Genomic DNA, 110,186 nt, shown 5'->3' on the forward strand with positions numbered 1-110,186 from the left:
TTCGGCAAGATCCTGCTCATCACCGGCAATGCGGAGTTCCTCGCCGAGCGCACCCGCACGCGAGCCGTCGCCGCGATCGCCGCCGAGGACATCGAGTGCGACGTCGCCACCGCCACCGCCGGCGGCCTGGGCGCCGGTGAGCTCGCCGGGCTCACCAGCCCGTCGCTGTTCAGCACCTCCAGTGCCGTCGTCCTCACCGAGCTGCAGGACCTCCCGGACGCCGCGCAGGACGAGCTGCTCGCCTACGCCCGCGACCCCTCCCCGGACACCGCGCTCATCCTGGTCCACGCCGGCGGCCAGAAGGGCAAGCGGCTCCTGGACGCCCTGCGAGCGCTGCCCTCGGTGCACGAGGTCAAGCACGAGGCGCCCAAGTACGAACGCGACTTCGCCCGCTGGGTCGCCACCGAGCTGCGCGACCACGGTGCGCGCATCGACGAGCAGGCGGCCACGCTCCTGGTCGCGGCGGTGGGTCAGGACCTGCGGGCCCTCGCCGGCGCCTCCAGCCAGCTGGTCGCCAGCGTCGAGGAGGGTGAGACCATCACCGTGGAGGTGGTGCGCCGCTACTTCGGGGGCCGAGCCGACGTGCGCGGCTACGAGATCGCCGACGCCGCGATCGACGGCCGCCTCGCGCTCGCGCTGGAGCAGACCCGTTGGGCCGAGACCGCCAAGGTCGCTCCGGTCCTGGTCACCAGCGCGGTCGCCAGCGGCCTGCGCTCGCTCGCGCGCCTGGCCGACGCGCCACCCGGCCTCGCCCAGGGAGACCTCGCGCGCCACGTCGGCGTGCCGCCCTTCAAGCTGTCGGTCATGCGGCGTCAGCTGAACGCCTGGACCCCGCAGAACCTCGCTCGCGCGCTGGACGCGGTCGCCCGCGCCGACCTCGACGTCAAGGGCGGTGCCTCCGACCCCGCCTTCGCGGTCGAGCGCATGGTGCTGCAGGTCGCTGCCGCACGGGGTCACTGACCGCCACTCAGCCGGGAACGACGAACGCCCCCCGCACCAGCGGGAGGCGTTCGAGAGGTCGTGCAGCGGCGTCAGGCCACGATCAGAGGGCAGCGGCCTTCTTGGCGATCGAGGACTTGCGGTTGGCCGCCTGGTTCTTGTGGATGACGCCCTTGGAGGCAGCCTTGTCCAGACGCTTGGTGGCCTCGCCAGCCAGCTCCTTGGCGCGATCGGTCTCGCCGGCGTCGACGGCCTCGTTGAAGCGACGCACCGAGGTGCGCAGGGCCGAACGGACCGACTTGTTGCGCTCGCGGGCGGCCTCGTTCTGACGGTTGCGCTTGATCTGCGACTTGATGTTCGCCACGGGAATCCTGTTTCTCTGATCTGTGCTGCTGGATGGTCCCGACCGGAGCCGGTAGGAGAGTGTGGGCATGCGTGAGCACGCGACCGCCAACGATAGCAGCGCCGTGCCGGTGGTCCCAAATCGCCGCCCGCTCTCCGACCCCGTCCGCGACCTACGACGAGTCGTCGTAGACTCCGCGTCATGGAGACGCTCTACGAGATCCTGACGTGGTTGCACATCGCCGCCTGGGTGGTCGTCCTGCTCGGTTACCTCAAGGACGTTCGCGGACCCGCCATCAACCTGTGGATGGCACACGGCCTCACGGTGGCGTTCGTGCTCGGGATCGCCCTCGTGGGCATCGCGTCGGCCAGCGACGCGGTGAACGACCCGAACAACGCCCGCGCCGGCGTCAAGCTCGTCGTCACCCTCGTCGCGCTCGGGCTGGCGCACAGCACGCGCAAGCGAGGCGCGCCGAACCCGCTCGCCCACGTGGTGGCGGCACTCGTCGTCGTGAACGTCGTGCTCGCCTACACCTGGACCTGATCGGTCCGCCACCGGATGGGAGGATGGGGTCACCATGACCTCTGCTCCCCAGCCCGGCTCGACCCCCCCGCAGGTCTTGCGGAACTTCTGCATCATCGCCCACATCGACCACGGCAAGTCGACGCTGGCCGACCGCATGCTGCAGATCACCGGCGTCGTCGACGAACGTGCCGCGCGGGCGCAGTACCTCGACCGGATGGACATCGAGCGCGAGCGTGGCATCACGATCAAGAGCCAGGCCGTGCGCATGCCGTACACGAAGGCCACCGGCGACGACGCCGGGACGCACTACGTCCTCAACATGATCGACACCCCGGGGCACGTCGACTTCACCTACGAGGTGAGTCGTTCGCTCGAGGCGTGCGAGGGCGCGATCCTGCTCGTCGACGCCGCGCAGGGCATCGAGGCCCAGACGCTGGCCAACCTGTACCTCGCGTTGGAGGCCGACCTCCACATCATCCCGGTGCTGAACAAGATCGACCTGCCCGGAGCGCAGCCGGAGAAGTACGCCGAGGAGCTCGCCGGGATCCTCGGCGGTGACCCGGACGACGTCCTGCGGGTCTCGGCCAAGACCGGCGAGGGCGTCGACGCCCTGCTGGACCTCATCGTCGACGAGGTGCCCCCGCCGACCGGTGACGCCGACGGGCCTCCTCGCGCGCTGATCTTCGACTCCGTCTACGACACCTACCGCGGCGTCGTCACCTACGTGCGCGTGGTCGACGGCAAGCTGAGCCACCGCGACAAGATCAAGATGATGTCCACCAACGCCCAGCACGAGATGCTCGAGGTCGGGATCATCAGTCCCGAGCCGGTCAAGGCCGACCACCTCGGCGTCGGCGAGGTCGGCTACCTCATCACCGGCGTGAAGGAGGTGCGGCAGAGCCGCGTCGGCGACACCGTCACGTCCTTCCAGAAGCCGGCGCCCGAGCCGCTCGGCGGCTACCGCCACCCCAACCCGATGGTGTTCTCCGGCCTGTACCCGATCGACGGCGACGACTTCTCGACCCTGCGTGACGCCCTGGAGAAGCTGCAGCTCAACGACGCCGCCCTGGTCTACGAGCCGGAGTCCTCCGGGGCGCTCGGCTTCGGGTTCCGCATCGGCTTCCTCGGCCTGCTGCACCTGGAGATCGTGCGCGAGCGGCTCGAGCGCGAGTTCAACCTCGACCTCATCAGCACGGCTCCCAACGTCGTGTACCGCGTCGAGATGGAGGACGGCAGCGAGCACGTCGTCACCAACCCGAGCGAGTACCCGACGTCGGGCAAGATCGCGAAGGTCTTCGAGCCGGTCGTCTCGGCCACGGTGCTGGCACCGTCGGACTACATCGGCACGATCATGGAGCTGTGCCAGGCGCGCCGCGGCCAGCTCGGCGGCATGGACTACCTCTCCGAGGACCGCGTCGAGATCCGCTACACCCTGCCCATGGGCGAGATCATGTTCGACTTCTTCGACGCCCTGAAGAGCCGCACGAAGGGGTACGCGTCACTGAACTACGAGCTGTCCGGCGAGCAGAGCGCCGACCTGGTCAAGGTCGACATCATGCTGCAGGGCGAGGTGGTCGACGCCTTCAGCGCGATCGTCCACCGCGACTCCGCCTACTCCTACGGCGTCGCCCTGGCCGGCAAGCTCAAGGAGCTCATCCCGCGCCAGCAGTTCGAGGTGCCCATCCAGGCCGCCATCGGTGCGCGCATCATCGCCCGCGAGAACATCCGCGCGATCCGCAAGGACGTCCTCGCCAAGTGCTACGGCGGCGACATCAGCCGCAAGCGCAAACTGCTGGAGAAGCAGAAGGAGGGCAAGAAGCGGATGAAGATGGTCGGCCGCGTCGAGGTGCCCCAGGAGGCGTTCATCGCGGCCCTGTCCACCGGGGAGTCCTCGGCGAAGTCCTGACGCCGTCGGGCATCAGCCGCGTCGACCGGTCCCGGCCGGCGTGGTCGGTGCCGGTGCTCATCGTTCGCCGAGATCCAGCGTGATGCCGGACGCGACGACGTCGATCACCCCGGCCTCGGACTCGAGGTGGAAGTGGTCCCCGTCGAAGGACAGCTGGTCGAGGTTCCCGTAGTCGGTGGAGCCGTCGGCGTCCTGGTTCGGCGAGACCGGCTGACCTGTCCACCGGAGCTCCGTGACTCCGTCGAACTGCAGGACTCCCGGCAGCCAGAAGTGCTGCTCGCCCGGTCGCGGCTGCTCCAGACGGGGGCTGTCCTTCGCGATCACGGCCTCCAGCATCACCAGCAATCGACCCGGCGAGGCGATCACGGATCGGATCCAGCTCGCCTCCAGCACGACGTCCCGCAGCGGTTCGAGCTCGGTGTACGGCTTCATCGCTCGCTCATCTTGGGTCGGTGGTGGTCGGGGTCGCCCTCGTCACGAGCCGCTCGCTTCGGGTTCGAACTCGATCGCGACGTCCTCGACGGTGAGGTGGATCTCGCCGGCGTCCGAGTCGAGGTGGTATCGATTTCCGTCGAACTCCACGACATGGAAGGTGTTGTAGGTGAGGGATCCGTCGTTCTCCGCCTGGGGCGTCCCTGGATCAATCCATCGCAGCTCCTCGACCTGCAGGAACCGAAGGACCGCCTTGCGCCACGACCCGACCTCGCCGGGCAGCGGCTCGCGCCACAAAGGACTGTTCTCCGGGAGAGCGGCGTCGATCATGACCGTCAAGGACCCGGGGGTCGCGATCACCGTCGCGATCCAGCTCTCGTCGAGGACGGCCTGACGGAGGACGGGGTGCTCCCAGTAGGGCTTCATCAGTCGAGGTCCCATTCGATCGGTGTGTGGTAGGCCCGCGGGGCGGCCCGGGCGTCCTGGACGTTGTCGACCCGTCTCGACCCCGACGCACCGTCGGCTGCGGCGTCGATCAGCTTGCCACCCTTGAGGATCTTGCCCACCGGGATGATCCCGGCGATCTCGATCGCGCCGCCCCAGAAGCTCCCGCCCTCGCCGAACTGGTCCCAGTCGAAGACCAGCGTCTTGAAGGCCGTCTCGTACCAGGCGTCCTCGTCGGGCATCTGTGGCCGTGGCCCGTGGCCCGGGGTCTGGGAGGTGGTCGCGGAACGCGTGCGGCAGGACTCCCAGCTGCTCGAAGGCGACCCAGTCCTCGTCCTGCGGACCTCGCTCCAGCCGCCCGGCGAGGTCGTCGCCCGTCTCCCGCAGCTCCTCCAGCAGCTCCGTGCGACGTCGCCGGAGCTCGGCGAGCTTCGCGCCGTCCGCGTCTCGGACGAGGTCGTCGTGGCGCTCGATCGCGCTGTCGCGCTCCTGCGACGTCATGCCGACGCGCAGATCGGGGCCGGCGACACCGAAGCCGGTGGCCCTGGCCTGCCGATACTCCTCGTTGAGGGCGTCGACCTCGGCGTTGAAGACCGTGATCGCGACCGCCCAGGTCCTGACGATGCCGCCGGCGAAGGCCGAGGCGGTCCGCAGGCTCGATCCCTTGAGGAGCAAGCAGGTCGCGATGCATCGGCATGAACAGCGCGAGCAGGTCGCCGTCGACGTGCTCGCGTGCCCGACTCGTGCCGGTGGCCGCCGTACGCGACGTCGAAGAGCGGGTTGGCCGCGGCATTGAGCTCCTGCCCCGCCTCGTCGACATTCTCGGGGTCTACCGGGTAATGCTCGAGCGGTCCTGCCATGTCGTCCTCCCCGGAGCTCCTGGCGGGAATCTACCGATGTGGGACCGCGGACCGCTAGGTTCGGGCCGTGGCTCACGTGGCATCGGTGAACGTCGGCCCCACGCGCGACGTCCCGTGGGGGACGTTGAAGCGCTCGGCCATCGACAAGCGTCCCGTCGACGGGTCCGTCGCGATCGGACCCCTCGGCCTGGAGGGCGACGACATCGCCGACACCGTGCACCACGGCGGCGTCGACCAGGCCGTGTACGTCTACGCCGCGGAGGACCTGCAGGCGTGGGCCGAGGAGCTGGGGCGCGAGCTGGTCCCCGGACAGTTCGGCGAGAACCTCACCACGACTGGGCTCGACGTCCAGGACAGCCGGCTGGGGGAGCGGTGGCGGGTCGGGACCGCGGTGCTGGAGGTGTGCGACGTCCGCATCCCGTGCTCGGTCTTCCAGGGCTTCCTCGACGAGCCACAGTGGGTGCGACGCTTCGTGGCGCGCGGGGTGCCCGGGGCCTACCTCCGCGTCGTCGAGCCGGGAACCGTCGCGGCGGGGGACCGGGTCGAGGTCCTCGAGCGCCGACCGCACGACCTGACCGTCGCCGTGGCGTTCCGAGCGCAGACGATGGAGCGCCACCTGCTCCCTGACCTGCTTGCGGAGCCTCGGATCTCCACCAAGATCCGCCGGAGGGCCCAGAGCCGTCAGCGTGCTTGATTGCAGGGCACAACCGTCCGCGAGACGAGGTCCCACAGCCCTCCCGAGGTGACCGGTGAGTAGGTTAAGGTGAGGCGCACCACACCCCCCTCAGCGCCCGACATGTGAAGGAAGTCATGCCGACCACCGCCACCCCCGAGCAGCTCCAGTTCGTCGAGAACCGTGCCAAGAACGTCGCGCAGATGTTCTTCGACCGTGTCGCCGAGTCGCCGAACCGCGAGGCCTACCGCTTCCCCGACGAGAACGACACGTGGCACTCGCTGACCTGGTCCGAGACCGGCGACGAGGTCACCACGCTGGCTGCCGGACTGCTCGCCCTCGGGCTGCAGTCCGAGGAGCGCGTCGCGATCGTCTCCAACACCCGGTACGAGTGGATCTTCGCCGACCTCGCGATCAACGCCGCCGGCGGCGCGACGACGACGGTCTACCCGACCACGACCGTCGACGACGAGGCGTACATCCTGTCGGACTCCTCGAGCCGCGTCGTCTTCGCCGAGGACGACGAGCAGGTCAAGAAGCTGCTCGAGAAGCGCTCGGAGCTGCCCGACGTCATCAAGGTCGTGACCTTCGAGAGCACCCTCAACGACGGTGACTGGATCATCTCGCTGTCGGACTTCGAAGCGCTCGGCAAGGAGCACCTCGCCGCCAACCCGACGGCGGTGCAGGACCGCGTCGCCACGATCGAGCCCGGCCACCTCGCCACGCTCATCTACACCTCCGGCACCACCGGTCGCCCCAAGGGCGTCCGCCTGAGCCACGACGGGTGGACCTACGAGGGCGCCGCGATCGCCGCCGGCGGCTTCCTCAGCATCGACGACCTCGAGTTCCGCTGGCTGCCGATGGCCCACTCGTTCGGCAAGGTGCTGCTCACCACCCAGCTCCAGGTCGGCTTCCCCGCCGCCATCGACGGCCGGGTGCCGAAGATCGTGGAGAACCTCGCCATCGTCAAGCCCACCTTCATGGGTGCCGCACCGCGCATCTTCGAGAAGGCCTACGGCCGCATCGTCGGCATGGTCGAGGAGGAGGGCGGCGCCAAGCTCAAGATCTTCAAGTGGGCCGAGGGTGTCGGTCGCGAGTACTCCCGCGCGCAGCGCGAGGGTCGTCCGATCGGCACGGGCCTGAAGATCAAGCACGGCCTGGCCGACAAGCTGGTCTTCTCCAAGGTCCGAGACCGCTTCGGCGGTCGTGTGCGCTTCTTCATCTCCGGCGCGGCGGCCCTGTCCTCCGACATCGCCGAGTGGTTCCACGGCGCCGGCGTCCTGATCCTCGAGGGCTACGGTCTGACCGAGACCTCCGCGGGCTCCTTCGTCAACCACCCGGACAACTTCAAGATCGGTTCGGTCGGCATGCCGATGCCGGGCACCGAGGGCCGGATCGCCGAGGACGGCGAGATCCTCATCAAGGGCCCGGGCGTCATGGGCGGGTACCACAACCTCGAGGCCGAGAGCGCCACCACGGTCTCCGACGACGGCTGGCTGCACACCGGCGACGAGGGCCGCTTCGACGACGACGGCTTCCTCTACATCACCGGTCGCAAGAAGGAGCTGTTCAAGACCTCCGGCGGCAAGTACGTCGCGCCGCCGCACATCGAGGGCATCTTCAAGGGCCTGAGCCCGCTGACGAGCCAGATCCTGGTGCACGGCGCCGAGCGGAACTTCTGCTCCGCGCTGATCACCCTCGATCCCGACGCCGTCGCCGAGTGGGCCGAGAACAACGGCATGAGCGGCAAGTCCTACTCCGAGGTCGTGAAGTCCGACAAGATCCAGGAGATCATCGGCGGTCAGATCGAGGAGCTCAACTCCCGCCTCAACCGCTGGGAGACGATCAAGAAGTGGGCGGTCCTCGACCACGACCTGTCGATCGAGTCCGGTGAGATCACGCCGAGCATGAAGGTCAAGCGCAACGTCGTGGAGGCCAACAACAAGGAGCTGCTGGACTCCTTCTACGCTGGCTGAGTGAGCAACGACGAGGGGCCGGACGCATCGAGCGTCCGGCCCCTCGTCGTGCCCGCGGCGGACGGCCGCATCGACGGCACAGCGGCGGACGGCCGCATCGACGGCACAGCGGCGGACGGCCGCATCGACGGCACAGCGGCGGACGGCCGCATCGACGGCACAGCGGCGGACGGCCGCATCGACGGCTCTGCGGCGGACGACCCGTTCGGTGTCTACGTCCACGTCCCGTTCTGCTCGGTGCGCTGCGGCTACTGCGACTTCAACACCTACACCGCGGACGAGCTCGGCGAGGGCGCCACCCGAGCCAGCTTCGCCGACACGGCGATCGCCGAGGTGCACCGGATGGCCGAGGCCGTCGGTCCACGTCCGGTGGAGACGGTGTTCTTCGGTGGCGGCACCCCCACCCAGCTGCCGGCAGAGGACCTGGTGCGCATCCTGGGTGCCGTCGACGACACCCTCGGCCTCGCGCCGGGTGCAGAGGTCACGACCGAGGCGAACCCCGACAGCGTGGATGCCACCGGGCTGCGGATCCTGCGGGAGGGCGGCTTCACGCGGATCTCCTTCGGTGTCCAGTCGGCGGTCCGGCACGTCCTCGCCACCCTCGAGCGCACCCACGATCCCGAGCGCGTGCCGCAGGCGGTCCGCTGGGCGCGGGAGGCCGGGTTCGACCAGCTCAGCATCGACCTCATCTACGGCACGCCCGGGGAGTCGCTGCAGGACTGGGAGCACACCCTCGACCAGGCCGTCGCCCTCGAGCCCGACCACGTCAGCGCCTACGCGCTGATCGTGGAGGACGGCACCGCGTTCGCCCGGAAGGTCCGCCGCGGCGAGGTGACCATGCCCGACGACGACGAGACGGCCGAGAAGTACCTGCTGGCCGACGAGCGGCTCGGTGCCGCAGGGCTCGGGTGGTACGAGCTCTCCAACTGGGCACGGGACGAGTCGGCGCACTGCCGGCACAACCTCCTGTACTGGCGCAGCGACGACTGGTGGGGCATCGGGCCGGGGGCCCACTCCCACGTCGCCGGCCGGCGGTGGTGGAACGTCAAGCATCCTGCGGCGTACGCCGGGCGTCTCGCCGCCGGACGCTCGCCGGAGCTCGACGCCGAGGTGGTCGACGACGCCACGCAGCGGATGGAGCAGGTGATGCTGCGGTCGCGGCTTCGGGAGGGAGTGCCGACCTCCCTCGTCGCGTCGCGCGGCTCGGCGCTCGCCGACCTCGAGCGCCGTGGTCTCGTCGACGTCGACCTCGACCGGGTGGTCCTGACGCTCGAGGGACGACTCCTGGCGGACGCCGTCGTCCGCGACCTGACGTGACACCGGCTCCGCCCCCAGGGTGAGGAGGCGGACCTGGTTCGGATGGACCATGTCAGCGGGGTCTTCTTCCCGTGATTCACCTCACACAGGTCCTGAGCTCGCAGTACGCTTCCCGCGGGAGAACAATTCAACAGCTCGAGGGAGTTGGCGAGGGAGCGATGCGCTACGCGCATTGGCCGACTGTGATCGTCATGATCATCGGAACGGCCGTCTTCGGGCTGCCGGCCTCGGCGGAGGCCGCCAGCACGTCGTTGTGCAAGGGATTCAGCCAGTGCGAGAAGCGCGGCTACGGACACGCGGGGTACCGCGTCCGCCAGAAGGTCTCGCACTGGAACATGTCGCCGGGCACGAACTGCACGAACTATGCCGCCTACCGGTTGACGGCCAAGCGTCTGACGGCACGGCCGCCGGGAACCGGGTCCGCCATCACCTGGGCTGCGGCGGCGAGACGGACCGGGGTGCCGGTGGTCAGGACGCCGCGCCGCGGTGACATCGCGTGGTGGGGTGCCCACCGAGGCGCCTCGGGCAAGCTTGGGCATGTCGCCTACGTCGAGAAGGTGCTGCGCAACGGCACCGTCGTCGTCTCCGAGGACAACATGGACCGGACGTTCGCGTGGCGCAGGATCCCGAAGGGCGCGCACTATCCGCAGGTCTTCATCCGGTACCCGCGCTCGGACGGGTCCGTCTCGGGCCGCCTGGACGCCGCCTCGGCACGGGACGGCGTCGTGACGATCGAGGGCTCGGCGAGCGAGCCGGACCGCCCCGGCCGGCCCGTCCGCTACCTCGTCACGATCGGGGCTCCCCGTGAGTCCGAGCCGATGGAGCAGTTCGAGTTCAGCACCGCGTACTTCGTGTTCCGATGGTGGCGCCCGAGCGAGGTGACCGGCCAGCACCGCGTGTACCTCTACGGGCTCAACACCGCCGGGACCGCTGGTGCCGACGCCCTGCTCGGCAGCACGGTCGTGACCTTCTGAGTCGGCCGGGCCTCGCGGTGCTCAGGGACTGGTCACGAAGTCGATGAGCTCCTCGACCCGGCCGAGGAAGGCCGGCTCGAGGTCGGTCCAGGAATTCACCCTCGACAGGATGTGCTGCCAGGCGCGGGCGACGTCGGCCTGGCTCTCGTGTGGCCACCCGAACGCGGCGCAGACACCGCGCTTCCACTCGACGGCGCGTGGCACGCTCGGCCACGTCTGCGCGCCGAGACGGGCGGGCTTGACCGCCTGCCAGACGTCGACGTAGGGATGGCCGACGACCAGGACGTGGTCCCGATCGTCGAGGCGCTCGGCGATGCGTGACTCCTTCGAGCCCGGCACCAGGTGGTCCACGAGGATGCCCAGGCGACGCCCGGCGGACGGAGCGAAGTCGTCGACGACGGCGACGAGGTCGTCGACTCCGTGCAACATCTCGACGGCGACGCCCTCCACCCGGAGGTCGTGGCCCCAGACCTTCTCGACGAGCTCGGCGTCGTGCTTGCCCTCGACGAGGATCCGGCTCGGCAGGGCCACCCTGGCCCGGTGGTCGCGGACGAGGCGGGAGCCGGAGGCTGAGCGCGTCGGCGCGGCCGGTGCAGCAGGCGTGGGGGCGACCAGCGAGACGGGCGCACCGTCGAGCAGGAAGCCAGGACCGAGCGGGAACGTGCGTCGCTTCAGGTGGCGGTCCTCCAGCACGACGGTGCCGAGGTCGCGCTCGACGGCCACGACCTCCCCGCAGAAGCCACTGGTCGCGTCCTCGAGCACGAGCCCGAGGTCAGCGGTCTGCTCGGTGGTCCGGCCACGCGGTGGGCGACGCCAGTCGGTGCCGAGCACGTCGGACCCGTAGCGGTCAGCCATGCAGCACCCCGAGCAGGCGCTGGTGCAGAGCCTCGACGTCGGCGCGGGTGACCTCCCCGGAGGGGGTGAGCACGCGGGTGTCGTCGGTGAGCAGCCCGAGGGCCAGGTCGATCGCCACGGGCCAGGTGGCAGGGACCGCAGCCGGGACGTCGTGGACGTAGAGGTCGCCGAGCGAGACGACGTCGTGCTCGGTCACCACGAGCACGAGCTCTGCGCCGCGCGGCCCGTCGCCGAGGTGGACCACCTCGACGAAGAGGTCGCCGAGGTCGGTGGCCCACGCCGAGCTCAGGGTGCCGCCGACGGACTCGTGCGCGACCACGGTGCCGTCGTCCAGACGGACCTCCCGGGGGCGGTGGGTGAGCGTGCGCTCGCGTCCGACGACGGTCACGACGTCGTCGACGAGGGAGATCTCGGGCACCTCGCTAGACTGGCACTTGGTGCAGGGGAGTGCCAGACGACGCGCGGAGAGGAGAGCGATGAGCGCCGAGGAACGACGCCTCGACGTCCTTCGAGCCATCGTCGAGGACTACGTGGCGACGCAGGAGCCGGTCGGTTCACGAGCGCTCGTCGAGCGGCACCAGCTGGGCGTCTCGTCCGCCACGATCCGCAACGACATGGCCGCACTGGAGGACGACGGTCTCATCGCCCAGCCCCACACCAGTGCCGGCCGGGTCCCGACGGACAAGGGCTACCGCCTCTTCGTCGACCGGCTCTCCTCCGTCAAGGCGCTCTCCGGCCCCGAGCGCCGCGCCATCGAGACCTTCCTCACCGGAGCGGTGGACGTCGACGACGTCGTGCAGCGCAGCGTCAAGGTGCTGGCCCAGCTGACCAACCAGGTCGCGATCGTGCAGTACCCCTCCCTCACCCGGTCCACGGTCCGCCACGTCGAGGTGGTGGCACTGGAGAACGCCCGCGTGCTGCTGGTCGTCATCACCTCCAGCGGCCGGGTCGAGCAGCGCATCGTCGAGATCGAGCGCACCCTCGGCGACGACCTGCTCTCGGACCTGCGTGGACGCCTCGTCGGCGCCACCGTCGGTCGGCGGATCCCGGAGGCCTCGCTGCGCCTCGCCGAGGTCATCGACACCTTCGCGCCCGCGGACCGACCCATCGTCACCTCGGTCGTCACCACCCTCACCCACGTCTTCTCCAACGAGCGCTCCGACGAGCGCGTGGCCGTCGGGGGGACGGCCAACCTCGCCCGCTTCGGCGGCGACTTCGACGGCGCCATCCGACCCGTGCTCGAGGCGCTGGAGGAGCACGTCGTGCTGCTGAAGCTGCTCGGTGAGGCCACCATCGACCCCACTGTCCGCATCGGCACCGAGACGGGCAACGACAGCCTCACTGGTGCCGCCGTCGTCTCCTCGGCGTACGGTTCACAGGACCAGGTGCTCGCCACCCTCGGCACCCTCGGCCCCACGCGGATGGACTACCCCGCGACGATGGCGGCCGTCGGTGCCGTCGCCCGCTACGTCGGCCGCATCCTGGCCGACGGCTGAGAGGAACCCACGACCCATGGCACAGGACTACTACGCCCTGCTCGGTGTCGGCCGCGACGCGAGCAACGACGAGCTGAAGAAGGCGTACCGCAAGCTCGCCCGCCAGCTGCACCCCGACGTCAACGACGCCCCCGACGCCGCCGACCGCTTCAAGGAGGTCACGAGCGCGTACGAGGTGCTCTCGGACCCGCAGAAGCGCTCGGTCTACGACCGCGGCGGCGACCCCATGGCCGCCGGCGGAGCGGGCGGCGGGTTCGGCCAGGGCTTCAGCTTCGACGACATCATGGATGCGTTCTTCGGCCAGGGCGGCGGGAGCCGTGGTGGGCCACGCTCGCGCGTCCAGCGCGGGCAGGACGCGCTCCTGCGGCTCTCCGTCGACCTCGCCGAGGCGGCCTTCGGCGTCACGCGCGAGATCAAGGTCGACACCGCGGTGCGCTGCGAGACGTGCCAGGGCAGCGGCGGGGCCGAGGGCAGCGAGCCGGTCACGTGCTCCACGTGCCACGGCCACGGCGACGTGCAGCACGTCCAGCGCACCCCGCTCGGTCAGGTCCGCACGTCGCGTCCGTGCCCCACGTGCCACGGCTTCGGCACCGTCATCCCGGACCCCTGCGACGAGTGCAACGGCGACGGCCGCGTCCGCTCGCGCCGCACCGTCAGCGTCTCCGTCCCCGCCGGCGTCGACCAAGGCACCCGCATCCAGATGGCCGGCGAGGGTGAGGTCGGCCCCGGTGGTGGCCCCCCGGGCGACCTCTACCTGGAGATCAACGTCGCGCGGCACCCGGTCTTCGTCCGCAAGGGCGACCAGCTGCGCTGCCAGGTCACCGTCCCGATGACGGCCGCCGCGCTCGGGGTCCACGTCGAGCTGCCCACGCTGGAGGCCGACGTCACCGACGACCCCGCCGCCGCAGTCTTCGGGCTCGACATCTCCGCCGGGACGCAGTCCGGTGAGCTGCTCACGGTCAAGGGCCAGGGCGTCCCGCGACTGCGCGGCGTGGGACGCGGCGACCTCGTCGTCGAGGTCGTCGTCGAGACGCCCACGCACCTCGACGACGAGCAGCGCGAGCTCCTCGCGCGCCTGGCGGAGCTGCGCGACGAGCAGAAGCCGCTCGCCGAGGTGAGCGAGAGCCACCGCAACGGCGTGTTCGACCGGATCAGGGGCGCGTTCCGCTGACGGCCGGGCCGGGACGTCGCGTCACGGTCGACGTCCCGGGGGCTCGTCGCCGCTCGCCCTCACCGCCGACACGCGGTAGGAAGGGACCATGAGCGACTGCCTCTTCTGCAAGATCCTGGACGGTGAGGTGCCCTCCGACGAGGTCGCGTCGAACGACCACGCGTACGCCTTCCGTGACGTCTCGCCCCAGGCGCCGACGCACGTGCTGGTGATCCCGCGCCGGCACGAGCCGGACGTCGGGAGCCTCGTCGAGGCCGATCCCGACGCAGCCGTCGCCGTGCTGGGCCTGGCCAAGCAGGTCGCCGACGAGGTCGGAGGGTCGTACCGCCTCGTCTTCAACACCGGTGCGGACGCCCACCAGAGCGTCTTCCACTGCCACGCCCACGTCCTCGCGGGCCGCTCCCTCGGCTGGCCGCCCGGGTGAGCGGGCTCCTCGCCTTCGACACCTGTCGGGTCCCGGGCGTAAACTGCGAGTACCCATGACAGAAGACCCCACCACAGAGGGCTCCGTGCCCCACACCTTCACGGTGCCCACCAGCATCGACGCCGTCGCACTCTTCGGACCCGGGGACGAGTTCCTCCGTCTCGTCGAGGAGTCCTTCGAGGCCGACATCCACGCCCGCGGCAACGTCGTGACGGTCACCGGACCTCCGGCCGAGGCGGCGATCGTCGAGCGACTCCTCGACGAGCTCGTCGCCATCGTGCGCACCGGGCAGAGCCTGACCCGCGAGACGGTCGAGCGGTCGCTGCAGATCCTGCGCACCGAGACGCAGGAACGTCCGGCGGACGTGCTCAGCCTCAACATCTTGTCCAACCGTGGTCGCACCATCCGGCCGAAGACGTTGAACCAGAAGAAGTACGTCGACGCCATCGACAAGCACACGATCGTCTTCGGGATCGGGCCGGCGGGCACCGGCAAGACGTACCTGGCGATGGCCAAGGCGGTGCAGGCCCTCCAGGCCAAGGAGATCAATCGGATCATCCTCACCCGTCCCGCGGTCGAGGCGGGCGAGCGCCTCGGCTACCTCCCCGGCACGCTGAGCGAGAAGATCGATCCCTACCTCCGCCCGCTCTACGACGCGCTGCACGACATGCTCGACCCCGAGACGATCCCGAAGCTGCTGACGTCGGGCGTCATCGAGATCGCCCCCTTGGCCTACATGCGTGGTCGCACGCTCCAGGACGCCTTCATCATCCTCGACGAGGCGCAGAACACCACGCCCGAGCAGATGAAGATGTTCCTCACCCGCCTCGGCTTCGGCTCGCGGATCGTCGTGACCGGCGACGTCAGCCAGGTCGACCTGCCCTCGGGCCAGAAGAGCGGACTGCGCGTCGTGCGCGACATCCTGTCCGAGGTCAAGGACATCCACTTCGCGACGCTCACCTCCAACGACGTCGTCCGGCACAAGCTCGTCGGTCGCATCGTCGCCGCCTACGACGCCTTCGAGAACGGGCCCGGATCGGCCGCGCGGCAGGGGGAGCATGAACGTCGACGTCCTCGATGAGTCGGGCACCGGCGTCGACGTCGTCACGCTGACCCGGCTGTGCCGCTTCGTCATGCGACGCATGCGGCTGCACCCGGGCACGGAGATGACGCTCCGTCTGGTCGACCCGGCCACCATCGCCGTGCTGAACGAGCAGTGGATGGGCAAGAAGGGCCCGACCGACGTCCTGTCCTTCCCCATGGACGAGCTCTCCCCGGGCCGCGTCGAGCCCGGCCAGGAGGGTTCCGCCGCCGGCTCCTGGGACGACCAGGACGAGGGCTACCTCGGCGACATCGCCCTGTGCCCCCAGGTGGCGGCGCAGCAGGCGCCCGCCGCCGGTCACGGCACCGAGGACGAGATCGCGCTGCTGACCACGCACGGCATCTTGCACCTGCTGGGCTACGACCACGCCACGGCCACCGAGCACGCCGAGATGTTCGGCCTCCAGGGTCGGCTCCTGCTCGAGTGGCACCAGGTCGAGAGCGGCGTCGACGTCGAGTCCGAGGGAACGCTGCAGTGACCGAGGCGATCGTCGCTTCGGTGGTCCTCGCCGTCCTCGCCGGACTCCTCGCGAGCATCGAGGCGGCGCTGACCTCGTTCTCCAGGGCGCGGGCCGAGGAGCTCGTGCGCGACGGTCGCGGGGGAGCGCTGCGCCTCGTGACGGTGCTCGACGACCCCGCCCCGGTCGTCAACTCCGTGCTCCTGCTGCGCGTGCTGTGCGAGACCGCCAGCATCGTGCTCGTCGCGATCGTCGTCGCCGACCGGATCGACGGTGTCCTCGCGCAGCTGGCCGTCGTCGGGGGCACCATGACCGTCGTCTCCTACGTGCTGATCGGCGTCGGCCCCCGCACCCTGGGACGGCAACGGGCCGAGGCCATCGCGCTCGCCTCGGCCGGACCGGTCGTGCTGCTGACGACCCTGCTCGGACCCTTGCCCAAGCTGCTCATCGTCCTGGGCAACGCGCTCACACCGGGTCGCGGCTTCGCCGAGGGACCGTTCGCCTCGGAGGTCGAGGTGCGCGAGCTCGTCGACATCGCGGCGGCCTCCAGCGTCATCGAGTCCGACGAGTCCAAGATGATCCAGTCCGTCTTCGACCTCGGCGACACCCTCGTGCGCGAGGTGATGGTGCCCCGGCCCGACCTCGTCTACATCGAGGCCGGAAAGACGCTGCGCCAGGCCATGTCGCTGTGCCTGCGCTCGGGGTACTCGCGCGTGCCCGTGGTCGGTGAGAACCTGGACGACGTCGTCGGCATGGCCTACCTCAAGGACCTCACCCGTCGGGTCTTCGACAACCACCAGGCTGAGACGACCGAGCGGGTCGAGTCGATCATGCGGACCGCGTACTTCGTGCCGGACACCAAGTTCGCCGCGGCGCTGCTCAAGGAGATGCAGGCTCAACGGACGCACGTCGCGGTCGTCGTCGACGAGTTCGGCGGCGTGGCCGGCATGGTCACGATCGAGGACATCCTCGAGGAGATCGTCGGGGAGATCACCGACGAGTACGACTCCGAGCCGGACGGCCTCGAGCACCTGTCGGGCGGCGCCGTCCGGGTGAGCGCCCGCTTCGACATCGACGACCTCGCCGAGCTGTTCGACGTCGAGCTCGAGGAGGACGACGTCGAGTCCGTCGGCGGCCTGCTCGCCAAGCACCTGGGCAAGGTCCCGATCCCCGGCAGCGAGGTCGAGGTCGAGGGTCTCGTCCTGCGCGCCGAGGCGCCGTCGGGCCGCCGCAACCGCATCGGTCGCGTCCGCGTGTGGCGCGCCGAGCCCACCCTCGCCATCGGTGCCGACGAGAGCGTCGGAGAAGGAGCCTGACATGCAGCTGACCCCCGAGGACGCCAAGCTCGTGACGCTCGCGCGCGCCTCCCGGGCCCGCACCGGTGCCGCCGAGGGGGCGGCCGTGCGCGACCGGGACGGGCGCACCTACGCGGCCGCGACCGTGGCGTTGCCGTCCCTCGAGATGACAGCGCTCGATCTCGCCGTGGCCATGGCGGTCTCCTCCGGGGCCACGGGTCTGGAGGCGGGCGCGGTCGTCGGGGAGGCAGCGGACCCCTCCGTGGGCGCGGTGCGTGACGTCGCCGGGCCGGGCGTGGACGTCGTCGTCGCCGACGCCGCCGGAACCCCCCAGCGGACGGTCACCACGTGAGCGGCTTCCGGTCAGGCTTCGCGTGCTTCGTCGGGCGACCGAACGCCGGCAAGTCCACCCTCACGAACGCGCTCGTCGGGGAGAAGGTCGCCATCACCTCCTCCAAGCCGCAGACCACGCGGCACGCGATCCGTGGTCTCGTGCACCGCGACGACGCCCAGCTGATCGTCGTGGACACGCCGGGGCTGCACCGCCCCCGCACCACTCTCGGCGAGCGCCTCAACGACCTCGTGCGCACCACCTGGGCCGAGGTCGACACCGTCATGATGTGCTTCCCGGCGGACCAGCGGATCGGGCCGGGCGACCGCCACCTCATCGGCGAGGTCGCGGCACTGCGCCGCAAGCCCGTCATCGCGGTCGCCACCAAGACCGACCTCGTGAGCCCCGAACGCGTCGGCGAGCACCTCATGGCCATCGACGCCGCCGGCCGGGAGGCCGGGTTGCCCTGGCGCGAGATCGTGCCCGTCTCGGCCGTCGCCGGCGACCAGGTGGCCCTGCTGACCGACCTCGTCGTGGAGACCCTCCCCGAGGGGCCGCCGCTGTACCCGGAGGGCCAGCTCACGGACGAACCCACCGAGACCCTCGTGGCCGAGGTGATCCGCGAGGCGGCGCTCGAAGGGGTGCGCGACGAGCTTCCCCACTCCCTCGCGGTGGTGGTCGACGAGATCGTCCCGCGCGAGGACCGTCCGGAGGACCGTCCCCTCCTCGACGTCCGGGCGCACGTGTTCGTGGAGCGCGACAGCCAGAAGGGCATCATCATCGGCCGCAAGGGCGCGCGTCTCAAGGAGATCGGCACCACGTCGCGCGGTCAGATCCAACGCATCCTCGGCACCCCGGTCCACCTCGACCTGCACGTCAAGGTCGCCAAGGACTGGCAGCGCGATCCCAAGCAGCTGCGCCGGCTCGGCTTCTGACACCTCGCCGGTGTGCGTCAGCGCTGCTCGAAGCCGCTGAGCCCCTCGGCTGGCTCCTCGGCGACGTCGACCTGGCTCACCCGCGCTCTCGTCGGCCCCTCCTGGCACCACGCGAGCATGTGCTCGACCGTCGCCTCGTCACCCTCGACGACCGCCTCGACCGTCCCGTCCGGGCGGTTCGCGACCCACCCGGCGGCACCGACGCGTCGGGCCTCCTGCACGCAGGAGGCCCGGAAGAAGACACCCTGCACCTGTCCGTGGACGACGACGCGGCGGCGAATCATGCGGTCCACGGTAGCGACGGGCTCAGGGCCCAGGGCTCAGGACTCGAGGTACGGGCGACGGGGAATGCGGGCACGATGGATGCATGGACCCTGTCGAGGCGCTGGAGGAGATCGCGTTCTGGCTCGAGCGCGAACGCGCGTCGACCTATCGGGTGGAGGCGTTCCGCCGTGCGGCGGCGGCACTCGCCGCCCACGGTGAGGTCGAGGCACTGGTCGAGACCCGGCGACTCCGCTCCGTCGAGGGAGTCGGTCCGCGCACGGCCGAGGTCGTCGAGCAGGCCGTCGCGGGCGAGGTGCCTGGCTACCTCGCCGAGCTCCGCTCGCGGGGAGAGGGTCCGCTGGTCCCCGGTGGGGAGGCGGTGCGTGCCGCCCTGCGCGGCGACCTCCACACCCACACCGACGCCTCGGACGGAGGTTCCCCGCTCGCGACGATGGCCCACACGGCGGCACGGCTCGGCCACGAGTACCTCGCCGTCACGGACCACTCTCCCCGCCTGCGGGTCGCCAACGGGCTGAGTGCCGAACGCCTCGTGCGCCAGGTCGAGGAGGTGGGCCGGCTGGAGGAGGAGCTCGGCGGCCTCCGGCTGCTCACCGGCATCGAGGTCGACATCCTCGCCGAAGGCTCGCTGGACCAGCAGGACTGGCTGCTTCGCGAGCTCGACGTCGTCGTCGCTAGCGTCCACTCCGACCTGCGCGCGGACGCTGCGACGATGACGCGGCGCATGCTCGCCGCCGTCGAGCACCCCGCGACCGACGTGCTCGGCCACTGCACCGGTCGGCTCGTGGAGGGACGGCGTGGCACCCGTCCGCCGAGCCGCTTCGACGCCGAGCGCGTGTTCGCCGCCTGTGCCGAGCGCGCCGTGGCCGTCGAGGTCAACGCCCGACCCGAGCGTCAGGACCCGCCCGAGGAGCTCGTGGCCGTGGCCCTGGCGGCCGGCTGCCTGTTCAGCATCGACTCCGACGCCCACGCCCCCGGACAGCTCGCCTTCCTGGACCACGGGTGCGCCCGGGCGGCGGCCCTGGGCATCCCGATCGATCGGATCGTCAACACCTGGCCGGTCGACGAGCTGCTCGCGTGGACGAGGGACGACGCCACGACCTGAGGGCGGCCGGAGATCTCAGAGCGCGGCGGCGAGCCGTCGCGCGGCACCGTCGGTGACGGGCGTGGTCTCGCGACCGGTGACCGCGTCGTAGGTGTCGAGCAGCTCGCCGAGGTCGCGGACCATCCGCAGCGCACGAGAGCGTTCGGACCCGCAGTCCGCGCGGCACTCGCCTGCGGCGAGACGGTGCGCTGCGACGAGCGCCGCGAGCGACCAGGCCTCGGCCGCACCCATCTCAGGGTTCAGCGCGAAGGCCATGACACGGGACGCGGCGACGTGGTGCTGGGCGTGCACGAGGTCGAGGTCGCCGGTCCGCACCGGCAGCGCATGGGCGAGGGCCACGGCCTCGGACACGTCGGCGCTCTCGTCGAGCGCGGCCGGACGTCGCAGCGCGTCCTCGGCACGCTCGGCCACCGTCAGGGCGGGTGCGCGGTCCCCGACGGCGATCAGACGCAACACCTGGTGCACCTGCGTCAGCCGGAGGCGGGACCGCAGCTCGGCCGAGTCGTCGGCCGTGCCGAAGAGGCGACCGACCAGCGGGACCAGTCGCGGACGGTCGGCGTCGTCGAGCATGTCGTTGGCGGTGCGCGCCTCGTGCGCGAGGATGGGGTGGGTGCACTCGGGCCGGTCGCTCCACGGCTCGCCGGCGAGCACCGAGACGTACTCCATGACGCAGGCCTCGCCGCTGTCGGCGTCGTGGGCGCCGGCGGTCAGGCTGGGCAGGCTGTGGCGCAGGTCCATGTCCCCCATCGTCCCTCGGGGACGGCCGCAGTGCCACCCTGCACCAGCAGGGCGAGCGCACGTCAGCTGCTGATGACGGCTGCCACGGTCGCGCCGAGCTCGTAGGCGGCCTCACGGTCGGCCTCCGTGACGTCACCGAGCACCTCCAGCGGCTCGGCGACGCGACGCCACGGCAGCGCCTGGACGATCGACTCCACCGACCGGACGGCGCCCTCGGTGTCGTAGCGGCCGTGCACGACGAGCGCCCACGGCGTGCGGCCGCTCGCCCCCGCCGCGTCGGAGCCCGACCCGTCATCAGCCAACGCGCCCCCGATGTCGAGGAAGGTGCGGTCGAAGAGGTCCTTCACCAGGCCCGCCATGTAGCCGAAGTTCGCCGGCGTCAGCACGATGACGCCGTCGGCGGCGTTCACGGCCGCCGCGTCGACGCCGTCGGGTGACGACGACTGCACGTCCACACCGTCGATGGCGTCGTCGCGGGCCCCCGCCTCGACCGCCTCGGCCAGCGCTCGGGTGTTCTCGGTCGGGCTGTGTCGGACGAGGAGCAGACGGGCCATGCCTCGACGCTAGCGCGCGGTTCGTCTGCGCCGTCGGGGCCCGCCCGTCATGATGGGGGTCATTCGGCCGCGGCGGAGGGAGTCCGATGAGCACGGCGAGACGGGTCCTGGAGAACGTCGAGTCCGTCGTCGACGGCAAGTCCGAGGCGGTCGAGACCGCGTTCGTGGTGCTGCTGGCGGAGGGCCACCTGCTGATCGAGGACGTGCCGGGCGTGGGCAAGACGATGCTCGCCCGTGCGCTGGCACGATCGGTGGACTGCACGGTGCGACGCATCCAGTTCACGCCGGACCTGCTGCCGTCGGACGTCACCGGCGTCTCGGTCTACCACCAGGCGTCCGGCTCGTTCGACTTCAAGCCCGGCGCCGTCTTCGCCAACATCGTCATCGGTGACGAGATCAACCGTGCGTCGCCGAAGACCCAGTCGGCGCTGCTCGAGGCGATGGAGGAGCGTCAGGTGACCGTGGACGGCGTCACCCGTCCGCTGGAGCGGCCGTTCACCGTCATCGCGACGCAGAACCCCTACGAGATGGAGGGGACGTACGCGCTGCCCGAGGCCCAGCGCGACCGCTTCACCGCCCGCATCTCGATGGGGTACCCCGACGTCGATGCCGAGCTGGAGATGGTGCGCGACCGCGACGCCTCCAACCCGCTCGACCGGCTGCGGCCCGTCCTCGGCATCGACGACCTCCGCGCGATGATCGCCGCGTGCCGCGCCGTCCACGTGTCGGCCGCCGTCGAGCGGTACTGCGTCGACCTCGCCCGCGCCACCCGCGTCGACACCGACGTGCGACTCGGCGCCAGCCCGCGGGCCACCCTGCAGCTCGTGCGCGCCGCGAAGGCGCGAGCCCACGTCTACGGACGCGACTACGTCCTGCCCGACGACGTCGCGGCCCTCGTCCCTGCGGTCTTCGCCCACCGCCTCGTCCCCATGCGGGGCTCGGCGGGCGTCGAGGACACCGTCCGACGGATCGTGGCCTCGACCCCCGTCCCCGCGGGAGCGTCCGGGTCGCGGTGAGGTCGCTGCGACTGACCCGACGAGGAACCGGCTTCCTGGTGGTGGCCGGGGTCGCCTTCGTCGCCGCGCCGGCGGCGTCGCTCCCCGTGCTCCAGCGGGTCACCGGCCTGATGACCGGGCTGCTCGTGCTCGCCGTCGCCTTCGTGCTCGCGACCCAGCCCCGCACGCACGTGCGTCGCGTCGTCAGCCCGCCGTCGCTGCGGCCCGGGACTCCCTCGCGCGTCACGGTGGTGCTGCGCAACCTCGGCCGCCTCCCCTCGGCGTCGGCCCGGTGGCGCGACGCGCTGCCGTCCGCCGTCGTGGGCGACGCCGAGGGGAGGCTGCCGGGCATCGGTGGGGGAGACGAGGTGGAGGTCGAGCACGTCGTGCACGGGGTCCGTCGCGGCCGCCACGCCATCGGCCCGCTCCTCCTGGAGGTCGAGGACCCGTTCGGCCTGGTGGTCCGGCGGCGCACCGTCGGTGAGCCGAGCGAGGTGACGGTGCTGCCGCGCGTGGTCGACCTGCACGACGGAGGGCCCCCGGTCCCCGAGCGCGAGGGTGCCGTCCGACCGGACCCTCGACCGGCCGGCGTGGGACCCGACGACGTCGTCGCCCGCACCTACCAACCGGGTGACGCCCTCAAGCGGGTGCACTGGAAGGCCACCGCGCACCGAGGTGAGCTGATGGTCCGCCAGGAGGAGCAGGAGAGTGACAGCCACGTCACCGTCGTGCTCGACACCGACGCCTTCTCGCTCGGCACGGCGCGCGACGGCCACGGTCGGTGGGAGGTCTCGACGGACCTCGAGTGGCTCGTGTGTGCCGCGGCGTCGCTGACGAACCACCTCGCGCACCGCGGGCACGACCTCACCGTGACGGCGCTCGACGGCTTCGAGCGCCGTCTCGGCGAGCAGGGGGACCAGGTCGAGGACGTGCTCGTCGACCTGGCCGTCCTCGAGCCTCAGGTGGCGCCGGAGCTCGTCGACCCCACGCGGGGAGGGGTCGGTCCCGGGACGTCGGTCGTCCTCCTGCTGGGCAGTATCGAGCCCGACCGGGCCCGTGACTGGGTGGGCTCGCTGGAGGACGCGGACGTCGTCGTGCTGGCCGCCCGCAGCAGCCGGCCGGAGGCTCTGACCGTCCTCGACGCGGCAGGGTGGTCGGTACGGACCTACGGATCCGGTGACGGCGTGGCCGACGTGTGGGGCGGACTGCCGTCCGGAGGTCGTCGTGCTGCGACCTGACCCGCGGGCCCGCCCCGTGCGCCGACGGCACGAACCGTCGAGCCTGTGGCTGGGCCACGCTGCCGTCCTCGTGGCGCTCGTCGCGTCGCTGCGCGGCTACGCGACGGTGGTCCAGGCGGGGTCGTGGCAGCTGACGGTCGCGCTCGTGATCGGCCTGACGGTGCTCGCGAGCCTGGTGCTCCGTTCCCTGCGGGTGCCGGCGGGCGAGGCCGTCGGAGCCGTGGTGGGTGCGACCGCGGTCCTCGTCGTCTTCGTCCCTCAGACCCTCGTGGCCGGCCTGGTCCCCACGGCGGGCTCCCTGGAGGCGCTGCGCGAGCTGCTCGCCCGTGCCCGCGTGCTCATCATGGAGGAAGCCGCTCCCGCCCCGGCGGCCGGACCGGTCGTGCTCGTGCTGACCCTGGCCTTCCTGGCGCTGACGGTCGCGGGCCTCGCCCTCCTGCGGCTGCGCCGGGGGGTGTGGTTCCTGGGTGTGCTCCTGCTGGCGGTGCTCGTGGTCCCGTCGATGATCTCCGGACGTCCCCCGGCTGCGAGCGCCTTCCTGGTGCCGGCCGCAGCGTGGCTCGTCGTGCTGTGGGCCCGCTCGGAGCCGCTGCGGGCCCCGATGGTGCCGGCGGCCGTCGCGGCGGCGACGGGACTGCTCGCCGCCGTCGTGGTGCCACCGGCCCTGCCCGACGTCACCGCGGTCGCGCGTGACTGGGGGGCGCCACCCCCCACGGTGTTCGGCGACGGCATCAACCCGATGCTGCAGCTGGGACAGAACCTGCGGCGCGGCGAGACCAGCGTGGCGGCGACGTACACGACCACGCTGGAGGAGACCCCCTACCTGCGCGTCGCGACGCTGCGCGACTTCAACGGACGCACGTGGCGACCGGTGGGTCGCGACGCCCTCGGCCGGGCCGAGGGAGCCCTCGTCCTGCGGGAGGACATCCCTGCGGAGCCGCAGACCACCTCCATCTCCGTGGTGGGGCTGCGCAGCACGATGCTGCCGGTGCCGTACCCCGCGACCCGCGTGTCCGGCCTGTCCGAGGAGTGGTCGTGGAACCGCGTCGGACAGACGCTCGGCTCGCGGACCGCGAACAGCGAGGGGCAGGAGTACGAGGTCACGAGCCTGGAGGTGCAGCCGACCGCCGAGCAGATGCGCGGGCTCGGCGAGCCGTTCCGCGGTGGCCTGCAGGACTACCTCTCGTTGCCGGCGGTGCCACCGATCATCAGCGAGACCGCCGCCCAGGTGACGGCTGACGCCGACACCGACTACGACCGCGCCCTCGCGCTGCAGGAGCACTTCCGGTCCCGGTACCAGTACTCCGAGACCGCGCCCGTCGCCGGCGACTACGACGGCAACGGCATCGACGTCCTGCAGACCTTCCTCGAGGAGAGGTCCGGGTACTGCGTGCACTTCTCCTCGGCCATGGCCGTCATGGCCCGCTCGCTCGACATCCCCTCGCGCGTCGTCGTCGGCTACGCGCCGGGCCGGGCGGTCGGGTTCGACGACGACGAGCAGCAGGTCTTCGAGGTGACGTCCGACGACCTCCACGCCTGGCCCGAGCTGTTCTTCGAGGGTGTCGGCTGGGTCGGGTTCGAGCCGACGCCGTCGGTCGGCACGACCACCGCCTTCGAGGAGCCGCAGGGTCCCGGTGCTCCGGTCGGCGAGGTGCCGAGCGTCCCGCAGGACGTGCCCGAGGCGCCGGGGCAGAGCGCGGACGCGGCGGCCCCCGTCGTGGACGACGACGCGCCCTCGGGGCGTCGCTCGCTCATGGTCGCGCTGGCCGCCACGACCGGTCTGGTCCTCGCGCCGTGGGCCCTCCGACAGCTGGTGAGGCGACGTCGTCTCGCCGCCGACCGGCCCGAGGCGTGGTGGACGGAGGTCGTCGCGACCGGTCTCGACCGTGGCCTGGAGGTGCGATCCTCCGACACGCCGCGCCGCGTGGCCGACGGACTCAGGGCTCTCGGCGCCGACACCGACGCGCTCGACCACCTGCTGGAGGGTGTCGAGGTGAGCCGCTACGCGCGAACCGAGACTCTCGTGGCCACCGACCCGCGCCACGCGCAGCAGGTGGTGAGGAGCCTGCGCTCCCAGGGGTCGCGACGCGACCGTCTCGCAGCCGAGCTCCTGCCGCGGTCGCTGTGGAACGTCGACGTGCGGCGCTGACGCGCCGCCGGGGCTCAGGCCGGCGGGGTCCCGTCGCCGAACGGCGAGCCGCCCAGCTCCTCGCGGTGGTGGGGCGTGCTCCACACCGACACGTCCGGTCCGGTCGGGACGATCTGCGTCGGATTGATGTCGATGTGGACGTAGTAGTAGTGCCGCTTGATCTGCTCGAAGTCGGTGGTGTCCCCGAAGCCGGGGGTCTGGAACAGGTCGCGGGCGTAGCCCCACAGCGCCGGCATCTCGGTGAGCTTGGCGCGGTTGCACTTGAAGTGACCGTGGTAGACGGGGTCGAAGCGCGCGAGGGTCGTGAACAGACGCACGTCGGCCTCGGTGATGGTCTCGCCCATCAGGTAGCGCCGCGTGGAGAGGCGCTCCTCGAGCCAGTCCAGCGCCGTCCACAACCGGTCGTAGGCGGACTCGTACGCCTCCTGCGACCCGGCGAACCCGCAGCGGTAGACGCCGTTGTTGACCTCGGTGAAGACGCGCTTCATGACGTCCTCCATCTCGTCGCGCGTCTTCTCGGGCCAGAGGTTGGGGGCGCCGTCGCGATGGTGGTCGGTCCACTCGAAGAAGAAGTCGTGGGTGATCCACGGGAAGTCGTTCGTGACGACCTGCCCGCTCTCGACCTCGACGATCGCCGGGACGGTGATGCCCTTCGGGTAGTCGGGGTAGCGCGCGAAGTACGCCTCCTGGAGCCGCTCGATCCCGAGCACCGGGTCCTTGCCGCCGGGATCGAGGTCGAAGGTCCAGGAGCGGGCGTCGTGCGTGGGTCCGGCGAGCCCGAGACCGATGGCGTCCTCGAGGCCGAGCAGACGACGCACGATGATCGCGCGGTTGGCCCACGGGCACGCCTTGGCGGCGGCGAGTCGGTAGCGGCCGGCCTCGACGGGCCAGCGGGGAGCGTCGGCCGGGCTCTCCTTGCCGGTGCCCGCGCGGTGGTCGACCGGTTCGCCACCTGCGCGGGTGAGGCGGTCGGGGATGTAGTCCATGTCCCGCTCGAACTCCTCGCCCTCGTGCACGTAGGACCCGGCGGTGGAGTGCTCGTCGCTCATGGGATCGAGCGTATCGGCGGGGCAGCACACCCGCTCGGTGCGCGGGCGTCGATGCCGTCGCCGTGCGGGGCGGTGGGGCCGTCGTCGAGCGAGCGGTACGGCATCGCCCGGTGCTGCTACGCTGGACGCCATGAGTTCTGCGCGGCTTCTCCTTCGTCGCCGCGTCGAGGTTCGCTAGGTCGGATCCCTCGGCGCGGAGTCCGGCATGACCGACCGCCCCCGAGTGGCGGGCCCGCCACCGACGACCCGAGGAAGACCCGAACCATGCAGAACAACCCCGTCTCGCCGCAGAAGCCGTCGCCCATGCCCTTCGGGCGGTACCGCGCCTTCGAGCCGATCGACCTGCCGGACCGCACGTGGCCCGCGGCGACCATCACCGCGGCGCCCCGCTGGTTGTCCACCGACCTGCGCGACGGCAACCAGGCCCTCATCGACCCGATGACGCCGGCCCGCAAGCGCCGCATGTTCGACCTGCTCGTCCGGATGGGCTACCAGGAGATCGAGGTCGGCTTCCCGTCGGCGAGCGAGACGGACTTCGCGTTCGTGCGTTCGCTGATCGAGGACGACGTCATCCCCGAGGACGTCACCATCTCCGTCCTCACCCAGGCGCGTGAGGACCTCATCGAGCGGACCACGCAGTCGCTGGCCGGCGCACGCCGGGCCAACATCCACCTCTACAACGCGGTCGCACCCTTGTTCCGGCGGGTCGTGTTCAACGCCTCCAAGGACGAGGTGCGGGCGATCGCCACGCACGGCACCGAGCTGGTCATGAAGCACGCCGAGCTCAACATGGCGACCACGGCGTTCGGCTTCCAGTACAGCCCGGAGATCTTCACCGGCGCCGAGCTGGAGTTCAGCGTCGACGTCTGCAACGCCGTGATGGACGTGTGGCAGCCCGAGGACGGTCGCGAGATCATCCTCAACCTGCCGGCCACGGTCGAGATGGCCACCCCGAACACGTACGCGGACCAGATCGAGTGGTTCTCCCGCAACGTCGACCACCGTGAGAACGTCGCGATCAGCCTGCACCCGCACAACGACCGGGGCACGGCCGTCGCGGCCACCGAGCTGGCGCTGATGGCCGGTGCCGACCGGGTCGAGGGCTGCCTGTTCGGGCACGGCGAGCGCACCGGCAACGTCGACCTCGTCACCGTCGGCATGAACCTCTTCAGCCAGGGCATCGACCCCCAGATCGACTTCACCGCCGGCGGTGTCGGCATCGACGAGGTCCGTCGCACGGTCGAGTACTGCACCAACCTGCCGGTCCACCCGCGGCACCCGTACGCCGGTGACCTCGTCTACACGGCCTTCTCCGGCTCCCACCAGGACGCCATCAAGAAGGGTCTGGAGGACCTCGAGCGGCGTGCTGTCGAGCAGGGGATCGACGTCTCGGAGATCGCGTGGGAGGCGCCGTACCTGCCGATCGACCCGCACGACGTCGGCCGTACCTACGAGGCCGTCATCCGCGTCAACAGCCAGTCGGGCAAGGGTGGCGTCGCGTACCTGCTGCGCTCGGAGCACCAGCTGGACCTGCCGCGTCGGCTGCAGATCGAGTTCAGCCGGGTGGTGCAGGAGCTGACCGAGGGCGAGGCGGGCGAGATCTCCCCGGCCGGCATCTGGGCGGCGTTCACGAACGAGTACCTCGACCGCGAGGACCCGTACTCGTTGGTGACGTTCAGCTCGACGACGTCGGCCGACGGTCGCGACGAGCAGGTCGTGGACCTCGTCGTCCGCGGCGAGCAGCGCTCGTTCAAGGGTGAGGGCAACGGTCCCGTCGACGCCTTCGTCGACGGGATGCGCCAGGCGGGCGCGGACATCCGCGTCCTGGACTACTCCGAGCACGCGTTGTCCTCCGGTGGCGACGCGCTCGCTGCGGCGTACGTCGAGTGCGAGATCGCCGGTGAGATCGTGTGGGGCGTCGGCATCCACGCGAACATCGTGATGGCCTCCCTGCGCGCCGTGGTCTCCGCCGCGAACCGCGCCGAGGCCACCACGATCCCCACCGCCTGACACCGAGGGGGCACAGTCACCCGCGAGTGGCGCACAGTCACCCGCGAGTGGCGCACAGTCACCCGCGAGTGGCGCGAACTGGGTCTTTCGAGACGGCGTGTCGCCCCAGATTGCGCCACTCGCGGAAGACTTCGCGCCATTCGGTGGCGCGTGTGCGCCAGTCGGTGAGTGAACCGTCCGGACGGTACAGACAATGACCCCCTTCGCGGTCTAGCATCGACGTGACGCCCACCACCCCGGGCGTCGTGTCGCAGCGGCGTGACCCGTCGCCAGGCCCGAGGAGGACCCGTGTCCCGTTCGATCAACCGTGTGGCCGTCGTCGGCCTCGGCAAGGTGGGCGAGCTCGTCGCGAGCCTGCTCGACCGTGCCGACTTCGCCGTCGTCGGGTTCGACGCGGCCCCCCGCCCCGGGCTCGACGTCCCGTCGCAGGCGGTCGACGTGAGCGACGGCGTCGCGGTGCGCAAGGCGCTCACCGAGGTCGACGCGGTGGTCTCGTGCCTGCCGTACCACCTCAACATCGCCGTCGCGGAGGCCGCCTACGACGCCGGTGTGCACTACTTCGACCTCACCGAGGACGTCCCCACCACCAATCGGGTCATCGAGCTCAGCGCGGCGCGACCGGAGTCGGCGTTCGTGCCCCAGTGCGGACTGGCGCCGGGTCTCATCGGCATCGTGGGGGCGTCCCTGGCGGCCGGGTTCGAGACCATCCGCTCGATCGAGCTCAAGGTCGGTGCCCTCCCGCAGAACCCCACGGGCCTGCTCGGCTACGCCTTCAACTGGTCCGCCGAGGGCGTCGTCAACGAGTACCTCAACGACTGCGAGGTGCTGCGGTCCGGCCGACGCCAGATGGTGCCGGCGATGACCGAGAAGGAACGGGTCTTCATCGGCGGCATCGAGCTGGAGGCGGCCCTCACCTCCGGCGGCCTCGGCACGATGTGCCAGACCTACGAGGGCCGGGTCCACCGCCTGGACTACAAGACCCTGCGCTACCCGGGCCACTTCCGCCAGATGCACTTCCTGTTCGACGAGCTGAACCTGCGGGACCGCCGCGAGGAGGTCGGCCGCATCCTCGTGGACGCCAAGCCGCCGGTCAACGACGACGTCGTCTACCTCCACGCCGCCGTCGAGGGGGTCAAGGACGGCCAGCCGTTCCGAGAGAACCACGTCCGCGGCTACCTGCCGATCGACATCGACGGCCGCACGTGGCGCGCCATCAGCTGGACCACGGCAGCCTCGGCGGCGAGCGTCGTCGAGCTCGTGGCCGACGGGGTGCTGCCGCACACGGGCTTCGTCGCCCAGGAGGACATCCGCCTCGCCGACCTGTACTCGACGACGTCGGGCCGGCTCTTCGCCCAGGACCAGGTCACCCAGAACCAAGGAGTCACCGCATGAGCGACATCAGCACCCGAGCCAGGGAGATCCTCCAGCGTGTCGGAGCGGGCGACCCGTTCACCGGCGACGGAGCCCTGCACGCCCGGTCACCGATCGACGGGTCGACGATCGGACGTCTCACGCCCCACTCCGCCGGCGACGTCGAGGCAGCCGTCGGCGCCGCGCACGAGGCGTTCCTGCAGTGGCGAAGCGTCCCGGCGCCGGTTCGCGGGCAGATGGTCCGCGAGCTCGGCGAGCTGCTGCGCGAGCACAAGGACGACCTCGGGGCCCTGGTGAGCATCGAGGCCGGCAAGATCACCTCCGAGGGTCTCGGCGAGGTGCAGGAGATGATCGACATCTGCGACCTCGCCGTCGGTCTGTCCCGCCAGCTGCACGGCCTGACGATCGCCACCGAGCGTCCAGGGCACCGGATGATGGAGCAGTGGCACCCGCTCGGGGTCGTCGCGGTGATCAGCGCGTTCAACTTCCCGGTCGCGGTGTGGTCCTGGAACGCGGCACTGGCGCTCGTGTGCGGCGACGCCGTCGTCTGGAAGCCGTCGGAGAAGACGCCACTGACCGCCATCGCGTGTCACGCGATCGCACGCGAGGCGGCTCGACGCGCTGGTGCTCCCGAGGGTGTCGTGCAGCTGGTGCTGGGAGAGCGGGAGGTCGGCGAGGCGCTCGTCGACGACGCCCGCGTGCCGCTGGTCTCGGCAACCGGCTCCACGCGCATGGGCAAGGAGGTCGCCCCACGGGTGGCGGCACGCCTGGGCCGGAGCCTGCTCGAGCTCGGTGGCAACAACGCCGCGATCGTGGCTCCGAGCGCCGATCTCGACCTCACCGTGCGGGGCATCGTGTTCTCGGCAGTCGGCACGGCCGGGCAGCGGTGCACGTCCCTGCGTCGCGTGATCGTGCACGAGAGCCTCGCCGACGACCTGGTGCAGCGCCTCACCGCGGCCTACGAGACCTTGCCGATCGGGTCGCCGTTGGAGGCGTCCACGCTCGTCGGCCCCCTCGTCGACGAGGCGGCGGCCGACGCGTTCGTCGCCGCCGTCGAGCAGGCTCGCGCCGACGGTGGCACGGTCGTGACCGGCGGCGAGCGGGTCGACGCGGTCGAGGGTGGGACGTACGTGCGTCCTGCGATCGTCGAGATGCCCGAGCAGACCGAGGTGGTGCGGACGGAGACCTTCGCGCCCCTGCTGTACGTGCTGCGCTACGACACGCTCGAGGAGGCGATCGCGCTGCACAACGGTGTCGCGCAGGGCCTGTCGTCCTCGATCTTCACCCTCGACGTCCGCGAGGCGGAGACCTTCCTCTCGGCGGTGGGCTCGGACTGCGGCATCGCGAACGTCAACATCGGCCCCTCGGGCGCGGAGATCGGGGGAGCGTTCGGTGGCGAGAAGGAGACCGGTGGGGGCCGGGAGTCCGGCTCCGACGCCTGGCGCGCCTACATGCGCCGCGCCACCAACACCGTGAACTACTCCACCGAGCTGCCCCTCGCCCAGGGCGTCGAGTTCCTGTGACGCCCCTGATCGGTGCCTGCGCAACCGAGTGCCCGGCGGACCCTCGGATCGGTGGCGGAGCAACCGCATGAGTGCTGACAAGGGTGCTCAGGCACCGATCGGGGCCCCCGTCACCGATCCCGTCACCCCGACCGCCCTCCGCACCCGACTGGCCGCGGCGCTCTCGAGGCTCTACGGGACGGAGGTCCCGGCCTACACGACGCTCGTGCGCACGTGCGAGGAGATCAACGCCGAGGTCCTGGAGAGGTCGGGCGAGCAGGCGGAGCGGCTCGGCAGCATCGAGCGCGTCACGGCCGAGCGCCACGGCGCCGTCCGTGTCGGCACGCCAGCAGAGATGGGTCAGGTGGCGCGTGTCTTCGGGGCCTGCGGCATGCACCCGGTCGGCTTCTACGACCTGCGTGAGGCCACTCCGGCCATCCCGGTCGTCTCCACCGCGTTCCGCCCGATCGACGCCGCCGAGCTGGCCGCCAACCCGTTCCGCGTCTTCACGTCGGTGCTCGTGGTCGACGACCGTCGCTTCTTCGACGAGCGCACGCAGGCACGCCTGCGGGAGTTCCTCGACGGGCGGTCGCTGTTCCCTGCCGAGCTGCTCGACCTCGCCGACCGGATGGAGACCCGCGGTTCGCTCCCCGCCGCCGAGGCCGACCGCTTCCTCGAGCTGGCCACGGCGTCCCTCGCGCTCTCCGACGAGCCCGTCGACCGTCAGTGGTACGAGCACCTGGAGTCGATCTCGAGCGTCGCGGCCGACATCGGAGGCGTCGGCTCCACCCACATCAACCACCTCACCCCGCGCGTCCTCGACATCGACGAGCTGTACCGCCGCATGCAGGACCAGGGCATCACGATGATCGACCGGATCCAGGGCCCGCCGCCCGCCCCCGTCGACGTCCTGCTGCGTCAGACTTCCTTCCGGGCGCTCGACGAGCCACGACGCTTCGCCGAGCCCGACGGCAGCGTCACGACCGGTCACCTGCGCGTGAGGTTCGGTGAGGTGGAGGCACGCGGGGTCGCGCTGACGCCTCGGGGCCGCGCGCTCTACGACGAGCGCGGGGTCGCCGCTCTGCCCACCACCGAGGCCGAGCTCGACGCACAGGACCTCGCGTACTACTCGCGCGACGACGACGGAGCGCTCCGCCCGATCGTCTACGAGGACTTCCTGCCCAAGTCCGCGGCCGGCATCTTCGCCTCCAACCTGACGAGCGACGGAGCCACGGATTCCTCCGCCCGCGCCAGCGTCCGCGACGCGCACTGGCTGCAGGACGCCCTCGAGCGACCGCTGCACGACCCCTACGCGCTCTATGACGTCCAGCGCAGCGCCGGGACGCAGGACGCTCGTCCCTGAGTGGGCGGGGCGGCGTCCATCGACCTCCCCAGGGTGTCCACCGGTGTCCGGTCGGTGGGAGGCGGCACAATGGACCGGTGAGCCTCTACCGGGAGCAGGGTGTCGTGCTGCGCACGCACAAGCTCGGCGAGGCCGATCGCATCATCACCGTCCTCACGCGCGGCCGCGGTCTCGTACGGGCCGTCGGTCGCGGGGTGCGCAAGACGTCGTCGAAGTTCGGCGGACGGCTCGAGCCGTTCATGCACGTCGACCTCCAGCTCGCCGAGGGCCGCACGCTCGACGTGATCACCCAGGTCGTCACCCTCTCGCCGTTCGCTCGCGACCTCGGTGCCGACTACCCCCGCTACACCGCCGGTACCGCGATGCTCGAGACCGCCGAACGTCTCGTCCACGACGACGGCGAGCCGGCGGTGCAGCAGTACCAGCTGCTCGTGGGCGCGCTGCGCGCCCTGACCGGAGGCGAGCTGTCGCCGGCGTGGGTGCTGGACTCCTACCAGCTGCGCGCCCTCGCCGTCGCCGGCTACGCGCCGAGCTTCGACGGCTGCGCCCGCTGCGGCCTGGAGGGACCGCACCGGCACTTCCACGCTCCCTCGGGCGGCATGCTCTGCGACACGTGCCGCATGCCCGGTTCGGCCGCTCCCGCCGCGGGGACGGTCACCCTGCTCGCAGCGCTGCTCGGCGGCGACTGGCCGGTCGTCACCGGCGCCGACGACCGCTCCCGGCGCGAGGCCACCGGTCTCGTCGCCACCTACCTGTCCTGGCACCTCGAGCGCGGACTGCGCTCCCTGAGTCACGTGGATCGCTGATGCCCCGCCGCCCCCCACCACCCCTGCGACCCCGCGAGCCGCGGGTCCCCGAACCGCATCCCTCCGGCACCCGCCCGCCGGTGCTCGAGCCCGAGCAGGTCCCGCGGCACGTCGCCGTCGTCATGGACGGCAACGGTCGTTGGGCCAAGGCGCGGGGGCTGCCCCGCACCGAGGGTCACAAGATGGGCGAGTTCGCGCTGCTCGACGTCGTCAAGGGGGCCATCGAGCTGGGCATCGAGGCCGTCAGCGTCTACGCGTTCTCCACCGAGAACTGGAAGCGATCGCCCGACGAGGTGCGCTTCCTGATGGGCTTCAACCGCGACGTCGTCCACCGTCGTCGCGACGAGATGCACGACCTCGGCGTCCGCGTCCGCTGGGCCGGTCGTCCCCGGCGGTTGTGGCGCAGCGTGATCGACGAGCTCGAGTACGCGGAGCGACTCACGAAGGGCAACGACGTCCTGAGCCTCACGATGTGTGTCAACTACGGCGGCCGGGCCGAGATCGCCGACGCCGCCAAGGCCCTCGCTCGCGACGTCAAGGCAGGGCGCGTCGATCCCGAGCGCATCACCGAGCGCACCTTCGCGCGCTACCTCGACGAGCCCGACCTGCCCGACGTCGACATGTTCTGGCGCACCTCCGGCGAGCACCGCACGAGCAACTTCCTGCCCTGGCAGTCCGCCTACGCCGAGCTGGTCTTCACCGACGTGGCCTGGCCCGACGTCGACAGGCTGGCCCTGTGGGCTGCCGTCGAGGAATACGCCACCCGCCAGCGACGGTTCGGGTCCGCATGAGCCGCACCCGCCGCCCGGGCGACGCTCCTCGTCGCCTCCTCACCGACTGGACCACCTCCGCCGGCGTGGCCGGCGACGGCCTGCTCGCGCTCGTCGCGGGCGAGGGCGTCACGCCCGAGGGCATTCACCTGGCCACCCTCGGCTACGAGGTGTTCGTCCTCGCCGCCGGTGACGATCTCTCCCGCGTGCACCACGTGGACGTCCCGGCCTCGGAGCTGCCTGCCCCGTGGCACGAGCGGTTCGCGCTCGTCGTGACCTTCGACCCCGAGCCGGCTGCGGCCCTGGCTGCAGCGCTCGCCGACGGTGGCCTCATGGTCGTCATCGGGGTCGAGGGCCACGACGTCGCGCTGCCCGGCCTGGCCGAGGTGACCCGCGAGGTCGGCCCCGACCCCAACGACCCGGCCGTCACGCGGTACCGCCTCGTCATGGCTCGTGTGTGAGTCCCGCCTAGGATCGGCCGCATGGCTTCCACCCCACTGCGCCTGATCGCCCCCGCCGTCGTCTGCCTCTCCCTGCTCGCCGCCTGCGGCGACGACACGGCCGAGACCCCCGACGCCACCGAGGCGACGCCGCAGGACGGTGGCGCCGAGGTCGCCGCCACCGGTGACTGCGAGTGGGTGCCCTCACCGGCAGCAGCGGGACGCGAGGTCGATCCGCCGGCGCCCGACGCCGAGCCGGCCGACGCCCTCGTCATCGAGACCAACGCCGGTGACATCCCCATCGAGCTGAACACCGAGGCCCCGTGCGCCGCCACGTCGTTCACCTGGCTGGCCGAGCAGGGCTACTTCGACGAGACCGAGTGCCACCGCATGATCGTCGCCTCAGACGAGCTCCCCTACGGCATCCTGCAGTGCGGCGACCCGTCCGGCACCGGCACGACCGGACCGGGCTACACCTTCGCCGACGAGCTCACCGGCGACGAGCAGTACGCCGAGGGCACCATCGCGATGGCCAACTCCGGGCCGGACACCAACGGCTCGCAGTTCTTCCTCAACTACGCCGACTCCGAGTTCAGCCCCGACTACACGCTGTTCGGCACGATCGCGCCGGAGGGCGTGGCGGTGCTGGAGCAGGTCGCTGCCGGCGGCACCGATTCCGGCGGACCCGAGGGTGCCCCCGCGGAGCCGTTCGTCATCGAGGCGGTCCGTCCGGCCTCCTGACGCGCGGGCGGGCTCGATAGGCTCGCGGGGTGCGAGTTGCCAGGTTCACCGGAGAGGACGACCCCCGCTTCGGGGTCGTCGGGGAAGAGGACGGCGTCCCCACGATCGCCGTCCTGAAGGGCGACCCGCTGTACGCGGGCTACGAGCTGACGGGGCAGAAGGTGCCGCTCGACGACGTCCGGCTGCTCGCGCCGGTCATCCCGCGCAGCAAGGTCGTCGGGGTGGGCCGCAACTACGCCCGTCACGCCGCCGAGCTCGGCAACGACGTGCCCTCCGAGCCGCTGATCTTCCTCAAGCCCAACACGAGCGTCGTCGGCCCGGGCGAGCCGATCGTGCACCCCGTCCAGAGCGAGGACGTCCACTACGAGGGCGAGCTGGCCGTCGTCATCGGTCGGATCTGCAAGGACGTGCCGGTCGACGACGCCGAGAAGGTGATCTTCGGCTACACCGTCGCCAACGACGTCACCGCGCGCGACCTGCAGCGGCGCGACGACCAGTGGGCCCGCGCCAAGGGGTTCGACACGTTCTGCCCCATCGGGCCGTGGATCGAGACGAACCTCGACCCGGCCGACCTGCGCGTCACCACGAGGAAGGGCGGCGCCGGGACGGAGGAAGAGCTCGTCCAGGACGGCCGCACGTCCGACATGGTCTTCTCCGTGGCCGAGATCATCGCCCACGTCTCCAGCTTCATGACCCTGCTCCCCGGCGACCTCATCCTGACCGGCACGCCCGAGGGCGTCGGTCCGATGCGCCCGGGCGACCGGGTCAGCGTCACCGTGGAGGGCATCGGCACGCTCACGAACCAGGTGGTCGGCCATGACTGACACCCCCGCGCCCGGGCCCAGCGAGGCCATCACGGGCACCGTCCCGACCGTCGGTGACGACGTGCCCGTCGTGGCACGCTTCTGCCCGTCGCCCACCGGCAACCCGCACGTCGGCATGGCTCGCACGGCGCTGTTCAGCTGGGCGTTCGCCCGCCATCACGGCGGCCGGTTCGTCTTCCGCATCGAGGACACCGACGCGAGCCGCGACTCGCAGGAGTCCTACGACCTGCTGGTCGACGTCATGCGCTGGCTCGGGCTCGACTGGGACGAGGGCGTCGAGGTGGGCGGCCCCAATGGTCCGTACCGCCAGAGCGAGCGGTCCGACGTCTACGCCGACGTCGTCCAGCGCCTGCTCGACGCCGGCTACGCGTACAAGGCCTACGACACCGCCGAGGAGCTCGAGGAGCGCCGCGAGAAGGCCCGCGCCGAGGGTCGCCCGAGCGGCTACGACGGCCTGCACCGCGACCTCACCGACGAGCAGCGCGCCGCCTACGAGGCGGAGGGCCGCAAGCCGGTCATCCGCTTCCGGATGCCCGCGAAGGACTGGACCTTCGACGACCTCGTCCGCGGCCCCATCACGTTCGGCGCCGAGAACGTCCAGGACTTCGTCATCGTGCGGGCCAACGGCCAGCCGCTCTACACGCTCACGAACCCCACCGACGACGCCCTGATGGGCATCACCCACGTCCTGCGCGGGGAGGACATCCTCTCCTCGACGCCACGGCAGATCGCCCTGTACGAGGCGTTCGCGCAGGTCGGCGTCGGGCAGGGTCTCATCCCACGGTTCGGCCACCTGCCGTACGTGCTCGGCCAGGGCAACAAGAAGCTCTCCAAGCGCGACCCCGAGTCGAACCTGCTCGGCTACCGCGAGCAGGGCTTCCTGCCCGAGGGGCTGCTCAACTACCTGGCGCTGCTCGGGTGGTCGCTGCCGGCCGTCGACGGCCAGGAGCGCGACGTCTTCACGCTCGAGGAGATGGTCCGGGCCTTCGACGTGACGCGCGTCAACCCGAACCCGGCGCGCTTCGACCTGAAGAAGTGCGAGGCCATCAACGGCGACCACGTGCGCCTGCTCGACGCCACCGACGTGTGCGAGCGGCTGGTGCCCTACCTGCAGGCGGCGGGTCTCGTGGCCGACCCGGTGACGGCGCAGGAGCACGCGATGCTGAGCGCAGCCACGCCTCTCGTCCACGAGCGGGTGGGCGTGCTCGGCGAGGCGGTCGACATGCTGCGCTTCCTGTTCATCGACGAGGAGCACTTCACGATCGACGAGAAGGACCGCGCCAAGCAGCTCGACGAGGCAGGCCTCGACGTCGTGCGCGCGGCCGTCGGTGCCCTCGAGTCGATCGGGGAGACCACGGAGTGGTCGTGTCCGACGATCGAGGGGGCGCTGCGGGTGGCACTGGTCGACGAGCTCGGTCTCAAGCCACGCCTGGCGTTCGGGCCGGTGCGCGTCGCCGTGACCGGCAGCCGCATCTCCCCGCCGTTGTTCGAGTCGCTGGAGCTGCTCGGGCGCTCGCGGACGCTGGCTCGTCTGCGGGCCGTGCTCTGAGCGGTCGCCGCCGCGCGCAGGGGTGCCCCGGTTTGGGTCGGCGGTGGGACGTCCGGTAGTGTTTGATCTCGGTTCGGGCTCGTCCCGGAGCCTGTGGGGTATGGTGTAATTGGCAACACAGCGGTTTCTGGTACCGCCATTCTAGGTTCGAGTCCTGGTACCCCAGCCAAGCCCCGTTGGTCTAGCGGTTATGACGCCGCCCTCTCAAGGCGGAGATCGCCGGTTCGAATCCGGTACGGGGTACAGGGCTCCACCTCGGTGGAGCCCTCGGGTCTGTCCGGACCCGTCGGCCCCGTTGTGTAGCGGCCTAGCACGCCGCCCTCTCAAGGCGGTAGCGCGGGTTCGAATCCCGTCGGGGCTACGCTACGACGAACACCCCCTCCCGCACGGCGCAGAGCGTCGCGGCTAGTGAGGGGGTGTTCGTCGTTGCGTGGTGCTGCACGGGTGAGGAGACGTTCGCTGGCGCGGTGGGGGTACCCCCTGCTCGGAGCTTGCGGAGAGCTTGGGGGATCGAATCCCGTCGGGGCTACGAACAGCGACGCCCCCCACCTCAAGCAGACGAGAGTTTCTGCGGCAGCGGTGGGGGGCGTCGCTGTTCGTCGTTCCTGATGGGTGAGGAGACGTTCGCTGGCGCGGTGGGGGCGCCCCCTGCTCGGAGCGCAGCGGAGAGCTTGGGGGATCGAATCCCGTCGGGGCTACGCTACGACGAACACCCCCTCCCGCACGGCGCAGAGCGTCGCGGCCAGTGAGGGGGTGTTCGTCGTTCCTGATGGGTGAGGAGACGTTCGCCGGCGCGGCGACGCTAGGGTCGGGACATGGTCACCCCACGCATCGCCGTGCTCATCGACGCCGACAACGCCCCGGCGTCCAAGATCGGCGCGATCCTGTCGCAGGTGGCCAAGTCCGGGAACGCGCACGTGCGCCGTGCGTACGGCAACTGGAAGAGCCCGCACATGAAGGGCTGGGAGGCGAAGCTGCAGGAGTTCGCGATCGCGCCGATGCAGCAGTTCGCGTACACCAAGGGCAAGAACGCCTCCGACATCGCGATGGTCATCGATGCGATGGACCTCCTGCACGCGGGCGTGGCCGACGGGTTCGCGATCGTCTCCAGCGACGCCGACTTCACGCCCCTGGTGATGCGGCTTCGCCAGTCCGGTGCCGAGGTGCTCGGCTTCGGTGCCCAGAAGGCTCCCGACGCCTTCCAGAACGCGTGCTCGAGCTTCCACTTCCTGGAGGTGCTGCGCGAGGACGACGAGGACGAGGACACCGACGTCGACGACGCCGAGACGGACGCCGCCCCGGACGCTGCGGAGACCGGCGCCAAGCGTCCGCGCAAGCGGCTCGACGGCGCGGAGCTGCGCCGAGACAACCGGCTCGTGCGGATGCTGCGGACCGCCGTCGACGAGGCGGCCGACGACGACGGGTGGGCGCAGCTCTCGCGCGTCAGCGACCAGATCCGCAACCAGTCGTCGTTCGAGCCGAGCAACTACGGCTACGCCAAGCTCAGCGCCCTCGTCGAGGCGATCGACCTCTTCGAGGTCCAGCGCGAGCAGAAGCACGTCCTGCTGAAGCGCAAGAAGCGTCGTCGCTGACGTGACGGGCCCCCGGTCGCAGACCCGGCTGCCGGTGCCGCAGCCGTTCGCGGCGGGCGAGCTGCTGACGTTCCTCGCCGCGCACGTCGTCCCGGGGGTCGAGGACGTGGCCGGCACCGTCGTCACGTCGACGGTCGCCGCGCCGGGCGGACCCGCCGTCGTGCGGATGGACGTCGCCGACCGTCACGTCGACGTGCGCTGGGAGGCCACCGACGCCGTCGACGGGCTGTGGCTCCTCGCCCGCGTGGAGGAGCTGCTGGACCTGCACGTCGACCCCGTCGCGATCGACACCGCGCTGTCGACCGACCCGCTCCTCGCGCCACTCGTCGAGCAGCGCCCGGGTCTGCGCGTCCCGGGCACGCTCGACGTCGGGGCCACCGCCGTCCGCACGGTCGTGGGGCAGCAGATCTCCGTCACGGGAGCGGCGACCGTGCTCGGGCGCATGGCCGCCGAGCACGGGCAGCGGTGCGGCCTTCCCCTGGCCCGGCAGGCCGGGCTCGACCGGCTGTTCCCGAGCGCCGAGACCCTGGCAGAGGTCGACCCCGAGACCCTGCCCATGCCCCGCTCGCGCGGCCGCACCGTGGTCGGGCTCGCCGCCGCCCTCGCCGACGGACGGGTCCGGCTCGGACCGCGCGAGGACCGTGCCGACGTCCGGCGTGACCTCCTCGCGCTGCATGGAGTCGGTCCGTGGACGGCCGACTACGTGCTCATGCGGGGCACGGGCGACCCCGACGTCCTGCTGACGACGGATCTCGTCCTGCGTCGCGGGCTCGAGCGCCGCGGTCTCGCACCGGCGGCCACCGCACGGTGGAGTCCGTGGCGGTCCTACGCTGGGATGCATCTGTGGCTGGCCGACGTGCCGGCCCTCGCCCGCGGAGAGGACCATCGATGAGCAGCACCCGCTGGACGGACTCCCCGATCGGCGGCCTGCGCCTGCACGCGCACGCGGGCCTGCTGACCCGCGTCGAGTTCGGCGCGGAGCCGAGCGGCGACCGGGCCGAGGACGCGGTGCTGGACGCCGCCGAGCAGCAGCTGCAGGAGTACTTCGCCGGCGTGCGTCGCGAGTTCGACCTGCCCCTCGCCTCCGACGGCACCGAGTTCCAGCGCAAGGTCTGGTCCGAGGTGCGGCGCATCCCGTACGGCGAGACCGCCTCCTACGGCGACATCGCCCGACGCCTCGGGTACGAGCCGGGCATCTCCCGCGCCGTCGGGGCCGCCAACGGTGCGAACCCGCTCCCGGTCGTCGTGCCGTGCCATCGCGTGGTGGGCTCCGACGGCTCCCTGACCGGGTACGCCGGCGGCCCGGACCGCAAGCGCATCCTGCTGGAGCTCGAGCGGCCCGGGCTCTTCTGAACCCGGGCCGCCCGTCGGGGCTCAGACCAGTGAGGCGAAGACCACGCGGTTCTCGGTGTAGCGACCGACGGACCGGTCGTAGTCGCCGGTGCAGGTGATCAACCTGATCTGGGACGTCTCGGTCCTGCCGTAGACGTCCTCGGTCGGGAAGTCGGCGTTCTGCGGCACGTCGCGCACCTCGTCGATGCGGTACGTGTGCCTCTCGCCGTCCTCGGTCTCGACGGTGAACTCCTGCCCGGGCTGCAGCTCGAGAAGGCGGGCGAAGACCGCCGGTCCCGTCCTGGAGTCGACGTGACCGGCCATGACGACCGGGTACTCCTCGCCGGGCTTGCCGCCTCCGGTGAACCATCCCACGCGGTCGGGGTCCTCGGGCACCTCCAGCTCGCCGTTGGACTCGTCGATGCCGAGATCGATCAGCTCCTCGTCGATGCCGATGTCCTGGATGAGGAGGCGAGCCGGTTCGCTGCTCGACCGCGAGAAGGCGAAGTCGGGGACGTCGACCGACGGTTGGGCGCTCGGCGTCGTCGTGGGTGCAGGCGCGTCCGCGCCCTGCCCGCCGCACCCCACGAGGAGGGCGGCGAGCAGGGCGAGGGGCGCGATCCGAGAGGCCTCAGGCACTCTGGCGACGACGCAGCGCGACGGCACCGGCGCCGGCCGCGGCGACCGTGAAGGCCGCCATCAGGCCCAGCGGAAGACTCGTCGCCGAGCCCCCCTCGCCGGTGCGGACGCCGCCGACGGGGGTCTGACGCTCGTCGTCGGCGTCATCGTCCTCGTCGAGGGACGCGTTGGCCTGGTCCAGGAGCTCCTGGCTGAAGACCAGCTGGCCGCGCACGGCTCCGGCGACGGCGTCTGCGGTGTGGGTGTCGGCGGAGAAGCCGGCCGGGTTGGCCTCGATCTGGTCGAGGGTGAAGCCGTCGCCGGTGTCGGTGCCCTCAGGGGCGAGGCCCGTCGTGAACGGCCCCTCGGCACAACCGCTGCTGGTGCGCTCGACGGCCGGGTCGGTGCTGTCGGCCGGCTCCGGGTCGGGGAAGGCGATGCGCGGAGGTCCGGGCTCGCCGGCGTCGGCCTCGTGGATGTGGGTGGCGGTCTTCGCGGGGCTCTCGTAGATGTCCTCGAGACCGGTGACGCTGATGTCCCAGCAGATGATGTTCTCCGTCGAGCTCGTGAAGAACAGGAAGGTGCCCTCGGCGCCCTCCTTGCCCGGGACCGAGTCGCCGTCGTTGTTGATGATGGTGTCGGGAGTCGCGTTGACGATGTAGGCGCCGGTGAAGGACGACGGGGGGTCGACGTCGTTGGCCGGGTCGTTCGCCCCAGGGGCGGTGTCGGCCATCGCGGGCCCGGCGATCGAGCCGAGTGCGAGGGCTGAGGCGGCAGCCGCGATGGCCGTGGCGCTCCTGCGGGACGTGCGCGAGACGGTCATGAAGTTCCCTTCGGTCGACGGCGCACCGGTGGCGCCACTCGGAGGAGGTACGAGCCAGGACCGGGATGCGTTCATCGCCCGACCCGACTTTTCGTGACGACCGACGCGCGCAGGCCGCGGGGCCTCCCCGGTGAACGGTGCGGGTCCACCGGACGTACCCCCTGTCATGACCACGCTGCCGCTCGCCCCGGCCACGGTGTCGGTCGGCGGCGTGCCGATCGGTCTGCTGCGACCGGTCCGGGACGGTACCGTGAGCGCCAATCGCGCCGTGACGACGAGGAGCCGACGCTTGAGCGACGACGAGGTCGGCTTCGACGTCCGCCGGACGGTCAGGGCTCACGGTCCCGAGCTGTTCGGGTTCGCGTTGAACGCCTGCGGCGATCGTGCCCTCGCCGACGACTGCGTCCAGGAGACCTTCGTTCGGGCCTGGCAGTCGCGGCGGCGCTTCGACCCCGAGCGCGGCTCGATGCGCACCTGGTTGTTCGCCATCGCCCGCAACGTCGTCATCGACGAGCTGCGCGCCAGAGCTCGCAGGCCGGTCGCCGACGCCGAGTCCCGTCTCGAGCACCGGCAGGACCCCGTCGGCGACCACGACCGGATGGTGGCGCACGTGACCCTCGTGTGGGCGCTCGCCCAGCTCAGCGAGGCGCACCGGCGGGTGGTCGTGGCGGTACGCCTGGAGGGACTCGCCTACGAGGACCTGAGTCGTCGTGACGGTGTGCCGGTCGCGACGCTGCGCACGAGGATGTACCACGCCCTGCGGCGGTTGAGGGAGATACTGGGGGAGGAGGCATGAGCATGGGAGAGGACCAGGACCGCCTGGCCGAGCTGTTGGGGGCAGCGGCGGCGGGCGAGCTGACCGACGCCGAGACCGCCGAGCTCGACGCGTGGGCCGCCGCCGACCCGGCGGTGGCGCGTGAACGACGAGCCACGCTCGAGGCGGCGGCTCTCGTCGACTCCTCGTGGTGGCGTCGCGAGGACCCACCCGCCGACCTCGAGGACGTCGTGGTCGCGGCCACCGGCAGAGGTGCACGCTCACGGGCACGGCGCTCGCGCGTGCGTCTCGCCGTGGCTGCTGCGGCGCTGGTCGCTGCTGGATCCGCAGGCACCATCGCCGTCGACGCGCTCACGGGCGGGCCGCCCGAGGGGCCGCCGGGCACCCTCGGTGCCTACGAACCGGTGACGTTCGACGCGCCTGCGGACGAGGCGCGCGTCGGGGCGGAGGTGGTGGCCCACACCTGGGGGACCGAGGCGGTCCTCGAGGTAGAGGGGCTGGTGGAGGGAGCCTCCTACGAGGTGATCTTCCTCGACGACGAAGGTCGTCGACGCAGCGCCGGGGCCTTCCTCGGGTCGGCCGTGCCGATCGACTGCCGCGTGAACGCGGCCGTCCTGCGCGAGGACGTGCGCGAGCTCGTCATCACCACCGACGACGGCCAGGTGGTGCGCTCAGCCGAGCTGCCCGCCGTGACCGGCTGAGCGGCACCGGAGGCGTTCACCCGGACGTGTCATCATCGGCGCCATGGTCGAGATCCACGTGGCCGAGGACGACGGTGTCGAGGCAGGGAGTCGGGAGCGTCCCGAGGAGCGGGTCCGCGCGCTGACGAGGGACGTCGAGCGGCTCCGGGCGACGGTCGACCGGCTGGAGACCAAGCTCGAGAAGCAGCAGGCCAAGAGCGCGAAGTGGAAGAGCGCGGCGAAGTCCGAGCGCACCCGCGCCGCGAAGCTCGAGGCGGCCCTGCGTCGCGCGACGTCACCTCGGCCCAGCGAGGACGGCGACGTACCCGTCACGCCACCGGATGACTGAGGACGGCTCCCCTCACGCGCCGCGGCGCAGGCTCTGCGACAGGCGCTCGGCGGCCGCAGCCACCGCCGGGGCGTGCATGCGACCGGGCTGCCGGGTGAGGCGCTCCAGCGGACCGGACACCGAGACCGCGGCCACGACCTTCCCCGACGGTGCACGCACCGGCGCCGAGACCGAGCCGACGCCCGACTCGCGCTCGCCGATGCTCTGTGCCCACCCGCGGCGGCGCACGGCCGACAGCTCGGCGGCGGAGAACGTCGCCTTCAGCAGGCCCTTGTTCATGCGCTCGGGATCCTCCCAGGCGAGCAGCACCTGCGCGGCGGAACCGGCGCTCATCGTCAGCTGGCTGCCGACCGGGATGGAGTCGCGCAGCCCCGTGGGTCGGTCGGCAGCGGCGACGCACACGCGGTGGTCACCCTGGCGCCGGTACAGCTGGGCCGACTCGCCGGTGATGTCGCGCAGGCGGGCGAGGACCGGGCCGGCGGCAGCGAGGAGTCGGTCCTCACCGGCCGCGGCCGCGAGCTCGCCGAGGCGCGGCCCGAGCACGAACCGACCCTGCATGTCGCGCGCGACGAGGCGGTGGTGCTCGAGCGCGACGGCGAGGCGGTGCGCCGTCGGCCGGGCCAGGCCGGTGGCGCTGACCAGACCGGCGAGGGTGGCCGGGCCGGGCTCGAGGGCGGCCAGCACGAGGGCGGCCTTGTCGAGGACGCCGACTCCGCTAGAGTTGTCCATGCCTTGATACTGCCGTACCGCATAGTGAGACGCAAGTGGTACAGTCGAGTCGTCACGAGAGAGCGGTCACAGGACCGGCGAAGGAGAGCACCATGGGCAAGACGCTCGCGGAGAAGATCTGGGACGACCACGTCGTCCGCAGCGCGCAGGGGGAGCCGGACCTGCTCTACATCGACCTGCACCTCATCCACGAGGTCACGAGCCCTCAGGCCTTCGACGGGCTGCGCCTGTCCGGGCGGAGCGTCCGTCGCCCCGACCTCACCCTCGCGACCGAGGACCACAACATCCCGACGACGGACCTCGACAAGCCGATCGCCGACCCCGTCTCCCGCACGCAGGTCGAGACACTGCGGCGCAACGCCGAGGAGTTCGGCGTCCGGCTCTACCCGATGGGCGACCTCGACCAGGGCATCGTCCACGTCGTCGGCCCTCAGCTCGGCCTGACGCAGCCGGGCATGACGATCGTCTGCGGCGACTCCCACACCTCGACGCACGGGGCGTTCGGCTCGATCGCCTTCGGCATCGGCACGAGCGAGGTCGAGCACGTCCTCGCCACGCAGTCGCTCTCGCAGGCCAGGCCCAAGATGATGGCCGTCGAGGTCGACGGCACCTTGCCCGAGGGCTCCACCGCCAAGGACCTCATCCTCGCGCTCATCACGCAGGAGACCACCGGCGGCGGTCAGGGCTACATCGTGGAGTACCGCGGCGAGGCGATCCGCGCGCTCTCGATGGAGGAGCGCATGACCATCTGCAACATGAGCATCGAGTGGGGTGCGAAGGCCGGTCTCATCGCTCCCGACGAGACCACGTTCGAGTACATCCAGGGCCGCCCCCACGCGCCCCAGGGCGAGGCGTGGGACGAGGCAGTCGCGTACTGGCGCAGCCTCGTCACCGACGACGACGCCCACTTCGACAAGGTCGTGCGCATCGACGCCTCCGAGGTGACGCCGTTCGTCACGTGGGGCACCAACCCGGGCCAGGGCGCTCCGCTCTCGGCCTCGGTCCCGGACCCGGAGAGCTTCGAGGACCCGATCGAGCGCGAGGCCGCCGCCAACGCCCTCGCCTACATGGGCCTGGAGGCCGGCACCCCGCTGCGCGACATCACCGTCGACACCGTGTTCGTCGGCTCGTGCACCAACGGACGCATCTCCGACCTGCGTCGTGCCGCCGAGCTGATCGAGGGGCGCAAGGTCGCCGACGGCACCCGGATGCTCGTCGTGCCCGGCTCGGTCCGCGTACGCCTGCAGGCGCAGGAGGAGGGCCTGGACAAGGTCTTCACCGCCGCTGGCGCCGAGTGGCGCGGGGCCGGGTGCTCGATGTGCCTCGGCATGAACCCCGACCAGCTGACCCCCGGCGAGCGCAGTGCGTCGACGTCCAACCGCAACTTCGAGGGTCGCCAGGGCAAGGGCGGGCGCACGCACCTCGTCTCGCCCGACGTCGCCGTCGCCACCGCCGTGCTCGGACACCTGGCGAGCCCCGCCGACCTCGAGCCCGTCCACGAGATCGCAGGAGTCTGAGCCATGGAGAAGTTCACCTCGCACACGGGTGTGGGCGCGCCGCTGCGCCGCAGCAACGTCGATACCGACCAGATCATCCCCGCCGTCTACCTCAAGCGCGTGACCCGCACGGGCTTCGAGGACGGGCTGTTCGCCGCCTGGCGCAGTGACCCCGAGTTCGTGCTCAACCGCGACGCGTACACGAACGCGACGGTGCTCGTCGCCGGGCCGGACTTCGGCACGGGCTCCTCCCGTGAGCACGCCGTGTGGGCGCTGCAGAACTACGGCTTCAAGGCCGTGATCAGCTCGCGCTTCGGCGACATCTTCCGCGGCAACTCGGGCAAGGCCGGGCTGCTGGCCGCGCAGGTCGACGAGAAGGTCGTGCAGCGGCTGTGGGACCACCTCGACGCCGACCCCGGCGCGACCGTCACGGTCGACCTCGAGTCGCGCACGGTGCGTGCGGGCGAGGGACCGGACGCGATCGAGGACTCCTTCGAGATCGACGACTACACCCGCTGGCGCCTCCTCGAAGGCCTCGACGACGTCGCCATCACCCTCTCCCACGCCGACGACATCGCCGACTACGAGTCGCGGCGTCCGGGGTTCAAGCCCGCCACCACTCCCTGACCCGGCTCGCGGTTTACCACGGTCCCAGGGCAAGCCTGTTCTCCCCGCGGCAGATCTGCCGCGGGGAGAACAGGCTTGCCGGGGGACCACGGAAGACGTCGGTCACGACGGCGACTCTTCCGGTGCGGTGACCGGGGCCCTAGGCTCGAGCATGTGCCCGAGGTCGTGGTCGTGCAGGAGTCGGTGGTCGCCGCACCGGTCCAGCAGGTCTGGGCACGCGTCGTCTCGCCGGACGGCATCAACCACGAGCTCGGTCCGTGGCTGCAGATGAGCATGCCCAGTGGTGCCGCCACGCTGACGGTCGACACCGTGACGATCGGGGCCCCCCTGGGTCGCTCGTGGATCCGTCTGTTCGGCCTCGTGCCGGTCGACTACGACGACCTCGTGATCGTCGAGCGGGAGCCGGGGAGGTTCTTTCGCGAGGAGTCGACCATGCTGTCGGCCCAACGGTGGCGGCACGAGCGTCGCCTCGACGTCGTCCCCACCGGACACACCGTCGTGCGCGACCGGCTCACCTTCGTCCCGCGCGTTCCCGGCCGACTGGCGGCATCGGCGCACCGCCGCGTCGTGGCGGCGTTGTTCGCCCACCGGCACCGTCGCCTCGCTGCCTGGTTCCCTGGCTGACCGCCTCCCGCGACGTCCCACCTCCCACGGCAAGGCCGTTCTCCCCGCGGCGGATCTGCCGCGGGGAGAACAGCCTTGCCGTGGGACCGTGGTAAACCGCGAGCCGGCGGGGCCGTCGGGTGGCCGGGCGACGTACTAGGGTGCGGGCATGGGTCGGTGGTCGTTTCTCCCGCGGGCATCGCGCTGGGTGGTCAGGATCGTCCGGCCTCCACTCATGGTCTTCACCCGCCGCGACTGGCGGGGCGTCGAGAACTTCCCCGAGGGCGGGTTCGTCGTCGCCGCGAACCATCTCTCCCACCTCGACCCCTTCGTGCTCTCGCACTTCATGGTCGACAACGGCGTCGTGCCGCGGTTCCTGACCAAGGACCCCCTCTTCCGGGTCAGGGTGATCGGCTCGATCCTGAAGGGCGCCGAGATGATCCCCGTCTACCGCTCCACCTCCAGCGCCGTCGACTCGCTCAGGGCCGCCGTCGAGGCGGTGCGGGAGGGCAAGGTCGTCACGATCTATCCCGAGGGGACCATCACCCGCGACCCCGACGCGTGGCCGATGTCGGGTCGCACAGGTGCCGTCCGCGTGGCGCTCGAGACCGGCGCGCCGCTGGTCCCGGTCGCCCAGTGGGGGGCGCAGGACGTCCTGTGGCCCTACAGCAAGCGGCCGCGGCTCCTGCCGCGCAAGACCATCCACATGCGCGTCGGGGAGCCGTTCGACCTCTCCGACCTGCGCGGACGTGAGGCGACGGAGCAGGAGATCGTCGCCGCCACCGACCGGCTCATGGACACCCTCACGGCGATGGTGGCCGACATCCGCGGCGAGCTGCCCACGCGGCCCAGGATCGACGTGCACACCCTCGCCAAGCCCCGCACCAGTCACGACGAGACGGAGCAGACATGACCACTCCCGCCACGACCACCGCCGCCGTGATGGGCGCGGGGTCCTGGGGCACCGCCTTCGCCCTCGTGCTCGCCGACGCCGGCAACGACGTCCGCATCTGGGGTCGACGCCCCGAGCTGTGCGAGGCGATCAACGCGACGGGCCAGAACCCGGACTACCTGCCGGGGATCGACCTGCCGGACCGCATCACCGCCACGTCCGACCCCGCCGAGGCGCTCGCCGGCGCCGACGTCGTGGTGCTGGCCGTCCCGTCCCAACAGCTGCGCGCCAACCTCACCGAGTGGGGTGCGCACATCGGGGAGCGGGCGGTCATGGTGAGCCTCATGAAGGGCGTCGAGCTCGGCACGCACAAGCGGATGAGCGAGGTCATCGCCGAGCTCACCGGCGCGGGTCCCGAGCGCATCGCCGTCGTGTCCGGACCGAACCTCGCCAAGGAGATCGCGCGACGAGAGCCCGCGGCGAGCGTCGTCGCGTGCGAGGATCCCGCCGTCGCCGAGCACCTGCAGCGGCTGTGCCACTCCGAGGCGTTCCGTCCCTACACGATCACCGACGTGATCGGCGCCGAGCTCGGCGGCACCACCAAGAACATCATCGGCCTCGCGGTCGGCGTCTGCCAGGGGCTCGGCTTCGGCGACAACACGAAGGCGTCGGTCATCACCCGCGGACTGGCCGAGACCGCACGCCTCGGCCACGCCATCGGTGCGGACCCGATGACGTTCGCCGGGCTCGCCGGCATGGGCGACCTCGTGGCCACCTGCTCCTCGCCGCTGTCTCGCAACCGCACCTTCGGCGAGAAGCTGGGCCAGGGGCTCAGCGTCGAGGAGGTCGCTGCGCAGACACGGCAGGTCGCCGAGGGCGTCAAGTCCTGCCAGTCGGTGGCCGAGCTGGCGGCACTGCACGGCGTCGAGATGCCGATCGTCGACCACGTCGCGGCCCTGATCGCCGGAGACATGACGCCCGAGCAGCTCGTGAAGGCGCTCATCTCGCGCCAGGCCCGCCCCGAGTAGCGAGCGACCGGGCGTCGCTCAGACCGCCTTCAACGACCGGGTGATGTCGGTCCAGAGGTCCTCGACGTCCTCGATCCCGACCGACAGCCGCACGAGGTTCTTGGGCACCGGCTTGGGCTCCAGGGCGTGGCGACGGCGACGCTCCCACGTCGACTCCACGCCACCGAGGCTCGTGGCGTGGGCGATGACGTCGCTCTTCTCGGTCAGCCGCGTGGCAGCCTCGGGTCCGGCGTCGACCTCGAAGGAGACGATCGTCCCCCAGCCGGGGAAGCGGACGCCACTGATGCCGGACAGGTCGGCGAGGCGCTCCGCGAGCTCGGTGGCGTTGGCCTCGGCACGGTCCAGCCGGACGTGCAGGGTGCGCAGCCCGCGCGTCGCCAGCCAGCACTCCATCGCACCCGGCGTGGCCCCGCCGGACGTGCGCCGCTTCTCGACGGCCTTGTACCCCCGGTCCTGGTTCGTCACCACCGCTCCGAGCAGGAGGTCGCTGTGGCCGCCGATGAGCTTGGACGCCGAGTGCACGACGAAGTCCGCACCGAGCTCCAGGGGTCGCTGGCGCAGCGGGGTGGCGAAGGTGTTGTCGACCGCCACGGCCGTCCCGCGTCGCGCCGAGACCTTCGCGATCGCGGAGACGTCCGCGGTCTCCAGCAGCGGGTTGGTGGGCGACTCCAGCCAGACCAGGCTGGCGTCCTCGGCAGCCGAGAGCACACCGGTGGTGTCGGCGACGTCGACGAGCCGCAGCTGGATCATCGAGCGCTTGGCGCGCTGCTGCAGGGCGTCGAGCGTCCCGGAGTAGGCGTGCTTCGGCGCCACGACGGTGCCCCCGACCGGCACCAGGTCGAGCAGGGCGGTGATGGCTCCCATGCCGGACGCGAACGCGAGGGCCCGGCCACCCTCCAGGGCCCCGAGCACCTCCTCGAACGGTTCCCACGCCGGGTTCGCCTGGCGGGCGTAGTCCGGACCGTCTCCGGGGACGTAGGCCGTGGCCAGCGTGAGGGGCGCGTTGAGCGGAGCGCCGGGGGTGCGCGAAGGCCGTCCCGCACCGACGGCGATGGTCGAGGGTGACAGCTTCGATCCGCGCATGCGTTCATTGTGCCGGGGCCGATACAGTGCTCGGCGATGAGCCCCTCCTCGCGTGGAACCGCAGACCGGCCCCGACTCGCCGTCGTGTTCGGCGGGCGATCCAGCGAGCACGAGGTGTCGTGCCTGACGGCCCGCAACGTCGTCGCGGTGGTCGACCGGGAGGCCTTCGACGTCCTCACCGTCGGCATCACGACCGACGGGGCCTGGGTCCGCGACCCGATGGACTGGGACGGCCTCGAGGCGGGCACGCTCCCGTCGGTCGCCCCGGACCTGCCGCCCTTCTCCTGGGACGACCTGCGCGACGTCGACGTCGTCTTCCCGCTCCTGCACGGGCCGTGGGGGGAGGACGGCACGATCCAGGGCCTGCTCGAGATGGCTGGCGTGCGGTACGTCGGTGCCGGCGTCCTCGCCAGCGCTGCCGGCATGGACAAGCCGTTCACCAAGTCGTTGTTCAGCGCCGGTGGCCTGCCGCAGGTGCCCCACGTCACCGTCCTGCCGCAGCAGTGGGCCGACCCGGCCGGGCGCGAGCGCGTCCTCGACCGGGTGCGGGCTCTCGGCATGCCCGTCTTCGTCAAGCCGTCGCGCGCCGGGTCCAGCTCGGGGGTCACCAAGGTCGACCACGCCGACGACCTCGAGGCGGCCGTCGAGTCGGCTCGAGCGTTCGACCCGAAGGTCGTCGTGGAGGCTGCCGCCCGTGGCAAGCGCGAGCTCGAGGTCGGCGTCATCCAGCGACCCGACGGGACACCGTGGGCGAGCGTCGTCGGGGAGGTCGTCCAGGCACCGGACTCCCAGCACGCGTTCTACGACTTCGAGGCCAAGTACCTCGACGGGACGAGCAGCAACGTGGTGCCTGCCGACGTCCCGGACTCGGTGGCCGAGCAGGTCCGCACCTACGCCGTGCAGGCGTTCGCCGCTCTCGGTTGCGAGGGTCTCGCGCGGGTCGACTTCTTCCTCACCGACGACGGTCTGGTGATCAACGAGATCAACACGATGCCGGGCTTCACCTCCACGTCGATGTTCCCGGTGCTGTGGCAGGCGACGGGCGTCGACTACGCCGAGCTCGTCGGGCGACTGCTGGACCTCGCGTTGGAGCGGCCGGTGGGTCTGCGCTGACCCCGTGCCGGGCTCGCCCGGTGGACGACCCGGCCCGACGTCGGCCCCTTTCCCAGGGAGCTCAGACCCAGGGAGCTCAGACCCAGGGAGCTCAGACGCAGGGTTGCTCGACCGGCACGTTCCCGGTCACCACGTCGGCGAGGTCGACCAGGACGTCGGCGGCGGGCTGCACGGGGGCGGGCACCTCGACGCTCACGTTGGCCGCACGTCCGATCGTCGTGAAGACCCGACCGTCGGCGCCCCGCTCCTCGAACCATCCGACGCCCTCGACCTCGTAGCACGGGGACGTCGGCTCGAGGGCGTCCGGATCGGGCACGCCACAGCGCAGGACGACCGGCACCTCGCCCCAGGCGCCGGCGGGGACGTCCTGCGCGACCTCGCGACGGTCCTGCCCGGCCACCTCGGCCGGCAGGTCGGCGACGAGCGCGTCGCACAGGTCCGCCGTCCCGGGCTCGCGGGCGTAGGAGTCGACGAGCACTCCGGAGCTGCAGCCCGACACGACGAGGGCAATGGACGCGAGCGCGGCGGGAAGGGCCCGCACGGCTCAGATCCGGACGATGGGGCAGGTGAGCGTGCGCGTGATGCCGGGGACCTTCTGGATGGAGGAGACGACGAGGGTGCCGAGCTCGTCCATGCTGGGCCCCTCGGCCCGGGCGATCACGTCGTAGGGTCCGGTGACGTCCTCGGACTGGGTGACGCCGCTGATCGCCGCGATCTGCTCGGCGACCTCGGCGGCCTTGCCCACCTCGGTCTGGACGAGGATGTATGCCTGGACCGTCATCGGACCTCCTGCTCGTGAACCTCGGGACACGCTACCGGACGAGCCGCCGGGACCCGCACCGGCTCGGGGAGAATGGACCGATGACCACCAGCGACGACCGTCCCGCCGAGGCCCGTGTCAGAGACGTCGGGGAGTTCGGGCTGATCGACCTGGTCCGCGCCGAGCTCGGGTCGGGGTCGCGGGTCATCGTGGGGCCGGGGGACGACGCCGCCCACCTCGACACCGACACCGGCCGGGTCCTGGTCTCCACCGACGTCCTCGTCGAGAACCGGCACTTCCGGCGCGACTGGGCGAGCGCGGAGCAGATCGGTCGTCGGGCGGCGGCCAGCAACCTCTCCGACATCAATGCGATGGGCGGACGGGCGACCGCCGTGACCGTCGGCCTGGCCCTGCCGGACGACCTCCCGGCGGCCTGGGTGGTCGACCTCGCCCGAGGCCTGGCCGCCGAGTGCGAGCGCGTCGGGGCACACGTGATCGGTGGTGACATGACGGCGGCGGACCAGGTGGTCATCGCCGTCACCGTCATCGGGGAGACGAGTGTCCCGGTCAGGCGACACGGGGCGGCGCCCGGTGACGTCGTCGCCGTGGCAGGGCGCCTCGGGTGGTCGGCCGCGGGCCTCGCCGCGCTGAGCCGCGGCTTCCGCTCGCCGCGCAGCGTCGTCGAGGCCCACCTCGTCCCGCAGCCCCCGTACGAGGCCGGGCCCGCGGCCGCGGCGGCCGGCGCGACCGCCATGATCGACGTGAGCGACGGGCTGCTCGCCGACGTCGGGCACGTCGCGCTGGCCGGCGGGGTGCTCGTCGACCTCGACTCGGGTGCCCTGGAGGCCGACGAACCGGTACGCACGGTGGCCGGCGCGCTCGGACGCGAACCCATGGACTTCGTGCTGGGCGGCGGGGAGGACTTCGCCCTCGTGGCCACGTTCGGTCGGCACAGCGAGCTGCCGAGCGGGTGGCGCCGCATCGGCGAGGTGCTGGAGGCCTCGAGCCGTGCGCCGGGCGTGCTCGTGGACGGTGAGGAGCCTCCGGTCGAGCCCGGACACCGTCACTGGGGCTGAGCAGCAGCGACCAGCGTCGCTCGGATCACCACGCCCGGTTCGTCGTCGGCACGTGCGAGCAGGCGACCGGTCGCGTCCCACACGCCCGATCCGCCGGCGGTCCGACCGTTGCCGTGCCCCGCCTCGCCGGCGTGGCTGGAGAGCACCACCGGCACGTCGTGCTCGGCGGCGATGCGCAGGGCCCGCTCCTCGAGCTCGGCGTGCTCGTCGGTCCGGTGGACGAGTCCCGCGCTGTAGACGTCGGGTCGCTGGGACACACCTGAGCCCCGGCACCGGTCACCTCGAGGACCGCGATGCGTCGGGCGCCGTCGTGGACGACGGCACCGGCGAGCGCGGTCGACCCGGCACGACCGCAGGCCTCGACCAGCGGCCGCAGACGATGGTCGGCGGGCTCGAGAGGGTCGACGTCGAGGTGGTAGCCGGTGAGCGAGAGCTCGGGGTAGACCACCAGTCGCGCCGACGAGGTCGCGACGAGACGCGCGTGGTGCTCCGCCGTCGCGGCGACGTCACCGCGGACGAGTCTCGGCTGGGCGGCCGCGACCGTGAGGTGCGACGACCGTGCCGCTCGGGCCGCGAGCGCCGGCGTCTCAGTCCTGGATGCGGGCGAACGGTCGGGCGGCCTCGAGCTCGTAGGCCAGCTCGAGCAGCGTCCGCTCGTCGCCGTGGAAGGCCGAGAAGTGCACGCCGAGGGGGAGTCCGTCCTGTGTCGTGGCCAACGGCAGCGACAGCCCCGGAGCTCCGCACGCGTTGTGCAGCGGGGTGTAGGAGACGTAGCGAAGGAGACGTTCGAACATCTCCGGGAACGGGACCGTGGGAGCGATGTGCCCCAGCCGCGGGGTGGTGTGCCCCAGGACGGGGGAGAGGGCGACGTCGATGCCGGCCTCGGCGAAGCGCTCCCGGTACAGGTGCTCCGAGCGTCGGAGCTGGTACACCGCCCCGGGCGTGCGCCACGCGTTGCGCAGGAACCGTCCGGCCAGGAACTGGGTGAGGGGATCGGTGGCGGAGGCGTCGAACTCGGGGTGGAAGATGCGCGCGCCGAAGCGCTGGGTGGAGAAGGCCAGCAGCGACCAGTAGTGCGCGAAGGCGTCCTTGAACTGGGGTGCGACGGGCAGGGGGATGTCGACGACCTCGTGACCGAGATCCTCCAGCAGTGCCGCGGTGTCCTGGACCGCCTGGGCCGTCTCGGCGTCCGGTGGGCCGGTCAGCGACTCGACGATGACACCGACCCGCAGGCGACGGCTGGAAGGGCCCTGCACGTGGCCGACGTGCGGCAGCCCGGGCGCTGGCCGATGGCGCTCCGCGGCGGCGAGGAAGGCTGCGGTGTCACGCACGGAGCGGGTGACGACGCCGTTGCAGACGATGTCGACGGGCATGCTCGCGGCGTGGTCGTCGGGCGCGAGCCGGCCCCGGGTGGGCTTGAGCCCCACGAGTCCGCACGCCGCTGCCGGGATGCGGATGGACCCACCGCCGTCGTTGGCGTGGCCGATGGGCACGACACCGGCGGCGACGAGGGCGGCCGACCCGCCCGAGGACGCGCCGCACGAGAACTCGGGGTCCCACGGGTTGCGGGTCGGCGGCAGGTGCTCGAACTCGGTGGTGGCGTTGAACCCGAACTCCGGCAGCGTGGACTTGGCGACGACGACGGTGCCGGTGGCCTTGAGCTGGCGCGTGAAGGGGGCGTCCGCGACGACGGGTGTCGCGGGCACCGCCAGCGAGCCGTGCCGGGTGGGCAGGCCGGCGACGTCGGTGTTGTCCTTGACGAGGCCGGGCACCCCGGCGAGGAGGCCCTCGGGGGGCGCGGCCGCTGCGGCGCGGGCCCGCTCGTAGTCGGTGACGACGAGCGCGTCGAGGAACGGGTCCACGGCCCCGGCGCGGGCGATCGCCGCCTCCACGACCTCGGTCGCGGACACGGTGCCGCCACGAACGGCCTCGGCGACCCCGACAGCGTCGAGGTCGCCGAGAGCATCGTCGCCGAAGACGTGGACGCGGGGGCTCATGTGCTCGGCCTCAGGGCGTCAGCGCGAGACCTTGCCGGCCTTGAGGCACGACGTGCAGACGTTGACGCGCTTGGGCGTGCCGTCCACGACAGCGCGGACGCGCTGGATGTTGGGGTCGAAACGACGCTTGGTGCGTCGGTGCGAGTGCGAGACGTTGTGGCCGAAGCCCGGTCCCTTGCTGCAGACGTCACAGACCGCTGCCACGGTGACCACTCCTGAAAGCTCGTGAGGAACGTTGGGGGAGTCCGGCGACACGCATCGACGACGCACATCGCGGACAACCGCATCAGAATAGCCGATGAGGCCGCCGGGGAGCGAATCGCCCGCCCGGCACGCGTCCCGGTGCGGGTCCCGGACGCTACCCTTCGGCCATGGTCCTGAGGTTGCGCCCCGACGCCTTCCGCGTCTGGGCCCAGCTCTGTGCGCAGTCCCTCTCCGCCGCGCGAGCAGAGATCGACGCCCTCAACGTGTTCCCGGTACCCGACAGCGACACCGGCACCAACTCTTACCTGACCATGGTCGCCGGGGTCGAGGCGATCGCCGCCCTGGACGACGACGCCGGCCTGGACGAGCTCGTCCCGACCTACACCAGGGGCCTCCTGACCGGCGCGAAGGGCAACTCCGGGGTCATCTTGTCGCAGCTGGCGCGGGCGACGTTCCGCGCCTTCGACCTCGACGCGCCACTGGAGGCCGAGGACGTCGCTGCCGCGTTCGAGGCGGCGTCGGCGGCCTCCGACGCGGCCGTGGGAGAGCCGGTCGAGGGCACGATCCTCTCCGTCGCCCGTGCGGCCGCCGAGGGAGCCCGCGCCGCAGCCCAGGAGGGTGTCGGCGGTCGCGAGGCCTTCGCGCGCGCCGCCGAGGCGGCGCGGGAGGCCCTGCAGCGCACGCCGCAGCAGATGGAGCGCCTGGCGCGTGCCGGGGTGGTCGACGCCGGAGGCCGGGCGCTCGTGGTGGTGCTGGACGCGACCGAGCAGGCGCTCACCGGTCGAGCACCGCGCGCGGTCCGCACGCACGTGCCCGTCCCGGTCGAGGCCACTGGTGACGACCTCGTCGAGGGTGGTCCCGCCTACGAGGTCATGTACCTGCTCGAGGCCGACGACGACGCCGTCCCCGACCTGCGTGCCGCGCTGCAGCCCCTCGGGGACTCCCTCGTCGTCGTCGGTGGTGATCGCCTGTGGAACGTCCACGTCCACGTCGACGACGTCGGCGCCGCCATCGAGGCGGGGATGGTGGCGGGGCGTCCCTACCGGATCGCCGTCACGCACTTCGCCGAGCAGATCGCGAAGCAGGCCACCACGCGCCGTGAGCGGGGTCGAGCGGTCGTCGTGGCCACCACCGGCGACGGACTCGCCACGCTCTGCCGCGAGTCCGGCGCCGACGTGCTCGAGTTCTCCCGCTCCGCGCCGCTCGGCCTCGCCCGCGTCGAGGCGGCGCTGCGCGAGGCCGGTGCCGACGAGGTGGTCGTGCTGCCCAACAACCAGCGCTACGTCGGCCTGTTCGAGGCCGCGGCCCGCGAGGCGCGCGAGCAGGGGATCCGGGTCGCGGTCATCCCGACCCACGCCCAGGTGCAGGCGCTCGCGGCGCTCGCGGTCCACGATCCCGGACGTGGGTTCGACGAGGACGTCGTCGCGATGTCGAGCGCCGCGGCCGCCACCGGCCACGGTGCCGTCACGGTCGCCTCCGAGCCCGGCATGACCATGGCCGGACCGTGCCAGGCCGGGGACGCGCTGGGCGTCGTCGACGGTGACTTCGCGTTCGTCGGCCAGGACCTCGCCACGGTCGCCACCCAGGTGCTGGACCGTCTGCTCTCGCCCTCGGTCGAGCTCGTCACCCTCGTGCTAGGTGACGGAGCCGATCGTGCCCTCGCCGAGCAGCTCGAGCAGCACCTGCACGCCGAGCGCGTCGACGTCGACGTGATGGTCTACGACGGCGGCCAGGAGAACTACCCGCTGTTCATCGCGGTGGAGTGAGCGTGGGCGTCACACCGGCCAGCCGGCTGCGCTCGGTCGTCGGAGACAGGACCGCAACGCCTCTGGCCAAGGCCTTCGGGATGGAGATCGTCGACGACCTCCTGCGGCACTACCCGCGGCGCTACGTCGCCCTCGGCGAGCTCAGCGACCTCTCCGACCTGCAGGTGGGTCAGTACGCCACGGTCATGGCGCGGGTCGTGGAGTCGGTCAACAAGACCTTCGGGCCGGGTGGTCGCAAGGTCCGCACCGAGGTCGTCGTCACGGACGGCACCGCGTCGCTGACCCTCACCTTCTTCCAGCAGAAGTGGCGTCGCGCGCAGCTCGCCCCGGGCACGGTGGGGTTGTTCGCCGGAGTCGTCGGGCGGTTCCGCAACCAGCTGCAGCTCACCCACCCGATGTTCGACCCGGTGCAGGACGACGACGGCGTGCCCGACCCCGACGGTCGGGTCGCTCGCGGCATCGTCCCCATCTACCCCGCGAGCAAGGGGGTCGACTCCTTCGCCCTCGAGAAGGCCGTCGCTCAGGTGCTGGCGGTCACCGACGTCGAGGACCCGCTGCCCGACGACGTCCGGGCCGCGCGCGACCTGCCCGGCATCGAGCAGGCACTGGAGTGGATCCACCGTCCGCGTCGTCCGGAGCAGTGGCGCAGGGCCCGCGAACGGTTCCGGTTCGAGGAGGCGTTCGTCATCCAGACGGTCTTCGCCCAGCGACGGCACTCCGCCGCGCTCGACGTCGCCGCGGCCCGCCCCCGCCGCGCAGGGGGGATCCTCGACGCCTTCACCGAGCGTCTGCCGTTCACCCTGACCGACGGACAGCGCAGCGTCGTCGAGGAGATCGCGTCCGACCTCGCCGCCGCACGACCGATGCACCGCCTCCTGCAGGGAGAGGTCGGCTCGGGCAAGACGATCGTCGCGCTCATGGCGATGCTGCAGGTCGTCGACGCCGGCGGCCAGGCCGCCCTGCTGGCACCGACGGAGGTGCTCGCAGCGCAGCACCACCGCGGCATCACCGCGATGCTGGGTGATCTCGCCGCCGGTGGGATGCTCGGCGGCGCCGAGCACTCGACCCGCGTGCGCCTGCTGACCGGCTCGATGTCCGCAGCCGCCAAGCGCGAGGCTCTGCTCGACGCGGCGTCCGGGGCGGCAGGGATCGTCATCGGCACCCACGCCCTCATCCAGGACTCGGTGCAGCTGGCCGACCTCGGGCTGCTCGTGGTCGACGAGCAGCACCGCTTCGGGGTCGAGCAACGCTCGGCCCTCGTCGACCGGTCCGCCGTCACCCCGCACGTCCTCGTCATGACCGCCACACCGATCCCGCGGACGATCGCGATGACCGTCTTCGGCGACCTCGAGACGTCCACGCTCCGAGAGCTCCCCGCAGGACGTCAGCCCATCCAGACCAACGTCGTGCCGATCGCCGACAAGCCCGCCTGGCTCGACCGGGCGTGGGAGCGGGTGGTCGAGGAGGTGCGCAAGGGACGCCAGGCGTACGTCGTGGTCTCGCGGATCGGTGCGGCCGACGAGGACCGCGACGGGACGGACCGTGCCGAGGGAGTGGCGCCCACGCGCTCGCTCGTCGACGTCCACGCCGAGCTCGCCTCGGGGCCGCTGAGCGAGCTGCGCCTCGGCGTGCTGCACGGGCGGCTCGCGCCCGATGAGAAGGACGCAGTCATGGCGGCCTTCGCCGCCGGCGAGATCGACGTCCTGGTGGCCACCACCGTGGTCGAGGTCGGTGTCGACGTCCCCAACGCCACCGTCATGGTCGTCCTCGACGCCGACCGCTTCGGCATGAGCCAGCTGCACCAGCTGCGCGGCCGGGTCGGTCGGGGCAGCGAGCCCGGGCTCTGCCTGCTCGTGACCGAGGCCGACGCCGCCTCCCCGGCGGCCGAGCGCCTCGTGGCCGTCGCCGGCACGCTCGACGGGTTCGAGCTGTCGCACCTGGACGCCGCGCTGCGTCGCGAGGGCGACGTGCTCGGGGCGAGCCAGTCGGGCCTGCGCTCGAGCCTGCGCCTGCTGTCCGTCGTGAAGGACGAGTCCGTCATCGCCGACGCCCGCGAGGCGGCCACCGTCGTGGTCGAGGCCGACCCCGCCCTGGACTCGCTCCCCGCGCTGCGCGCCGCCGTCGCCCGGCTCGAGGAGACCCGGCAGGCCGAGTACCTGGAGCGCACGTGACGCGGATCATCGCCGGGGAGTGGGGCGGACGCCGGCTTCGCACGCCGCCCGGCGACGGGACCCGGCCGACGTCGGACCGCGTGCGCGAGTCGATGTTCCAGACGCTGGAGTCGATGCTGGGCGGGCTGGAGACCGTCCCGTTCCTCGACCTGTTCGCCGGGTCCGGGGCGCTCGGGCTGGAGGCGGAGTCGAGGGGTGGCATCGGCGACCTCGTCGAGAGCGACCGGCGAGCCGCGGCGGTCGTCGCCGCGAACATCGCCGACCTCGGCGCCGAGTCGCGTCTGCACCGCACGACGGCCCAGCGCTTCCTGACCGGCCGATCGCTCGGCGACTGGGGGCTGGTCTTCCTGGACCCTCCGTACGCCATGGCGACCGAGCGCGTCCACGACCTGCTCGCGATGCTGGCAGCGGACGACAACCTGCTGGGTGGCGCCGTGCTCGTCGTCGAGCGGTCCACCCGGACGCCGTTCGCCTGGCCGCAGGGGTACGAGCCGGTCAAGGACAAGGCGTACGGCGAGACGACGCTTTGGTACGGTCGGCCCGTCCTCCAGACCGCCCCTTCCGGACCCAGGAGCGCCCCGTGACCAAGGTCGTCTGCCCCGGCTCGTTCGATCCCGTCACGAACGGACACCTCGACATCGTGGGCCGTGCCTCCCGCCTGTTCGACGAGGTGGTGGTGGCCGTGCTGGTCAACCGGAGCAAGCAGAGCCTGTTCTCGCTCGAGGAGCGGATCGACATGTTGCGCCGGGCGACGTCCCACCTGCCGAACGTCACCGTCGACTCCTTCCAGGGTCTGCTCGTCGACTTCTGCACCGAGCACGGCATCTCGGCGATCGTGAAGGGGCTGCGCGCGGTCTCCGACTTCGACTACGAGCTGCAGATGGCGCAGATGAACGGCAGCCTGACCGACGTCGACACCGTCTTCATCCCCACCAGCCCCGAGTACTCCTTCCTGGCCTCGAGCCTCGTCAAGGAGGTCGCCAAGGGCGGGGGAGACGTCAGCGGGCTCGTCCCGGACTTCGTGCTGGAGCGGATGACCGAGGCCTTCGAGCAGGACTGACGCCGCCTCAGTCCGGCAGGGTGGGCATCGCCGTCGGACGGCGTCTCCCGACCTGGGCCGCGCGCCGCACCGCCTGCGAGCCGTAGCGGTCGCGCACGGCGTCGAGGACGTCGTCGAGAGGACGCGTGTCGGACTCCCCGAGCGGCAGGGCGAGCTGCTCGCCGTGGTCGTCGAGGCCGCTGAGCTGCACCCCCACCAGCGTGATGCCGCGCTCGCGGATCTCCTGGTCACGCGCGTCGAGCAGGCCCAGCGCCGTCTCGAGCACGACGTGGGTGTGGGCGGTGGGCCGGGTGAGCGTGCGCGAGGCCGTGGACGACGTGAAGTCCGCGAACCGCACCCGCAGCACGACGGTGGAGGCGGTGCGGCCGGCGTCGCGCACCCGGCCGCAGACCCGGTCGACGAGCGCCCCGAGCACCGCGCGGACGTCCTCGGAGGATCGTTCGGTCGGGCCGAGCGCGTGCTGGGCTCCCATGGAGCGTCGGCGGGCCCGCGTCTGGACGCGCCGCGGGTCCTCGCCGGAGGCGAGCGTGAGCAGGTGACTCGCCGCCGCCGGGCCGACGAGGGTCGCCAGCTCGGCGTGCTCGAGGCGCGCGACGTCGGCGATGGTGCGCAGCCGGACCGCGTGCAGACGCTCGGTGGTCTTGGGCCCGACGCCCCAGAGCGCCTCGACGGGCAGGGCGTGCAGGAAGCGTCGCTCGTCGTCGAGGGGGACGACCAGCAGTCCGTCGGGCTTGGCCATGGCACTGGCGACCTTGGCGAGGTACGTGGTGCGCGCCACCCCGACGGAGATGGGCAGGCCGACCCGCTCGCGCACGTCACGGCGCAGGCCGGCCGCGATCGACGACGGCAGGCCCCTGATCCGGCGCAGGCCGCCGACCTCGAGGAACGCCTCGTCGATGGAGACGCCCTCGACGAGCGGAGTGGTGTCGGCGAAGACCGCGAAGACCTCCTTGCTCGCCGCCGCGTAGGCGCCCATGCGCGGTCGCACGACGACGGCGTGCGGACACAACCGCAGCGCCTGGCGTCCACCCATCCCGCCACGCACCCCGTGGGCGCGGGCCTCGTAGGAGGCGGCCATGACGACGCCACCGCCGACGATGACGGGGCGCCCGCGGAGGGTGGGATCGTCACGCTGCTCGACGGAGGCGAAGAAGGAGTCGAGGTCGGCGTGCAGGACCGTCCCCTCGCGCCCCGCACTCGTCGCCGTCACGTCGCCATGCTCCCACCGTGCTCCGACAGCGACCCGCGACGTGCGAGCGCGCGAGGAGCCGGTGCCGCGCGTCCGCCAGCGGATTGGTGTCGACGGGCTGGGCCGAGGTAGCATGGACGACGGCCTGCTCGCAGGCCACGATGTGCTGTGCTCTCGACGGACGGATCAGACGTGCTTGCCGGACCACTCGTCGTCGACACCCACGTGCTGGGGCGTCGACCGGGGACCGAACGGGCCTATGAGAAGACCGTCGAGGCACCAGCGGATCTGGGTCACGACGTCATCGGCGTGCCCGAGGGTTCCACGATCGACCTCGCGTTCCGGCTCGAGGCGGTCATGGACGGGGTGCTGGTCACCGGCACCGCCTCGGCACGGACGGTCGGTGAGTGCGTTCGGTGCCTGGCGGAGATCGACGAACCCCTCGTCGTGGACTTCCAGGAGCTGTGCGTCTACGAGCCGGTCGCGACCGGTGAGGACGCCGACGACGAGATGGCCCTCGAGGACGACCTGCTCGACCTCGAACCCGTCCTGCGGGACGCGGTGGTGCTGGCGCTACCGTTGAACCCGTTGTGTGGCCCGGACTGCCCGGGACTGTGCCCCGACTGCGGAGCACGGCTCGCGGACGACCCAGGACACACACACGGCGAGGCCGTCGACCCCCGGTGGGCGAGCCTGAGCCAGCTCAAGACAGAGATGAACGAGCCGGGCACCAGCCCGGACAGTCCCAAGGAGTAATCGTGGCGGTCCCGAAGCGCAAACTCTCGCGCAGCAACACGCGTCACCGTCGGTCGCAGTGGAAGACCACCGCGCCGCAGCTGGCGAACTGCGCCAACCCCTCGTGCGGGGCGAAGGTGCTCCCGCACCGCGCCTGCGGCGAGTGCGGCCAGTACGGCGCCCGCGGCGAGCGTCGCCAGGTCCTCTGACCTGACGGTGTCCGCGTCCCTGGACGCGTTGCGTGACGTGCTCGGTGTCCCCGACCTGGACACCGAGCTGCTCACGCATGCGCTGACGCACCGCTCCTACGCCTACGAGCACGACGGCGTGGCGCACAACGAGCGCCTCGAGTTCCTCGGTGACTCCGTGCTCGGGCTGGTCATCACCGACGCGCTCTTCACCACCCATCCCGAGCTGCCGGAGGGCCGCCTCGCGAAGCTGCGCTCGGCCGTCGTCAGCGCCAAGGCCCTCGCCGAGGTGGCCGAGGTCCTCGGCCTGGGCGAGCACCTGCGGCTCGGTCGCGGCGAGGAGACCACCGGGGGACGTCGCAAGCCCTCGATCCTGTCCGACACGGTCGAGGCCGTCCTCGGCGCGATCTACGTGCAGTTCGGGATCGAGCGGTCGGCGGAGGTCATCCACCGGGTCTTCGACCCCTTCCTCGCGCGCGCCGCCGACCTCGGCGCCGGGCTGGACTGGAAGACGTCGCTGCAGGAGATCGCCGCCGACCACGGACTCGGGGTCCCGGAGTACGCCATCACCAGCACCGGCCCCGACCACGACCGCACCTTCAGCGCCCGGGTCCACCTGCGGGTCCGCGTCTACGGCGAGGGCGTCGGCCGCTCCAAGAAGGAGGCCGAGCAGAAGGTCGCGGAGATCGCCTGGCGCTCGTTGCAGGCCGAGCTCGAGCCGGCCGACGCCGTCGATGCCTGAGCTCCCCGAGGTCGAGGTCGTCCGCCGCGGTCTCGAGGACCACGTCGTGGGTCGCACGATCACCGCCGTCGACGTGCTCGAGCCCCGCTCCCTGCGACGTCACCTGCCGGGTCCGGCGGACTTCGTGGCCCGCCTCCGGGCGCGCACGATCGTGGCCGCCCGCCGTCGCGGCAAGTACCTGTGGCTCGCGCTCGACGACGACGTCCACGGCGACGCGGTGCTGTGCCACCTCGGCATGAGCGGCCAGATGCTCATCAGCGACGCCGACGCCCCCGACCCTCGGCACCTGCGGGTCCGCCTGCGCCTCGACGACGGTCGCGAGCTGCGCTTCTGCGACCAGCGGATCTTCGGTGGGCTCGCCATCAGCGAGGACGGCGCGGTGCTGCCACCGGAGATCACGCACATCGCCCGCGACCCCCTCGACGTCGCCTTCGACCCGGGCGGGTTCGCGACGTCGCTGCGTCGGCGGCAGACGGGCGTCAAGCGCGCCCTGCTCGACCAGACCCTGGTCTCCGGGGTCGGCAACATCTACGCCGACGAGGCCCTGTGGCGCTCGCGCCTGCACTACGCCCGCAACACCCGCCACCTCCGTCTGCGCGAGATCGAGTCCCTCGTCGGACACGTCACCGACGTCATGACCGAGGCGCTGGCGCAGGGCGGGACGTCCTTCGACGCGTTGTACGTCAACGTCAACGGCCAGAGCGGGTACTTCGACCGCTCCCTCTCGGCGTACGGCCAGGAGGGACGCCCCTGCCCACGCTGCGGGACCCCGATCCGCCGCGACGCCTTCATGAATCGTTCGTCCTTCACCTGTCCGCGGTGCCAGCCGCGCCCCCGCAACGGGCGCTGGTGAGGGCCGGGCGCGCTCGCTCCGCTTCGCGCTCGTTCCCCGCCACTCGCAGAGCTCGCGTCGGGGCCGGCCCGCCTCGCTCCGCTCGGCCTGTGGTTCCGTGCGATCGGTCTGGACAGTGCTCACGCCTGCGTCGGGATCGGCTGACCTTGCTGCGCGCGGCCCGCGGTCGGGGAGCGAGATCGCCCGAGGGACTCTCGCGGTAGCGTGCGAGGCGTGGAAAGTCCGTACGGGATCGAGGCGCGGGCACGGATCGTGGCCGAACCTCCCAAGCGGGCGGGCCGGACGGCGTTCGAGCGCGACCGGGCACGCGTCGTGCACAGCGCTGCGCTGCGGCGGCTCTCGGCCAAGACCCAGGTGATGGGGCCCGGCACCGACGACTTCGTCCGCAACCGGCTCACCCACTCCCTGGAGGTCGCGCAGGTGGCACGCGAGCTCGGTCAGTCCCTGGGGTGCGACCCCGACGTCGTCGACTCCGCGGCTCTCTCCCACGACCTCGGGCACCCACCGTTCGGCCACAACGGCGAGGTGGCGCTCGACGCGCTCGCCCAGGAGTGCGGTGGGTTCGAGGGCAATGCCCAGACGCTGCGCATCCTGACGCGCCTGGAGTCGAAGACCTTCGCCGACGACGGTCGCAGCGTCGGCCTCAACCTCACCCGGGCCACCCTGGCGGCGTGCGTGAAGTACCCGTGGCGACGAGGCGACGACCCGCGCGGGGGACCGAAGTTCGGTGCCTACGACGACGACCTCCGGGTCTTCGAGTGGGTGCGCCACGGAGCACCTGATCGTCGCCGGCCGATCGAGGCGCAGGTGATGGACCTCGCCGACGACATCGCCTACTCGGTGCATGACGTCGAGGACGGCGTGGTCGGAGGCTGGTTCTCGCTGGTCCCGGGGTCGCTCGACCTCGCCGCCGTGCACGACGTCGCCCGCGCCTGGTACGACTCCGCGGTCACCGACGACCGGCTCGACGCCGCCCTCGCGCGGTTGCAGGCGATGCCCGAGTGGCCGCGGGCACCCTTCGACGGCGGTCGCCGGTCCCACGCGGTGCTCAAGAGCCTGACCAGCGCCCTCATCGGTCGGTTCGCGACGGCCGCCCAGCACGCGACCGTCGCCACGTGGGGCGCCGGTCCCCTGACGCGCCATCGCGCCGACCTGGAGGTCCCGCAGGGGACGCTCGACGAGATCGTGCTCCTGAAGTCGGTGGCGGCACGTTACGTCATGCTGTCCGAGGACCGCGCCGTCGAGCTGGCCGAGCAGCGCTCGCTCGTCGAGTCACTCGTCGCCTGCCTGGTGGAGACCGGCGACGAGCACCTCGAGCCGGAGTTCGCCACCGACCTCGCCGCGGCCGCCGACGACGCCGCCGCCCGCCGTGTCGTCATCGACCAGGTGGCGAGTCTCACCGACGTCTCGGCGGTCGTGTGGGCGCGCCGCCTGCTCGGTTGACGTCCGGCCTAGGATCGGCACGTGGCGGGACGCATCAAGGACGAGGACATCCAGCTCGTCCGCGAACGCGCGCGCATCGACGAGGTCATCGAGCAGTACGTGACGCTGCGTCGCAGCGGTTCGGCCCAGGTGGGGCTGTGCCCGTTCCACGACGAGAAGTCGCCGTCCTTCAACGTCCGGACCGCGCAGGGCTTCTACCACTGCTTCGGGTGCGGCGCCTCGGGCGACGTCTTCACCTTCCTGCGCGAGATCGAGGGCCTCGGGTTCGTGGAGTCGGTCGAGCGCCTCGCCGCCAAGTACGGCATCCAGCTGCGGTACGAGGAGGGCCAGGCGCCTGGCCCCAGGCGTGACCCACGCCAGCGCCAGCGGCTGCTCGAGGCCCATCGGCTGGCCGGGGAGTTCTACGCCGAGACCCTCGGGTCGGCCCCGGAGGCCTCGATCGGACGTCAGTTCGTCACCGACCGTGGCTTCGACCAGGCCGCGGCCCGCCTGTTCGGCATGGGGTGGGCGCCCCGGTCGGGCGAGGCGCTCGTGGCGCACCTTCGAGGCAAGGGCTTCAGCGACGACGAGCTCGTCGTCGGGGGTCTGGCCCGACGGTCCCAGAGGGGGCTCAACGACGTCTTCCAGGGACGGCTGCTGTGGCCCATCCGGGAGATGACGGGGGAGATCATCGGGTTCGGTGGGCGTCGGATGTTCGACGACGACTTCATGAAGGGCAAGTACGTCAACACCTCCGAGACGCCCATCTACAAGAAGAGCCAGGTGCTGTACGGCATCGACCTCGCCCGCCGGCAGATCTCCAGCACCAGCCAGGCGGTCGTCGTGGAGGGCTACACCGACGTCATGGCCTGCCACCAGGCCGGCGTCCTCACGGCCGTCGCGACGTGCGGCACGGCGTTCGGCGTCGACCACGCCAAGATCCTGCGCCGCATCCTGCTCGACCACGGCACCCTGCACGGGGAGGTCATCTTCACCTTCGACGGTGACGAGGCCGGCCAGCGCGCGGCGATGAAGGCGTTCGAGGGGGACCAGGCGTTCCAGGCCCAGACCTACGTCGCCGTCGAGCCCCGCGGCATGGACCCGTGCGACCTCCGCCTCGCCGACGGGGACGCGGCCGTGCGCGACCTCGTCGCGTCGCGGGTGCCGCTGTACCGCTTCGTGCTGGAGAACCTCCTCGAGCGCTACGACCTCGACCGCGCCGACCAGCGCATCGACGCCGTCCGGGAGGCCGTCGGACTCACGTCCGCGATCCGTGACCGCAGCAAGGTCGAGGAGTTCCTGCGGGAGATCGCCTCGCGAGTGGGGGTCGAGGTCGACGTCGTCCGATCCGAGCTGCGTCGGCACAGACCGGCGGCGGCCAGGACGTCGCCCTCGACGGCAGCGGCGTCGGCGGAGCCGGCGCCGGAGGCACCCGCGGCACCGTTCGTCAGCTTCGGGGCGCCGCAGTTCGCGCCCGAGCGCGAGGCGCTCAAGGCGGTCGTGCAGTTCCCGCACCTCGCCAAGGCGCACCTCGCGGACGTGCACGAGAACGACTTCACCCACCCGGTGGCGCAGGAGCTGTGGCGTCGGATCGCCGCCGAGGGCGTGCCCGCTGCTCCTGACGCCGGGTGGGTGCCGAGGTTGTCCGACGGACTGGCCTCCGACGACCTGCGTCGCGTGCTGGCCGTCGCGGCCGTCGAACCGCTGGCCACCAGCGAGGCAGCCACCGGGGCCGTCGTCGCCTCCACCATCGTGGCGCTGCAGCTGCTCACGCTCGAGCGCGCCATCACCGACCTGAAGTCGAAGCTGCAGCGCACCAACCCTGTCGAGCAGGCGGACGCGTACAACCGGATGTTCGGTGAGCTGATCGCCCTGGAGCAGCAGAAGCGGGAGATGCGCGAGCGGTCGCTCGGCGACTGACGCCCGGACGGGCCGGGTCCACAGGCCCGAGACGCCGGACCCGTCGTCCACAGGCGCGACGGCGGCTCGTGGCCGCGGTGCTCCGACATCGGCAGGCTCGCTCCATGAGCCACGTGCTGCGCGACCTCCTCGCCGAACCGAGCCTCCCGGCCGACGTCGAGAGGAGGCTCGCCCGCGCCAGTCGCGACGGTGACGTCGCAGCCCGACGAGAGCTGGTCCGACGGAGCCTGAGGCTCGTCGCGATGCGGGTCCGGGCCCTCGGGTTCACGCCGGCCGAGACCGACGACGCGCTCCAGGAGGGCGTCGTGGCACTTCTCGCCGCCGTGGGGCGGTTCGACCCCGACCGGGGAGCCCGTCTGGCGACGTTCGCCTGGCCGCGGATCGGTGGTGCGCTGCTGAGGTGGCGCGAGCGCGACACGCGTATGGTCCCGTGCGCGCCGGAGGAGCTTCCCGAGCGTCGTGACCCCGCCCCTTCAGCGGTCCCACGCCTGGCCGTGGACGCGCTGCTGTCGACGTTGTCGCCCCTGGAGCGATCGGTCGTGTGCGCTCGCCACGGCCTGGGGGAGCGAGCCGGTCCCTGCACCTGGGACGAGGTGGGGATGCGCGTCGGTCTGAGCGCGTCGACCGCACGTCGCGTCGAGGCACGGGCGATGTCACGTCTGCGGCGTGGTGTTGGTACAGTTGGCGACCGTGCTCCCCGCCAACGGGAGTCGATCCCCCATAGCTCAATTGGCAGAGCATTCGACTGTTAATCGAAGGGTTTCTGGTTCGAGTCCAGATGGGGGAGCGCGACCGGGCCCGGTCGACCACCGATGGTGGTCGGCAGGGCCCGATGCGTCGCCGCGGGACGGCGCAGGGCGTCTCAGTCGACGACGAGGTCCTTGAACCAGGAGTCCGTCACGTAGTCGGTCTCCCACCCCAGCGAGCGGTAGAGCTGGTCGGCGCCGGTGGGGGAGTCGGCGTCGACCTCGAGACCGACGCGGTTGCGTCCGCGCTGGGCGGCGTCGGCGATCACGGTGCCCAGCAGCGACTTCGCCACCCCGCGTCCGCGTGCGTGGCGGTTCACGCCGATGTACTCGACGTACGTGCCCTCGGGGCCGTCGTCCTTGCCGGGCAGGACCGAGCAGACGACCGTCCCGGCCGGGACCCACTCGCCGGCGTCGTCCGTGACGTACGCCAGCCACCACTGGTCCCACCGATGCCCGGGCTCCTCGCGCATCCGTTGCACGAACTCCGGGAACGACTCGCGGTAGTTGTTGAAGTGGTCCTCGAAGGACGTCTCCAGCATGTGGTGCACGACCTGCAGGTCGGCGGCCACTGGCTGGCCGTTCTCGTGCTTCTCGACGGTGCGGACGTAGACGCCCTCGCGGGGTCGCAGGTCGGCGTCACCGTCCTGCACGGGCCGCTCCATGTGCAGCCACGTCCGCCGCTTGCGGTACCCCGCCTCGTGGAGCCAACGCGCCTGTCGCTCGTCGCCGGCGAACGGACTCTCGTCGAGACGCGTCTGCTCGACGGTCCGCACGCGCGCCATCAGCAGCGCGGCCTCCTCCGCCCAGGCGTAGAACCGTCGGGCGATCTCGTCGATCTCGGCGACGTCCCGGTCGAAGTAGCCCCACACCAGAGCGCGTCCGGCCGCGCGGTCGTGGACGGTGATCCAGGCGCGCGGCACGTCGTCGGGGCCGACGGCGACGAGCTGGCGACGCGTCCACGACGCCTGTCCCGCGACCTCGTTCTCGATGCCCTCCGGATCGACGTGCGCCTCGCCGGTGCCCTGCAGCTCGTCGAGGTGTCGCAGCGCCACGAGGGCCTCGACGTCGCCGTAGCCAGGAGGTCGTGCCTGCCATGGCGCGGGCAGCTCCGGCGGGCCGGGTTCGGTCGGGGGCGTGACGTCGTCAGTCGGGTGCATCGGACCCTAGCCTCCCATCCCCGAGGGGTCGGCGGGTGACGCGCACCCCTGATCGTCGGCCACCGAGGCCGCACCGCAGCGCGGCGAGGGGACGTGGTCCAGCCGGACCGCGCCCCTCTCGATCCGTAGACCGCAGGGGTCAGGGAATGCGTCGCACGACGTAGTTGCTGCTCCAGATCTTCTCGAGCTTGACGCTCTGGCCGGTGCGCGGCGAGTGCCAGATCCGGCCCTTGGAGTGGTAGATGCCGACGTGGTACGCCTTGCCGCCGTTGAGGAAGAAGACGAGGTCGCCCTTGCGCTTGCGGTTCTTCCTGATGCTCTTGCCCTGCCGCATCTGGTCGCCGGCGGTGCGCTTGAGGTTGCCTGCCTTGGCCTTCTTGAACACGTACTGAGTGAAGCCCGAGCAGTCGAAGCCGGAACGCGGCGAGGTGCCGCCGTAGCGGTAGGGCGTGCCCTTAAGGTCCTTCGCGATCGCGAGGACGCGGGTCTTCTCTCCCTCAGTCAGAGCGTTGGCGGGTGCGGCGACGGCGACGGGGCCGAGCAGCGAGACGATCAGGACGGCGGCGCACGCGAGTGCACGACGAGTAGGTCGCATGGTGATTCCTTCACCGCCTGCGAGACGTGACCTGTCGGGCTCGTGCTGAAAGATGCACGCCACGCGTGGTGGTTCGCCCCGAGTGCCAGGTCGTCGACCTGGACACGTGCTGCTCGGCTGTCCCGTTCCACCCTGTCTCGAGGAGGGGCACGGTCGGGGGTGGACTCGGCGCGACCGGCTGGGCTTCTCTTGGTTGAAGCCTGGACGACCATAGAGGTCTTCCGAGGCTCTGACCATCGTTTCGCGGTGTGACGACCCGCACGTGTGACGTGCGACTCGGGGTCAGAGCCAGCCTTGGCGCTCCGCTGCATGCGCCGCTTCCACCCGGGTGGACCCGCCCAGCTTGCCCATCGCCGAGGAGAGATGGTTGCGGACCGTGCCTCCCGACAGGTGGACCCGGGCGGCGATGTCGCTCACCGACGCCCCGCCCAGGGCCTCTCGCAGGACGTCGCGCTCGCGGTCGGTCAGGGGGTTCGCGGCTCCGGCGAGCGACTCCGCAGCCAGGGCCGGGTCGACCACCCGCAACCCGGCGTGGACCCGCCGCACGGCGTCGGCCAGCTCGGTGGCCGGTGTGTCCTTGACGACGAAGCCGCTGGCACCGGACTCCAGTGCCTTGCGCAGGTAGCCGGGTCGGCCGAAGGTGGTGACGATCAACGAGCGACATCCGATGCCTGCCTCGTGCAGCGAGGCGGCGACGGCGAGCCCGTCGAGCCCTGGCATCTCGATGTCGAGAAGACAGACATCGGCGCGAGACGTCCGCGCAGCCTCGACGACCTCGTCGCCCCGGCCGACCTGCGCCACGACCTCGAGGTCGTCCTCGAGGGCGAGCAGTGCCGCGAGTGCACCGCGGACCAGCGCCTGGTCGTCGGCGAGCAGCAGCCGGATCGTCACAGCGTCACCTCCACCCGTGTGCCGACGCCGCGCGCGCCCTCGACCAGATCACCCGGGCCGACGACGAGCCGGCCGCCCGCGGCGGCGACCCGCTCGCGGATGCCTCTTAGTCCGTTGCCCTCACTCGCGTCGCCGAGCCCGGCCCCGTCGTCGGTCACGACGAGCGAGGTGGACCCGAGGTGGATCACGCAGTGTCGCGCCCCGCTGTGTCGGACGACGTTCGTGACGGCCTCGCGCAGGACCCAGGCGAGCAGGATCCGGTGGCGGGGGTCGGCCACCTCGGGATCCTCGGGGAGGTCGGCGGCGAGCCCGGCCCCGTGGAGGGCGACCGATGCCGCCGTCAGCTCCTCGTCGAGCCGCGCCACGCGCAGGCCCGCCACCGTCGCGCGAATCTCGGCGAGCGCCGTGCGGGTGAGCCGGCGGATGTCGTCGAGCTCCGCCTTCGCGCGCGCAGGGTCGTCCTCGACGAGCCGCTGCGCCAGCTCGGACTTGACCGTGATGACGGTGAGGCTGTGCCCGAGGACGTCGTGGACGTCGCGAGCCACGCGCTCGCGCTCGGAGACGAGGTCGACGTGCCGAGCCATGGCCCGGTGCTCGGCGCCCCGCTCTTCCAGGACCCTGACCATGGCGGTGGAGACGAGCACTAGGCCGACGATGACCGTGAAGAACCAGTGTTCCTCTGCGGACCCAGCCACGACGGGAGTCAGGGCGGTGACGAGCAGCGCCAGGGCGCTGACGGCCGCGGCGGCACGCAGGGACAGCCCGAACATCGCGAAGGACACCACGAACGCCATCAGTCCGAGCGCCTCGACGCCGATGACCCACGCGGGGACCACGGCGATCAGCAGCAGGAGCACGAGCACGCGGGTGGAGAACCGGTGGACGTCGGCCGGGCCCGAGCGACGGTCCATGCCCCACAGTCCGGCGACGTAGACGGCAGCGAACACGACGATCGCGGTGGCCGCAGCCGCCTTCACCGGACCGGGTGCCGCGACCTGGGCGACCTCGCGGAGGGGAAAGCCGAGGAAGACGAGCCAGATGGCGCCCATGACCCAGCCCCAGCGCTCCCACGGGTCCCGTGCGCCGGCGTCGGACGCGGTGACCGAGGCCGGCCCGGGCTCGACCGCGGCCTGGGTCTCCAGGGATGCGGCGGTCACTGGCGACCCCGTCCCCGCCGCACGAGGAGCACCGTGACGACCGCCATGATCAGTGTCCACGCCCCCACGTTAAGGGCCAGTGTCCACAGCGCGTCGTGCCCGGGCGGCCCGCCCGACGTGTTCGCGACCTCGCCACCGGTGACCGGGTAGCGCGCCAGCCCGGCGTACCCGTAGAGGGGTGTGAAGCGGGCGATCTCCAGGAGCGTCCCGGACAGCGGCACGAACAGGTTGCCGAAGAACCCGAGGGCGACGATCGATCCGCTCGCGGCGCTGACCGCGGCCTCGGAGCGGAACGCCAGCCCGAAGGCGAGGCCCCACAGGGCGAAGAGTGTGGACCCGACGATGACCACCACGGCACTCAGGACCCAGCCCGCAGCAGTCGCCTCCGCCCCGGTCGCCGCGCCGAGGACGTAGATGACGGCGACGGGCGCCGTCGCGATCGAGACGGCGACGACCGCCTTGACGGCGACGTACTGCCCGTCCGACATCGGGGTGAGGCCGAGCTGGCGGCCCCAACCCTGCATGCGTTCGACCGCGGACATCCCGCCCAGTCCCGAGGTGGCCACGACGGCGCCGTAGCTCGCCATGGAGATCATGATGTACATCGTCACGTTGCCGTCGCCCAGGCGTGCGTCGCCGAAGTCCTGGGCCGCGCCGAAGATCAGGTAGAAGAAGGCGGGCAGCGCGACGATGAACAGCAGGCTGACGTAGTCGCGCAGGGTCCGCAGGAGCTCCAGCCGGGCGTAGGTGGTGTTCATCGGCCGTCCTCCTGCTCCGGGGCTGCGGTGATCTGCAGGAAGGCCGACTCCAGCGATCCGGAGGAGATCTCGAGGTCTCTCGCGTCGAGCTCGGTCAGGAGCAGCCGGGCGACGCTGTCGGAATCGCTGGAGTGCACGGTGATGCGGTCTCCCTCCAGCCCGACGTCGAGGGCGGCCGGGTGCGCCCGCACCCGTCTCGCCGTCGTGACGGGGTCGTCGCAGGTTGCGCTCACGACCCGTCCGCTCGCCTGGGCCCGGATGTCGTGGGTGGTGCCGTCGGCGACGACTCGTCCACCGGCCATCATCACGATGCGCTGGGCGAAGGCGTCGGCCTCCTCGAGGTAGTGGGTGGCGAACACGACGGTGCGGCCGGCGTCGGCGTCGGCGCGCATCGTGCTCCAGAACGACCGGCGCGAGGTGACGTCCATGCCGGCGGTGGGCTCGTCGAGGACGATGAGGTCAGGATCCGGCAGCAGCGCGAGGGCGTAGCGGAGCCGTTGCTGCTCCCCGCCGGAGCACTTCGCGACGCGTCGGTCGGCCACGGTGGCGAGGTCGGCCTGGGCGAGCACCCCCTGCACCCCGCGGTGGGTCGCGTAGGTCGAGGCGATCATGCGGACCGTCTCGGCCACCGTGAGGTCGCGGAGCAGGCCTCCGGTCTGCAGGACGGCGGAGACGCGACCGTCCGCGATCGCCCTGCGCGGAGCCTGGCCGTGGACACGCACCGAGCCACCGGTCGGCTCGGTCAGGCCGAGGACCATGTCGAGGGTCGTGGTCTTGCCTGCGCCGTTCGGTCCGAGGAGCGCGACGATCTCGCCCGGCTGCACCAGCAGGTCGATGCCGTCGACGGCGCGGACCGAATCGCGCTCCCGGGTGGAGAAGGTCTTGGTGAGGTCTCGGAGCTCGAGGGCAGCGGTCGTCGCGGTGCTCATGTCCTCATCGTCGATGCGCGTCCGTCCCGCGCGCCATCGCCGATCGTCATGAGTCACCCATGACATCCGTCATGGGCCTAGGCTGCACGCATGGAGGAGCGATCGTGGCCCGCGAAGGGACCGGCGTCGTACTTTCCGTCGATCGAGCGCACCTACGGTCAGCCGATCCAGCACTGGCTCGACGTCATCGCCGAGCACCCCGAGGATGCGCACGGCCAGGCAGTAGCCCGGCTGAAGTCGGACCACGGCCTGGGCCACGGCCACGCGAACGCCCTCGTCGCCTGGTACCGCGCCGAGCAGCGAGCCGGCGAGCAGTAGTCTGACCCGGTCCGGGGCGGTAGCTCAGCCGGTCAGAGCAGAGGACTCATAATCCTTGGGTCGTGGGTTCGAGCCCCACCCGCCCCACGGTCGTGCTGGGCGCCCCGAGGGACGAGGGGTGTCCAGCGGGACCGTGTGCTGAGCGCGAGAACCCCTTGGGTGGGGGTACCCCCTGCACGGAGCGCAGCGCAGTGCTTGGGGGATCGAGCCCCACCCGCCCCACTCGTCGCATCCGTCTAGCACCCAGGGTGTGACTGCGCTCACAGGACGAGGCATACTGGAACCCGCCTCTTCACGAGAGGGGCGACTGCGTTCCACGACACCGAGGGGCAAGGGGCTGCCATGAACTCGCTCGTCCTGCTGGTCATCGGACTGGCCATCTTCACCGCCGGGTACCTGGTCTACTCCAAGTACCTCTCCGAGCGGGTCTACCAGCTCGACGCGGCGCACACGACGCCCGCGCACGAGCTCAGCGACGGGGTCGACTACGTCCCCACCAACAAGTTCGTGCTGTGGGGCCACCACTTCACCTCGGTGGCCGGCGCCGCGCCCATCGTCGGGCCGGGCATCGCCGTCATCTGGGGCTGGCTGCCTGCCTTCCTGTGGGTCACCGTCGGCACCGTGTTCTTCGCCGGCATGCACGACCTCGGCGCACTGTGGGCCTCCGCGCGCAACCGTGGACAGTCGATCGGCACGCTCTCGGGTCGATACATCGGGCCGCGCGGGCGCAACCTCTTCCTCGTGGTCATCTTCCTGCTGCTGCTCATGGTCATCGCGGCCTTCGCCGTGGTCATCACGGACCTGCTGATCGGGACGCCGTCGTCGGTGATCCCGGCCTGGGGCGCGATCGCCGTTGCCGCCGTGGTCGGGCAGATGATCTACCGCTGGCGGATGAACCTGCTGCTCACCACGGTCATCGGCGTCACGGCACTCTACTCGCTGATCCTGCTCGGAGACCGGTACCCGATCGAGCTCCCCGAGTCCACGCTCGGGATGTCGCCGGCGACGTTCTGGATCGTGGCGCTGTTCCTGTACGCGGGCATCGCCTCCGTCCTGCCGGTGTGGGTGCTGCTGCAGCCGCGCGACTACATCAACGGCGTCCAGCTGTTCATCGGGCTCGGCATCCTGTACGCGGCCGTGCTGTTCAGCGCCCCCACCGTCGTCGCCCCCGCCTTCAACGGCAACGTGCCCGACGGCACGCCCGGCCTGGTGCCGCTGTTGTTCGTGACGATCGCGTGCGGCGCGATCTCCGGCTTCCACGGCATGGTGTCCTCGGGCACGTCCTCCAAGCAGCTCGACAAGGAGACCGACGCACGCTTCGTTGGCTACTTCGGCGCGGTCGGCGAGGGACTCCTCGCCCTCGGCGCGATCATCGCCGCCACGGCCGGCTTCCGCACCGTCGCCGAGTGGGAGGAGGTCTACAGCGCCTTCGGCAACGGGGGCGTCGGGGCCTTCGTCGACGGCGGTGGTGCGATCGTCGAGGGTGGGCTCGGCTTGCCGGCCTCGCTCAGCGCCACGATCCTCGCCACGATGGCCGTGCTGTTCGCCGCCACCACGATGGACACCGCGGTGCGTCTGCTGCGCTTCGTCGTCCAGGAGGGCGGCGAGCTGCTGAAGGTGAACGTCAGCAAGAGCGTCGCCACGGCCATCGTGCTGATCCTCGGTCTCGGGCTCACCTTCAGCCAGGGCGCCGGCGGCGAAGGCGGCATGCGCATCTGGCCGTTGTTCGGCACCACCAACCAGCTGCTCGCGTCGCTCACGCTGTCCATCGTCGCCGTCATGCTGATGCGCAAGGGTCGCAACGCATGGCCGGCGCTCGTCCCGCTCGCCCTGGTCTTCACGATGGCGTTCTACGCGGCCATCGTTCAGCTGGGCAACCTGTACGACGCGCAGGACTGGCTGCTGCTCGGGCTCGACCTGGTCATCGTCGTCGCCGCCGTCTGGGTGGCCTTCGAGGCGGTGCTGAGCATGCGCTCGGCGCGCGCAGGGGAGAGCGAGGATGCCGAGCTCGTCGACAGGTCCTGACGGTCGGGGCCGGCGCGACGAGCCGTGTCGGCGCTGGTCGGCGTTCGTCGACGGCCTGTCGGAGTTCTACCACGCCCCGTACCGCCGGACGCTCGCGCGGGCCAAGCGCGACGAGGACGACCACTTCATGATGGTCGTGCTCGCCGACGCACTCGGCGTGCCCGACCCGGCCGCCTACCACTCCCTGGAGCTGCTGCCGGCCGTCTACCCGGAGTTCCACGCCTGGCACCGACGGCTGGGCCTGGACCGCTCGCCGCTGGAGCACGTCGGATGCTGCTGAGACTCGCCGCGCGCCGGCGGGTCCTCCTCGTCGGCGGCAAGGGCGGCGTGGGCAAGACGTCCATCGCCTCGGCCGTCGCACTGCACCGGGCCCGGTGCGGGGCGCGCGTCCTCCTGGTCTCCTCCGACCCGGCCCACAACCTCGCCCACCTGTGGGACCAGCCCGTCGGTGCCGAGCCGACGCCGGTGGTCGACCTCGACCAAGGAGGCCTCCACGCCGTCGAGATCGACCCCGAGGAGACGGTCGAGCGGCACCTCGCGGCGGTGGAGGCCACGATGCTCGCGATGCTGCCCGAACGCATGCACGGACCTGCCCGCGAGCACCTGCGGCACGCGCGGACGGCCCCCGGGACGCACGAGTCGGCCGTGCTGGAGCGGCTCGCCGAGCTCGTCGAGCTCGGCCTGGCGGAGTACGACCTCGTCGTCGTCGACACGGCGCCCACCGGGCACACGCTGCGCCTGCTGGCGCTGCCCGAGCAGCTCACCTCCTGGGCGGACGGCCTGCTGGCCAACCGTGACCGGGCCGACCGCTTCGGGGCAGCCGTGCGGGGTCTCGGTGGCGGTGACGCGGACGTCGACCGCGACGCGGAGCTGCGTCGCGTGCTGCACCGACGACGACGTCGGTTCGCGCTGCTGCGCGACACCGTCGCCGACGCCGACCTCACCGCCTTCGTCGCGGTCACGGTGGCCGAGCGGCTCCCCGTGGCCGAGACGCTCGAGCTCGTCGCGGCGCTCGACCGCCTGTCCATCCCGCTGGGTGCCGTCGTCGTCAACCGTCGCTCGCCCGCCGACGCGGGGGAGGTCCTCGCTCGTCGCCGCGATCGTGAGCGCGACCAGCTGGCGGTGCTGGTCGACGGGCTGTCCGGCCGCGACGTGCAGGAGGTGCCGCTCGTCGGCCGCGACGTCGTGGGCGTCGACGGGCTCGCCGCCCTGGTCGAGGCGCTCGAGCCGACCGCGGCGGGTCGGGGCTAGCTCGTCGGTCCCCCGTCGGGATCGAGGTCGACCTCGCGGCGGGACTCACGCTCGGTCCGCAGCGCCCGAGTCAGCTCGGCCACCTGGCGCTCGAGGGCTGCGACCGAGGCCTGCACGTCGTTCAGCGTCGCCTCGACGACCGGCTCCTCCTGCGTGCCGTGCGCCCGCAGCTGCGTCATGGAGTCGACGATGACCGCGATGAACAGGTTGAGCACCGTGAAGGCACTCACGAGGATGAACGGCACGAAGAACGCCCACGCCCACGGGTGGACCTCCATGACCGGCCGCACGATGCCCATCGACCAGCTCTCGAGCGTCATGATCTGGAACAGGCTGTAGGCCGAGCCCCCGAGGCTGCCGAACCACTCCGGGAACGTGCCCCCGAACATCGTGGTGGCCATGACGGCCCCGACGTAGAAGATGAGCATCAGCAGAGCGCCGATGGACGCCATGCCCGGGATCGCCGAGCCGAGCGCGCCGACGACGAAGCGCAGCTGGGGTGCGGCAGAGATGAGCCGGAGGATCCGTAGTGCCCGCAGCGCTCGCAGGACGGCGAGGCCCTCCGAGGCCGGCACGAGGGCGATGGAGACGACCGCCAGGTCGAAGACGTTCCACCCCGATCGGAAGAACCCTCGTCCGTGCGCGACCATCTTGAGGGCGAGCTCGACCACGAAGACGGTGAGGCACGCGACGTCGACGGCCGCCAACCAGGTGGCGGGAGCGTCACGGCGGCCCCAGTCGGTGGTCTGCAGGCCCAGGACGACCGCGTTGACGACGATGACGCCCATGACGGCGAACTGTGCGGTGCGGGACTCGACGGTGGTCGCGAGGGACCTGCGCCAGGTGCTCATCGGCTGCCTCGTGGATCGTGTGGACGTCTCGTGCGGGTGTCGGCGCCGGTACGGAGCGGGGCGGGGCGACCGACGGCTGGTCCATTCTCCGTCACCGAGTTGCCGGAGTGTCGCCCGACCCTCGCGCCGAGGGGCCCGCCACGCCAGACTGGTCCCATGACCCGCGCCGTGATCGTCGACCTCGACGGGACGCTCGTCGACGTGCGCGACATCGAGCACCACGTCTCTGGACCGGAGAAAGACTACGCGGCCTTCCATGCGGCGTCGGCCGACGCCCCGGCCGACGCCGAGGTGCTCACGGCGGTCCGGGAGGCGCACGCGTCGGGCCTCGCGGTCCTTGTGGTGACGTCACGCGAGTTCGTCTGGCGCGACCTCACCCTCGACTGGCTGGTCGCGCACGAGGTCGCCTACGACGAGCTGGTCATGAGGGTCGTCGGGGACTACCGCCCCGACCACGTGGTGAAGGCCGAGATGCTCGATCGGCTCGAGGCCGACGGGTACGTGGTGCAACGGGCGTGGGAGGACCGCGACGAGATCGCCGAGCTGTGGGCCGGTCGCGGCATCGAGGTGGTCCGGGTCGGCTGACCTCGGCAGGAGGACCCGCGGCGATCAGAGGCCGAACTCGCCTCGACGGTCCGCGGGGACGAGGTCGATCAGCTCGGGGTGGTCGCGCATGACCTTCGGGACGAAGGGGCAGTACGGCAGCACGGTGCCGCCCCGCTCGCCGATCGAGCGCAACGCCGCGACGACGAGCTCGCTGCCGACCCCTCGCCCCCCGAACTGCGGGAGGACCCGCGTGTGGGGGAGGGCGTACTCGCCGTCGTGCTCGCGGTAGTCCACCCACCCGGCGAGCTCGCCGTCGAGACGGATCTCGAACCGTGAGGCCTCGGGCACGTCCTGGATGTCGTGGGTCACCCACCCATCGTCACACCGTTCACGGCCGAATGCTGGTTCGCGGACGTCCGTGGGGCTAGACTCGGGCCAGCACGGCGCACACGCTGCTCGTACGTGCCTCGCGAGGACGCTGGGGAAGGCGGATTCTCGACCAAGGAGGCACCGATGAGCATCCCCACCCGTGGAGTTCTGTATGTCCACTCCGCGCCCTCTGCGGTGTGCCCGCACATCGAGTGGGCCATCAGCAACGTCCTCGGCGGCTCGGTCGACCTCGAGTGGTCCAGCCAGCCCGTCGAGACCGGGACCTACCGCGCCGAGCTGTCGTGGCAGGCGCCGGCAGGGTCGGCCGCATCGCTCGCGTCGGCGATGCGAGGGTGGGAGCGCGTGCGGTTCGAGGTCACCGAGGAGCCGACGGCCTCGTCGGAGGGAGCCCGCTTCTCCTACACGCCCAGCCTGGGGATCTTCCACGCCCTCACCGGTCTGCACGGCGACGTCCTGATCCCGGAGGACCGCATCAAGGCGTTCAGGGTCAAGTGCGCGCGTGGCGAGATCGCCATGGACGAGGCGCTCGACGGGTTGCTGGGCGTGGCGTGGGACGCCGAGCTGGAGCCGTTCCGCCACGCCGGCGACGGCGCTGCGGTGCGCTGGCTGCACCAGGTCATCTGATCGCGGTCATCTGATGGCGGCCGCCGCGCCTACGGGCGAGCCTCAGCCGATGGTGACGGTCTGGGGCTCCGTGGCGGTGTCGGAGGCCCGGTGCAGCATGCGGAAGTCCCGTGGGCCGGTCCTCGACGTGAACACGTTGGTCCGGTAGGTGCCGTCGGGACCGGTGACCGCGGTGACGGGGAAGTCCTCCCAGTCGGCGTCGCCCTCGCGTGCCTGGACCTGCAGGACCTCCCCGGGGGCGAGGCCGGGGAACTGCCCGGTCAGCTCGAACCGTTGTCCGGGGGCGACCTGGTTGCTCGAGACGTCGAACGTGGGCTCGTCGTCCTCCTCGTCCTCGGGCTCCTCGGTGGGCTCCGGGCTCGGGGACGGCTCGGTGGGCGGGGGGGTCGGCGTGGTCTCGGCCGGTGCCGAGATGGGCGGGAGGTCGACGCCGCCGATGCCCGTCGCCGCGACGAGGGCGGCGCCGCCGAGCCCGAGCAGGACCCCCACGAGCGCCCCGAGCACCACGAACACGCCGGCCAACTTGCTCATCGCACTGGCGCGCTGGGCGGCATGGGGGTCGCGAGGCTCGGGGGCAGGGTGGTGCAGCGTCGTCGCCGCCCCGGGACGACGAGAGCCCGGTTCCAGGACCGCGGCCACCGCGTCGGCCACGGTGCGCAGCTCGTTCACGACGTCGTCCGGCAGGTAGGTGTCGTGCCGACGGCCGAGCTCGTCGGCGACCTCGACCAGCGCGATGGAGTCCACCCCGAGGTCGACGAGCAGCGCCTCGTCGACGACCTCCTCGGCGTCGCAGTCGACGACGGCGACGAGGACGTCGGTCAGGGAGGCCCTGATCTGGGCGGCGGTGGGCACGTCGACATGCTACCGGTCCGGCCCGACGCCGGGGCTCGCAGCGACGCCCTCCGCCGGGGGTGTGAGCCACACGGTCGCGCGCGAGGGGACGGTTCGCGCACCATGGCCCCGACGACGGCCTACGCTGGGCCGATGAGCGACGGCGACGACCTCCAGTACGTGACGGTGCACGGGTACCGTCGCGCCTACCGGATGACGGGGTCGGGGCCGGCGCTGCTGCTGCTGCACGGACTCGGGTGCGACTCCTCGACCTGGGACCGGGTGATCGCCCCGCTCGCCGAGCACTTCACGGTCATCGCGCCGGACCTCCTCGGGCACGGGGCCTCCGCCAAGCCCGACGCCGACTACTCCCTCGGCGGCTACGCCAACGGGATGCGCGACCTGCTGACGATCCTCGGGATCGACAAGGTGACGGTCGCCGGACACAGCCTCGGCGGTGGCGTCGCGATGCAGTTCGCCTACCAGTTCCCCGACCGCACGGAGCGCATCGTCCTCGTCTCCGCCGGCGGCCTCGGTCGCGAGGTCACCCCGCTGATCCGGTTCCTGACCGTCCCGGGGAGCGGCTCGGCGATCTCGCTCGCCACCCGGCGTCCGTGGCGCCGCCTCGTGGCCGGCGGGCTGCGCGGCCTGTCCCGCAGCCGGCTCACCGCCACGCGCGACCTCGGCGAGGTGGCGCGGATCTACGAGAGCATGGCCGACCCCGCCACCCGGCGGGCCGTGCAGCGCGTGACCGGCCACGTCATGGACTGGCGTGGGCAGTACATCACCATGACCGACCGCACCTACCTCGCCACGATCGTCCCGGTCCTGGTCATCTGGGGTGCGGACGACCTCGTGATCCCCGTCAGCCACGCCCAGGTCGCTCGCGACCAGAAGTGGTCCGACGTGCACGTGCTGCCCGGGGCCGGACACTTCCCGCACCGGGACCGGCCCGACGACGTCGTGCGCATCCTGCTCGAGTTCGTCGCGAGCCACGAGCCTGCGACGTACCGCCGCGCCACGTGGCGCGCGATGCTGCGGCGTGGGGCTCAGCCGGCCCTGGACTCGGCCCCGTCGGCGGACTCGCCAACGGTCACCGTCGCGGGCTGAGCGTCGGGCTCGTCGACGTCGCTGTCGGCGCGGGTCAGTCCCCACCGCCGTCGTCGTCCACGGTTGCCGCTGGCCCACGCGCCGAGCGAGACCGACATCCACCCGATGACCACGCCGCCGATGACGTCGGCGATGTAGTGCCAGCCGAAGTAGATCGTGGCGGTGATGGTGAGCAGGAAGAAGACCCAGGCGGCGATCCGGATCACCAGGCGCTGACCGGTGCGGGACATGAAGAGTGCTGCGGCGAAGGTCACCGACGTGTGCAGCGACGCGAAGCCGGCGACGCCGTGGATGCGCTCGCTGGCCCACGGGTCGGCGAGGACGTCGACGCGGTTGCGGAACAGCGAGCGTTGCAACGCCGTGACGTCGGTCGTGCTCAGGTCGGTGAACAGCTGTGGCTGCCAGAAGGCCGGGCCGACGGTGGGCAGGGCGTAGTAGGACAGCGTGCCGAGCACCCAGTTCAGGCTCAGCGCCGTGGCGTACCAGGCGCCGATCGAGAGGTCGCGGTTCAGGACGAGGAAGGCGCCGAGCGTGATCGGGATCAGCGGCAGGTAGGCGATGTAGGCGAAGGAGAGGATCTCGGCCATGACGTCGGTGCCCATCCACCGGTGCATGAGGACGGCCGGGTTCTGCCCGAACGCCATCCAGTAGTCCATGTCGACCAGCAGGTGGTCGTAGAGCACGTTGTCGCGGAAGACCGGCAGATAGCTCTTGAGGTTGCGGTAGCTGACGTAGCAGGCGTAGAACGTGATCAGACCGGTGGCGATGTACCCGACGCGCTTGAGGGACCACTCCTCGCGCACCGCCTCGGAGATCCCGGCCGGCAACCGCTTGATGCCCGTCCGTCGGATCGCCGCCGGGACGATGCCGGCGGCGAAGAACATCAGCGCCAGCAGCGGGAGGCGCACGTAGGCGGGCCCCAGGAAGCCCTCGGGGTCCTTCAGCGGCAGGTCCAGGTACAGCGCGGAGCCGATCGCGGTCGCGGTGATCGCGACGGTGACCGCGACGGCGAACGTGTAGGGCCAGCGAAGCATGACCGACATCCTAGGACCCAGGGACTGTGAGTTCGCTGAGACGCCTCGCCCTCCCGGCACCACGGCGTACCGCGCGCCGGGAGGACGGGCTCAGGCGTCGCCGCCCTCCTGCTTGACGCCCAGCGTGGCCGTGGGGTCGTCGACCCGCAGGCCGTCGAAGGCGTCGCGGGCGATGGAGGCGTCGAGGAGTCCCTGCTCGGCGAGGGACTGCAGCACCGCGACGACGATCGACTCCGCGTCGACCTGGAAGACCCGGCGTGCCGCGGCCCGCGTGTCGGCAAAGCCGAAGCCGTCGGTGCCGAGGGACTGCCAGTGGCCCGGGACCCAGCGGGAGATCTGGTCGGGGACGGCGCGCATGTAGTCGCTGACCGCCACGGTCACGGCGGCGTCGTCGGCACCGAGGCGCTCGGTGACCCACGGGGTGCGCCGCTGCTCGCCCGGGTGGTTGAAGTTCCACCGCTCGACGTCGACCGCGTCGCGCGCCATCTCGTTCCAGGAGGTGACCGACCACACGTCGACGGCGACGTCGTACTCGTCGGCCAGGATCTGCTGGGCCTTCAGCGCCCACGGCAGGGCGACGCCGGAGGCCATGACACGAGAGCGGTGCTGCCCCGACGGCGCGGCCCGGAACGGGTAGGCGCCCTTGAGCAGCCCCTCCACGTCGAGGTCGTCGGGCTCGCCGGGCTGCACGACGGGCTCGTTGTAGACGGTGAGGTAGTAGATGACGTCCTCGCCGTGCGGGTGCTCGTCGGAGGTGCCGTACATGCGGCGCAGGCCCTCGCGCACGATGTGCGCGATCTCGAAGCCCCACGCCGGGTCGTAGTGCACGACGGCCGGGTTCGTCTGGGCCAGCAGGGGGGAGTGGCCGTCGGCGTGCTGCAGGCCCTCGCCGGTCAGGGTGGTCCGTCCGGCCGTGGCCCCGATCAGGAAGCCGCGCGCCAGCTGGTCGGCCATCGCCCAGATGGAGTCGGCGGTGCGCTGGAACCCGAACATCGAGTAGAAGATGTACATCGGGATCATCGGCTCGCCGTGCATCGAGAAGGCGCTGCCCGCGGCGGTGGCCGAGGCGACGGCGCCGGCCTCGCTGATCCCCTCGTGCAGCAGCTGCCCGGAGGTCGACTCCTTGTACGCGAGCAGGAGCTTGCGGTCGACGGCCTGGTAGGTCTGTCCGTGCGGGCTGTAGATCTTCGCCGACGGGAACATCGAGTCCATGCCGAAGGTGCGGTACTCGTCCGGCGCGATCGGGACGATGCGCTGTCCGATCTCGGGGTCCTTCATGAGGTCGCGCAGCAACCGCACGAACGCCATGGTGGTGGCGATCTCCTGCTTGCCCGAGCCCTTGCGCAGTGCCGCGTAGGTCTTCTCCTCGGGCAGCTTCAGCGGCGTCGGGTCGACGGTGCGTCGCGGGAGCGAGCCGCCGAGTGCCTCGCGACGGGCCAGCATGTACTGGATCTCCTCGCTGTCGGCACCCGGGTGGTAGAACGGCGCGAGGTCGTCGGCGTCGATCTGCTCGTCGGAGATGGGGATGTTGAGCCGGTCGCGGAAGCCCTTGAGGTCGTCCTTGGTGAGCTTCTTCATCTGGTGGGTGGCGTTGCGGCCCTGGAAGGACTCCAGCAGCCAGCCCTTGATGGTGTGGGCGAGGATCACCGTCGGCTGGCCGGTGTGGTTGCGGGCCGCCTCGAACGCGGCGTAGACCTTCCGGTAGTCGTGGCCGCCGCGCGGCAGGCGCTCGATCTGCTCGTCCGACAGGTGCTCGACCATCTTCTTCAGGCGCGGGTCGGCACCGAAGAAGACGTCGCGGTTGTAGGCGCCGGACTCCACCGACAGCGTCTGGAACTCGCCGTCGGGGGTCTTGTTCATCTGGTTGACGAGGACGCCGTCGGTGTCACGGGCGAGGAGGTCGTCCCACTCACGGCCCCACACGACCTTGATGACGTTCCAGCCGGCACCGCGGAAGGTCGACTCCAGCTCCTGGATGATCTTGCCGTTGCCGCGCACCGGACCGTCGAGCTGCTGGAGGTTGCAGTTGACGACGAAGGTGAGGTTGTCGAGCTCCTCGCGGGCGGCCACGCCGATCGCGCCGAGGGACTCCGGCTCGCCCATCTCGCCGTCACCGAGGAAGGTCCAGACGTGCTGCTGGCTGGTGTCCTTGATGCCCCGGTGGTGCAGGTAGCGGTTGAAGCGCGCCTGGTAGATCGAGTTGATCGCCGCGAGTCCCATCGAGACGGTCGGCAGCTCCCAGTACTGCGGCATGAGCCGCGGGTGGGGGTAGGACGACAGACCCTTGCCGGCGCCGTGGGAGTGCTCCTGGCGGAAGCGGTCGAGCTGGTCCTCGTCGAGGCGACCCTCGAGGTAGGAGCGGGCATAGATCCCGGGCGCGGCGTGGCCCTGGATGTACACCTGGTCACCGCCGCCGGGGTGGTTGCGGCCACGGAAGAAGTGGTTGAAGCCGACCTCGTAGAGGCTCGCCGCGGACTGGTAGGTGGCGATGTGCCCACCCACGCCCAGGCCGGGACGGTTCGCGCGCGAGACCATCACCGCCGCGTTCCACCGGATGTAGGAGCGGATGCGCCGCTCGATGGCCTCGTTGCCGGGGAACCACGGCTCGCGCTCGGGCGGGATCGTGTTGATGAAGTCGGTGCTGCGCAGTGCGGGGACGCCGACGTTCTGCTCACGGGCCCGCTCCAGCAGTCGCAGCATCACGTAGCGGGCGCGGGCGCGTCCGCGCTCGTCGATCATCGCGTCCAACGAGTCGACCCACTCGGAGGTCTCGGCGGGGTCGATGTCGGGGAGCTGGGTGGGCAGTCCCTCGTGGATGACGGCTGGTCGCTCGGGTGAGTGCGATCCGGATGACATGGTGGCGGCTCCTGAGATGTCTTGTGGACCCTCCCATCCTCCCACGGGAGGTTCGCTAGGGTGAGCCGGGGAAGTGCCTGCGAAGGCTACGAACCGGTAGGAAAATCGCTACTTTCGAGTAGCCACGGGACCGCTCATGCGGTAGACCGGGACCGACGTACACGAGAACCGAGGAGTCGAGTTGGACGCCGCCAGGTTGGGCTTCGAGCCCGACACCGTCATCCAGGAGCTGGGCTGGGACGACGACGTTGACGACGAGCTCAGGCGAGCGATCGAGGCGGTCACGGGCAGCGAGCTGCTCGACGGTGACTCCGACGACGTCGTCGACGGCGTGATCATGTGGTGGCGCGACGGTGACGGCGACCTCGTCGACGCTCTCTTCGACTCCCTGCAGGACCTCGCCGAGGGCGGGTCGGTGTGGGTGCTGACGCCGAAGGTCGGTCGCGAGGGCTACGTCCAGAGCGCCGACATCGCCGAGGCGGCGCCGGTCGCCGGCCTCTCCACGACCACCACGTCCTCGGCCTCCGACGGCTGGTCGGCCACCCGACTGTCCACCCACAAGCGCTGACCCGTCGGGCGGCTGTCCGGTGCCGCCCGTCAGCGACGCACGCCGGGGTCTTCTACGCTTCGACGCATGAGCATCGAGATCGGTAGCCCGGCCCCAGACTTCTCCCTGAAGAACCAGCACGGCGAGGACGTCGTCCTCAGCGAGCTCCGGGGGCGCAACGTCGCCCTGGTGTTCTTCCCCTTCGCCTTCAGCGGCATCTGCACTGGCGAGCTGTGCGAGATCCGCGACAACATCGGGGCCTTCGCGGACGGTGACGTCGAGGTGCTCGCGATCTCCTGCGACCACTTCTTCTCCAACCGCGCGTTCGCCGACGCCGAGGGCCTCACCTTCTCGGTGCTGAGCGACTTCTGGCCGCACGGCGAGGTCTCCCGGGCCTACGGCATCTTCAACGAGGACGCCGGTGCGCCCGAGCGGGGCACGTACCTGATCGACGCCGAGGGCGTCGTGCGGTGGAAGGTCGAGCACCCCATCGGCGAGGCGCGTGACTTCGCGGCCTACCGCGCGGCGCTCGCCGACCTCGCCTGATGCTCGTCGCCTTCAGCATCACCCCCTCCGTCGCGGACGCGGACGGCGGTGTCGCCGACGCGGTCGCCGAGGCGGTCCGGGTCGTCCGCGAGTCCGGCCTGGCGTGCGAGACGAACGCGATGTTCACGAACGTCGAGGGGGAGTGGGACGAGGTGATGGCGGTGCTGAAGCGGGCCGTCGACGTCGTCGCGGCGTCCTCGCCGCGGGTCTCGCTCGTCCTCAAGGCCGACATCCGCCCCGGTCACACGGGCCAGATCACCGCCAAGGTCGAGCGTCTGGAGGACCGTCTCGGCGATCGGTGACGTCGATTGTGCGAATCGGCTGCGCGAGCACGGCGCGGTGCGCTTACATGGAGGTGCTGCGGCCGCCCGGGACCCGAGACCCTGGCGGCCGTGGCTTCTCTCGCCGTGCCGTCGCTGCGGTAGGGTGCCGACGTCCCAGGGCGAATAGCTCAGCTGGTCAGAGCGTTCGGTTTACACCCGAAAGGTCGGGGGTTCGAGCCCCTCTTCGCCCACCGACGCGCCATCTGGTCCCGGGGCCGACATCGGTCTCGACCCGCGCGTCCCCGAGGCGTCGGGCGTGGAGCGCCCGCCGACCGAGTCGGGCCGAGCCCGCGGCACCGTGGATCGCGTGTCGGAGCGGACTGCCACGATGGACGCATGGTTGCCGCCACCACCGATGATCGTGCCGTCGACGCGCTGCGCCGCCTGACCGCGCGCGAGGACGTGCAGTTCCACGACGGTCAGCTGGAGGCCATCACGGCCCTCGTCGACGACCACCGGCGCGCCCTCGTCGTCCAGCGCACCGGGTGGGGCAAGTCGGCGGTGTACTTCATCGCCACCGCGCTGCTGCGCGAGCGCGGTGCCGGACCGACGCTGCTGGTCTCGCCCCTCATCGCGCTCATGCGCGACCAGGTGGCCGCCGCCGAGCGTGCCGGCGTCAAGGCCGTCTCGATCAGCTCGGCCAACGCCCACGAGTGGGGCGAGGTGCTGGCCCGGCTCGACGCGGACGACGTCGACGTCCTGCTCGTCTCGCCGGAGCGCCTCACCAACCCGCGCTTCCGCGACGAGCAGCTGCCCGCCCTGCGCGAGCGCATCGGCCTGCTCGTCGTCGACGAGGCGCACTGCATCTCCGACTGGGGGCACGACTTCCGTCCCGACTACCGCCGTCTCGCGCACCTCATCGAGTCGATGCCGGACGGGGTGCCGGTGCTGGCCACCACCGCCACCGCGAACGAGCGCGTCGTCACCGACGTGGCGGAGCAGCTCGGCAGCGGGGGTGGGGACGTCCTCACCCTGCGCGGCTCGCTCGCCCGTTCGTCCTTGCGGCTCGGCTGTCTCGAGCTGCCCACCACGGGCCAGCGTCTCGCCTGGCTCGCTGCGCACCTGGGCGATCTGCAGGGTAGCGGCATCATCTACACGCTCACCGTGTCCGCGGCCGAGGACACCGCGCGGTTCCTGACCGGGGCGGGCTACGCGGTGCGTCCCTACACCGGACGCACCGACCCCGACGAGCGCGTCGAGCTCGAGCAGGCGCTCAAGGACGACCGGCTCAAGGCCCTCGTCGCCACCAGTGCGCTCGGCATGGGGTTCGACAAGCCCAACCTCGGCTTCGTGGTGCACCTCGGTGCACCGTCCTCACCGGTGGCCTACTACCAGCAGGTCGGGCGCGCCGGGCGCGCCACCGAGTCCGCGGACGTGCTGCTGCTGCCCGGACGCGAGGACCCGGACATCTGGCACCACTTCGCCACGGCGTCGATGCCGAGCCAGCATCGAGCCGACACCGTGCTGTCGGTGCTCGGCCCCGAGCCGATGTCCGTGCCGGCGCTCGAGGCGCGCGTCGACCTGCGCCGCACGCCGCTGGAGCTGCTGCTCAAGGTCCTCGACGTCGACGGTGCCGTGCGACGAGTCCAGGGCGGCTGGGTCGCGACCGGCGAGGCCTGGACCTACGACGCCGAGCGCTACGAGCGCATCGCCGAGGCGCGTCGCCGCGAGGCCGACGCGATGCTCGCCTACGAACGAGGGGAGTCGTGCCGCATGGAGCTGCTCCAGCGTGAGCTCGACGACCCTTCGGCGCAGCCCTGCGGACGCTGCGACGTGTGCGCCGGTCCCTGGTACCCGACCGACGTCCCTGCCCAGGCCGCGCAGCAGGCGTCCGGCGCGCTCGACACCGTCGGCGTGCCCATCGAGCCACGGGGCATGTGGCCCACGGGTGCGGACCGGCTCGGCGTGGAGGTGCGCGGCAAGGTCGCGCCTGCCGAGCGGTTCGAGACCGGACGCGTGGTGGCTCGGCTCACCGACCTCGGGTGGGGCGGCCGGCTCCGTGAGGTCTTCGCCACCGGGGCCGAGGACGTCGAGGTCGACGAGGCGCTCCTGGGCGCGGTCGTGCGGGTCCTGCGCGACTGGGACTGGGCCGAGCGTCCCACCGGCGTCGTGCAGGTGCCGTCCGTGCGGCGTCCGCAGCTCGTCGGCTCGCTCGCCGCCGGCATCGCCCGGCTCGGTCGGCTCCCCCTGCTCGGCAGCCTGGACGTCGTCCCCGGTGCTCCGGAGGAGACGGCGGGCGGCAACAGCGCCTTCCGCCTCGCCGCCGTCTGGGGACGCTTCGACGTCGGGGCCGGGCTCGGCGAGGCGTTGGCCGCGACGGCCGGCCCGGTGCTGCTCGTCGACGACCTCGTCGACTCCCGCTGGACGCTCACGGTCGCGGCCCGAGAGCTGCGACGCCACGGAGCCGACGCGGTGCTGCCGTTCGCGCTCGCAGCGGTCGGCTGAGCGCCACCGCGGACATCTAGGCTGCCTGCATGCCCACGCTGCGTGAGACCGTCTCCGTCCTGGATCGCCTCTACGACCCCCGGTGGGCCGACGACTGGGACGCCGTCGGCACGGTCGCCGGGGACCCGGACGCCGCGGTCTCGCGCATCCTCTTCGCCGTCGACCCGGTGCGGGCCGTCGTCGAGGAGGCGATCGAGTGGGGTGCCGACCTGGTCGTCACCCACCACCCCCTGCACCTCAAGGGCGTCACGTCGGTCGCGGCCACCACCCCCAAGGGACGCGTGGTCCACGACCTCATCAGCCACGGGATCGCCCTGCACACCTGCCACACCAACGCCGACAGTCCGCCGCTCGGTGTCTCGGAGTCCATGGCGCTGGCTCTCGGCCTGCAGGACCTGGCGCCGCTCGAGGCGGACGTCGACGCCGTCGACGGCTGGGTGGTCTACGTCCCGACCGCTGAGGCCACCGCCGTGGCCGCCGCGATGCACGACGCGGGCGCCGGCGCGATCGGCGACTACGACCGCGTGTTCTTCCGTTCCGAGGGAACTGGCTCGTTCCGTCCCCGCGAGGGCGCCGTGCCGGCGATCGGTGCCGTCGGTCAGGTCGAGGAGGTCGCGGAGGTCCGCGTGGAGATGGTGGCCGCCCGGGCGGTCCGCGAGCGAGTGCGTGCCGCCATGCGCACGGCCCACCCGTACGAGGAGGTGGCTCACCAGGTCGTCGAGATCGATCCCGGAGGTCGTCGACGCGGAAGCGGGCGCGTCGGGACGCTGGCCGAGTCGATGACCCTCGCGGACTTCGCCGACCACGTCGTGCGAGCCCTGCCCGCCCACCGCAGCGCCACCCGGGTCGCCGGCGACCCCGCCTCGACCGTGCGCACGGTCGCCCTGTGCGGCGGTTCGGGGGACTTCCTGCTCTCGCGCGCCGACGCGGCCGGCGCCGACGTGTACGTCACGTCCGACCTGCGCCACCACCCCGTCAGCGAGCACCGTGAGAGGCCCGGCGCGTGCGCCGTCGTCGACGTGCCGCACTGGGCCGCGGAGTGGACGTGGTTGCCGGTCGCCGCCCGCGAGGTCGCGGCCGCCCTGGGGGATACGGTGGAGACCCGCGTCTCGACCATCGTCACCGACCCGTGGACGATGGCCCTCATCGCCCACTGATCAGCACCGCCGACTGAGGAGCACCCCCTGAACGCCGACCCCGCCGCCCAGAACGCCCTGCTCGACCTGCAGGCGCAGGACTCCGTCCTCGCCCGGCTCGCGCACCGCCACAAGACCCTGCCCGAGCACGCGCGCATCGCCGAGCTCACCGAGCAGATCACCCAGGTCAACGGCAACCGGGTCGAGGCCGCGACCGTGGTCTCGGACCTCGAGCGGGCGCAGTCGAAGGCGGACGCGGAGGTCGAGCAGGTCAAGGCCCGCCGGGCGCGTGACGAGGAGCGGTTGAACTCCGGCGCCATCAGCAACCCCAAGGACCTCTCCAGCCTCCAGCACGAGCTCGTCGCCCTCGAGCGACGCATCGGCACCCTGGAGGACGAGGAGCTCGAGGTGATGGAGCAGCTCGAGGAGGCACAGACGGCCTTGCGCGTCATCACCGCCGACCTCGAGGCCCTGCGCGAGGAGCTGAGCCAGGTCGAGCAGGCTCGCGACGCGGCGATCGCCGAGATCGACGAGCACGTGGAGGCGGCACGGGCCGACCGAGAGCTCGTGCTCGCGCGGGTCCCCGACGAGCTGGTCAGCCTCTACGACAAGGTGCGAGCCCAGTACGGCGGCCTCGGCGCCGCAGCCCTGCGGGCCCGTCGGTGCGAGGGGTGCCGGCTCGAGCTGAACAGCGCCGACCTGCGCGAGATCGCGACCCGACCGGAGGATGCCGTCCTGCGCTGCCCGGAGTGCAGCCGCATCCTCGTCCGCACCCCCGAGTCCGGTCTGTGACGTCGGGCGTTCCCGAGCCTGCCGATGCGCCTGCGCCCGGGCTCACGTCGTCGGCAGGCACCAACCCCCTCCTGGGCTGGCGCGGACCGCAGCACGGTGACCCCACACGGCTCGTCCTGCTGCGCCATGGCGTCACCGATCGCACCGTCCGCAAGCTCTTCTGCGGCTCCGGAGGCGCCGATCCCGACCTCAACGACGAGGGACGGCGGCAGGCCGAGCGCGCGGCGGACTGGATCGCGCGCAACGAGGACGTCGACGTCGTCATCGCCTCACCGTTGGCCCGGACGCGCCAGAGTGCCGGGATCGTCGCCGACCGGCTCGGCCTCGAGGTGAGCCACGAGCCCGGGATCGCCGAGACGGCCTTCGGACAGTGGGACGGGCACTCGTTCGCCGAGATCATGGAGCGTTGGCCCGACGAGCTGCAGGCGTGGCTCGCCTCCACGTCCGTCGCTCCTCCCGGCGGTGAGACGTTCGACGCCGTCCACGACCGTGCCGTGGAGGCGCGCCGACGGATCGTGCGCGAGCACGCAGGGCGCACCGTGCTGCTGGTCAGTCACGTGACACCGATCAAGATGCTCGTGCGGGAGGCGCTTGGCGCTCCGATGCGGACGATCCACGCCATGGAGCTCGCTCCGGCGAGCCTGACCACCATCACCTGGTGGCCTGACGACGTCCCGTCGCTGCAGGGCTTCTCGGTCGTGCCCGAGGGACCTGCCGGCTTCTCGTCCTGACGACGGGGCGCGCCGGACTCGCCGGGACTCAGCCGTGAGGGACGTCGGTGACGACGACGTCGAGTCGGGTGCCGTCCTGCTCGACCGTCCACCCGAGGTCGCGCAGGGCCGTGGCCAGCTCGGCCGGCGAGGCCGGGTCGGCGCCGTCCTCCAGCAGGGCCCGGACGAGGTGCCCCTTCGTCGCCTTGTTGAAGTGGCTGACGACGGTGCGCGTGCCGTCGCGCTCTGACAGCACGCGAACGGTGGCCGTCCGGGCGGCGAGGTCACCGGTCGGCTTGTGGAGGGCGACGTAGGCTCCGGAGCGGAGGTCGACGAGCAGCCCGTCGCCGACGCGGCGCTCCAGCTCGGGTCCGAGCACGGGCCGCCAGCGGCTGGCCATGGTGCCGAGGCGGGGCAGCGTCACCGACGCCGACAGGCGGTAGGCGGGGATCGGGTCGCCCGGGCGGACCAGCCCGAACAGCGCCGAGCAGACGGCCACCGAGGTCTCGGCCCGCTGCCGAGCGGCCTCGCTGCGCCGCGCCGGATCCCATGCGGCGTACAGGACGCCGGTGTAGACCTCGTCGGCGCGGCCGCACGGCTGCTCCTCGAGGGTGGCGTTGCGTTCCACGGCGTCCGCCTGCGTGGCCCCGAGCCCGAGCCTGTCCATCGCACGGTCGGTGCGTCCACGGCAGACCCGCTGCAGGGCCCCGATGAGCTGCCTCCTCGTCGGGTTCAGCGCCGGTGAGCCGAGGACGTCGAGGTCGAGCGGGGCGCCCGAGGTCGGCACGGTCTTGCCCTCCGAGGGTGGCAGCACGATAAGCACCGCACGAGACTAGGCCACGGTCGTCGGTCGTCCGCGATCGACCGCGGACGACCTCAGATCATCAGTGCGCCCTCGACGATCAGGATGATCGCGAAGACGAGGAAGGCCGCCGCCGCGCCGTACCGGATGACCTTCTCGGGCAGACGCTTGCCCATCACGGCGCCCACGACGATCGCCAGCGCGTCGGCCGCGACCATGCCGATCGTGCTGCCGATCCAGACGCCGACCCAGTCGTTCTGGGTGGCGAGCGTGATGGTCGCGAGCATCGTCTTGTCGCCCAGCTCGGCCAGGAAGAACGCGGCCGTCACCGCGACCAGGGCACGCCCGCTGCTGCGGCGGGCCTTGGCGGCCTCGTCCTCGGTCAGCTCGTCGCCACGTAGCGTCCACGCCGCGAAGGCCAGGAAGGCCACACCGGCGACGAGCGTGATCCAGCCCTGGTACTGCGAGAACGCCTCGCCGATCCAGAAGCCGATCCCGACGGAGAGCAGGTGGACGACGGCCGTCGCGATCGTGATGCCGATGAGGACGTCCCGCGCGCGGTACCGCGTCGCGAACGTCATGGCCATCAGCTGGCTCTTGTCGCCGAGCTCGGCGACGAAGATGACGACGGTGCTCAGCACCAGGGCCGACAACACGATGGGGCTCCTCGTTCCGTCCGGACGAGGGGCGCGTACCTACCGAGACCTCGACCGGACACGTCCAATGACAGTGCGGTCGAAAGTCTCGTCCGCCAGAGATCTCTGGCCCGCTGCACCGGATCGAGGGATCAGTGTGTCGACGCAGCTGTTGGGGACTACTCCCTTTCGGGTGCCGACTGTAGCGCACGCAGGCGCTGCATCGCCTCGTGACGTTCGTCCCACGGGACGACGAGGTGGTCGTGGTGGAAGCCGGCGAGGACGTTGCAGGCGATCCCGGCGTCGGCGAGGAGGGTGCTCAGGCGGGCGGTGATGCCGACGGCGTCGAGGGCTGTCTGCTGCTCGATCGTGATCCACGCACCGACGAACTCGTACACGAGGCCGTCGTCGTCGGCGACGTCCTGCTCCATGACGACGGTGAGCCCCTCGTCCTCGCTCACGGTCGCCAATGCGCGGGAGGCGTCGAAGCCGTGGTTGACGATCGCGTAGACCACGGGTCGCGGGAGCATGAGCAGGCCAGGCTCGACGGGCGACCCCGAAGGTGACTCCGTCGACGACGCAGGGGGCGACGTGCTGGTCCCGTGCGGCTCGCCCATGACCGGCATCGTACTGACGTCACGGACCGGCACGCAGGTGGTCCGTCGGTCCCCTCGGTTGCAGGACCGGTGCCCCGACCTCCATGATGGGTGGGCGAATGAGTCGGCCGGGCGGCCGCGGCGGGTCGCACCGCCGAGGAAAGTCCGGACTCCGTAGAGCACGGTGGTGGCCAACAGCCACCCACGGTGACGTGCGGGACAGTGCCACAGAGAACAGACCGCCAGCGGCCCGCGCCACGCGCGCGGGTGCGGGCAAGGGTGAAACGGTGAGGTAAGAGCTCACCAGCGCCGCCGGTGACGGCGGTGGCTCGGTAAACCCCACCGGGAGCAAGACCAAGATGCCGACGGGCTGCTCGTCCGACGTCGGCAGGTGGGTCGCACAGAGGCGTCCAGCGATGGGCGTCCCAGATGGATGGTCGCCCCCACCCCACGCGGGTGGGACAGAATCCGGCTTACAGGCCGACTCATTCGCCCCCGCGTCGAGGCGCCACGTCAGCGCGACAGGTGCCGGGCCCGCGCGAAGCAGAAGAGACCGTAGGCACCGATCCCGACGGCCATCGCCCCGAGGAGGTACGGACCGAAGGGCTGGTCGAGGAGCTCTCGCAGGGCCGTGTCGGTCCCTCCGGTCTGTGACGGCTGGTGGCGTGCAGCCGAGACGACGAAGAGCGCGCCGACGATCGCGAGGGTCCCTCCCTTGGCCACGTACCCCACCGTGCCGAGCACCCGGTAGGCACGGGAGTCCTGGCCCTGCCGCCCGTCGGCGTCGAAGCGCTCCATGAAGGACCGGGTGACTCCTCGCCATGCCAGGGCGCCTGCGAGGGCGATGACGACGACACCGACAGCACCCACCAGGACCTGCCCACCGGGAAGCTCCATGACCCGAGCGGTGACCGAGCGCGACGTCTGCTCACCGGACCCGGACGACGCACCGATCACCGTGGAGACGGCCGTGTACGCCAGGGTCGCGTAGACGCCCGCCATGACGACGTCCGCCGCACGCTTGCGCCACAGCGTCGCACCGTCGTCCCCCCAGTGCCCGCGCACAGCGTCGAGCAACCGCCAGAGGACGAGCAACGCCATGCCGACGGCGATCGACCACAGGACGATCTCGCCGAGCGGCTGGCCGGCCAGCTCCTGGACCGCGCCGCTGCCGCTGGCCTCGCCCGAGCTGTCCCCGAGCGCGAGCTGCAGGGCGAGCCACGCGAAGGTGAGGTGCACGACGCCGTAGACGACGTGGCCGAACCGGATGCCCGCCTCCAGCGCCTGGCTGTGGTCGGCGCGCCGACCCGCCTCCTGCGCCTTGTCGGCCATCGCTCCCACCCTGACAGGATAGGGCCGCGGCGCGCCGGTGGCGCCTCGACGACGTCCGCGCCATGCTCGAGGGCATGCGCAGTGCTCGGGTGGTGACGCTGGGTGACGCCGTCGTGCAGGCCCGCCGCATCCTGGTGCGCACGGGAGGACTCGACATGGACGAGCTCGCGACCCGGCTCGCCGTGAGTCGGGCGACGCTCTACCGCGTGGTGGGAAGCAGGGACCGGGTGCTGACGGAGGTCACCTGGACCCTCGTCCGCGACCTGCTGGAGCGATGCGTCCACGACGCCCACGGCGACGGACTGGAGTGGGTGCTCGACGTGACGCGTCGCTACACCGCCGCGTTGTCGACCTTCGAGCCGTACGGCACCTTCGTCCGCGCCGAGCCGGACACGGTGGCACGCATCGTCTTCGGCGCCGACGGTGTCCACCAGCGCGCCGTCACCGCCCAACGACGGATCCTCGAACGGGCCGGCCTGGGTCCGGCCGAACGTCTCCACGAGGCGGCACACGTGTACGTGAGGGTCGTCGAGTCCGGCATGTTCGCGGACGTCTTCGTAGGTCGCGAGGTGCGGGACACGGTGACCGAGCAGGCGGCGCGCGCCGTCCTCGAGCAGCTCACGACCGGCTGAGACGGCGTCTCACGTTCGAACCGGACCCTGGTGCTCCGGCGGTGTGCCGACCTACGCTCCGAGGGCCGTGGCAGGGGTCACGGTCGGGGCGTCGAGCGGACCATCGGGGGGACCGCCGCGCCAGTGGTCGACGTCGTCGACGGATCCTCCCCCCACGATCGGAGGACAGCATGAAGATCATCAGGACGATCGGCGCGGGGATCGCCGCCGTCGTACTCGGCGTCGGGCTGCTGGCGCCGGCGACCTCGGCCGCAGCCGAGAACGGCTACGAGCGCGGACCCGACCCGACGAACAGCAGCATCGAGGCGAGTCGTGGTCCGTACGCGGTGAGCACGAAGTCGATCTCGCGGCTCGCCGCGCGAGGCTTCGGCGGGGGAACGATCCACTACCCGACGAGCGCGGCCGACGGCACGTTCGGCGTCGTGGCCGTCTCGCCCGGCTACACGGCGAGCGAGTCCACGATCCGGTGGCTCGGCCCGCGCCTCGCCTCCTTCGGGTTCGTCGTCATCACCTTCGACACCAACTCGCGCTACGACCAGCCGCGTGCCCGCGGCACCCAGCTGCTGGCGGCGATCGACCAGGCGATCGGGGACTCGACCGTCGGTTCGCGCATCGACCCGTCACGCCAGGCGGTCGTCGGCCACTCCATGGGCGGCGGCGGCACGCTCGAGGCGGCCAAGACCCGACCGGCCATCGAGGCGGCCGTCGGGCTGACCCCCTGGAACACCGACAAGACGTGGCCGGAGGTCCAGGCGGCCGCCCTGCAGATCGGCGCCCAGAACGACTCCGTCGCCCCGCCGCGCTCACACGCCATCCCGTTCTACGGCTCGCTCACGAACGCCGAGCGTCGCGCCTACCTCGAGCTACGGGGGGCGAGCCACTTCGCGCCGAACACCTCCAACACGACGATCGCGACGTACACGCTCGCGTGGTTGAAGCGCTACGTCGACGACGACGCACGGTACGAGCAGTTCCTGACGCCCGGCCCGTCGACCGGGCTCGGCTCGGCGGTCTCGGACTACCGCATCCAGTGAGTCGCCGGGGGTGATCCCCTGTCGCGAGGTGCGTGTGCGGGGCCCGGTCCAGGACCGGGCCCCGTTCGCCGTCGTCGAGCCGAGCCGATCAGCCCCGCGCGTCGATGGCGTCGGCCCGGCGCAGGAGCCGTCGCACGAGATCGGCCATCGTCAGCACGCCGACCACGCCCGGTCCGTCCATGACGACGGCGAACTGCGTGCTCGTCGACCGCATGCGCTGCAGGGCGTGGGGGACCGGCTCCTCCGGTCGCAGCCGCATCGGCTGGCGCCACAGCTCGCTCACCGGTCGCTCCGCCGGCTCCAGGAGCGTGTCGCGGACGTGGACCACGTGCGGCAGCCCCGTGCCGCGGGGGGTGACCAAGATGCGGAGGTGGCCGGACTCCATCGCCGCCGTGCGGACGTCGGCGACGGTCGCGTCGTGGGCGACCGACGTGAGGGGCTTGTCGGTGCGGACGAGGTCGAGGACGCGCAGGTCCTGCAGCTCCAACGCCTGCAGGATCTGCGGCTCGAGGTCGGCCTCGAGCGAGCCGGCCCGCGCGGAGTACTCCACGAGCTGGCGGATGGTCTCGGCGTCCTGGCCGCCGACCGCCGCCTGGTCGACGGGCTCGACCCCCGTCCGCGCGACCAGCCGGTTCGCGATCTCGTTGACCCACAGCAGCAGGGGCCGCACGAACCACGCGAACGCCCGCCCCGGCCGGCCGACGATCAGCGCCGCCCGCTCCGGGTGGGCGATGGCCCAGGACTTCGGCGCCATCTCACCGACGACCAGGTGCAGGAAGGTCACCGCGAGCAGCGAGAACCCGAAGGCGGCGCCACCGGCCAGCCAGGTCGCCAGCCCGAGATCGTCGAGCACGGGTGCGAGCGCGCTGTCGACCGCCGGCTTGGTCACGGCTCCGAGGGCGAACGTGCAGGCCGTGATGCCGAGCTGCGCGCCCGCGAGCATGATGGTCAGCTCGTTCATGCTGCGCAGTGCCGCACGCGCGGCACCGCTGGTCGCCGCCTGCTCCTCGAGGCGGTACCTGCGGGCCCCGAGCAGGGCGAACTCGATGACGACGAAGAACGCGCTCAGCACGATCAGGCCGACCGTCGCGGCCAGGACGACCCATCCGTTCATCGGTCCTCCTCCCGTCCGTCGACGACCGTGTGCTCGTCGGCGTCCTCGTCGTCGACGGCCTCCTCGTGCAGGCGGACGCGGACCCGGTGCGGCACGTACCGCTCCACCTCCAGGACCTCGATCTCGAGGTGGCGGCGCCTGCGGTCGTCCTCGACGATCTCGGACGGATCGTCCAGGAGGTCGACGCGGACGACGTCCCCGACGTCCGGAAGCGCGCCGACCGTCTCGATCACGAGTCCGGAGACGGTCTCGACCTCGCGGGGCTCGAGGTCGTAGCCGACCGCCCGCTCGATCTCGTCCAGGTGCGTGTCGCCGGACATCCGCCACGCTCCGTCGCCGTCGGGCTCGACGAGGTCGTCGCTGTGCAGGTCGTGCTCGTCGGTGATCTCGCCGACGAGCTCCTCGGCGATGTCCTCGATCGTGAGCACCCCGGCGAAGCCGCCGTACTCGTCGACGACGCACGCGAGCTCCGCGCTGGCTCCGGCGAGCTCGGTCAGCGCGTCGGGAAGGCTCATCAGCGTGGGCACGACGAGCGGTTCGCGCGCCATCGAGCCGACGACCCGGTCCTCCGGCAGCGTCGGGTCGAGGACCTGCAGCAGGTCGACGACGCCGACGACCTTGTCCTCGGCGTCGAGCACCGGGTACCGGGTGTGCTCGGTGGCCATCCGCTCGCGGACGTGGCCGACCGTGGCGTCGGCCGGGACGGTGCCGACGCGCGAGCGCGGGATCATCGCGTGCTCGACGTCGTGGTCGGGCAGGTCGAGGATGCGGTCGATCAGCAGCGACAGGTCCTGCGGGAGGTCGCCGCTGGTGGTCGAGTCCGCCACGATGCGCTCGAGCTCAGGTGCCGTGGCGGAGGTGTCGAGGTCGTGCACGGGCTCGATGCGGACCGCCTTCAGCAGCAGGTTGGCCGACTTGTCGAAGAACGTGATCAGCCAGCCGAACACGGCGAGGTAGATGCGGGTCGAGCGGGCGAGGCGCCGGGCGAGCGGCTCGGGGCTCGCGATGGCCAGGTTCTTCGGGAACAGCTCGCCGAAGATCATCTGCGTGACCGTGGCGGCCACGAGTGCCGCGATCGTGCCGACGCCGATCCCGACGGCGGTGGGCACGCCGACACCGCCGAGGAGCACCCCCAACGACTCGCCGACCAGGGGCTCGGCGACGTAGCCGACGAGCAGGCCGGTGACGGTGATGCCGAGCTGGGCTCCGGAGAGCATGAAGCTCGTCCGGTCGGTCACGTCGAGCGCGCGCTGTGCGGCGCTGTCACCCTCGGCGGCGCGAGCTCGCAGCCGGGACCGGTCGACGCTCATGTAGGCGAACTCCTGGGCGACGAAGTAGCCGTTGGCGGCGATGATCGCGAGGATCACGACGACGCCGAGGACCAGGAGGAGGCTCGCGGTCAGCACCGGGTCACCCGCAGGGGTGAGGAGGCAGGAAGGTCAGTCCGTGAGCCCGGACTGTGAGGTTCCGCAGGGTCGTCCACGGAGACGATCATAGGGTGGTCCACGCAATCGGCTCAGGGGAGGGTGAGGACCTCGGCGCCGTCGGAGGTGACCAGCAGCGTGTGCTCGAACTGCGCGGTCCGGGACCGGTCGGCCGTCGTCGCGGTCCAGCCGTCGTCCCAGAGGTCCCACTCGGTGCCGCCGAGGGTGAGCATCGGCTCGATCGTGAACGTCATCCCGGGCTCGATCACCGTCGTCGCGTCCGGGTCGTCGTAGTGGGGGATCACCAGGCCGTCGTGGAAGGCGGGCCCGACGCCGTGCCCGGTGAAGTCACGCACGACCCCGTAGCCGAACCGGGCCGCGTACGCCTCGATGACACGACCGATGACGTTGACCTGCCGTCCGGGCTTGACCGCGCGGATCGCTCGCGACAGGGCCTCCCGCGTGCGCTCGACGAGGAGCCGGGACTCCTCGTCGACGTCGCCCACGAGGTAGGTCTTGTTGGTGTCGCCGTGCACGCCGCCCGTGTAGGCCGTGATGTCGATGTTGACGATGTCGCCGTCCTCGAGCGGACGGTCGTCGGGGATGCCGTGGCAGATGACCTCGTTGACGCTCGAGCACAGCGACTTCGGGTAGCCGCGGTAGCCGAGCGTCGACGGGTAGGCCCCGTGGGAGAGCAGGAACTCGTGCCCCACGCGGTCCAGCTCGTCGGTCGTCACCCCCGGGGCGATCGCTGCCTCGACGGCGTCGAGCGCCTGTGCCGCGACGCGACCGGCGATCCGCATCGCCTCGATCGTCGCTGCGTCGCGCACCGCAGGTCCGCGGTAGGGCAGGGGCGCCGGCTGCCCGACGTACTCGGGACGGTCGACGTGGGAGGGGACGGCACGCTCGGGGGAGACGCGACCAGCGGTCAGGGCAGTCACCCGGCGATGCTAGCGAGCGCGTCCTGACCCGTGGTCGGGCAGGATGAGGCCATGGTCGACACCGAGTTCTACTTCTGCCTCAAGCACAAGACGGTCGAGGGCAAGGACGGCTGCCGCGCGAAGGACCGTCTCGGTCCCTACCCCACTCACGGCGAGGCCGAGCGCGCCCTGGAGAAGGTCGAGGAGCGCAACGAGGAGTGGGAGAACGATCCCGACTGGAACGACGACGTCGAATCCGACGACGAGTGAGCGGTCGCCGGTGAAGCCCGAGCGGTCCGGGCCGTGGGTGGGGGTCGTCGGCCTCGTGGTGATGCTGTGGTTGGTGATCTCCACGACGCTCTACGCCCCGTGGTGGGGCGTCCTGCTGCACCTCGCGGTGCTGGCCGGGTTCATCCCGGTGCTGGTGCGCTGGGTCCGGCGCCACCCGGCATCGACGCCGGTCGTGCCGCTGCTGGCGCTGCTGGCCTGGTTCGCGGTCAACGCGATGGGTGTGAGCTTCTTCGGCTGGCGTGCCTGAGGTCCGGCCCGCTCAGTCCTCGGCGTCCATCGACGTGGCGAACGTCCGCAGCTCGCCGCGCTCGCTGTGGATCGTCCAGATCGTCTCGGCCAGCACCTCGGGGTCCTTCTGCGGGTGACCCTCCTCGATCGAGCCGGGGATGATCAGCTGCCCCACGTGGATGCCGTCGGGCGCGAGAGCCTCGTGGATCATCTCGGCGTAGGCCGACTGCCCCGCGAAGGCGATCGACGTGCCGGCGAACCCGACCTTGGCCTGCACCGCGGTGCCCCCGTTGATGAACAGCACGGTGCCGCGACCGATGACGCGCATGCCCTGCAGCACGGCGTGGACGGCGCCCATCGGGCCGAGGACGGAGAACTCCACCGCTGCGCGCGCGTCGTACGGGGTCGTCTCGAGCACCGGCCGCAGGAACGACTTGTCCGGCAGCGGGCTGTACTGCAGCACCTCGATCGGACCCTGCAGTGCCGTCGCCTGCTCGAGCGCGTGGGTGACGGAGCCGACGTCGCGGACGTCGGCCACGTACCCGCGGGCGTCGATCCCCTCGGCCCTCAGGTCCTGCGCGAGGGCCTCGATGCGTTCCTCGCTGCGGAGATCAACGCGACGGCGAAGCCGTCGGCGGCGAAGCGGCGTGCCGTGGCAGCGCCGAGTCCGCGGCCGGCTCCGATGATGGCGAACGTGGTCATGCGGGGGTCCCCCTCGAGATGGACGAACGGTGCGTCGTCAGTGTGCGACGCGGTCCGCAGGCCCGCACGTCGGACCGGGGAGCCCGATCGTCACCGAGCAGGCTCCGCCGGACGTCGATCCCGCTAGTCCTCGAAGGAGTGCTCCGGGGCGGGGAACGTCGAGGACGCGACCTCGTCGGCGAACTGCGTCGCAGCGGAGCCGATGATGCCGGCGAGGTCGGCGTAGCGCTTGACGAAGCGGGGCGCGCGACCCTCCCGCAGACCCATCGCGTCCTGCCACACCAGCACCTGCGCATCGCACTCGACGCCGGCGCCGATGCCGATGGTGGGGATGTGCAGACGACGGGTGATCTCGGCTGCGACGGCGGCGGGCACCATCTCCATGACCACCGCGAACGCTCCCGCGTCCTGCAGGGCGAGGGCGGCGTCGATGAGCGCCTGCCCGGAGTCGCCGCGCCCCTGGACGCGGTACCCACCGAGGCTGTGCTCGGACTGCGGGGTGAAGCCGATGTGGGCCATGACGGGGATGCCGGAGTCCGTCAGGAGCGCGGTGTGGGGGGCCATCTCGACGCCGCCCTCGAGCTTCACGGCGTGGGCGCCGCCCTCCTTCATGAACCGCACCGCCGTGTCGAACGCCTGCTCCGGCGAGCGCTGGTAGGAGCCGAACGGCAGGTCGGCCAGGACGAGGGCTCGCCGAGCGGTGCGGGAGACCGCCTTGACGAGCGGCAGGAGCTCGTCGACGGTGACCGGCAGCGACGACTCGTAGCCGAAGACGTTGTTCGCGGCGGAGTCGCCGATGAAGAGGACGGGGATCCCGGCCCGGTCGAAGATCGCGGCGGTGTACTGGTCGTAGGTCGTGAGCATGGCCCACTTGTGTCCCTCGAGCTTCCACTGCCTCAGGTGGTGGGTGCGCACCCGTCGAAGGTCGTGGGACGTCGTGGGGTTGGCCGTCGGTGGTGCGGCGGGTGCGGCAGGGCCCGGGGTGCCGCTCGCAGCCCCGTAGGGGGCAGGCTCCTCGGGGCCGGTGGGAGACGTTCCCTGGGCAGGGGTGGACTCGGACATCGTGTGCCTCCTTCTCGCGGCCCCTGGCCGGGGTCCACGGACGGTCCAAGCGTGCCAGACGGGGATCGGAGCGCACGCCGGGTGTGCTGCAGGTCACGGTTCGTGATCGGCTCCGCCGTGGGGTCAGAGGGACTCGCGCCAGGCGTTCGTCATCGGGACCCGGCGGTCGCGGCCGAAGTTCCGGCGGCTGACCTTGGGGCCCGGAGGGTACTGGCGACGCTTGTACTCGGCCCTGTCGACCAACGTGATCACGCGCTCGACGAGCGCGGCGTCGTGGCCCTCGGCGATCACCTCGGCCGAGCCGAGGTCACGCTCGACGTACGCGTCGAGGACGGCGTCGAGGTCGGCGTAGTCGGGCAGCGAGTCGGAGTCGAGCTGGCCGGGCCGCAGCTCGGCCGACGGGGGCTTGCTGATGGCGTTCTCGGGGATCGGTGGCGTCTCGCCGTGCGACTGCGCCCACGCGTTGCGCCAGCGGGAGACCTCCCACACGAGGGTCTTCGGCAGGTCCTTGATCGGGGCGTAGGCACCGACGGCGTCGCCGTAGATGGTCGAGTAGCCGGTGGCCAGCTCGGACTTGTTGCCGCACGCGAGCACGAGGTGGCCGTGCTGGTTCGACAGGCCCATCCAGATGACGGCCCGGATGCGGGCCTGCAGGTTCTCCTCCGCGAGGCCGTCGAGGTGCAGGGCCTGCTGGTAGGCCTCGAAGATCGGCGCGATGGCGACGGTGTCGAGCCGCAGGCCGGTGCGTCGGGCGAGCTCGGCGGCGTCGGAGCGGGAGTGCTCGCTGGACCACGCCGACGGGTTGGAGACCCCGAAGACGTTCTCCGCCCCGAGCGCGTCGACCGCGATCGCCCCCACCAGGGTGGAGTCGATGCCGCCGGACAGGCCGAGCAGCACCGATGACGCGCCGTTCTTGCGGACGTAGTCGCGCAGCCCGAGCACGATCGCCCAGTAGCGCTCCCCGAGGTCGTCCCAGCGCTCCGCGACACGCGAGGGACGGGTCTCGAACGCGGCCACCGGATCGGACGACAGCACCGTGCGGTGCACGCTCAGCCCGTGGAAGCGCGTGCCCGGCTCCGGCATGGCGGCCGTGGCCGCAGGGAGGTCGAGATCGACCACGAGCAGCTCGGGCTCGAACTGCGCCGCCCGTGCGACCAGCTCGCCGGCGGCGTCGACGACGAGCGAGTCGCCGTCGAAGACCAGCTCGTCCTGGCCCCCGACGAGGTTGACGTACGCGAGGGCGCAGTCGCCCTCGCGGGCCCGGCGCGCACAGAGCTCGAGACGCGAGTCGTCCTTGGCGGCCTCGTAGGGCGAGCCGTTCAGCACCACGAGCAGACCGGCCTCGGCGGCATGGGCGGCGGCCGACGGACCGTCCTGCCAGATGTCCTCGCAGATCGCGATCGCGACGTCCACCCCGCCGACCTGGACCACCTGTGTCTCGTCCCCGGCGACGAAGTGCCGGAACTCGTCGAAGACGCCGTAGTTGGGCAGGTGGTGCTTGTCGTAGCGGGTCACCACCGCGCCGCGGTGCAGGACCGACGCGGAGTTGGTGGGTGCGTTCTTCGGCACGCCGAGGCGGTCGGTGTCGACGTGCTCCTTGGCGGAGTCGAGGTGCCCGACGACGACCACGAGCTCGCCGAGCCCCTCGTCGTCCAGGCGTGCCGCGAGGCGCGGGACGCGCTCCTGGTTCGCGGCGATGAAGGACGCCCGGTAGGCGAGGTCCTCGATCGGGTAGCCGCTCAGCACCATCTCGGGCATGACGAGCAGGTGGGCGCCATCGGCGGCAGCCTGCCGCGCGGCGTCGAGCACGAGCTCGACGTTGCCGTCGAGGTCACCCACGCGCGGGTTGACCTGGGCGAGGGCGAGGCGCAGCTGGGGCATGCCACGAGCGTAGTGCGAGGCCGGGCCCTCATCGATGCTTGCCCAACGGCGCGGATCGGTGTCCAGGCAACCCTGTGGGTGGTGAACAGGTTGCGCAGGCACCGATCAGGCACGCCGGGGTCCATTCGGTTGCGCAGGCACCGATCGGCCGACCCGAGCGGTCGGCCACGCGGGTCGGTTGCGCAAGCACCGATCGGGGCGTCGGGCGGGTTGTGGGATGCTGGGAACAGAGTCGTGATGGCGACTCCCGGACGAGGGCGCCGTACCCGGTCAGCGACAAGACGGCGCGCAGGAGGCCATCGTGGCGTGGGCGATCCTTGTCGTCTCCGGAGTGCTCGAGGCGGTGTGGGCGACGGCGCTCGGCCGCACCGAGGGATTCACCCGGCTCGTGCCGACGGCGGTGTTCGGCGTCGCCATCGTGCTCAGCATGGCGGGGCTGGGCCTGGCCATGCGCGAGCTGCCGGTCGGGACCGCCTACGCCGTCTGGGTCGGCATCGGGGCCACCTTGACCGTCGCCTACGCGATGCTCACGGGGACGCAGCCCTTCTCGTGGTCCAGCCTGCTGTTCCTCGCGATGATCGTGGGCGGGGTCATCGGTCTGAAGGCCGTGCACTGATGCCGCTCGGGCGAACCGTTCTCGGCCGCGGCCCGCGTCATCTGGACGAAACCTCACCCGTGGCAGGATGACGCCATGGGTAAGCAGGAAGACTTCGTCCTCCGGGCGATCGAGGAGCGCGACGTGCGCTTCGTCCGCCTCTGGTTCACCGACGTCCTGGGGTCGCTGAAGTCCGTCTCGATCGCTCCCGCAGAGCTCGAGGGTGCCTTCGCCGAGGGCATCGGCTTCGACGGCTCCGCGATCGAGGGGTTCGCGCGGGTGCACGAGGCCGACATGCTCGCCAAGCCCGACCCCACGAGCTTCCAGCTGCTCCCGTGGCGAGGGGAGACCCCTGCCACGGCCCGCATGTTCTGCGACATCGCGATGCCCGACGGCTCGGCCTCCTACGCCGACCCGCGGCACGTGCTCAAGCGTGCGCTCACCAAGGCCTCCGACGCCGGGTTCACGTACTACACCCACCCCGAGATCGAGTTCTACCTCTTCAAGGGCAAGCCGCCCGCAGGCGGGCGTCCCGAGCCGGTCGACGACAGCGGCTACTTCGACCACACCGCGCAGGGCGCCAGCCAGGACTTTCGCCGCGAGGTCATCACGATGCTCGAGAACATGGGCATCAGCGTCGAGTTCAGCCATCACGAGGGCGGCCCGGGCCAGCAGGAGATCGACCTGCGGTACGCCGACGCGCTCAGCATGGCCGACAACATCATGACCTTCCGCACGGTCGTGCGGGAGGTCGCGCTCAGCCAGGGCAAGTGGGCCTCGTTCATCCCCAAGCCCTTCACCGAGCACCCGGGCTCGGGGATGCACACCCACGTCTCGCTGTTCGAAGGTGACGAGAACGCGTTCCACGAGGCCGGGGCGGAGTACCAGCTGTCCCGCACAGGCCGCCAGTTCATCGCCGGCGTGCTGGAGCACACGGCCGAGATCACGGCCGTCACGAACCAGTGGGTCAACTCCTACAAGCGCCTCGCCGGTGGCGGCGAAGCCCCCAACTACGTCTGCTGGGGCCACAACAACCGTTCCGCGCTGGTGCGGGTGCCGATGTACAAGCCGCACAAGAGCGGCTCGGCGCGCGTCGAGCATCGTGGCATCGACGCCGGGTGCAACCCCTACCTCGCCTTCGCACTCGTCCTGACCGCCGGGCTCAAGGGCATTGAGGAAGGCTACGAGCTGCCCCCCGAGGCCGAGGACAACGTGTGGAGCCTCAGCGAGGGTGAGCGTCGGGCGATGGGGATCGCGCCGCTGCCGCGCAACCTCGACGAGGCCATCCGCACGATGGAGAGCTCTGAGCTCGTGGCCGAGACCCTCGGCGAGCACGTCTTCGACTTCTTCCTGCGCAACAAGCGTGCGGAGTGGCAGGACTACCGCTCGCAGGTGACGCAGTTCGAGCTCGACCGCCTGATGCCCACGCTCTGACGGTCCCGCCCGCGCCGGTGCACCGCCCACCCGGCGAACGCCTGCGGTGCCGCCGCTCGCGGGCGCGTAGCCTGCAGACGTGCCCGCCTCCGAGACCCCCGAGCTCGCCCTCGCCCGCCGCGGCTTCCGCGACGGCACGTCCGCCGCGGCCAACCTCGCCCTGCTCGACGGCGTCGACGACGAGCTGATCGGCGCGATCGCCGCGGTGCCGAGCCCGGACACCGCACTCGCCGCGCTCGTCCGGATCGCCGACTCCTGGGGGACCGAGCGTCTCCTGGCCGCCCTGCGCGAGGACGCCGAGCTGCAGGACCGGCTGCTGCGGATCCTCGGTACCAGTGACGCGCTCGGCGGTTTCCTGGCACGTCATCCCGAGCACGTCGAGCAGCTCGGCGCCGACCGCCTCGCCCGCGAGCCCCTGACCCTCGATCGGATGCGCGAGCAGCTCGGCCGCGCCGACGACGCCGATGCCCTGCGGATCTCCTACCGTCGCAAGCTGCTGCACGTCACGGCGCGTGACCTCTCCGGTCTGTCCAGCTTCGAGGAGGTCTCGGCCGAGCTGGCCGACCTCGCCGTCGCCACGCTCGGGGCTGCCCTCGACCTCGCGCGCGAGGAGGTGCCGAACGCGGACACGGTGCGACTCGCGATCATCGCGATGGGCAAGACCGGCGGTGCGGAGCTGAACTACGTCAGCGACGTCGACGTCGTCTTCGTGCACGAGCCGATGGGCGACGCCGACCCCGACACCGCTCTGCGGGCGGCGACGAGGCTCGCGTCGCGCACGATGGCGCTGTGCTCGGACCACACGGGCGAGGGCACCATCTGGGAGGTCGACGCGAACCTGCGCCCGGAGGGCAAGAACGGGCCGCTGTCGCGCACGCTGTCCAGCCACCTCGCGTACTACGAGCGTTGGGCCTCCACGTGGGAGTTCCAGGCCCTGCTGAAGGCGCGCTACGCCGCGGGCGACGAAGACCTCGCCGAGGCGTACCTGGAGGCCACCGGGCCGATGGTGTGGCAGGCCAGCACGCGCAAGGACTTCGTGCCCGACGTCCGGGCGATGCGCAAGCGCGTCATCGACACGATCCCGGCGCACCACCGGGACCGTCAGCTCAAGCTCGGTCCGGGCGGCCTGCGCGACGTCGAGTTCGCGGTGCAGCTGCTGCAGCTCGTGCACGGGCGCGGCGACGAGACGCTGCGCAGCGCCACGACGCTCGTCGCACTGCGCTCGTTGATCGCCGGCGGCTACGTCGGCCGCGAGGACGGGGCGACGATGGAGCGTGCCTACGTCTTCCTCCGCCGGCTCGAGCACCGGATCCAGCTGTTCCGACTGCAGCGCAACCACGTCGTGCCCGACGACCCGGAGGACCTGCGACGCCTGGGACGCTCGATGGGCTTCGTGCACAACGCGGGGGAGACGCTCGAGAAGGAGTGGCAGGCGCACAAGCGGGTCGTCCGACGCCTGCACGAGAAGCTCTTCTTCCAGCCCCTGCTCGAGGCGGTCACGTCCCTGCCCACCGAGGGCCTGCGTCTGACGACGGCCGCTGCCGAGGACCGGCTCCTCGCGCTGGGCTTCAACGACCCCAAGGGTGCCCTCGCCCACATCAAGGCCCTCACCTCCGGCGTCGCGCGGCGCTCCACCGTCCAACGCTCGCTGCTGCCGGCGATGCTGCAGTGGTTCGCCGAGGCCCCCTCACCGGATGCCGGACTGCTGGCGTTCCGCAAGATCTCCGAGGGCCTCGGGGAGTCGCCGTGGTACCTGCGCAAGCTCCGTGACGAGGGCGAGGGCGCCCACCAGCTGGCCGTCGTCCTGGGGTCCAGCCGCTACGTCACCGACCTGATCCTGCGGGCTCCGGACTCCGTCGCGCTGTTCGGCGACGACGAGGCGCTCGTGCCCCGCCCGCTCGAGCGGCTCACCAAGGAGATGGAGGCCGCCGCGCAGCGGCACGACGACGCCAAGGCCGCCATCAAGGCGATCCGCCGCATCCGACGCCGCGAGCTGTCCCGGATCGGGATCGGGGACGTCCTGGACTTCCACGAGGTGACCACCGCCATCCGCGCCCTGTCCGACGTCACGGAGGCGACCCTCGCCGGTGCGTTGGCTGCGGCGGTCAAGGGGGTCGAGGCCGAGCGGGGACCGCTGCCCACGCGGATGGCGATCGTGCTGATGGGTCGGCTCGGTGGACGTGAGTCCGGGTACGGGTCCGACGCGGACGTGATGTTCGTGCACGAGCCGCTCGACGGTGCCGACGACGGCGAGGCGTCCTCGGCTGCGACGGCCGTCGCGACCAGCCTGCGGACGATGCTCTCGGCCGCCGGGGACGACCCGCCCCTGGAGGTCGACGCCGAGCTGCGACCCGACGGGCGCAACGGCCCGCTCGTGCGCTCGTTCGCGGCCTACCGGTCCTACTACGAGAAGTACTCCGCGGTGTGGGAGGCGCAGGCTCTGCTGCGCGCCCGCGCCGCCGTCGGCGACGCAGGACTGTGCGAACGGTTCACCGAGCTGATCGATCCGCTGCGCTGGCCCGACGGTGGGATCGACGAGACACAGGTCCGCGAGATCCGGCGGATCAAGGGACGCGTCGAGTCGGAGCGGCTGCCTCGGGGCGCCAACCCGAACACGCACCTGAAGCTGGGCCGCGGTGGCCTCGCCGACGTCGAGTGGACCGTCCAGCTGCTCCAGATGCGTCACGCGCACGAGATCCCGGGGCTGCGGACGACGAGCACCCTCGAGGCGCTCACGGCCGCGTCGCAGGCCGGACTCCTCAGCGACGAGGACGCCCGTGACCTCGAGGTCGCGTGGCGCCTGGTGACCCGCATCCGCAACGCGGTGGTGCTCATGCGGTCCAAGCCGGCCGACTCGATGGTCGAGCAATCCGACGATCGGGCCGGTGTCGCCTCGCTCCTGGGCTACGGTGTCGACGACAGCGAACGCATGGTCGACGACTACCTGCGGGCCACCCGCCACGCACGGAGCGTCGTCGAGAGAGTCTTCTGGGAGTGACGATGAACGTTCGTCCGGCACGACTGGCCGCGACCCTCGCCCTGGCGCTGGCGATCGCGCTGCTCGCCGGACCGGCCGGGGCCGACGAGACGGAGCCCACACCGACGCCCACGCCGTCCCCGTCGCCGACGACCGCTCCGGAGGTTCCCTCGATCACGCCGGGCAGCGCGG

At 71.6% G+C, this 110,186-nt stretch carries 118 protein-coding genes, 6 tRNA genes, 1 other RNA gene and 1 riboswitch (2 of these 126 cut by a window edge); of the genes, 83 read left to right on the top strand and 42 right to left on the bottom strand.

Annotated features, from left to right (window positions below):
* A protein-coding gene (gene holA / locus ABD213_RS07280) for a DNA polymerase III subunit delta (protein ID WP_344326406.1) crosses the window boundary here: on the top strand, positions 1–960 show its 3' portion. 12 nt of this gene lie to the left of the window's left edge; 960 of the gene's 972 nt are visible here — the last part of the coding sequence; its start codon lies beyond the left edge, outside the window; its stop codon occupies positions 958–960.
* A gap of 82 nt (positions 961–1,042) precedes the next feature.
* On the opposite strand, the gene rpsT is transcribed toward holA, so the two are convergent.
* Complete coding sequence (rpsT, locus tag ABD213_RS07285) at positions 1,043–1,303, bottom strand: 30S ribosomal protein S20 (protein WP_344326408.1); 261 nt, start codon at positions 1,301–1,303, stop codon at positions 1,043–1,045.
* Between the two features lie 180 nt (positions 1,304–1,483).
* On the opposite strand from rpsT, the gene ABD213_RS07290 reads away from it, so the two are divergent.
* Both ABD213_RS07290 and lepA read left to right on the top strand, forming a co-directional pair.
* Entirely contained in the window at positions 1,484–1,825 is a 342-nt protein-coding gene (locus ABD213_RS07290) for a hypothetical protein (protein WP_344326410.1), read from the top strand.
* Between the two features lie 34 nt (positions 1,826–1,859).
* Positions 1,860–3,713 carry a translation elongation factor 4 gene (lepA, locus tag ABD213_RS07295; protein ID WP_344326412.1) on the top strand — a complete coding sequence of 618 codons (1,854 nt, stop codon included), beginning with the start codon at positions 1,860–1,862 and terminating at the stop codon, positions 3,711–3,713.
* A gap of 57 nt (positions 3,714–3,770) precedes the next feature.
* On the opposite strand, the gene ABD213_RS07300 is transcribed toward lepA, so the two are convergent.
* From ABD213_RS07300 to ABD213_RS07310, 3 genes are read right to left on the bottom strand one after another with little or no spacing between them, the layout of a single operon-like run.
* A complete protein-coding gene (locus ABD213_RS07300; RefSeq protein WP_344326414.1) occupies positions 3,771–4,145 on the bottom strand; it encodes a hypothetical protein in 375 nt (124 codons plus the stop codon).
* 42 nt (positions 4,146–4,187) lie between these two features.
* On the bottom strand, positions 4,188–4,571 hold the full coding sequence (locus tag ABD213_RS07305) for a hypothetical protein (protein WP_344326416.1): 384 nt from the start codon (positions 4,569–4,571) through the stop codon (positions 4,188–4,190).
* A complete protein-coding gene (locus tag ABD213_RS07310; protein WP_344326418.1) occupies positions 4,571–4,831 on the bottom strand; it encodes a hypothetical protein in 261 nt (86 codons plus the stop codon). Before ABD213_RS07310 ends, ABD213_RS07305 begins: the two co-directional genes overlap by 1 nt.
* A 220-nt stretch (positions 4,832–5,051) precedes the next feature.
* Between ABD213_RS07310 and ABD213_RS07315 the strand changes: the two genes are divergently transcribed.
* From ABD213_RS07315 to ABD213_RS07335, 5 genes are all read left to right on the top strand, one after another.
* On the top strand, positions 5,052–5,288 hold the full coding sequence (locus ABD213_RS07315) for a hypothetical protein (protein WP_344326420.1): 237 nt from the start codon (positions 5,052–5,054) through the stop codon (positions 5,286–5,288).
* A 228-nt stretch (positions 5,289–5,516) separates the two neighbouring features.
* Positions 5,517–6,143, top strand: a complete 627-nt coding sequence (locus ABD213_RS07320) for an MOSC domain-containing protein (RefSeq protein ID WP_344326422.1) — start codon at positions 5,517–5,519, stop codon at positions 6,141–6,143.
* Positions 6,144–6,259: 116 nt separating this feature from the next.
* Positions 6,260–8,098, top strand: a complete 1,839-nt coding sequence (locus ABD213_RS07325) for an AMP-dependent synthetase/ligase (protein ID WP_344326424.1) — start codon at positions 6,260–6,262, stop codon at positions 8,096–8,098.
* Between the two features lie 150 nt (positions 8,099–8,248).
* Positions 8,249–9,415, top strand: a complete 1,167-nt coding sequence (hemW, locus tag ABD213_RS07330; protein ID WP_344326858.1) for a radical SAM family heme chaperone HemW — start codon at positions 8,249–8,251, stop codon at positions 9,413–9,415.
* Between the two features lie 191 nt (positions 9,416–9,606).
* Positions 9,607–10,389 (top strand): CHAP domain-containing protein, encoded by a 783-nt coding sequence (locus ABD213_RS07335; protein ID WP_344326426.1) that lies wholly within the window; start codon positions 9,607–9,609, stop codon positions 10,387–10,389.
* Positions 10,390–10,410: 21 nt separating this feature from the next.
* Here the strand turns inward: ABD213_RS07335 and ABD213_RS07340 are convergent, their stop codons facing one another.
* Positions 10,411–11,244 (bottom strand): DUF3097 domain-containing protein, encoded by an 834-nt coding sequence (locus ABD213_RS07340; protein ID WP_344326428.1) that lies wholly within the window; start codon positions 11,242–11,244, stop codon positions 10,411–10,413.
* Entirely contained in the window at positions 11,237–11,662 is a 426-nt protein-coding gene (locus ABD213_RS07345) for a hypothetical protein (protein ID WP_344326430.1), read from the bottom strand. The genes ABD213_RS07340 and ABD213_RS07345 overlap by 8 nt, the downstream gene beginning before the upstream one ends.
* A gap of 58 nt (positions 11,663–11,720) precedes the next feature.
* On the opposite strand from ABD213_RS07345, the gene hrcA reads away from it, so the two are divergent.
* The 8 genes from hrcA to era all read left to right on the top strand — a co-directional run bounded on the left by hrcA (position 11,721) and on the right by era (position 18,455).
* On the top strand, positions 11,721–12,740 hold the full coding sequence (gene hrcA, locus ABD213_RS07350; RefSeq protein WP_344326432.1) for a heat-inducible transcriptional repressor HrcA: 1,020 nt from the start codon (positions 11,721–11,723) through the stop codon (positions 12,738–12,740).
* A 16-nt stretch (positions 12,741–12,756) separates the two neighbouring features.
* Positions 12,757–13,911 (top strand): molecular chaperone DnaJ, encoded by a 1,155-nt coding sequence (dnaJ, locus tag ABD213_RS07355; protein ID WP_344326435.1) that lies wholly within the window; start codon positions 12,757–12,759, stop codon positions 13,909–13,911.
* Between the two features lie 88 nt (positions 13,912–13,999).
* Positions 14,000–14,335 carry an HIT domain-containing protein gene (locus tag ABD213_RS07360; RefSeq protein ID WP_344326437.1) on the top strand — a complete coding sequence of 112 codons (336 nt, stop codon included), beginning with the start codon at positions 14,000–14,002 and terminating at the stop codon, positions 14,333–14,335.
* 55 nt (positions 14,336–14,390) lie between these two features.
* Positions 14,391–15,416, top strand: a complete 1,026-nt coding sequence (locus ABD213_RS07365; protein ID WP_344326439.1) for a PhoH family protein — start codon at positions 14,391–14,393, stop codon at positions 15,414–15,416.
* Positions 15,394–15,915, top strand: coding sequence for an rRNA maturation RNase YbeY (gene ybeY / locus ABD213_RS07370; protein WP_344326441.1), 522 nt, complete (start codon positions 15,394–15,396; stop codon positions 15,913–15,915). Before ABD213_RS07365 ends, ybeY begins: the two co-directional genes overlap by 23 nt.
* Positions 15,912–17,210, top strand: coding sequence for a hemolysin family protein (locus ABD213_RS07375; RefSeq protein ID WP_344326443.1), 1,299 nt, complete (start codon positions 15,912–15,914; stop codon positions 17,208–17,210). Before ybeY ends, ABD213_RS07375 begins: the two co-directional genes overlap by 4 nt.
* A gap of 1 nt (position 17,211) precedes the next feature.
* Entirely contained in the window at positions 17,212–17,541 is a 330-nt protein-coding gene (locus tag ABD213_RS07380) for a cytidine deaminase (RefSeq protein WP_344326446.1), read from the top strand.
* Positions 17,538–18,455 carry a GTPase Era gene (era, locus tag ABD213_RS07385; RefSeq protein WP_344326448.1) on the top strand — a complete coding sequence of 306 codons (918 nt, stop codon included), beginning with the start codon at positions 17,538–17,540 and terminating at the stop codon, positions 18,453–18,455. Before ABD213_RS07380 ends, era begins: the two co-directional genes overlap by 4 nt.
* 17 nt (positions 18,456–18,472) lie before the next feature.
* Here the strand turns inward: era and ABD213_RS07390 are convergent, their stop codons facing one another.
* Positions 18,473–18,739, bottom strand: a complete 267-nt coding sequence (locus ABD213_RS07390) for an acylphosphatase (protein WP_344326450.1) — start codon at positions 18,737–18,739, stop codon at positions 18,473–18,475.
* An 83-nt stretch (positions 18,740–18,822) separates the two neighbouring features.
* Here ABD213_RS07390 and ABD213_RS07395 point away from each other — a divergent pair, with 83 nt between their 5' ends.
* On the top strand, positions 18,823–19,842 hold the full coding sequence (locus ABD213_RS07395; RefSeq protein ID WP_344326452.1) for a PHP domain-containing protein: 1,020 nt from the start codon (positions 18,823–18,825) through the stop codon (positions 19,840–19,842).
* 15 nt (positions 19,843–19,857) lie between these two features.
* On the opposite strand, the gene ABD213_RS07400 is transcribed toward ABD213_RS07395, so the two are convergent.
* Both ABD213_RS07400 and ABD213_RS07405 read right to left on the bottom strand, forming a co-directional pair.
* Entirely contained in the window at positions 19,858–20,580 is a 723-nt protein-coding gene (locus ABD213_RS07400) for a hypothetical protein (RefSeq protein WP_344326454.1), read from the bottom strand.
* Positions 20,581–20,642: 62 nt separating this feature from the next.
* A complete protein-coding gene (locus ABD213_RS07405) occupies positions 20,643–21,134 on the bottom strand; it encodes a flavodoxin family protein (protein ID WP_344326456.1) in 492 nt (163 codons plus the stop codon).
* A gap of 86 nt (positions 21,135–21,220) precedes the next feature.
* On the opposite strand from ABD213_RS07405, the gene ABD213_RS07410 reads away from it, so the two are divergent.
* Genes ABD213_RS07410 through ABD213_RS07420 form a run of 3 tightly spaced genes read left to right on the top strand, consistent with a single transcriptional unit; the run spans position 21,221 to position 25,516 of the window.
* Complete coding sequence (locus ABD213_RS07410) at positions 21,221–22,150, top strand: AAA family ATPase (protein WP_344326459.1); 930 nt, start codon at positions 21,221–21,223, stop codon at positions 22,148–22,150.
* On the top strand, positions 22,147–23,367 hold the full coding sequence (locus ABD213_RS07415; protein WP_344326461.1) for a DUF58 domain-containing protein: 1,221 nt from the start codon (positions 22,147–22,149) through the stop codon (positions 23,365–23,367). Before ABD213_RS07410 ends, ABD213_RS07415 begins: the two co-directional genes overlap by 4 nt.
* Complete coding sequence (locus ABD213_RS07420) at positions 23,354–25,516, top strand: transglutaminase TgpA family protein (protein ID WP_344326463.1); 2,163 nt, start codon at positions 23,354–23,356, stop codon at positions 25,514–25,516. Before ABD213_RS07415 ends, ABD213_RS07420 begins: the two co-directional genes overlap by 14 nt.
* A gap of 14 nt (positions 25,517–25,530) precedes the next feature.
* Here the strand turns inward: ABD213_RS07420 and ABD213_RS07425 are convergent, their stop codons facing one another.
* Positions 25,531–26,565 carry a glutathione S-transferase family protein gene (locus ABD213_RS07425; RefSeq protein WP_344326465.1) on the bottom strand — a complete coding sequence of 345 codons (1,035 nt, stop codon included), beginning with the start codon at positions 26,563–26,565 and terminating at the stop codon, positions 25,531–25,533.
* 264 nt (positions 26,566–26,829) lie between these two features.
* Between ABD213_RS07425 and leuA the strand changes: the two genes are divergently transcribed.
* From leuA to ABD213_RS07505, 16 genes are all read left to right on the top strand, one after another.
* Positions 26,830–28,575 (top strand): 2-isopropylmalate synthase, encoded by a 1,746-nt coding sequence (gene leuA / locus ABD213_RS07430; RefSeq protein WP_344326467.1) that lies wholly within the window; start codon positions 26,830–26,832, stop codon positions 28,573–28,575.
* Between the two features lie 288 nt (positions 28,576–28,863).
* Positions 28,864–29,967: a saccharopine dehydrogenase family protein gene (locus tag ABD213_RS07435; RefSeq protein WP_344326470.1), complete on the top strand. Its 1,104-nt coding sequence runs from the start codon at positions 28,864–28,866 to the stop codon at positions 29,965–29,967.
* Complete coding sequence (gene amaB, locus ABD213_RS07440) at positions 29,964–31,469, top strand: L-piperidine-6-carboxylate dehydrogenase (RefSeq protein WP_344326472.1); 1,506 nt, start codon at positions 29,964–29,966, stop codon at positions 31,467–31,469. The genes ABD213_RS07435 and amaB overlap by 4 nt, the downstream gene beginning before the upstream one ends.
* Positions 31,470–31,536: 67 nt before the next feature.
* A complete protein-coding gene (locus ABD213_RS07445) occupies positions 31,537–32,811 on the top strand; it encodes a 2-oxoadipate dioxygenase/decarboxylase family protein (protein ID WP_344326474.1) in 1,275 nt (424 codons plus the stop codon).
* Positions 32,812–32,888: 77 nt separating this feature from the next.
* Positions 32,889–33,617, top strand: a complete 729-nt coding sequence (gene recO / locus ABD213_RS07450; protein ID WP_344326477.1) for a DNA repair protein RecO — start codon at positions 32,889–32,891, stop codon at positions 33,615–33,617.
* Entirely contained in the window at positions 33,617–34,408 is a 792-nt protein-coding gene (locus ABD213_RS07455) for an isoprenyl transferase (protein ID WP_344326479.1), read from the top strand. Before recO ends, ABD213_RS07455 begins: the two co-directional genes overlap by 1 nt.
* A complete protein-coding gene (locus tag ABD213_RS07460) occupies positions 34,405–34,848 on the top strand; it encodes a hypothetical protein (protein WP_344326481.1) in 444 nt (147 codons plus the stop codon). The genes ABD213_RS07455 and ABD213_RS07460 overlap by 4 nt, the downstream gene beginning before the upstream one ends.
* Before the next feature lie 21 nt (positions 34,849–34,869).
* Complete coding sequence (locus ABD213_RS07465) at positions 34,870–35,568, top strand: peptidylprolyl isomerase (protein WP_344326483.1); 699 nt, start codon at positions 34,870–34,872, stop codon at positions 35,566–35,568.
* A 29-nt stretch (positions 35,569–35,597) separates the two neighbouring features.
* Complete coding sequence (locus ABD213_RS07470) at positions 35,598–36,392, top strand: fumarylacetoacetate hydrolase family protein (protein WP_344326485.1); 795 nt, start codon at positions 35,598–35,600, stop codon at positions 36,390–36,392.
* On the top strand, positions 36,385–37,941 hold the full coding sequence (gltX, locus tag ABD213_RS07475) for a glutamate--tRNA ligase (RefSeq protein WP_344326487.1): 1,557 nt from the start codon (positions 36,385–36,387) through the stop codon (positions 37,939–37,941). Before ABD213_RS07470 ends, gltX begins: the two co-directional genes overlap by 8 nt.
* Positions 37,942–38,035: 94 nt before the next feature.
* Positions 38,036–38,110 (top strand) — tRNA-Gln (locus tag ABD213_RS07480).
* Position 38,111: 1 nt separating this feature from the next.
* Positions 38,112–38,184 (top strand) — tRNA-Glu (locus ABD213_RS07485).
* A gap of 45 nt (positions 38,185–38,229) precedes the next feature.
* Positions 38,230–38,302: transfer RNA gene (locus ABD213_RS07490), tRNA-Glu, on the top strand.
* Between the two features lie 454 nt (positions 38,303–38,756).
* Positions 38,757–39,533 (top strand): NYN domain-containing protein, encoded by a 777-nt coding sequence (locus ABD213_RS07495; RefSeq protein ID WP_344326490.1) that lies wholly within the window; start codon positions 38,757–38,759, stop codon positions 39,531–39,533.
* A gap of 1 nt (position 39,534) precedes the next feature.
* On the top strand, positions 39,535–40,425 hold the full coding sequence (locus tag ABD213_RS07500) for a DNA-3-methyladenine glycosylase family protein (RefSeq protein WP_344326492.1): 891 nt from the start codon (positions 39,535–39,537) through the stop codon (positions 40,423–40,425).
* Positions 40,422–40,886 carry a methylated-DNA--[protein]-cysteine S-methyltransferase gene (locus ABD213_RS07505; protein WP_344326494.1) on the top strand — a complete coding sequence of 155 codons (465 nt, stop codon included), beginning with the start codon at positions 40,422–40,424 and terminating at the stop codon, positions 40,884–40,886. Before ABD213_RS07500 ends, ABD213_RS07505 begins: the two co-directional genes overlap by 4 nt.
* Positions 40,887–40,907: 21 nt before the next feature.
* Here ABD213_RS07505 and ABD213_RS07510 read toward each other — a convergent pair whose 3' ends face one another.
* The gene (locus ABD213_RS07510) at positions 40,908–41,504 is read right to left on the bottom strand and encodes a class F sortase (RefSeq protein WP_344326496.1); all 597 of its coding nucleotides are present in this window, start codon (positions 41,502–41,504) and stop codon (positions 40,908–40,910) included.
* A complete protein-coding gene (locus ABD213_RS07515) occupies positions 41,497–42,306 on the bottom strand; it encodes a CHRD domain-containing protein (RefSeq protein WP_344326498.1) in 810 nt (269 codons plus the stop codon). Before ABD213_RS07515 ends, ABD213_RS07510 begins: the two co-directional genes overlap by 8 nt.
* A gap of 289 nt (positions 42,307–42,595) precedes the next feature.
* Here ABD213_RS07515 and ABD213_RS07520 point away from each other — a divergent pair, with 289 nt between their 5' ends.
* Genes ABD213_RS07520 through ABD213_RS07530 form a run of 3 tightly spaced genes read left to right on the top strand, consistent with a single transcriptional unit; the run spans position 42,596 to position 44,110 of the window.
* The gene (locus ABD213_RS07520) at positions 42,596–43,102 is read left to right on the top strand and encodes an RNA polymerase sigma factor (RefSeq protein ID WP_344326500.1); all 507 of its coding nucleotides are present in this window, start codon (positions 42,596–42,598) and stop codon (positions 43,100–43,102) included.
* Entirely contained in the window at positions 43,099–43,782 is a 684-nt protein-coding gene (locus ABD213_RS07525) for a hypothetical protein (RefSeq protein WP_344326503.1), read from the top strand. Before ABD213_RS07520 ends, ABD213_RS07525 begins: the two co-directional genes overlap by 4 nt.
* Before the next feature lie 43 nt (positions 43,783–43,825).
* Entirely contained in the window at positions 43,826–44,110 is a 285-nt protein-coding gene (locus tag ABD213_RS07530) for a hypothetical protein (RefSeq protein WP_344326505.1), read from the top strand.
* A gap of 12 nt (positions 44,111–44,122) precedes the next feature.
* Here the strand turns inward: ABD213_RS07530 and ABD213_RS07535 are convergent, their stop codons facing one another.
* Complete coding sequence (locus ABD213_RS07535) at positions 44,123–44,839, bottom strand: IclR family transcriptional regulator (RefSeq protein ID WP_344326507.1); 717 nt, start codon at positions 44,837–44,839, stop codon at positions 44,123–44,125.
* Positions 44,840–44,931: 92 nt separating this feature from the next.
* On the opposite strand from ABD213_RS07535, the gene leuC reads away from it, so the two are divergent.
* From leuC to ABD213_RS07560, 5 genes are all read left to right on the top strand, one after another.
* Entirely contained in the window at positions 44,932–46,356 is a 1,425-nt protein-coding gene (gene leuC / locus ABD213_RS07540; RefSeq protein ID WP_344326509.1) for a 3-isopropylmalate dehydratase large subunit, read from the top strand.
* A 3-nt stretch (positions 46,357–46,359) separates the two neighbouring features.
* Positions 46,360–46,962, top strand: a complete 603-nt coding sequence (gene leuD / locus ABD213_RS07545; RefSeq protein WP_344326511.1) for a 3-isopropylmalate dehydratase small subunit — start codon at positions 46,360–46,362, stop codon at positions 46,960–46,962.
* Positions 46,963–47,115: 153 nt separating this feature from the next.
* On the top strand, positions 47,116–47,586 hold the full coding sequence (locus ABD213_RS07550; protein WP_344326513.1) for a hypothetical protein: 471 nt from the start codon (positions 47,116–47,118) through the stop codon (positions 47,584–47,586).
* Between the two features lie 214 nt (positions 47,587–47,800).
* Positions 47,801–48,478 (top strand): lysophospholipid acyltransferase family protein, encoded by a 678-nt coding sequence (locus ABD213_RS07555; protein WP_344326516.1) that lies wholly within the window; start codon positions 47,801–47,803, stop codon positions 48,476–48,478.
* On the top strand, positions 48,475–49,485 hold the full coding sequence (locus tag ABD213_RS07560; RefSeq protein ID WP_344326518.1) for an NAD(P)H-dependent glycerol-3-phosphate dehydrogenase: 1,011 nt from the start codon (positions 48,475–48,477) through the stop codon (positions 49,483–49,485). Before ABD213_RS07555 ends, ABD213_RS07560 begins: the two co-directional genes overlap by 4 nt.
* An 18-nt stretch (positions 49,486–49,503) precedes the next feature.
* Here ABD213_RS07560 and ABD213_RS07565 read toward each other — a convergent pair whose 3' ends face one another.
* The gene (locus ABD213_RS07565; protein ID WP_344326520.1) at positions 49,504–50,568 is read right to left on the bottom strand and encodes a trans-sulfuration enzyme family protein; all 1,065 of its coding nucleotides are present in this window, start codon (positions 50,566–50,568) and stop codon (positions 49,504–49,506) included.
* 36 nt (positions 50,569–50,604) lie between these two features.
* On the opposite strand from ABD213_RS07565, the gene ABD213_RS07570 reads away from it, so the two are divergent.
* The gene (locus tag ABD213_RS07570; RefSeq protein WP_344326522.1) at positions 50,605–51,681 is read left to right on the top strand and encodes a D-alanine--D-alanine ligase family protein; all 1,077 of its coding nucleotides are present in this window, start codon (positions 50,605–50,607) and stop codon (positions 51,679–51,681) included.
* A 91-nt stretch (positions 51,682–51,772) separates the two neighbouring features.
* Here ABD213_RS07570 and ABD213_RS07575 read toward each other — a convergent pair whose 3' ends face one another.
* Together ABD213_RS07575 and ABD213_RS07580 are read right to left on the bottom strand one after the other, a co-directional pair.
* Positions 51,773–52,222: a DUF3515 domain-containing protein gene (locus tag ABD213_RS07575; RefSeq protein ID WP_344326524.1), complete on the bottom strand. Its 450-nt coding sequence runs from the start codon at positions 52,220–52,222 to the stop codon at positions 51,773–51,775.
* Positions 52,223–52,225: 3 nt separating this feature from the next.
* Positions 52,226–52,462 carry an Lrp/AsnC family transcriptional regulator gene (locus tag ABD213_RS07580; RefSeq protein ID WP_344326526.1) on the bottom strand — a complete coding sequence of 79 codons (237 nt, stop codon included), beginning with the start codon at positions 52,460–52,462 and terminating at the stop codon, positions 52,226–52,228.
* An 80-nt stretch (positions 52,463–52,542) separates the two neighbouring features.
* Between ABD213_RS07580 and ABD213_RS07585 the strand changes: the two genes are divergently transcribed.
* Positions 52,543–53,517 (top strand): thiamine-phosphate kinase, encoded by a 975-nt coding sequence (locus tag ABD213_RS07585; protein ID WP_344326528.1) that lies wholly within the window; start codon positions 52,543–52,545, stop codon positions 53,515–53,517.
* On the opposite strand, the gene ABD213_RS07590 is transcribed toward ABD213_RS07585, so the two are convergent.
* The 3 genes from ABD213_RS07590 to rpmB all read right to left on the bottom strand — a co-directional run bounded on the left by ABD213_RS07590 (position 53,505) and on the right by rpmB (position 55,718).
* Entirely contained in the window at positions 53,505–53,774 is a 270-nt protein-coding gene (locus ABD213_RS07590) for a hypothetical protein (RefSeq protein WP_344326530.1), read from the bottom strand. The genes ABD213_RS07585 and ABD213_RS07590 overlap by 13 nt on opposite strands.
* Positions 53,775–54,104: 330 nt before the next feature.
* A complete protein-coding gene (locus tag ABD213_RS07595; RefSeq protein WP_344326532.1) occupies positions 54,105–55,514 on the bottom strand; it encodes an amidase in 1,410 nt (469 codons plus the stop codon).
* Positions 55,515–55,532: 18 nt separating this feature from the next.
* Positions 55,533–55,718, bottom strand: a complete 186-nt coding sequence (rpmB, locus tag ABD213_RS07600) for a 50S ribosomal protein L28 (RefSeq protein WP_290584381.1) — start codon at positions 55,716–55,718, stop codon at positions 55,533–55,535.
* A 167-nt stretch (positions 55,719–55,885) separates the two neighbouring features.
* Here rpmB and ABD213_RS07605 point away from each other — a divergent pair, with 167 nt between their 5' ends.
* Genes ABD213_RS07605 through coaD form a run of 4 tightly spaced genes read left to right on the top strand, consistent with a single transcriptional unit; the run spans position 55,886 to position 60,715 of the window.
* Entirely contained in the window at positions 55,886–57,484 is a 1,599-nt protein-coding gene (locus ABD213_RS07605; protein WP_344326534.1) for a DAK2 domain-containing protein, read from the top strand.
* 2 nt (positions 57,485–57,486) lie between these two features.
* Positions 57,487–59,655 (top strand): ATP-dependent DNA helicase RecG, encoded by a 2,169-nt coding sequence (recG, locus tag ABD213_RS07610; protein ID WP_344326537.1) that lies wholly within the window; start codon positions 57,487–57,489, stop codon positions 59,653–59,655.
* Positions 59,652–60,239 (top strand): 16S rRNA (guanine(966)-N(2))-methyltransferase RsmD, encoded by a 588-nt coding sequence (rsmD, locus tag ABD213_RS07615; RefSeq protein ID WP_344326539.1) that lies wholly within the window; start codon positions 59,652–59,654, stop codon positions 60,237–60,239. Before recG ends, rsmD begins: the two co-directional genes overlap by 4 nt.
* Positions 60,236–60,715 (top strand): pantetheine-phosphate adenylyltransferase, encoded by a 480-nt coding sequence (gene coaD, locus ABD213_RS07620; RefSeq protein ID WP_344326541.1) that lies wholly within the window; start codon positions 60,236–60,238, stop codon positions 60,713–60,715. The genes rsmD and coaD overlap by 4 nt, the downstream gene beginning before the upstream one ends.
* Positions 60,716–60,722: 7 nt before the next feature.
* Here coaD and dinB read toward each other — a convergent pair whose 3' ends face one another.
* Positions 60,723–61,925, bottom strand: coding sequence for a DNA polymerase IV (gene dinB, locus ABD213_RS07625; RefSeq protein ID WP_344326543.1), 1,203 nt, complete (start codon positions 61,923–61,925; stop codon positions 60,723–60,725).
* A gap of 171 nt (positions 61,926–62,096) precedes the next feature.
* Here dinB and ABD213_RS07630 point away from each other — a divergent pair, with 171 nt between their 5' ends.
* The 8 genes from ABD213_RS07630 to ABD213_RS07660 all read left to right on the top strand — a co-directional run bounded on the left by ABD213_RS07630 (position 62,097) and on the right by ABD213_RS07660 (position 68,551).
* Entirely contained in the window at positions 62,097–62,660 is a 564-nt protein-coding gene (locus ABD213_RS07630) for a YceD family protein (RefSeq protein WP_344326545.1), read from the top strand.
* A 2-nt stretch (positions 62,661–62,662) separates the two neighbouring features.
* Positions 62,663–62,848, top strand: a complete 186-nt coding sequence (gene rpmF, locus ABD213_RS07635; protein ID WP_344326548.1) for a 50S ribosomal protein L32 — start codon at positions 62,663–62,665, stop codon at positions 62,846–62,848.
* Between the two features lie 7 nt (positions 62,849–62,855).
* Entirely contained in the window at positions 62,856–63,569 is a 714-nt protein-coding gene (gene rnc, locus ABD213_RS07640) for a ribonuclease III (protein ID WP_344326550.1), read from the top strand.
* Positions 63,562–64,422, top strand: a complete 861-nt coding sequence (mutM, locus tag ABD213_RS07645) for a bifunctional DNA-formamidopyrimidine glycosylase/DNA-(apurinic or apyrimidinic site) lyase (protein ID WP_344326552.1) — start codon at positions 63,562–63,564, stop codon at positions 64,420–64,422. The genes rnc and mutM overlap by 8 nt, the downstream gene beginning before the upstream one ends.
* A gap of 213 nt (positions 64,423–64,635) precedes the next feature.
* Positions 64,636–65,865 carry a deoxyguanosinetriphosphate triphosphohydrolase gene (locus ABD213_RS07650; protein ID WP_344326554.1) on the top strand — a complete coding sequence of 410 codons (1,230 nt, stop codon included), beginning with the start codon at positions 64,636–64,638 and terminating at the stop codon, positions 65,863–65,865.
* A gap of 21 nt (positions 65,866–65,886) precedes the next feature.
* Positions 65,887–67,764 carry a DNA primase gene (dnaG, locus tag ABD213_RS07655; RefSeq protein WP_344326556.1) on the top strand — a complete coding sequence of 626 codons (1,878 nt, stop codon included), beginning with the start codon at positions 65,887–65,889 and terminating at the stop codon, positions 67,762–67,764.
* Positions 67,765–67,868: 104 nt separating this feature from the next.
* The gene (locus tag ABD213_RS15085; protein ID WP_425546032.1) at positions 67,869–68,516 is read left to right on the top strand and encodes a sigma-70 family RNA polymerase sigma factor; all 648 of its coding nucleotides are present in this window, start codon (positions 67,869–67,871) and stop codon (positions 68,514–68,516) included.
* Positions 68,479–68,551 (top strand) — tRNA-Asn (locus ABD213_RS07660). The genes ABD213_RS15085 and ABD213_RS07660 overlap by 38 nt, the downstream gene beginning before the upstream one ends.
* Before the next feature lie 75 nt (positions 68,552–68,626).
* Here the strand turns inward: ABD213_RS07660 and ABD213_RS07665 are convergent.
* The 6 genes from ABD213_RS07665 to ABD213_RS07690 all read right to left on the bottom strand — a co-directional run bounded on the left by ABD213_RS07665 (position 68,627) and on the right by ABD213_RS07690 (position 74,000).
* Positions 68,627–69,670, bottom strand: a complete 1,044-nt coding sequence (locus tag ABD213_RS07665) for a GNAT family N-acetyltransferase (RefSeq protein ID WP_344326559.1) — start codon at positions 69,668–69,670, stop codon at positions 68,627–68,629.
* Between the two features lie 139 nt (positions 69,671–69,809).
* Complete coding sequence (locus tag ABD213_RS07670; protein ID WP_344326561.1) at positions 69,810–70,265, bottom strand: C40 family peptidase; 456 nt, start codon at positions 70,263–70,265, stop codon at positions 69,810–69,812.
* A 282-nt stretch (positions 70,266–70,547) separates the two neighbouring features.
* On the bottom strand, positions 70,548–71,156 hold the full coding sequence (locus tag ABD213_RS07675; protein ID WP_344326563.1) for a response regulator transcription factor: 609 nt from the start codon (positions 71,154–71,156) through the stop codon (positions 70,548–70,550).
* Positions 71,153–72,313 (bottom strand): sensor histidine kinase, encoded by a 1,161-nt coding sequence (locus tag ABD213_RS07680; protein ID WP_344326565.1) that lies wholly within the window; start codon positions 72,311–72,313, stop codon positions 71,153–71,155. Before ABD213_RS07680 ends, ABD213_RS07675 begins: the two co-directional genes overlap by 4 nt.
* Entirely contained in the window at positions 72,310–73,071 is a 762-nt protein-coding gene (locus ABD213_RS07685) for an ABC transporter permease (RefSeq protein ID WP_344326567.1), read from the bottom strand. The genes ABD213_RS07680 and ABD213_RS07685 overlap by 4 nt, the downstream gene beginning before the upstream one ends.
* Positions 73,068–74,000, bottom strand: a complete 933-nt coding sequence (locus tag ABD213_RS07690; protein ID WP_344326570.1) for an ABC transporter ATP-binding protein — start codon at positions 73,998–74,000, stop codon at positions 73,068–73,070. The genes ABD213_RS07685 and ABD213_RS07690 overlap by 4 nt, the downstream gene beginning before the upstream one ends.
* A 90-nt stretch (positions 74,001–74,090) precedes the next feature.
* Between ABD213_RS07690 and ABD213_RS07695 the strand changes: the two genes are divergently transcribed.
* The 5 genes from ABD213_RS07695 to ABD213_RS07715 all read left to right on the top strand — a co-directional run bounded on the left by ABD213_RS07695 (position 74,091) and on the right by ABD213_RS07715 (position 77,594).
* A complete protein-coding gene (locus ABD213_RS07695) occupies positions 74,091–74,318 on the top strand; it encodes a DUF4287 domain-containing protein (protein WP_344326572.1) in 228 nt (75 codons plus the stop codon).
* A gap of 13 nt (positions 74,319–74,331) precedes the next feature.
* Positions 74,332–74,405 (top strand) — tRNA-Ile (locus tag ABD213_RS07700).
* Positions 74,406–74,660: 255 nt separating this feature from the next.
* Positions 74,661–76,343 (top strand): carbon starvation CstA family protein, encoded by a 1,683-nt coding sequence (locus ABD213_RS07705; RefSeq protein ID WP_344326574.1) that lies wholly within the window; start codon positions 74,661–74,663, stop codon positions 76,341–76,343.
* Positions 76,318–76,623: a cory-CC-star protein gene (locus ABD213_RS07710; RefSeq protein WP_344326576.1), complete on the top strand. Its 306-nt coding sequence runs from the start codon at positions 76,318–76,320 to the stop codon at positions 76,621–76,623. Before ABD213_RS07705 ends, ABD213_RS07710 begins: the two co-directional genes overlap by 26 nt.
* Positions 76,614–77,594: an ArsA family ATPase gene (locus tag ABD213_RS07715; protein WP_344326578.1), complete on the top strand. Its 981-nt coding sequence runs from the start codon at positions 76,614–76,616 to the stop codon at positions 77,592–77,594. Before ABD213_RS07710 ends, ABD213_RS07715 begins: the two co-directional genes overlap by 10 nt.
* Here ABD213_RS07715 and ABD213_RS07720 read toward each other — a convergent pair.
* Entirely contained in the window at positions 77,591–78,445 is an 855-nt protein-coding gene (locus ABD213_RS07720) for an ion transporter (RefSeq protein WP_344326580.1), read from the bottom strand. The two genes, ABD213_RS07715 and ABD213_RS07720, sit on opposite strands and share 4 nt — an antisense overlap.
* Positions 78,446–78,601: 156 nt before the next feature.
* Between ABD213_RS07720 and ABD213_RS07725 the strand changes: the two genes are divergently transcribed.
* Positions 78,602–79,030, top strand: coding sequence for a phosphatase domain-containing protein (locus tag ABD213_RS07725; protein ID WP_344326583.1), 429 nt, complete (start codon positions 78,602–78,604; stop codon positions 79,028–79,030).
* 24 nt (positions 79,031–79,054) lie between these two features.
* Here the strand turns inward: ABD213_RS07725 and ABD213_RS07730 are convergent, their stop codons facing one another.
* Positions 79,055–79,360: a GNAT family N-acetyltransferase gene (locus ABD213_RS07730; protein WP_344326585.1), complete on the bottom strand. Its 306-nt coding sequence runs from the start codon at positions 79,358–79,360 to the stop codon at positions 79,055–79,057.
* A gap of 144 nt (positions 79,361–79,504) precedes the next feature.
* Here ABD213_RS07730 and ABD213_RS07735 point away from each other — a divergent pair, with 144 nt between their 5' ends.
* On the top strand, positions 79,505–80,005 hold the full coding sequence (locus tag ABD213_RS07735) for a DUF3145 domain-containing protein (protein WP_425546030.1): 501 nt from the start codon (positions 79,505–79,507) through the stop codon (positions 80,003–80,005).
* A gap of 42 nt (positions 80,006–80,047) precedes the next feature.
* Here ABD213_RS07735 and ABD213_RS07740 read toward each other — a convergent pair whose 3' ends face one another.
* The gene (locus tag ABD213_RS07740) at positions 80,048–80,857 is read right to left on the bottom strand and encodes an acyl carrier protein (RefSeq protein ID WP_344326587.1); all 810 of its coding nucleotides are present in this window, start codon (positions 80,855–80,857) and stop codon (positions 80,048–80,050) included.
* A 132-nt stretch (positions 80,858–80,989) separates the two neighbouring features.
* On the opposite strand from ABD213_RS07740, the gene ABD213_RS07745 reads away from it, so the two are divergent.
* Positions 80,990–81,946, top strand: a complete 957-nt coding sequence (locus tag ABD213_RS07745) for an alpha/beta fold hydrolase (RefSeq protein WP_344326589.1) — start codon at positions 80,990–80,992, stop codon at positions 81,944–81,946.
* Here the strand turns inward: ABD213_RS07745 and ABD213_RS07750 are convergent.
* Entirely contained in the window at positions 81,886–82,980 is a 1,095-nt protein-coding gene (locus tag ABD213_RS07750) for a phosphatase PAP2 family protein (RefSeq protein WP_344326591.1), read from the bottom strand. The two genes, ABD213_RS07745 and ABD213_RS07750, sit on opposite strands and share 61 nt — an antisense overlap.
* 90 nt (positions 82,981–83,070) lie before the next feature.
* Positions 83,071–85,836, bottom strand: coding sequence for a pyruvate dehydrogenase (acetyl-transferring), homodimeric type (gene aceE / locus ABD213_RS07755; protein WP_344326594.1), 2,766 nt, complete (start codon positions 85,834–85,836; stop codon positions 83,071–83,073).
* Between the two features lie 181 nt (positions 85,837–86,017).
* Here aceE and ABD213_RS07760 point away from each other — a divergent pair, with 181 nt between their 5' ends.
* The 8 genes from ABD213_RS07760 to ABD213_RS07795 all read left to right on the top strand — a co-directional run bounded on the left by ABD213_RS07760 (position 86,018) and on the right by ABD213_RS07795 (position 92,356).
* The gene (locus ABD213_RS07760) at positions 86,018–86,404 is read left to right on the top strand and encodes a DUF3052 domain-containing protein (RefSeq protein WP_344326596.1); all 387 of its coding nucleotides are present in this window, start codon (positions 86,018–86,020) and stop codon (positions 86,402–86,404) included.
* A 66-nt stretch (positions 86,405–86,470) separates the two neighbouring features.
* Positions 86,471–86,929, top strand: a complete 459-nt coding sequence (locus tag ABD213_RS07765; RefSeq protein WP_344326598.1) for a peroxiredoxin — start codon at positions 86,471–86,473, stop codon at positions 86,927–86,929.
* Positions 86,929–87,231 (top strand): thiamine-binding protein, encoded by a 303-nt coding sequence (locus ABD213_RS07770; protein WP_344326600.1) that lies wholly within the window; start codon positions 86,929–86,931, stop codon positions 87,229–87,231. Before ABD213_RS07765 ends, ABD213_RS07770 begins: the two co-directional genes overlap by 1 nt.
* A 138-nt stretch (positions 87,232–87,369) precedes the next feature.
* A tRNA-Val gene (locus ABD213_RS07775) sits at positions 87,370–87,443 on the top strand.
* A 145-nt stretch (positions 87,444–87,588) separates the two neighbouring features.
* The gene (locus ABD213_RS07780; protein ID WP_344326603.1) at positions 87,589–89,697 is read left to right on the top strand and encodes a RecQ family ATP-dependent DNA helicase; all 2,109 of its coding nucleotides are present in this window, start codon (positions 87,589–87,591) and stop codon (positions 89,695–89,697) included.
* Positions 89,698–89,726: 29 nt separating this feature from the next.
* On the top strand, positions 89,727–90,854 hold the full coding sequence (locus tag ABD213_RS07785) for a Nif3-like dinuclear metal center hexameric protein (RefSeq protein WP_344326606.1): 1,128 nt from the start codon (positions 89,727–89,729) through the stop codon (positions 90,852–90,854).
* 66 nt (positions 90,855–90,920) lie between these two features.
* Entirely contained in the window at positions 90,921–91,625 is a 705-nt protein-coding gene (locus ABD213_RS07790) for a zinc ribbon domain-containing protein (RefSeq protein WP_425546033.1), read from the top strand.
* A complete protein-coding gene (locus tag ABD213_RS07795; RefSeq protein WP_344326610.1) occupies positions 91,622–92,356 on the top strand; it encodes a histidine phosphatase family protein in 735 nt (244 codons plus the stop codon). Before ABD213_RS07790 ends, ABD213_RS07795 begins: the two co-directional genes overlap by 4 nt.
* A gap of 28 nt (positions 92,357–92,384) precedes the next feature.
* Here the strand turns inward: ABD213_RS07795 and ABD213_RS07800 are convergent, their stop codons facing one another.
* The 3 genes from ABD213_RS07800 to ABD213_RS07810 all read right to left on the bottom strand — a co-directional run bounded on the left by ABD213_RS07800 (position 92,385) and on the right by ABD213_RS07810 (position 94,302).
* Positions 92,385–93,158: a YaaA family protein gene (locus ABD213_RS07800; protein WP_344326612.1), complete on the bottom strand. Its 774-nt coding sequence runs from the start codon at positions 93,156–93,158 to the stop codon at positions 92,385–92,387.
* Between the two features lie 53 nt (positions 93,159–93,211).
* On the bottom strand, positions 93,212–93,793 hold the full coding sequence (locus tag ABD213_RS07805) for a TMEM165/GDT1 family protein (RefSeq protein ID WP_344326614.1): 582 nt from the start codon (positions 93,791–93,793) through the stop codon (positions 93,212–93,214).
* 158 nt (positions 93,794–93,951) lie between these two features.
* Positions 93,952–94,302 carry an ACT domain-containing protein gene (locus tag ABD213_RS07810; RefSeq protein WP_344326617.1) on the bottom strand — a complete coding sequence of 117 codons (351 nt, stop codon included), beginning with the start codon at positions 94,300–94,302 and terminating at the stop codon, positions 93,952–93,954.
* 186 nt (positions 94,303–94,488) lie between these two features.
* Between ABD213_RS07810 and rnpB the strand changes: the two genes are divergently transcribed.
* Positions 94,489–94,860, top strand: an RNA gene (rnpB, locus tag ABD213_RS07815) — RNase P RNA component class A.
* 21 nt (positions 94,861–94,881) lie between these two features.
* Here the strand turns inward: rnpB and ABD213_RS07820 are convergent.
* Positions 94,882–95,700: a DUF1206 domain-containing protein gene (locus ABD213_RS07820; protein ID WP_344326866.1), complete on the bottom strand. Its 819-nt coding sequence runs from the start codon at positions 95,698–95,700 to the stop codon at positions 94,882–94,884.
* Positions 95,701–95,774: 74 nt separating this feature from the next.
* Here ABD213_RS07820 and ABD213_RS07825 point away from each other — a divergent pair, with 74 nt between their 5' ends.
* Both ABD213_RS07825 and ABD213_RS07830 read left to right on the top strand, forming a co-directional pair.
* The gene (locus ABD213_RS07825; RefSeq protein ID WP_344326619.1) at positions 95,775–96,332 is read left to right on the top strand and encodes a TetR/AcrR family transcriptional regulator; all 558 of its coding nucleotides are present in this window, start codon (positions 95,775–95,777) and stop codon (positions 96,330–96,332) included.
* Between the two features lie 170 nt (positions 96,333–96,502).
* Positions 96,503–97,366 carry an alpha/beta hydrolase family protein gene (locus ABD213_RS07830; RefSeq protein WP_344326621.1) on the top strand — a complete coding sequence of 288 codons (864 nt, stop codon included), beginning with the start codon at positions 96,503–96,505 and terminating at the stop codon, positions 97,364–97,366.
* An 88-nt stretch (positions 97,367–97,454) separates the two neighbouring features.
* Here ABD213_RS07830 and ABD213_RS07835 read toward each other — a convergent pair whose 3' ends face one another.
* The 3 genes from ABD213_RS07835 to map form a co-directional block, all read right to left on the bottom strand.
* On the bottom strand, positions 97,455–98,480 hold the full coding sequence (locus ABD213_RS07835) for a CNNM domain-containing protein (protein WP_344326623.1): 1,026 nt from the start codon (positions 98,478–98,480) through the stop codon (positions 97,455–97,457).
* Entirely contained in the window at positions 98,477–99,886 is a 1,410-nt protein-coding gene (locus tag ABD213_RS07840) for a hemolysin family protein (protein WP_344326625.1), read from the bottom strand. Before ABD213_RS07840 ends, ABD213_RS07835 begins: the two co-directional genes overlap by 4 nt.
* Before the next feature lie 110 nt (positions 99,887–99,996).
* The gene (map, locus tag ABD213_RS07845) at positions 99,997–100,845 is read right to left on the bottom strand and encodes a type I methionyl aminopeptidase (RefSeq protein ID WP_344326627.1); all 849 of its coding nucleotides are present in this window, start codon (positions 100,843–100,845) and stop codon (positions 99,997–99,999) included.
* A 51-nt stretch (positions 100,846–100,896) separates the two neighbouring features.
* Here map and ABD213_RS07850 point away from each other — a divergent pair, with 51 nt between their 5' ends.
* Together ABD213_RS07850 and ABD213_RS07855 are read left to right on the top strand one after the other, a co-directional pair.
* A complete protein-coding gene (locus ABD213_RS07850; protein WP_344326630.1) occupies positions 100,897–101,094 on the top strand; it encodes a hypothetical protein in 198 nt (65 codons plus the stop codon).
* 10 nt (positions 101,095–101,104) lie between these two features.
* Positions 101,105–101,362 (top strand): hypothetical protein, encoded by a 258-nt coding sequence (locus ABD213_RS07855; protein WP_344326632.1) that lies wholly within the window; start codon positions 101,105–101,107, stop codon positions 101,360–101,362.
* Positions 101,363–101,374: 12 nt separating this feature from the next.
* On the opposite strand, the gene ABD213_RS07860 is transcribed toward ABD213_RS07855, so the two are convergent.
* The 4 genes from ABD213_RS07860 to ABD213_RS07875 form a co-directional block, all read right to left on the bottom strand.
* Positions 101,375–101,935: an SDR family NAD(P)-dependent oxidoreductase gene (locus ABD213_RS07860; protein WP_344326868.1), complete on the bottom strand. Its 561-nt coding sequence runs from the start codon at positions 101,933–101,935 to the stop codon at positions 101,375–101,377.
* Positions 101,911–102,045: a hypothetical protein gene (locus tag ABD213_RS07865; RefSeq protein ID WP_344326634.1), complete on the bottom strand. Its 135-nt coding sequence runs from the start codon at positions 102,043–102,045 to the stop codon at positions 101,911–101,913. Before ABD213_RS07865 ends, ABD213_RS07860 begins: the two co-directional genes overlap by 25 nt.
* A 123-nt stretch (positions 102,046–102,168) precedes the next feature.
* On the bottom strand, positions 102,169–103,107 hold the full coding sequence (panB, locus tag ABD213_RS07870) for a 3-methyl-2-oxobutanoate hydroxymethyltransferase (protein WP_344326636.1): 939 nt from the start codon (positions 103,105–103,107) through the stop codon (positions 102,169–102,171).
* A 123-nt stretch (positions 103,108–103,230) separates the two neighbouring features.
* Positions 103,231–104,988 carry an NAD+ synthase gene (locus ABD213_RS07875; protein WP_344326639.1) on the bottom strand — a complete coding sequence of 586 codons (1,758 nt, stop codon included), beginning with the start codon at positions 104,986–104,988 and terminating at the stop codon, positions 103,231–103,233.
* 226 nt (positions 104,989–105,214) lie between these two features.
* Positions 105,215–105,279: riboswitch (guanidine-III (ykkC-III) riboswitch) on the top strand.
* 10 nt (positions 105,280–105,289) lie between these two features.
* Here ABD213_RS07875 and ABD213_RS07880 point away from each other — a divergent pair.
* From ABD213_RS07880 to ABD213_RS07895, 4 genes are all read left to right on the top strand, one after another.
* Positions 105,290–105,604 (top strand): DMT family transporter, encoded by a 315-nt coding sequence (locus tag ABD213_RS07880; RefSeq protein WP_344326641.1) that lies wholly within the window; start codon positions 105,290–105,292, stop codon positions 105,602–105,604.
* Positions 105,605–105,679: 75 nt separating this feature from the next.
* On the top strand, positions 105,680–107,017 hold the full coding sequence (locus ABD213_RS07885) for a glutamine synthetase family protein (protein WP_344326643.1): 1,338 nt from the start codon (positions 105,680–105,682) through the stop codon (positions 107,015–107,017).
* Positions 107,018–107,096: 79 nt separating this feature from the next.
* Entirely contained in the window at positions 107,097–110,015 is a 2,919-nt protein-coding gene (locus ABD213_RS07890) for a bifunctional [glutamine synthetase] adenylyltransferase/[glutamine synthetase]-adenylyl-L-tyrosine phosphorylase (protein ID WP_344326645.1), read from the top strand.
* Positions 110,016–110,017: 2 nt separating this feature from the next.
* Positions 110,018–110,186 carry the beginning of a DUF3152 domain-containing protein gene (locus tag ABD213_RS07895; RefSeq protein WP_344326647.1) on the top strand. The gene runs 749 nt beyond the window's last position, so 169 of the gene's 918 nt are visible here — the first part of the coding sequence; it begins with the start codon at positions 110,018–110,020; its stop codon lies off the right edge, out of view.

The sequence above is a fragment of the Aeromicrobium halocynthiae genome (genome assembly GCF_039531385.1).
Lineage (GTDB): Bacteria > Actinomycetota > Actinomycetes > Propionibacteriales > Nocardioidaceae > Aeromicrobium > Aeromicrobium halocynthiae.

Bases quoted from the DNA above. Each gene is read 5' to 3' on its own strand.
- ABD213_RS07290 (WP_344326410.1), top strand. From the start codon at position 1,484: ATGGAGACGCTCTACGAGATCCTGACGTGGTTGCACATCGCCGCCTGG.
- panB (WP_344326636.1), bottom strand. From the start codon at position 103,107: ATGTCCGAGTCCACCCCTGCCCAGGGAACGTCTCCCACCGGCCCCGAG.
- ABD213_RS07460 (WP_344326481.1), top strand. From the start codon at position 34,405: ATGAGCCGCACCCGCCGCCCGGGCGACGCTCCTCGTCGCCTCCTCACC.
- ABD213_RS07875 (WP_344326639.1), bottom strand. From the start codon at position 104,988: ATGCCCCAGCTGCGCCTCGCCCTCGCCCAGGTCAACCCGCGCGTGGGT.
- ABD213_RS07465 (WP_344326483.1), top strand. From the start codon at position 34,870: ATGGCTTCCACCCCACTGCGCCTGATCGCCCCCGCCGTCGTCTGCCTC.
- gltX (WP_344326487.1), top strand. From the start codon at position 36,385: ATGACTGACACCCCCGCGCCCGGGCCCAGCGAGGCCATCACGGGCACC.
- ybeY (WP_344326441.1), top strand. From the start codon at position 15,394: ATGAACGTCGACGTCCTCGATGAGTCGGGCACCGGCGTCGACGTCGTC.
- hrcA (WP_344326432.1), top strand. From the start codon at position 11,721: ATGAGCGCCGAGGAACGACGCCTCGACGTCCTTCGAGCCATCGTCGAG.
- ABD213_RS07820 (WP_344326866.1), bottom strand. From the start codon at position 95,700: ATGGCCGACAAGGCGCAGGAGGCGGGTCGGCGCGCCGACCACAGCCAG.
- ABD213_RS07835 (WP_344326623.1), bottom strand. From the start codon at position 98,480: ATGAACGGATGGGTCGTCCTGGCCGCGACGGTCGGCCTGATCGTGCTG.
- ABD213_RS07530 (WP_344326505.1), top strand. From the start codon at position 43,826: ATGGTCGAGATCCACGTGGCCGAGGACGACGGTGTCGAGGCAGGGAGT.
- ABD213_RS07850 (WP_344326630.1), top strand. From the start codon at position 100,897: ATGGTCGACACCGAGTTCTACTTCTGCCTCAAGCACAAGACGGTCGAG.
- ABD213_RS07830 (WP_344326621.1), top strand. From the start codon at position 96,503: ATGAAGATCATCAGGACGATCGGCGCGGGGATCGCCGCCGTCGTACTC.
- ABD213_RS07495 (WP_344326490.1), top strand. From the start codon at position 38,757: ATGGTCACCCCACGCATCGCCGTGCTCATCGACGCCGACAACGCCCCG.
- ABD213_RS07365 (WP_344326439.1), top strand. From the start codon at position 14,391: ATGACAGAAGACCCCACCACAGAGGGCTCCGTGCCCCACACCTTCACG.
- lepA (WP_344326412.1), top strand. From the start codon at position 1,860: ATGACCTCTGCTCCCCAGCCCGGCTCGACCCCCCCGCAGGTCTTGCGG.
- ABD213_RS07395 (WP_344326452.1), top strand. From the start codon at position 18,823: ATGGACCCTGTCGAGGCGCTGGAGGAGATCGCGTTCTGGCTCGAGCGC.
- ABD213_RS07735 (WP_425546030.1), top strand. From the start codon at position 79,505: ATGAGCATCCCCACCCGTGGAGTTCTGTATGTCCACTCCGCGCCCTCT.
- ABD213_RS07560 (WP_344326518.1), top strand. From the start codon at position 48,475: ATGACCACTCCCGCCACGACCACCGCCGCCGTGATGGGCGCGGGGTCC.
- ABD213_RS07425 (WP_344326465.1), bottom strand. From the start codon at position 26,565: ATGAGCGACGAGCACTCCACCGCCGGGTCCTACGTGCACGAGGGCGAG.
- ABD213_RS07535 (WP_344326507.1), bottom strand. From the start codon at position 44,839: ATGGACAACTCTAGCGGAGTCGGCGTCCTCGACAAGGCCGCCCTCGTG.
- ABD213_RS07565 (WP_344326520.1), bottom strand. From the start codon at position 50,568: ATGCGCGGATCGAAGCTGTCACCCTCGACCATCGCCGTCGGTGCGGGA.
- ABD213_RS07310 (WP_344326418.1), bottom strand. From the start codon at position 4,831: ATGCCCGACGAGGACGCCTGGTACGAGACGGCCTTCAAGACGCTGGTC.
- ABD213_RS07605 (WP_344326534.1), top strand. From the start codon at position 55,886: ATGGTCCTGAGGTTGCGCCCCGACGCCTTCCGCGTCTGGGCCCAGCTC.
- ABD213_RS07380 (WP_344326446.1), top strand. From the start codon at position 17,212: ATGCAGCTGACCCCCGAGGACGCCAAGCTCGTGACGCTCGCGCGCGCC.
- ABD213_RS07525 (WP_344326503.1), top strand. From the start codon at position 43,099: ATGAGCATGGGAGAGGACCAGGACCGCCTGGCCGAGCTGTTGGGGGCA.
- ABD213_RS07685 (WP_344326567.1), bottom strand. From the start codon at position 73,071: ATGAACACCACCTACGCCCGGCTGGAGCTCCTGCGGACCCTGCGCGAC.
- ABD213_RS07865 (WP_344326634.1), bottom strand. From the start codon at position 102,045: ATGACCACGTTCGCCATCATCGGAGCCGGCCGCGGACTCGGCGCTGCC.
- ABD213_RS07720 (WP_344326580.1), bottom strand. From the start codon at position 78,445: ATGAGCACCTGGCGCAGGTCCCTCGCGACCACCGTCGAGTCCCGCACC.
- leuC (WP_344326509.1), top strand. From the start codon at position 44,932: ATGGGCAAGACGCTCGCGGAGAAGATCTGGGACGACCACGTCGTCCGC.
- aceE (WP_344326594.1), bottom strand. From the start codon at position 85,836: ATGTCATCCGGATCGCACTCACCCGAGCGACCAGCCGTCATCCACGAG.
- ABD213_RS07340 (WP_344326428.1), bottom strand. From the start codon at position 11,244: ATGGCTGACCGCTACGGGTCCGACGTGCTCGGCACCGACTGGCGTCGC.
- ABD213_RS07710 (WP_344326576.1), top strand. From the start codon at position 76,318: ATGCCGAGCTCGTCGACAGGTCCTGACGGTCGGGGCCGGCGCGACGAG.
- amaB (WP_344326472.1), top strand. From the start codon at position 29,964: ATGAGCGACATCAGCACCCGAGCCAGGGAGATCCTCCAGCGTGTCGGA.
- ABD213_RS07595 (WP_344326532.1), bottom strand. From the start codon at position 55,514: ATGAGCCCCCGCGTCCACGTCTTCGGCGACGATGCTCTCGGCGACCTC.
- ABD213_RS07360 (WP_344326437.1), top strand. From the start codon at position 14,000: ATGAGCGACTGCCTCTTCTGCAAGATCCTGGACGGTGAGGTGCCCTCC.
- ABD213_RS07715 (WP_344326578.1), top strand. From the start codon at position 76,614: ATGCTGCTGAGACTCGCCGCGCGCCGGCGGGTCCTCCTCGTCGGCGGC.
- ABD213_RS07455 (WP_344326479.1), top strand. From the start codon at position 33,617: ATGCCCCGCCGCCCCCCACCACCCCTGCGACCCCGCGAGCCGCGGGTC.
- ABD213_RS07300 (WP_344326414.1), bottom strand. From the start codon at position 4,145: ATGAAGCCGTACACCGAGCTCGAACCGCTGCGGGACGTCGTGCTGGAG.
- ABD213_RS07585 (WP_344326528.1), top strand. From the start codon at position 52,543: ATGACCACCAGCGACGACCGTCCCGCCGAGGCCCGTGTCAGAGACGTC.
- ABD213_RS15085 (WP_425546032.1), top strand. From the start codon at position 67,869: ATGAGCCACGTGCTGCGCGACCTCCTCGCCGAACCGAGCCTCCCGGCC.
- mutM (WP_344326552.1), top strand. From the start codon at position 63,562: ATGCCTGAGCTCCCCGAGGTCGAGGTCGTCCGCCGCGGTCTCGAGGAC.
- leuA (WP_344326467.1), top strand. From the start codon at position 26,830: ATGCAGAACAACCCCGTCTCGCCGCAGAAGCCGTCGCCCATGCCCTTC.
- ABD213_RS07780 (WP_344326603.1), top strand. From the start codon at position 87,589: ATGGTTGCCGCCACCACCGATGATCGTGCCGTCGACGCGCTGCGCCGC.
- ABD213_RS07445 (WP_344326474.1), top strand. From the start codon at position 31,537: ATGAGTGCTGACAAGGGTGCTCAGGCACCGATCGGGGCCCCCGTCACC.
- dnaJ (WP_344326435.1), top strand. From the start codon at position 12,757: ATGGCACAGGACTACTACGCCCTGCTCGGTGTCGGCCGCGACGCGAGC.
- ABD213_RS07390 (WP_344326450.1), bottom strand. From the start codon at position 18,739: ATGATTCGCCGCCGCGTCGTCGTCCACGGACAGGTGCAGGGTGTCTTC.
- ABD213_RS07670 (WP_344326561.1), bottom strand. From the start codon at position 70,265: ATGCGACCTACTCGTCGTGCACTCGCGTGCGCCGCCGTCCTGATCGTC.
- leuD (WP_344326511.1), top strand. From the start codon at position 46,360: ATGGAGAAGTTCACCTCGCACACGGGTGTGGGCGCGCCGCTGCGCCGC.
- ABD213_RS07505 (WP_344326494.1), top strand. From the start codon at position 40,422: ATGAGCAGCACCCGCTGGACGGACTCCCCGATCGGCGGCCTGCGCCTG.
- ABD213_RS07335 (WP_344326426.1), top strand. From the start codon at position 9,607: ATGATCATCGGAACGGCCGTCTTCGGGCTGCCGGCCTCGGCGGAGGCC.
- ABD213_RS07410 (WP_344326459.1), top strand. From the start codon at position 21,221: ATGAGCACGGCGAGACGGGTCCTGGAGAACGTCGAGTCCGTCGTCGAC.
- ABD213_RS07725 (WP_344326583.1), top strand. From the start codon at position 78,602: ATGACCCGCGCCGTGATCGTCGACCTCGACGGGACGCTCGTCGACGTG.
- ABD213_RS07695 (WP_344326572.1), top strand. From the start codon at position 74,091: ATGGAGGAGCGATCGTGGCCCGCGAAGGGACCGGCGTCGTACTTTCCG.
- ABD213_RS07750 (WP_344326591.1), bottom strand. From the start codon at position 82,980: ATGCTTCGCTGGCCCTACACGTTCGCCGTCGCGGTCACCGTCGCGATC.
- ABD213_RS07570 (WP_344326522.1), top strand. From the start codon at position 50,605: ATGAGCCCCTCCTCGCGTGGAACCGCAGACCGGCCCCGACTCGCCGTC.
- ABD213_RS07400 (WP_344326454.1), bottom strand. From the start codon at position 20,580: ATGGACCTGCGCCACAGCCTGCCCAGCCTGACCGCCGGCGCCCACGAC.
- ABD213_RS07305 (WP_344326416.1), bottom strand. From the start codon at position 4,571: ATGAAGCCCTACTGGGAGCACCCCGTCCTCCGTCAGGCCGTCCTCGAC.
- ABD213_RS07405 (WP_344326456.1), bottom strand. From the start codon at position 21,134: ATGGCCCGTCTGCTCCTCGTCCGACACAGCCCGACCGAGAACACCCGA.
- ABD213_RS07690 (WP_344326570.1), bottom strand. From the start codon at position 74,000: ATGAGCACCGCGACGACCGCTGCCCTCGAGCTCCGAGACCTCACCAAG.
- ABD213_RS07745 (WP_344326589.1), top strand. From the start codon at position 80,990: ATGAGCGACGGCGACGACCTCCAGTACGTGACGGTGCACGGGTACCGT.
- ABD213_RS07325 (WP_344326424.1), top strand. From the start codon at position 6,260: ATGCCGACCACCGCCACCCCCGAGCAGCTCCAGTTCGTCGAGAACCGT.
- ABD213_RS07705 (WP_344326574.1), top strand. From the start codon at position 74,661: ATGAACTCGCTCGTCCTGCTGGTCATCGGACTGGCCATCTTCACCGCC.
- ABD213_RS07515 (WP_344326498.1), bottom strand. From the start codon at position 42,306: ATGACCGTCTCGCGCACGTCCCGCAGGAGCGCCACGGCCATCGCGGCT.
- ABD213_RS07885 (WP_344326643.1), top strand. From the start codon at position 105,680: ATGGGTAAGCAGGAAGACTTCGTCCTCCGGGCGATCGAGGAGCGCGAC.
- ABD213_RS07810 (WP_344326617.1), bottom strand. From the start codon at position 94,302: ATGCTCCCGCGACCCGTGGTCTACGCGATCGTCAACCACGGCTTCGAC.
- ABD213_RS07825 (WP_344326619.1), top strand. From the start codon at position 95,775: ATGCGCAGTGCTCGGGTGGTGACGCTGGGTGACGCCGTCGTGCAGGCC.
- ABD213_RS07765 (WP_344326598.1), top strand. From the start codon at position 86,471: ATGAGCATCGAGATCGGTAGCCCGGCCCCAGACTTCTCCCTGAAGAAC.
- ABD213_RS07785 (WP_344326606.1), top strand. From the start codon at position 89,727: ATGCCCACGCTGCGTGAGACCGTCTCCGTCCTGGATCGCCTCTACGAC.
- ABD213_RS07580 (WP_344326526.1), bottom strand. From the start codon at position 52,462: ATGACGGTCCAGGCATACATCCTCGTCCAGACCGAGGTGGGCAAGGCC.
- ABD213_RS07770 (WP_344326600.1), top strand. From the start codon at position 86,929: ATGCTCGTCGCCTTCAGCATCACCCCCTCCGTCGCGGACGCGGACGGC.
- ABD213_RS07555 (WP_344326516.1), top strand. From the start codon at position 47,801: ATGGTCTTCACCCGCCGCGACTGGCGGGGCGTCGAGAACTTCCCCGAG.
- ABD213_RS07665 (WP_344326559.1), bottom strand. From the start codon at position 69,670: ATGCACCCGACTGACGACGTCACGCCCCCGACCGAACCCGGCCCGCCG.